This is a genomic window from Huaxiibacter chinensis (assembly GCF_022171985.1).
Taxonomy (GTDB): Bacteria; Pseudomonadota; Gammaproteobacteria; order Enterobacterales; family Enterobacteriaceae; genus Enterobacter; species Enterobacter chinensis_A.
Genome location: NZ_JAJVHF010000003.1, coordinates 394,178 through 509,520, shown reverse-complemented (window position 1 = coordinate 509,520; position 115,343 = coordinate 394,178). Strand labels below are relative to the sequence as shown.

Annotated in this window: 104 protein-coding genes and 2 pseudogenes; 48 read left to right on the top strand and 58 right to left on the bottom strand. The window is 53.1% G+C overall.

Annotation, left to right across the window (positions count from 1 at the left end):
• Positions 1 to 93: 93 nt before the first annotated feature.
• Positions 94 to 984 (top strand): LysR family transcriptional regulator, encoded by an 891-nt coding sequence (locus tag LZP96_RS11340; protein ID WP_064326211.1) that lies wholly within the window; start codon positions 94 to 96, stop codon positions 982 to 984.
• Positions 985 to 1,451: 467 nt separating this feature from the next.
• A complete protein-coding gene (gene ansP, locus LZP96_RS11335) occupies positions 1,452 to 2,942 on the top strand; it encodes an L-asparagine permease (RefSeq protein WP_064326212.1) in 1,491 nt (496 codons plus the stop codon).
• A 103-nt stretch (positions 2,943 to 3,045) separates the two neighbouring features.
• On the opposite strand, the gene yncE is transcribed toward ansP, so the two are convergent.
• Positions 3,046 to 4,107: a 7-bladed beta-propeller protein YncE gene (yncE, locus tag LZP96_RS11330; protein WP_064326213.1), complete on the bottom strand. Its 1,062-nt coding sequence runs from the start codon at positions 4,105 to 4,107 to the stop codon at positions 3,046 to 3,048.
• Positions 4,108 to 4,376: 269 nt separating this feature from the next.
• Between yncE and pqqU the strand changes: the two genes are divergently transcribed.
• On the top strand, positions 4,377 to 6,491 hold the full coding sequence (pqqU, locus tag LZP96_RS11325) for a TonB-dependent receptor PqqU (RefSeq protein WP_064326214.1): 2,115 nt from the start codon (positions 4,377 to 4,379) through the stop codon (positions 6,489 to 6,491).
• 37 nt (positions 6,492 to 6,528) lie between these two features.
• Here pqqU and LZP96_RS11320 read toward each other — a convergent pair whose 3' ends face one another.
• The 4 genes from LZP96_RS11320 to LZP96_RS11305 form a co-directional block, all read right to left on the bottom strand.
• Positions 6,529 to 8,067: a methyl-accepting chemotaxis protein gene (locus LZP96_RS11320; RefSeq protein WP_064326215.1), complete on the bottom strand. Its 1,539-nt coding sequence runs from the start codon at positions 8,065 to 8,067 to the stop codon at positions 6,529 to 6,531.
• A gap of 186 nt (positions 8,068 to 8,253) precedes the next feature.
• Entirely contained in the window at positions 8,254 to 8,922 is a 669-nt protein-coding gene (locus LZP96_RS11315) for a GntR family transcriptional regulator (protein ID WP_064326216.1), read from the bottom strand.
• A 246-nt stretch (positions 8,923 to 9,168) separates the two neighbouring features.
• A complete protein-coding gene (gene curA, locus LZP96_RS11310) occupies positions 9,169 to 10,209 on the bottom strand; it encodes an NADPH-dependent curcumin/dihydrocurcumin reductase (protein WP_064326217.1) in 1,041 nt (346 codons plus the stop codon).
• 67 nt (positions 10,210 to 10,276) lie between these two features.
• Positions 10,277 to 10,852, bottom strand: coding sequence for a helix-turn-helix domain-containing protein (locus tag LZP96_RS11305; protein ID WP_258926023.1), 576 nt, complete (start codon positions 10,850 to 10,852; stop codon positions 10,277 to 10,279).
• Between the two features lie 148 nt (positions 10,853 to 11,000).
• On the opposite strand from LZP96_RS11305, the gene LZP96_RS11300 reads away from it, so the two are divergent.
• A complete protein-coding gene (locus LZP96_RS11300; RefSeq protein ID WP_064326219.1) occupies positions 11,001 to 11,516 on the top strand; it encodes a GNAT family N-acetyltransferase in 516 nt (171 codons plus the stop codon).
• On the top strand, positions 11,516 to 11,965 hold the full coding sequence (locus LZP96_RS11295) for a DMT family transporter (protein ID WP_064326220.1): 450 nt from the start codon (positions 11,516 to 11,518) through the stop codon (positions 11,963 to 11,965). The genes LZP96_RS11300 and LZP96_RS11295 overlap by 1 nt, the downstream gene beginning before the upstream one ends.
• Positions 11,966 to 11,967: 2 nt before the next feature.
• Here the strand turns inward: LZP96_RS11295 and LZP96_RS11290 are convergent, their stop codons facing one another.
• Positions 11,968 to 12,201, bottom strand: a complete 234-nt coding sequence (locus tag LZP96_RS11290; protein ID WP_064326221.1) for a YdcY family protein — start codon at positions 12,199 to 12,201, stop codon at positions 11,968 to 11,970.
• Positions 12,202 to 12,251: 50 nt separating this feature from the next.
• Complete coding sequence (locus LZP96_RS11285; RefSeq protein WP_064326222.1) at positions 12,252 to 13,850, bottom strand: ABC transporter substrate-binding protein; 1,599 nt, start codon at positions 13,848 to 13,850, stop codon at positions 12,252 to 12,254.
• Positions 13,851 to 14,132: 282 nt separating this feature from the next.
• Between LZP96_RS11285 and LZP96_RS11280 the strand changes: the two genes are divergently transcribed.
• Genes LZP96_RS11280 through LZP96_RS11270 form a run of 3 tightly spaced genes read left to right on the top strand, consistent with a single transcriptional unit; the run spans position 14,133 to position 20,641 of the window.
• On the top strand, positions 14,133 to 15,485 hold the full coding sequence (locus LZP96_RS11280) for an SrfA family protein (protein WP_064326223.1): 1,353 nt from the start codon (positions 14,133 to 14,135) through the stop codon (positions 15,483 to 15,485).
• Between the two features lie 3 nt (positions 15,486 to 15,488).
• Complete coding sequence (locus tag LZP96_RS11275; RefSeq protein ID WP_064326224.1) at positions 15,489 to 18,470, top strand: virulence factor SrfB; 2,982 nt, start codon at positions 15,489 to 15,491, stop codon at positions 18,468 to 18,470.
• Positions 18,467 to 20,641: a virulence factor SrfC family protein gene (locus LZP96_RS11270; protein ID WP_064326225.1), complete on the top strand. Its 2,175-nt coding sequence runs from the start codon at positions 18,467 to 18,469 to the stop codon at positions 20,639 to 20,641. The genes LZP96_RS11275 and LZP96_RS11270 overlap by 4 nt, the downstream gene beginning before the upstream one ends.
• Positions 20,642 to 20,726: 85 nt before the next feature.
• Here the strand turns inward: LZP96_RS11270 and LZP96_RS11265 are convergent, their stop codons facing one another.
• Entirely contained in the window at positions 20,727 to 20,900 is a 174-nt protein-coding gene (locus tag LZP96_RS11265) for a GhoT/OrtT family toxin (protein WP_064326226.1), read from the bottom strand.
• 247 nt (positions 20,901 to 21,147) lie between these two features.
• On the opposite strand from LZP96_RS11265, the gene LZP96_RS11260 reads away from it, so the two are divergent.
• From LZP96_RS11260 to LZP96_RS11250, 3 genes are read left to right on the top strand one after another with little or no spacing between them, the layout of a single operon-like run.
• Positions 21,148 to 21,474 (top strand): TehB family protein, encoded by a 327-nt coding sequence (locus LZP96_RS11260; RefSeq protein WP_064326227.1) that lies wholly within the window; start codon positions 21,148 to 21,150, stop codon positions 21,472 to 21,474.
• A gap of 27 nt (positions 21,475 to 21,501) precedes the next feature.
• Entirely contained in the window at positions 21,502 to 21,855 is a 354-nt protein-coding gene (locus tag LZP96_RS11255; RefSeq protein WP_064326228.1) for a TehB family protein, read from the top strand.
• Positions 21,856 to 21,858: 3 nt separating this feature from the next.
• The gene (locus LZP96_RS11250; RefSeq protein ID WP_064326229.1) at positions 21,859 to 22,041 is read left to right on the top strand and encodes a DUF1869 domain-containing protein; all 183 of its coding nucleotides are present in this window, start codon (positions 21,859 to 21,861) and stop codon (positions 22,039 to 22,041) included.
• A gap of 41 nt (positions 22,042 to 22,082) precedes the next feature.
• Here LZP96_RS11250 and patD read toward each other — a convergent pair.
• From patD to ymcF, 7 genes and pseudogenes are all read right to left on the bottom strand, one after another.
• Positions 22,083 to 23,507, bottom strand: a pseudogene (gene patD / locus LZP96_RS11245) (aminobutyraldehyde dehydrogenase).
• Positions 23,508 to 23,531: 24 nt separating this feature from the next.
• A complete protein-coding gene (locus LZP96_RS11240; protein ID WP_064326231.1) occupies positions 23,532 to 24,338 on the bottom strand; it encodes an ABC transporter permease in 807 nt (268 codons plus the stop codon).
• Entirely contained in the window at positions 24,328 to 25,266 is a 939-nt protein-coding gene (locus LZP96_RS11235) for an ABC transporter permease (protein WP_374230114.1), read from the bottom strand. The genes LZP96_RS11240 and LZP96_RS11235 overlap by 11 nt, the downstream gene beginning before the upstream one ends.
• Before the next feature lie 7 nt (positions 25,267 to 25,273).
• A complete protein-coding gene (locus tag LZP96_RS11230) occupies positions 25,274 to 26,287 on the bottom strand; it encodes an ABC transporter ATP-binding protein (protein WP_258926021.1) in 1,014 nt (337 codons plus the stop codon).
• Between the two features lie 17 nt (positions 26,288 to 26,304).
• Positions 26,305 to 27,450, bottom strand: coding sequence for a putative ABC transporter substrate-binding protein YdcS (gene ydcS / locus LZP96_RS11225; RefSeq protein ID WP_064326234.1), 1,146 nt, complete (start codon positions 27,448 to 27,450; stop codon positions 26,305 to 26,307).
• Positions 27,451 to 27,745: 295 nt separating this feature from the next.
• Positions 27,746 to 29,155 (bottom strand): aminotransferase-like domain-containing protein, encoded by a 1,410-nt coding sequence (locus LZP96_RS11220; protein WP_258926020.1) that lies wholly within the window; start codon positions 29,153 to 29,155, stop codon positions 27,746 to 27,748.
• Between the two features lie 64 nt (positions 29,156 to 29,219).
• Positions 29,220 to 29,405 (bottom strand): cold shock small protein YmcF, encoded by a 186-nt coding sequence (ymcF, locus tag LZP96_RS11215; RefSeq protein ID WP_064326236.1) that lies wholly within the window; start codon positions 29,403 to 29,405, stop codon positions 29,220 to 29,222.
• A 409-nt stretch (positions 29,406 to 29,814) separates the two neighbouring features.
• Here ymcF and LZP96_RS11210 point away from each other — a divergent pair, with 409 nt between their 5' ends.
• The 4 genes from LZP96_RS11210 to hslJ all read left to right on the top strand — a co-directional run bounded on the left by LZP96_RS11210 (position 29,815) and on the right by hslJ (position 32,902).
• Complete coding sequence (locus tag LZP96_RS11210; protein WP_258926019.1) at positions 29,815 to 31,221, top strand: cytochrome ubiquinol oxidase subunit I; 1,407 nt, start codon at positions 29,815 to 29,817, stop codon at positions 31,219 to 31,221.
• Positions 31,221 to 32,231: a cytochrome d ubiquinol oxidase subunit II gene (cydB, locus tag LZP96_RS11205; RefSeq protein WP_258926018.1), complete on the top strand. Its 1,011-nt coding sequence runs from the start codon at positions 31,221 to 31,223 to the stop codon at positions 32,229 to 32,231. The genes LZP96_RS11210 and cydB overlap by 1 nt, the downstream gene beginning before the upstream one ends.
• Entirely contained in the window at positions 32,231 to 32,359 is a 129-nt protein-coding gene (locus tag LZP96_RS11200) for a DUF2474 domain-containing protein (protein ID WP_064326239.1), read from the top strand. The genes cydB and LZP96_RS11200 overlap by 1 nt, the downstream gene beginning before the upstream one ends.
• 129 nt (positions 32,360 to 32,488) lie before the next feature.
• Positions 32,489 to 32,902, top strand: coding sequence for a heat shock protein HslJ (gene hslJ / locus LZP96_RS11195; RefSeq protein WP_064326240.1), 414 nt, complete (start codon positions 32,489 to 32,491; stop codon positions 32,900 to 32,902).
• Here hslJ and LZP96_RS11190 read toward each other — a convergent pair whose 3' ends face one another.
• Positions 32,903 to 33,169, bottom strand: a complete 267-nt coding sequence (locus LZP96_RS11190; protein ID WP_064326241.1) for a putative hemolysin — start codon at positions 33,167 to 33,169, stop codon at positions 32,903 to 32,905. It abuts the gene before it with no gap.
• 517 nt (positions 33,170 to 33,686) lie between these two features.
• Here LZP96_RS11190 and nifJ point away from each other — a divergent pair.
• The 4 genes from nifJ (at position 33,687) to LZP96_RS11170 (ending at position 39,153) form a co-directional block, all read left to right on the top strand.
• Positions 33,687 to 37,211 (top strand): pyruvate:ferredoxin (flavodoxin) oxidoreductase, encoded by a 3,525-nt coding sequence (gene nifJ / locus LZP96_RS11185; protein ID WP_258926017.1) that lies wholly within the window; start codon positions 33,687 to 33,689, stop codon positions 37,209 to 37,211.
• 345 nt (positions 37,212 to 37,556) lie between these two features.
• On the top strand, positions 37,557 to 38,666 hold the full coding sequence (gene ompC / locus LZP96_RS11180; RefSeq protein ID WP_258926016.1) for a porin OmpC: 1,110 nt from the start codon (positions 37,557 to 37,559) through the stop codon (positions 38,664 to 38,666).
• 117 nt (positions 38,667 to 38,783) lie between these two features.
• Entirely contained in the window at positions 38,784 to 38,996 is a 213-nt protein-coding gene (locus tag LZP96_RS11175) for a KTSC domain-containing protein (protein ID WP_064326244.1), read from the top strand.
• Positions 38,997 to 39,027: 31 nt separating this feature from the next.
• Complete coding sequence (locus tag LZP96_RS11170) at positions 39,028 to 39,153, top strand: hypothetical protein (protein WP_257789906.1); 126 nt, start codon at positions 39,028 to 39,030, stop codon at positions 39,151 to 39,153.
• A 7-nt stretch (positions 39,154 to 39,160) separates the two neighbouring features.
• On the opposite strand, the gene LZP96_RS11165 is transcribed toward LZP96_RS11170, so the two are convergent.
• The 6 genes from LZP96_RS11165 to LZP96_RS11140 all read right to left on the bottom strand — a co-directional run bounded on the left by LZP96_RS11165 (position 39,161) and on the right by LZP96_RS11140 (position 45,287).
• Positions 39,161 to 39,577: a GFA family protein gene (locus LZP96_RS11165; protein ID WP_064326245.1), complete on the bottom strand. Its 417-nt coding sequence runs from the start codon at positions 39,575 to 39,577 to the stop codon at positions 39,161 to 39,163.
• A 665-nt stretch (positions 39,578 to 40,242) separates the two neighbouring features.
• Entirely contained in the window at positions 40,243 to 41,562 is a 1,320-nt protein-coding gene (locus tag LZP96_RS11160; protein ID WP_064326246.1) for an NAD(P)/FAD-dependent oxidoreductase, read from the bottom strand.
• Between the two features lie 245 nt (positions 41,563 to 41,807).
• Positions 41,808 to 42,497 (bottom strand): GntR family transcriptional regulator, encoded by a 690-nt coding sequence (locus tag LZP96_RS11155; RefSeq protein WP_064326247.1) that lies wholly within the window; start codon positions 42,495 to 42,497, stop codon positions 41,808 to 41,810.
• Between the two features lie 95 nt (positions 42,498 to 42,592).
• Complete coding sequence (locus LZP96_RS11150; protein WP_232462941.1) at positions 42,593 to 42,757, bottom strand: hypothetical protein; 165 nt, start codon at positions 42,755 to 42,757, stop codon at positions 42,593 to 42,595.
• Between the two features lie 118 nt (positions 42,758 to 42,875).
• On the bottom strand, positions 42,876 to 44,375 hold the full coding sequence (locus LZP96_RS11145; RefSeq protein ID WP_064326249.1) for an aldehyde dehydrogenase: 1,500 nt from the start codon (positions 44,373 to 44,375) through the stop codon (positions 42,876 to 42,878).
• Between the two features lie 9 nt (positions 44,376 to 44,384).
• A complete protein-coding gene (locus LZP96_RS11140) occupies positions 44,385 to 45,287 on the bottom strand; it encodes a dihydrodipicolinate synthase family protein (protein WP_258926015.1) in 903 nt (300 codons plus the stop codon).
• Between the two features lie 384 nt (positions 45,288 to 45,671).
• Between LZP96_RS11140 and yddG the strand changes: the two genes are divergently transcribed.
• Both yddG and LZP96_RS11130 read left to right on the top strand, forming a co-directional pair.
• A complete protein-coding gene (yddG, locus tag LZP96_RS11135; protein WP_258926014.1) occupies positions 45,672 to 46,589 on the top strand; it encodes an aromatic amino acid DMT transporter YddG in 918 nt (305 codons plus the stop codon).
• Positions 46,590 to 46,845: 256 nt separating this feature from the next.
• A complete protein-coding gene (locus LZP96_RS11130) occupies positions 46,846 to 48,231 on the top strand; it encodes an MFS transporter (protein ID WP_258926013.1) in 1,386 nt (461 codons plus the stop codon).
• 30 nt (positions 48,232 to 48,261) lie between these two features.
• Here LZP96_RS11130 and LZP96_RS11125 read toward each other — a convergent pair whose 3' ends face one another.
• Positions 48,262 to 49,281, bottom strand: coding sequence for a GlxA family transcriptional regulator (locus LZP96_RS11125; RefSeq protein WP_064326252.1), 1,020 nt, complete (start codon positions 49,279 to 49,281; stop codon positions 48,262 to 48,264).
• The gene (locus LZP96_RS11120) at positions 49,265 to 49,741 is read right to left on the bottom strand and encodes a MarR family winged helix-turn-helix transcriptional regulator (RefSeq protein ID WP_064326253.1); all 477 of its coding nucleotides are present in this window, start codon (positions 49,739 to 49,741) and stop codon (positions 49,265 to 49,267) included. The genes LZP96_RS11125 and LZP96_RS11120 overlap by 17 nt, the downstream gene beginning before the upstream one ends.
• A 96-nt stretch (positions 49,742 to 49,837) precedes the next feature.
• On the opposite strand from LZP96_RS11120, the gene LZP96_RS11115 reads away from it, so the two are divergent.
• The 5 genes and pseudogenes from LZP96_RS11115 to ttcA all read left to right on the top strand — a co-directional run bounded on the left by LZP96_RS11115 (position 49,838) and on the right by ttcA (position 54,227).
• Positions 49,838 to 50,413 (top strand): non-oxidative hydroxyarylic acid decarboxylases subunit B, encoded by a 576-nt coding sequence (locus tag LZP96_RS11115; protein WP_258926012.1) that lies wholly within the window; start codon positions 49,838 to 49,840, stop codon positions 50,411 to 50,413.
• A 10-nt stretch (positions 50,414 to 50,423) separates the two neighbouring features.
• Positions 50,424 to 51,878: a UbiD family decarboxylase gene (locus LZP96_RS11110; protein WP_064326255.1), complete on the top strand. Its 1,455-nt coding sequence runs from the start codon at positions 50,424 to 50,426 to the stop codon at positions 51,876 to 51,878.
• Between the two features lie 275 nt (positions 51,879 to 52,153).
• A complete protein-coding gene (locus LZP96_RS11105) occupies positions 52,154 to 52,837 on the top strand; it encodes a hypothetical protein (RefSeq protein WP_258926011.1) in 684 nt (227 codons plus the stop codon).
• 36 nt (positions 52,838 to 52,873) lie between these two features.
• Positions 52,874 to 53,273 (top strand): annotated as a pseudogene (locus LZP96_RS11100) (tyrosine-type recombinase/integrase); the annotation flags it as partial.
• Positions 53,274 to 53,291: 18 nt separating this feature from the next.
• Positions 53,292 to 54,227 (top strand): tRNA 2-thiocytidine(32) synthetase TtcA, encoded by a 936-nt coding sequence (gene ttcA / locus LZP96_RS11095; RefSeq protein WP_258926010.1) that lies wholly within the window; start codon positions 53,292 to 53,294, stop codon positions 54,225 to 54,227.
• 44 nt (positions 54,228 to 54,271) lie between these two features.
• Here the strand turns inward: ttcA and dbpA are convergent, their stop codons facing one another.
• The 4 genes from dbpA to LZP96_RS11075 form a co-directional block, all read right to left on the bottom strand.
• Positions 54,272 to 55,645 (bottom strand): ATP-dependent RNA helicase DbpA, encoded by a 1,374-nt coding sequence (dbpA, locus tag LZP96_RS11090; RefSeq protein WP_258926009.1) that lies wholly within the window; start codon positions 55,643 to 55,645, stop codon positions 54,272 to 54,274.
• A 57-nt stretch (positions 55,646 to 55,702) separates the two neighbouring features.
• The gene (gene ynaL / locus LZP96_RS11085) at positions 55,703 to 55,846 is read right to left on the bottom strand and encodes a proline-rich small protein YnaL (RefSeq protein WP_269466930.1); all 144 of its coding nucleotides are present in this window, start codon (positions 55,844 to 55,846) and stop codon (positions 55,703 to 55,705) included.
• A gap of 284 nt (positions 55,847 to 56,130) precedes the next feature.
• Complete coding sequence (gene zntB, locus LZP96_RS11080; protein WP_064326259.1) at positions 56,131 to 57,114, bottom strand: zinc transporter ZntB; 984 nt, start codon at positions 57,112 to 57,114, stop codon at positions 56,131 to 56,133.
• A 171-nt stretch (positions 57,115 to 57,285) separates the two neighbouring features.
• Complete coding sequence (locus LZP96_RS11075) at positions 57,286 to 58,254, bottom strand: methyl-accepting chemotaxis protein (protein ID WP_374230106.1); 969 nt, start codon at positions 58,252 to 58,254, stop codon at positions 57,286 to 57,288.
• A 604-nt stretch (positions 58,255 to 58,858) separates the two neighbouring features.
• On the opposite strand from LZP96_RS11075, the gene LZP96_RS11070 reads away from it, so the two are divergent.
• The 3 genes from LZP96_RS11070 to LZP96_RS11060 all read left to right on the top strand — a co-directional run bounded on the left by LZP96_RS11070 (position 58,859) and on the right by LZP96_RS11060 (position 62,525).
• On the top strand, positions 58,859 to 60,988 hold the full coding sequence (locus LZP96_RS11070; protein ID WP_258926007.1) for a putative bifunctional diguanylate cyclase/phosphodiesterase: 2,130 nt from the start codon (positions 58,859 to 58,861) through the stop codon (positions 60,986 to 60,988).
• Between the two features lie 89 nt (positions 60,989 to 61,077).
• Complete coding sequence (locus LZP96_RS11065; protein ID WP_258926006.1) at positions 61,078 to 62,310, top strand: GGDEF domain-containing protein; 1,233 nt, start codon at positions 61,078 to 61,080, stop codon at positions 62,308 to 62,310.
• Positions 62,311 to 62,384: 74 nt separating this feature from the next.
• Entirely contained in the window at positions 62,385 to 62,525 is a 141-nt protein-coding gene (locus LZP96_RS11060; RefSeq protein ID WP_064326263.1) for an Ecr family regulatory small membrane protein, read from the top strand.
• 159 nt (positions 62,526 to 62,684) lie between these two features.
• On the opposite strand, the gene LZP96_RS11055 is transcribed toward LZP96_RS11060, so the two are convergent.
• Positions 62,685 to 64,301, bottom strand: coding sequence for a peptide ABC transporter substrate-binding protein (locus LZP96_RS11055; protein ID WP_258926005.1), 1,617 nt, complete (start codon positions 64,299 to 64,301; stop codon positions 62,685 to 62,687).
• Positions 64,302 to 64,485: 184 nt separating this feature from the next.
• Between LZP96_RS11055 and mpaA the strand changes: the two genes are divergently transcribed.
• Complete coding sequence (mpaA, locus tag LZP96_RS11050) at positions 64,486 to 65,193, top strand: murein tripeptide amidase MpaA (RefSeq protein WP_258926003.1); 708 nt, start codon at positions 64,486 to 64,488, stop codon at positions 65,191 to 65,193.
• Here mpaA and ycjG read toward each other — a convergent pair.
• Complete coding sequence (gene ycjG / locus LZP96_RS11045) at positions 65,190 to 66,155, bottom strand: L-Ala-D/L-Glu epimerase (protein WP_258926002.1); 966 nt, start codon at positions 66,153 to 66,155, stop codon at positions 65,190 to 65,192. The genes mpaA and ycjG overlap by 4 nt on opposite strands.
• 107 nt (positions 66,156 to 66,262) lie before the next feature.
• Between ycjG and tpx the strand changes: the two genes are divergently transcribed.
• The gene (gene tpx, locus LZP96_RS11040) at positions 66,263 to 66,769 is read left to right on the top strand and encodes a thiol peroxidase (RefSeq protein ID WP_064326267.1); all 507 of its coding nucleotides are present in this window, start codon (positions 66,263 to 66,265) and stop codon (positions 66,767 to 66,769) included.
• Between the two features lie 54 nt (positions 66,770 to 66,823).
• Here the strand turns inward: tpx and tyrR are convergent, their stop codons facing one another.
• The 3 genes from tyrR to LZP96_RS11025 form a co-directional block, all read right to left on the bottom strand.
• The gene (tyrR, locus tag LZP96_RS11035; protein WP_064326268.1) at positions 66,824 to 68,365 is read right to left on the bottom strand and encodes a transcriptional regulator TyrR; all 1,542 of its coding nucleotides are present in this window, start codon (positions 68,363 to 68,365) and stop codon (positions 66,824 to 66,826) included.
• A 108-nt stretch (positions 68,366 to 68,473) separates the two neighbouring features.
• Positions 68,474 to 69,523 (bottom strand): YcjF family protein, encoded by a 1,050-nt coding sequence (locus tag LZP96_RS11030; protein ID WP_258926001.1) that lies wholly within the window; start codon positions 69,521 to 69,523, stop codon positions 68,474 to 68,476.
• Positions 69,520 to 70,917, bottom strand: a complete 1,398-nt coding sequence (locus LZP96_RS11025) for a YcjX family GTP-binding protein (protein ID WP_064326270.1) — start codon at positions 70,915 to 70,917, stop codon at positions 69,520 to 69,522. Before LZP96_RS11025 ends, LZP96_RS11030 begins: the two co-directional genes overlap by 4 nt.
• Before the next feature lie 155 nt (positions 70,918 to 71,072).
• Here LZP96_RS11025 and LZP96_RS11020 point away from each other — a divergent pair, with 155 nt between their 5' ends.
• A complete protein-coding gene (locus LZP96_RS11020; protein WP_064326271.1) occupies positions 71,073 to 72,083 on the top strand; it encodes a LacI family DNA-binding transcriptional regulator in 1,011 nt (336 codons plus the stop codon).
• Positions 72,084 to 72,116: 33 nt separating this feature from the next.
• Here the strand turns inward: LZP96_RS11020 and LZP96_RS11015 are convergent, their stop codons facing one another.
• The 15 genes from LZP96_RS11015 to pspA all read right to left on the bottom strand — a co-directional run bounded on the left by LZP96_RS11015 (position 72,117) and on the right by pspA (position 86,560).
• On the bottom strand, positions 72,117 to 73,031 hold the full coding sequence (locus LZP96_RS11015) for an OmpG family monomeric porin (protein WP_064326272.1): 915 nt from the start codon (positions 73,029 to 73,031) through the stop codon (positions 72,117 to 72,119).
• 64 nt (positions 73,032 to 73,095) lie between these two features.
• Positions 73,096 to 74,175 carry an ABC transporter ATP-binding protein gene (locus LZP96_RS11010; protein WP_064326273.1) on the bottom strand — a complete coding sequence of 360 codons (1,080 nt, stop codon included), beginning with the start codon at positions 74,173 to 74,175 and terminating at the stop codon, positions 73,096 to 73,098.
• A gap of 10 nt (positions 74,176 to 74,185) precedes the next feature.
• The gene (pgmB, locus tag LZP96_RS11005) at positions 74,186 to 74,866 is read right to left on the bottom strand and encodes a beta-phosphoglucomutase (protein WP_064326274.1); all 681 of its coding nucleotides are present in this window, start codon (positions 74,864 to 74,866) and stop codon (positions 74,186 to 74,188) included.
• Complete coding sequence (locus LZP96_RS11000; protein WP_258926000.1) at positions 74,863 to 77,136, bottom strand: glycoside hydrolase family 65 protein; 2,274 nt, start codon at positions 77,134 to 77,136, stop codon at positions 74,863 to 74,865. The genes pgmB and LZP96_RS11000 overlap by 4 nt, the downstream gene beginning before the upstream one ends.
• Positions 77,130 to 78,185 carry a D-glucoside 3-dehydrogenase gene (gene ycjS, locus LZP96_RS10995; protein WP_064328136.1) on the bottom strand — a complete coding sequence of 352 codons (1,056 nt, stop codon included), beginning with the start codon at positions 78,183 to 78,185 and terminating at the stop codon, positions 77,130 to 77,132. Before ycjS ends, LZP96_RS11000 begins: the two co-directional genes overlap by 7 nt.
• Before the next feature lie 14 nt (positions 78,186 to 78,199).
• Positions 78,200 to 78,988 (bottom strand): 3-dehydro-D-guloside 4-epimerase, encoded by a 789-nt coding sequence (gene ycjR / locus LZP96_RS10990; protein ID WP_258925999.1) that lies wholly within the window; start codon positions 78,986 to 78,988, stop codon positions 78,200 to 78,202.
• A gap of 18 nt (positions 78,989 to 79,006) precedes the next feature.
• Positions 79,007 to 80,059 (bottom strand): D-guloside 3-dehydrogenase, encoded by a 1,053-nt coding sequence (gene ycjQ, locus LZP96_RS10985; RefSeq protein WP_064326277.1) that lies wholly within the window; start codon positions 80,057 to 80,059, stop codon positions 79,007 to 79,009.
• 28 nt (positions 80,060 to 80,087) lie between these two features.
• A complete protein-coding gene (locus LZP96_RS10980; protein WP_064326278.1) occupies positions 80,088 to 80,930 on the bottom strand; it encodes a carbohydrate ABC transporter permease in 843 nt (280 codons plus the stop codon).
• Positions 80,917 to 81,798 (bottom strand): carbohydrate ABC transporter permease, encoded by an 882-nt coding sequence (locus tag LZP96_RS10975; RefSeq protein ID WP_064326279.1) that lies wholly within the window; start codon positions 81,796 to 81,798, stop codon positions 80,917 to 80,919. The genes LZP96_RS10980 and LZP96_RS10975 overlap by 14 nt, the downstream gene beginning before the upstream one ends.
• A 21-nt stretch (positions 81,799 to 81,819) precedes the next feature.
• A complete protein-coding gene (locus tag LZP96_RS10970; RefSeq protein WP_064326280.1) occupies positions 81,820 to 83,112 on the bottom strand; it encodes an ABC transporter substrate-binding protein in 1,293 nt (430 codons plus the stop codon).
• A gap of 13 nt (positions 83,113 to 83,125) precedes the next feature.
• Complete coding sequence (locus LZP96_RS10965; protein WP_309597851.1) at positions 83,126 to 84,859, bottom strand: sugar phosphorylase; 1,734 nt, start codon at positions 84,857 to 84,859, stop codon at positions 83,126 to 83,128.
• A gap of 157 nt (positions 84,860 to 85,016) precedes the next feature.
• The gene (pspD, locus tag LZP96_RS10960) at positions 85,017 to 85,238 is read right to left on the bottom strand and encodes a phage shock protein PspD (protein ID WP_258925996.1); all 222 of its coding nucleotides are present in this window, start codon (positions 85,236 to 85,238) and stop codon (positions 85,017 to 85,019) included.
• A 15-nt stretch (positions 85,239 to 85,253) separates the two neighbouring features.
• Positions 85,254 to 85,613, bottom strand: coding sequence for an envelope stress response membrane protein PspC (pspC, locus tag LZP96_RS10955; protein ID WP_064326283.1), 360 nt, complete (start codon positions 85,611 to 85,613; stop codon positions 85,254 to 85,256).
• A complete protein-coding gene (gene pspB / locus LZP96_RS10950; protein ID WP_064326284.1) occupies positions 85,613 to 85,837 on the bottom strand; it encodes an envelope stress response membrane protein PspB in 225 nt (74 codons plus the stop codon). Before pspB ends, pspC begins: the two co-directional genes overlap by 1 nt.
• Positions 85,838 to 85,891: 54 nt before the next feature.
• On the bottom strand, positions 85,892 to 86,560 hold the full coding sequence (gene pspA / locus LZP96_RS10945; protein WP_064326285.1) for a phage shock protein PspA: 669 nt from the start codon (positions 86,558 to 86,560) through the stop codon (positions 85,892 to 85,894).
• A 166-nt stretch (positions 86,561 to 86,726) separates the two neighbouring features.
• Here pspA and pspF point away from each other — a divergent pair, with 166 nt between their 5' ends.
• The 6 genes from pspF to sapF all read left to right on the top strand — a co-directional run bounded on the left by pspF (position 86,727) and on the right by sapF (position 93,072).
• Complete coding sequence (gene pspF, locus LZP96_RS10940) at positions 86,727 to 87,704, top strand: phage shock protein operon transcriptional activator (RefSeq protein ID WP_064328137.1); 978 nt, start codon at positions 86,727 to 86,729, stop codon at positions 87,702 to 87,704.
• An 88-nt stretch (positions 87,705 to 87,792) separates the two neighbouring features.
• Positions 87,793 to 89,433: an ABC transporter substrate-binding protein SapA gene (sapA, locus tag LZP96_RS10935; protein WP_258925995.1), complete on the top strand. Its 1,641-nt coding sequence runs from the start codon at positions 87,793 to 87,795 to the stop codon at positions 89,431 to 89,433.
• On the top strand, positions 89,430 to 90,395 hold the full coding sequence (gene sapB, locus LZP96_RS10930) for a putrescine export ABC transporter permease SapB (RefSeq protein ID WP_064326286.1): 966 nt from the start codon (positions 89,430 to 89,432) through the stop codon (positions 90,393 to 90,395). Before sapA ends, sapB begins: the two co-directional genes overlap by 4 nt.
• Positions 90,382 to 91,272 (top strand): putrescine export ABC transporter permease SapC, encoded by an 891-nt coding sequence (gene sapC, locus LZP96_RS10925; protein WP_258925994.1) that lies wholly within the window; start codon positions 90,382 to 90,384, stop codon positions 91,270 to 91,272. Before sapB ends, sapC begins: the two co-directional genes overlap by 14 nt.
• Entirely contained in the window at positions 91,272 to 92,264 is a 993-nt protein-coding gene (gene sapD / locus LZP96_RS10920) for a putrescine export ABC transporter ATP-binding protein SapD (protein ID WP_064326288.1), read from the top strand. The genes sapC and sapD overlap by 1 nt, the downstream gene beginning before the upstream one ends.
• A 1-nt stretch (position 92,265) precedes the next feature.
• Complete coding sequence (gene sapF, locus LZP96_RS10915; RefSeq protein WP_064326289.1) at positions 92,266 to 93,072, top strand: putrescine export ABC transporter ATP-binding protein SapF; 807 nt, start codon at positions 92,266 to 92,268, stop codon at positions 93,070 to 93,072.
• A gap of 118 nt (positions 93,073 to 93,190) precedes the next feature.
• Here the strand turns inward: sapF and LZP96_RS10910 are convergent, their stop codons facing one another.
• From LZP96_RS10910 to LZP96_RS10895, 4 genes are all read right to left on the bottom strand, one after another.
• Positions 93,191 to 94,081: a GNAT family protein gene (locus tag LZP96_RS10910; RefSeq protein ID WP_258925993.1), complete on the bottom strand. Its 891-nt coding sequence runs from the start codon at positions 94,079 to 94,081 to the stop codon at positions 93,191 to 93,193.
• Between the two features lie 79 nt (positions 94,082 to 94,160).
• Entirely contained in the window at positions 94,161 to 94,541 is a 381-nt protein-coding gene (locus LZP96_RS10905) for a helix-turn-helix domain-containing protein (protein ID WP_064326291.1), read from the bottom strand.
• 59 nt (positions 94,542 to 94,600) lie between these two features.
• Positions 94,601 to 95,359, bottom strand: coding sequence for a MipA/OmpV family protein (locus LZP96_RS10900; protein ID WP_258925992.1), 759 nt, complete (start codon positions 95,357 to 95,359; stop codon positions 94,601 to 94,603).
• A 79-nt stretch (positions 95,360 to 95,438) separates the two neighbouring features.
• Positions 95,439 to 96,041, bottom strand: coding sequence for a TetR family transcriptional regulator (locus tag LZP96_RS10895; protein WP_258925991.1), 603 nt, complete (start codon positions 96,039 to 96,041; stop codon positions 95,439 to 95,441).
• A 107-nt stretch (positions 96,042 to 96,148) separates the two neighbouring features.
• Here LZP96_RS10895 and LZP96_RS10890 point away from each other — a divergent pair, with 107 nt between their 5' ends.
• The 7 genes from LZP96_RS10890 (at position 96,149) to pdeR (ending at position 108,864) form a co-directional block, all read left to right on the top strand.
• Complete coding sequence (locus LZP96_RS10890; protein WP_258925990.1) at positions 96,149 to 97,645, top strand: MFS transporter; 1,497 nt, start codon at positions 96,149 to 96,151, stop codon at positions 97,643 to 97,645.
• 43 nt (positions 97,646 to 97,688) lie between these two features.
• Positions 97,689 to 98,825 (top strand): efflux RND transporter periplasmic adaptor subunit, encoded by a 1,137-nt coding sequence (locus LZP96_RS10885; protein WP_258925989.1) that lies wholly within the window; start codon positions 97,689 to 97,691, stop codon positions 98,823 to 98,825.
• A 31-nt stretch (positions 98,826 to 98,856) separates the two neighbouring features.
• Positions 98,857 to 101,961 (top strand): multidrug efflux RND transporter permease subunit, encoded by a 3,105-nt coding sequence (locus LZP96_RS10880; protein ID WP_258925988.1) that lies wholly within the window; start codon positions 98,857 to 98,859, stop codon positions 101,959 to 101,961.
• 597 nt (positions 101,962 to 102,558) lie between these two features.
• Complete coding sequence (fabI, locus tag LZP96_RS10875) at positions 102,559 to 103,347, top strand: enoyl-ACP reductase FabI (protein WP_064326297.1); 789 nt, start codon at positions 102,559 to 102,561, stop codon at positions 103,345 to 103,347.
• A 181-nt stretch (positions 103,348 to 103,528) separates the two neighbouring features.
• Complete coding sequence (locus tag LZP96_RS10870) at positions 103,529 to 104,527, top strand: CMD domain-containing protein (protein ID WP_258925987.1); 999 nt, start codon at positions 103,529 to 103,531, stop codon at positions 104,525 to 104,527.
• Between the two features lie 88 nt (positions 104,528 to 104,615).
• Positions 104,616 to 106,550, top strand: coding sequence for an exoribonuclease II (locus LZP96_RS10865; protein ID WP_258925986.1), 1,935 nt, complete (start codon positions 104,616 to 104,618; stop codon positions 106,548 to 106,550).
• Between the two features lie 322 nt (positions 106,551 to 106,872).
• Complete coding sequence (pdeR, locus tag LZP96_RS10860; protein ID WP_064326300.1) at positions 106,873 to 108,864, top strand: cyclic di-GMP phosphodiesterase; 1,992 nt, start codon at positions 106,873 to 106,875, stop codon at positions 108,862 to 108,864.
• Here pdeR and LZP96_RS10855 read toward each other — a convergent pair.
• Entirely contained in the window at positions 108,861 to 109,727 is an 867-nt protein-coding gene (locus LZP96_RS10855) for a crotonase/enoyl-CoA hydratase family protein (protein ID WP_064326301.1), read from the bottom strand. The two genes, pdeR and LZP96_RS10855, sit on opposite strands and share 4 nt — an antisense overlap.
• 193 nt (positions 109,728 to 109,920) lie before the next feature.
• On the opposite strand from LZP96_RS10855, the gene LZP96_RS10850 reads away from it, so the two are divergent.
• From LZP96_RS10850 to osmB, 3 genes are all read left to right on the top strand, one after another.
• Positions 109,921 to 110,103 (top strand): YciZ family protein, encoded by a 183-nt coding sequence (locus LZP96_RS10850; protein ID WP_064326302.1) that lies wholly within the window; start codon positions 109,921 to 109,923, stop codon positions 110,101 to 110,103.
• A 66-nt stretch (positions 110,104 to 110,169) separates the two neighbouring features.
• Positions 110,170 to 110,910, top strand: a complete 741-nt coding sequence (gene yciT, locus LZP96_RS10845) for a DNA-binding transcriptional regulator YciT (protein WP_064326303.1) — start codon at positions 110,170 to 110,172, stop codon at positions 110,908 to 110,910.
• A 276-nt stretch (positions 110,911 to 111,186) separates the two neighbouring features.
• Positions 111,187 to 111,405: an osmotically-inducible lipoprotein OsmB gene (gene osmB / locus LZP96_RS10840; protein ID WP_064326304.1), complete on the top strand. Its 219-nt coding sequence runs from the start codon at positions 111,187 to 111,189 to the stop codon at positions 111,403 to 111,405.
• Between the two features lie 99 nt (positions 111,406 to 111,504).
• Here the strand turns inward: osmB and yciH are convergent, their stop codons facing one another.
• From yciH to pgpB, 5 genes are all read right to left on the bottom strand, one after another.
• Positions 111,505 to 111,831: a stress response translation initiation inhibitor YciH gene (gene yciH, locus LZP96_RS10835; protein ID WP_064326305.1), complete on the bottom strand. Its 327-nt coding sequence runs from the start codon at positions 111,829 to 111,831 to the stop codon at positions 111,505 to 111,507.
• Positions 111,828 to 112,568 (bottom strand): orotidine-5'-phosphate decarboxylase, encoded by a 741-nt coding sequence (gene pyrF / locus LZP96_RS10830; protein ID WP_258925985.1) that lies wholly within the window; start codon positions 112,566 to 112,568, stop codon positions 111,828 to 111,830. Before pyrF ends, yciH begins: the two co-directional genes overlap by 4 nt.
• A 185-nt stretch (positions 112,569 to 112,753) precedes the next feature.
• Positions 112,754 to 113,923, bottom strand: a complete 1,170-nt coding sequence (gene lapB / locus LZP96_RS10825) for a lipopolysaccharide assembly protein LapB (protein WP_064326307.1) — start codon at positions 113,921 to 113,923, stop codon at positions 112,754 to 112,756.
• Between the two features lie 6 nt (positions 113,924 to 113,929).
• The gene (locus LZP96_RS10820; RefSeq protein WP_064326308.1) at positions 113,930 to 114,238 is read right to left on the bottom strand and encodes a LapA family protein; all 309 of its coding nucleotides are present in this window, start codon (positions 114,236 to 114,238) and stop codon (positions 113,930 to 113,932) included.
• Between the two features lie 148 nt (positions 114,239 to 114,386).
• Positions 114,387 to 115,154, bottom strand: coding sequence for a phosphatidylglycerophosphatase B (pgpB, locus tag LZP96_RS10815; protein ID WP_064326309.1), 768 nt, complete (start codon positions 115,152 to 115,154; stop codon positions 114,387 to 114,389).
• Between the last annotated feature and the right edge of the window lie 189 nt (positions 115,155 to 115,343).

Genomic DNA, 115,343 nt, shown 5'->3' with positions numbered 1-115,343 from the left:
GTTGCGTTAACAGTAGCGCAAACAGGAGGTCAGCATTAGACTGCATAATCAGAATGGAACCATGAATAGAATTCATTAATGCGGAGTCTCCCCATGCTGAAAGATAATTTTAACGATCTGCTGTCGTTTATGGTGGTGGCCCGCGAGCGCAGCTTTACCCGCGCAGCCGCCCAGCTGGGCGTGTCTCAGTCGGCATTGAGCCACGCGATGCGCCATCTTGAAGCCCGGCTCGGCATGCGTTTATTGACGCGTACGACCCGAAGTGTCGCCCCGACCGAAGCCGGTGAGCAGCTTTTTACGCGGCTAAGTCCGCACCTGCTGGAGATAGAACAGGAGCTGGCGGCGCTGCGAGACATGCGCGACACCCCTGCCGGCAATATCCGGATCACGGCGGGTGAGCACGCGATGTCAGCCATACTGTGGCCCGTGCTGAAGCCCTTTATGGCAACGTATCCTGATATTCATGTTGAAGTGACCGTGGACAACGGTTTGACCGACATTGTGGACGGTCGTTTTGATGCGGGCGTGCGCCTGGGGGAACAGATTGCTAAAGACATGATTGCAGTGCGCATTGCCCCTGATATGCGCATGGCGGTAGTCGGCTCCCCCGACTATTTTTCACGGTATGGGGTCCCCGAAACCCCCGAGCAACTTCAGCACCATCGCTGCATCAACATGCGTCTGCCGACGCGCGGCGGACTTTATGCCTGGGAATTTGAAAAGGACGGACGCGAACTGCGGGTACGTGTTGAAGGCCAGTTAACGCTGAATAACCTGCCGCAGCGGATAGACGCCGCCGTGGCAGGGTTAGGTTTGGCTTACGTGCCGGATGACACGGTAGAGGCAGCGCTGGCGGAGGGCCAGCTTGTCAGGGTGCTGGAGGCGTGGTGTCCCCCTTTTGACGGCTATCACCTCTATTATCCCGGACGACGTCAGCACACCGCCGCCTTTACCCTGCTGCTCGAAGCATTACGGGCGGGTTAACTGACTTGCCGACACGCGACAAAAGATGTTTCGGATAACGCTCGCCAACAATACCACTGGATTCAAGCGCCCGGTTTTTGCGAGCGGTCGTATTAAGTGACAACGTCACATTCACTGATGCCATAACCTCTTCCAGACGATGGCGCTTCGTGGTGCCCTCTTTGTCGCAGTTGCCTCTTTCACCTCGTCATGACTGATTCATTCCACTGACTGTAGAGGCTAAATTTCATGAAAACTATGGCGCATAACCGCTTGTGCTTATGAGACATATTCATTAATTGCAGAGTGCAACGATTCTTTTGCGTCACTTATCGAATGCAGGTAGGATGCTTCGCCATGTTTTGCCTTATCCATACGCAGAATGACTGGAAAGGCGGCATATAACAGCGCAGAAGCAATCGTTTGGTTTGCAAACTGCCGGGTACGGGCATCTCACAGATGATTCAGACAGGTAAACGGGTAACGTAATGAAAACAAGCAATAAAAGCGCAGCCGATCATCACGCTGCGAAACGTCGCTGGTTGAACTCCCATGAAGAGGGGTATCAGAAAGCGATGGGCAACCGTCAGGTGCAGATGATCGCCATCGGCGGCGCAATCGGTACGGGGCTGTTTTTAGGCGCAGGCGCGCGTCTGCAGATGGCGGGCCCGGCGCTCGCGCTGGTCTATGCGGTGTGCGGGATTTTCTCTTTCTTCATCCTGCGTGCGCTTGGCGAGCTGGTTTTACACCGCCCTTCGAGCGGCAGTTTTGTTTCTTATGCCCGTGAATTCCTTGGTGAAAAAGCCGCGTACGTGGCGGGCTGGATGTATTTCGTCAACTGGGCGATGACCGGCATTGTGGATATCACCGCCGTGGCGCTCTATATGCATTACTGGGGCGCATTTGGCGATGTGCCACAGTGGGTATTTGCGCTTGGCGCTCTGGCGATTGTCGGCACCATGAACATGATTGGTGTGAAGTGGTTCGCAGAAATGGAATTCTGGTTCGCGCTGGTCAAAGTGCTGGCCATTGTGATCTTCCTCGTGGTGGGCACCGTTTTCCTGGGCAGTGGAAAACCGCTGGATGGCAACGCTACCGGCTTCCACCTCATCACGGATAATGGCGGATTCTTCCCGCATGGTCTGCTGCCTGCCCTGGTTCTGGTTCAGGGGGTGGTGTTTGCCTTTGCCTCTATCGAACTGGTGGGTACAGCGGCAGGTGAATGTAAAGATCCGCAGACCATGGTGCCTAAAGCCATTAACAGCGTAATTTGGCGTATTGGTCTGTTTTACGTGGGCTCGGTCGTCCTGCTGGTGCTGTTGCTGCCATGGAATGCCTATCAGGCGGGTCAAAGCCCGTTTGTCACCTTCTTCTCGAAGCTGGGCGTGCCTTACGTGGGCAGCATCATGAATATCGTGGTCCTGACGGCGGCGCTCTCCAGTCTCAACTCTGGCCTGTACAGTACCGGTCGTATTCTGCGCTCCATGTCGATGGGCGGTTCCGCGCCGAAATTCATGTCGAAGATGAGTAAGCAACAGGTGCCTTATGCCGGTATTCTGGCCACGCTGGTGGTCTACGTGTTTGGCGTGTTCCTGAACTATCTGGTGCCTTCGCAGGTCTTTGAGATCGTTCTCAACGTCGCCGCGCTGGGCATTATCGCGTCATGGGCCTTTATTGTGGTGTGCCAGATGCGTCTTCGCAAAGCAATCAAAGAGGGCAAAGCGGCGGACGTGAGCTTTAAAATGCCGGGCGCACCGGTCACCTCCTGGTTAACGCTGCTGTTCCTGTTCAGCGTGCTGGTGCTGATGGCGTTTGATTATCCTAACGGCACTTATACTATCGCCACCATTCCTTTGCTGGCGGTGCTGCTGATTGCGGGCTGGTTTGGCGTGCGTAAGCGCGTGAGCGAAATCCACAGTACCGCACCGGTTCATCCTGATGATGAAAAGCATGACGGCTCGCTGATTAAAGAGTCATAGCGTTAAGATGACGCCTGCGATGTCAGGCACAAAAAAGGGAAGGCAACATGCCTTCCCTTTTTCATTGCACCAGGCGCGGGCTGCGCCGGAAAGTGCTTCTCCGTTACAGCACGATACGAATCACGTCATCCGGCTGGGTGGCCTCTTGCTGACGTGTCGATTTCTGCTTAACCGATACGTACAGGGTTTTTCCGTCTTCAGAAAGCGCCAGACTGTTTGGATAGGTCGGCGTATCGAAAGTGCGGGTAACTTTATACGTTTTGGTGTCGATCACGCTTACCTTGCCCGCTTCACGATGGGTAACATACGCTTCGTTGCGCGCCGGGTTAAACAGCACGGCCAGCGATTCTGGCGCTGCGATCTTTTCAATGACCTTTCCGTCCTTCAGGTTCACCACCAGCACTTCAGGCTGTTTGGAATCGGTAATAAAGGCGCGCTGACCGGCGGTATCCAGACTGAGGTTAAGGTAGAAATGCTCCTTACCGTCATCCTGCACTTTTTTACGGCTCAGAATTTTATGCGTCGCCGTGTCGATGATCACCAGTTCGCCATCTGCATTGGTGGTGTACAGACGTTTCGCCTGGGCATCGAGCGCCAGACCCGTACTGTAGGTGCCCGTGTTGGCGATAGTCTCTTTGAGCCGTAGCGTGTTGCCGTCGACGACCCAAATCACGCTCTCTTTACCCACGCCGGTGATATAAACGGTATTTGTGCTGTCGTCCGCCACCAGTTCACGGGGCTGCAGCGGCTTAACGGTTTCGCTGCGTTTGCGATCGTCCAGTATCAGACGCCCTTTCACCTCGCCGGTTTTGGCATCAATGGCCGTCACGGCACTACTGGTTGTATTGCCCAGCCACAGCGTCTGCGTTGCGTTATTGAAGGTCGCACCAAACGGTTTTAAGTCGTTGTGAATCGCCTGAGTCACTTCCAGCGTAACCGGGTCCAGACGATAAACGACACCGCCTTTATCGATTTTGCGGCTTTGAGATGTCGCGACCCACAGCACATTATCCTGCTGGCTGACGGCCATTTCATACGCGCCTTTGCCAACCGCTTTGCGCAGCATCTCTTCCGCTGCCTGAACATTGAACGTACTCGCTACCAGTAAAGAACCCAGCAGCAGAGATCCGCGCAGACGCGGTGAGCACAGATGACGTAATGACATAACAAACTCCCTTTATATAAAATGTGAGGACTACTGACATCGCTTCCTGTCGACAAAGTCATGGCTCTGTCTGTTTATTGATGAGAATAGTAATCATTATTTGTTAAAAAGTGGAGCCCTTCTTTCATTCCATCTCCCGCTTCGCTGTTTTTTTAACTACACTTCCATTAACGCAATGTGCTGTTAAAGTTTTCAAAACCTTTACAAAAGATTTAACATGGCGTCACATGTTCCATTTGGTTCGTCTTTTTATTAACCGGCTTCTATTCATGAAAATCATTTCTGCCCGTCAGTTAACGTTACCGTTGATACTGATTCCTGCTGTCCTGACGCCAGCCGTTGCGCTCGCAGAGCAAGAGCAAACCCTGATTGTCAGCGCAACCCCACAGACCGTTTCTGAGCTTGATACCCCTGCCGCTGTGAGCGTGGTCAACGGTGATGACATGCGTCATGCCGCGCCGCGAATCAATCTGTCCGAATCCTTAGGTAGCGTGCCGGGCCTGCAAATCCAAAATCGACAGAACTACGCGCAGGACCTGCAGCTTTCCATGCGTGGCTTCGGTGCGCGTTCGACGTTTGGTGTGCGGGGAATTCGTCTTTATGTGGACGGGATACCGGCGACGATGCCGGACGGCCAGGGGCAAACGTCCAATATCGATTTAAGCAGTATTGATAGCGTGGAAGTGCTGCGCGGCCCGTTTTCTGCGCTGTATGGCAACGCCTCGGGCGGGGTCATTAATATGACTACCGAAACCGGCAAAGAACCCCCTACCCTGGAAGCCAGCAGCTATTACGGCAGCTACGGTACCTGGCGTTACGGTATGAAAGCCACGGGAGCGATGGGTGACGGTACGCACGCGGGCGATGTGGATTACACGGTGTCGACAACGCGATTCACCACGCATGGCTACCGCGATCACAGCGGCGCGCGTAAAAACCTCGCCAACGCCCGACTTGGCGTGCGCCTTGATGACGCCAGCAAGCTGACGCTGATCTTCAATAGCGTGGACATGAAAGCCAACGATCCGGGTGGTCTGGATTATCAGGAATGGCGCGACAACCCGCGTCAGTCGCCGCGTGGCGATCAGTACAACACGCGTAAAACCATTAAGCAGACCCAGGCAGGGCTGCGCTATGACCGCCAGCTCAGCGAGCAGGACGATCTGAGCGTGATGGCCTATGCCGGCGAACGTGAGATGACCCAGTACCAGTCGATCCCCTACCAGCCGCAGCTGCGTGAAACGCATTCCGGCGGCGTGATTGATATGCAGCGCCATTACCAGGGTATCGATACCCGCTGGACGCACCGGGGTGAGCTGGGCGTTCCGGTGACCTTTACCACCGGGCTGAACTACGAAAATCTCAGTGAAAATCGTCGCGGCTATGAAAACTTTGTGATGCGCAACGGTGCCCCGGACTACGGCGTCAAAGGCAATAAACGTCGTGACGAGCGTAACCTGATGTGGAACGTCGACCCGTATCTGCAAACCCGCTGGCAGCTTACGGATAAACTCTCCGTGGACGCGGGCGTGCGCTATAGCTCCGTCTGGTTTGATTCCAACGATCGTTACGTCAAAGGGGCCAATGGCGACGATAGCGGCGAGGCCAGCTACCATAAATGGCTGCCAGCCGGCTCGGTAAAATACGCCGTAACCGACGGCTGGAACCTTTACGCCGCCGCGGGCCGTGGCTTCGAAACCCCGACCATTAACGAACTGTCCTACCGTTCCGGGAACCAGAGCGGGCTGAATTTTGGTCTGAAGCCCTCCACCAATAACACCTATGAAGTGGGCAGTAAAACACGCGTCGGAAATGGTCTGCTGACTGCCGCCCTGTTCCGTACTGACACCGATGACGAAATCGTGGTGGATGCCAGTGCAGGCGGACGCACCAGCTATAAAAACGCCGGTAAAACGCGCCGTCAGGGTGTGGAAGTGTCCCTGGATCAGCAGTTCGCTGAGAACTGGAAACTTAAAATGGCATGGACGTATCTGGATGCCACCTACCGGACCAACGTCTGTTCCGATACGGACTGCAACGGCAATCGTATGCCGGGCATCGCACGGAATATGGGCTACGCATCCTTCGGCTGGCAGCCTGTTGAGGGCTGGTACGCTGGCACGGATGTGCGTTACATGAGCGATATTCAGGCTGACGATGAAAACACCGCCAAAGCACCGTCATACACCGTGGTGGGTCTGAATACCGGGTATAAATTTAACTACGGAAGCTGGGGAATGGACGTATTTGGTCGGGTGGATAACCTGTTCGATAAAGAGTATGTCGGATCGGTCATCGTTAACGAATCAAATGGTCGTTATTACGAACCCGCGCCGGGCCGCAACTACGGCGTTGGCCTGTCGGTTTCCTATCGTTTCGAATAAAGACTGCCCCGGCAGGCAACGTCTGCCGGGGACAATATTACGCCATTCGGGCGTTCTGCTCTAAGCGGAACGCCGCTACCAACGACTCCAGTATACGTGCCTGGTCTTCCAGCGCCCCTGCCGCAGTTGACGATGCGCCGACCAACGATGCGTTTTGCTGAGTGGTGGTGTCCAGCTCCATAACCGCACGTGAGATCTGCTCGATTCCCCTGCTCTGCTCTTCCGAGGCAGACGAGATTTCGCCCATAATATCGTTCACCCGCGTGACTGAATCCACGACCTGCTCCATGGTTTGTCCGGCCTTAACCACCAGATCGCTGCCCGTTGAGATACGGGATACCGACTCGCTGATCAACTGTTCAATGTCTTTCGCCGCCTGAGAGCTGCGCTGAGAAAGGCTGCGAACTTCACTGGCGACGACCGCAAACCCGCGCCCTTGTTCACCCGCGCGCGCGGCTTCCACGGCGGCATTAAGCGCCAGGATATTGGTCTGGAAGGCAATGCTGTTGATAACGGCAGTGATATCGGCAATCTTCTGCGAACTGGTATTGATATCGCTCATGGTGCTGACGACATCGCGCATAACGCTTCCGCCCTGCGTTGCCGTGCGGGAGGCCTCTGCTGCCAGCTTGCTGGCATGACGCGCATTATCGGCGTTGTTCTTCACCGTGGCCGTCAGCTCTTCCATGCTTGCGGCGGTTTGTACCACGGCCGCCGCCTGCTGCTCCGTGCGTGAGGAGAGATCGGTATTGCCCTCTGCGATATCGCTGGCGGCCTGTGATACCTGAGAAACGCTACTGCGCACTTCGCCAATCATCGCACGCAATTTGTCGTTCATCCGCCCCATGGCGCCGGTCAGTTTACCTAGCTCATCATCGCCCTGTGGGTGAATATCCGAGCTGAGATCGCCGCTGGCAATCTTCTCTGCGAGCTGCAGGTTGTGATTGACCGGACGGGTGATCTGGCGCGTGACCCACCACGACACAAGAATACCAAACAGGATCGCGACGAGACCGACTATCGCCGTTATGGAGCTGGAGCTGTTGGCGAGAGAATCGTTATGTGTTTTCACCAGCGCAATAATTTGCCGAATGGCCGCGCTGCTCTCATCGCCTGCTACTTTCACTTTTTCTTCAGCCGCTTCCACACTTTGCCGGGCGCTGGCATCGCCTTTGTTTGCATTGAATGTGACCATGGCTGCCTGCATTGCTTCCACGCTGCGGTCAAACTGTGCCAGGTGTCCGTCGATAGCATCAATAATGAGTGCTTCCTGCGCGCTCCATTGTCTTTGTTTAGCTTCTTGCGTCAGCGCCACCGCATGTTTGACGTAACCCGACATGACCTGACCCGATTTTTCATCACCCGTATACAAAAACTTGAGACGGTTGATCTTGGCCTGAAATACTTCAATATTGATGTTATAAATCAGGTTAGTTTGCTGGTAGACCTCGCGGATTTCTTTAAAACGCAACACGCTCATGGTCGTTGACACCGCCACCAGTAGCAATACCAGACCAAACCCCATCCCGAGCTTTTTGCTCATGTTTATATTTCGTAATCGTTGGTTGAAATGCATCTTCCTGACTCCTCAAAAGGCAAATGTGCCTTTTCAGTTTATCGGCAGGTGTCAGGGTTATTTCAGGGCATCCAGGAGGGATTATGAAAAAAATGAAACATCGTTCCCGGCAGAAAATGCCACCGGGAGATAATAAAGAAGTGAGATAGTGCGCGTATAAAATCGTATTCTGTATAAAATTATCACTTAACTAAAATACTGTTGTAGTAAGAGCGCTGTCGACGCATCAATGAGTTTATCAATTGATTTCTGTGCCGCTTGTGCATCCCCTCGTTCAAGGGCAGCAAGCAAATCGTCATAGCGGTAGGGATATTTCGCAATATCATGCACGCTGGCGTGAAGGTAGTTAAAGCAAGGCCCGATACGCACCCAGAGCTGTTCGATCAACGCTGACAGCGTGGGCATCTGGGCGTATTCGTAAAGACGGAAGCGAAACGCCCGGTTGGCATTGAGCGCCCGCTGAGCTTCACCCTTATCCATGGCATCATGAAATTTTTCAGCCAGATCGTGAAGTTCCTGCCATTTACCGGGGGTCATCTGCTGGCACGCCGCCCCTACCGCCATCGCTTCAAGCTGCTTACGAATGGCATTAATTTCGGTATAACGCTCCAGCGTCATTTCGGGCACCATGAACGCTTGCGCAGGGGTAGCATGGAGCGCACCTGCAGATACCAGGCGTAGCAAGGCTTCGCGCACGGGCGTAATGCTGGTGCCCAGTTTATCGGCAATCTCCTTCGTGATAAGCCGGGCTCCCGGTTTTAACGCGCCAACGATGAGTGCGTTTTTCAGGCTTACCTCAACTTGCATCGTGAGGCTGAGTCGTTGTGCTTTTTCCAAGTTTTCCAAATCAAGCATGTTTAATTCCCGTAACAAACATAAAGCACGATTCAACACATCAGTAATGACGCACTGATGCCTGCAGAACTCTCCTGTATCTTTATGCCTGGTGTTGGAGTGACGCTAAAGTACAACAAATAAACAAATGAATAATTAGAGCTCAATCCCTGTAGTGAGACTGGGTAACTCTTAACGTATTATTAAAAACATTATAGTCGAATATTAAGAATATATTATGGCGGGGAACCCCGCCACAAATCGGATTTATCCGTTATCCTGCGCAACGCGAATCACGACTTTGCCAAAATTTTTACCTTCCAGCAGACCAATCAGCGCCTGCGGTGCGTTTTCCAGACCGTCGGTGACCTGCTCGCGATAGTGGATTTTACCCTCTTTCAGCCAGCGCCCCATCTCTTCCTGGAATTCACCGATACGGTCGCCGTAATCCTGAGCGATGATAAAGCCCTGCATTCTGATGCGCTTTTTCAACAACGTGCCCAACAGTAATGGCAGACGATCGGGACCGTCGGGCAACCCTGTGGCGTTATACCCGCTTACCAGCCCACAAATGGGTACGCGTGAAGAGGTATTGAGAAGCGGTAATACCGCATCGAACACTTTGCCGCCCACGTTCTCATAGTAGACGTCGATACCTTTCGGGCATGCCCGGGCAAGCTGCCCGGCAAAATCGTCGGCGTGATGATCAAGACAACTGTCGAACCCCAGCACCTCTTCAGCATAACGGCACTTTTCAGCCCCTCCTGCCACGCCGACGACCCGGCAGCCTTTAATCTTGCCAATTTGCCCGACGGTCGCTCCCACGGGCCCGGTTGCGGCTGCGACCACCAGGGTCTCTCCCTCTTTAGGCTGGCCGATATCCAATAACCCCATATAGGCGGTGAACCCCGGCATACCCAGAATGCCGAGTGCCCAGGACGGGTGTTCGAGATCGTCGCCAAGCTTGACTAATCCAGTGCCATCAGACAGTTCATATTCCTGCCAGCCGCTGTAGCTGAGTACCCATTCACCTTCGTGATACTCAGAATGGCGGGATTTCACCACCTGACTCACCGTGCCGCCAACCATTACCGCGCCAATCTCAACCGGCGGAGAATAAGACGGCGCATCGCTCATGCGACCACGCATGTAAGGGTCCAGCGAGAGCCATATTGTGCGCAAAAGCACCTGTCCGTCGGCGGGTTCGGCAACAGGTTGCTCTTCCAGTCTGAAATTTTCTGCCACTGGCGCGCCCTGCGGGCGGGAAGCCAGTACCAGTCGGCGATTTTGCGTCGTGTTTTGCGTCATAACTTGATCCTTACGTTGTGCAAATGTCTCTAAAGACTAGCCCCGGATGCCAGGTTACGCCTTAGCATTAAGAGCCGGACTGATTGAGACGTACCACCAGATAAACGCACGGTGACGATGTTTCGTTGATAAAACGGCAATCGTTGGGCGGCCCCAGTTCGAGGCAATCCCCGGCTTTCATTTCGTGACGCGTGTCGCCTTCCTGAAACACCAGCTCCCCGGCCTGCACCCAGATCAGCAGGCGGGCAAGCGCATAGGACGATGCAGGCATAGGGACATCACAGTCCCCCGGCAGCTCAACCTGAACCAGGTCAATAGGAAGATCGGTCCGCGGTGAGACGTGACGACGCAGATAATGGGTTTGCGGATCCCGCCAGACGGGCTGATTCTCAACGCGCAGCAGCTTGCCTTCCTGCATTTCTGCGCGGGCAATTAACGTCGACATGCTGATGGAAAAAGCGCCGGATAGCCGCGCAAGCAGCGTTGCCGTCGGGCTGCTTTCACCCCGTTCAATTTTGTGGATCATGGCGCGTGACACACCTGCCCGTTCGGCCAGCTCGCTGAGCGACCAGCCGCGCGCCTCGCGTTCAAGGCGAATACGTGCGCTAATCCGTTGATTAATATTGTCTGTCATAGTCTCCATAACGTCATACTATAGTGTATGAAACCGATTTCAATCCTGTTGTCATAACAAAAAAATATGACTTATAGCGTAGCGATGTGCCGGTTTCATTGTGTAATATTGTGATACTAACGTACCACTATAGTGAACACCCAGTCTGAGGTTTGCCATGATCATTCGTCACGCCAGTAAAGAAGATTGCGCCGCCATTGGCGAGATTTATAACCATGCCGTTGTCCATACCGCCGCCATCTGGAATGACACCACCGTGGATACCGATAATCGCATCGCCTGGTACGAGGCGCGTACCCTGATGGGCTACCCGGTGCTGGTCAGTGAAGAGAATGGCGTGGTCACTGGCTATGCCTCTTTTGGCGACTGGCGCGCCTTTGACGGTTTTCGCCACACGGTAGAACACTCGGTTTATGTTCATCCGCAGCATCAGGGAAAAGGCCTCGGACGGGAGCTACTGCGTCACCTGATTGCCGAGGCGCGAAACGTGGGCAAACATGTGATGGTCGCGGGCATCGAAACCCAGAACAAGGCCTCTATTCATCTGCATGAAACGTTAGGCTTTGTGGTGACCGGGCAAATGCCGCAGGTCGGCACGAAATTTGGTCGCTGGCTTGATCTGACCTTTATGCAGTTGCAGCTCGATGAACGTACCGACCCGGACGGCATCTGATGAATCAGTCCCTGACGATGGTTTTTCTGGTGGCGGCCGGGATTGGACTGGTGGTGCAAAACACGCTGATGGTGCGCATCACCCAGTCGTCATCGACGATTCTGATTGCCATGCTGCTGAACTCACTGGTGGGGATCGTGCTTTTTGTCAGCATATTGCTGGTCAAAAACGGTCTCTCAGGATTCAGTGAGCTGGTGGCGACGGTTCGCTGGTGGACGCTGATACCCGGTCTGCTGGGTTCATTTTTTGTCTTTGCCAGCATCAGTGGTTATCAGTATGTCGGTGCGGCGACCACGATTGCGGTGCTGGTTGCCAGCCAGTTAATTGGCGGACTGGCGATGGACATCCTTAAAAGTCACGGCATCCCCTTGCGGGCATTAGTCGGCCCCGTTTGTGGCGCAGTATTGCTGGTGATTGGCGCCTGGCTTGTCGCCCGACGCCAGTTTTGAACTTAAAGAATCGTGCCGCCTTTGGTCAGGTGGTCAAGCCGCGCGTCCTGCTCTTCTTTATGCTGCTTGCCATGGTGGGCAATGGCGATCCGCAGCCGCTGCTGCTGCGCATAGCGCGCTTCACGGCTTAACTCCGGGTCATCACTCAGCGCGATCAGAAGTTCGTTCATATGGGTGATAACACTCTCTTCCACCGCCGCGTCAACGCGAGCGGTGACCTCCTGCAGATGTGACATTGTCACTCCTTGTCGTCGATGCCCTTCCCCCAAAGGGAAGGGCATTACAGTTAGTTCAGCTTCGCTTTCGAGAAGTCGCTGCCCATCAGGCTCACGCTGTAGCCGGTGACATTGCTACGCGTTGCATAGAATGTTTTGCCGTTTGCCAGCGGGATCCAGGGCGCCTGGTCATGGAAAATGACCTGAGCTTCGCCGTAGAGCTTCGCACGCTCTGCCGGATCGCTGGTCAGTTTCGCTTTTTCTACCAGCGCATTGTATCCCTTGTCACACCAGCGTGCCGCATTGGAGCCGGTTTTAATGCTATTACAGCCCAGCAGTACATCTGCGAAGTTGTCCGGGTCACCGTTGTCGGACATCCAGCCAAACAGCGCACTGTCGTGCTCGCCCTTACGCATACCCGAAAGATATTCACCCCACTCGTAGGAGACGATTTTGGCTTTGATACCGACCTTCGCCCAGTCGCTCTGAATCATCTCAGCAATACGGCGGGAATTCGGGTTATACGGACGCTGTACCGGCATTGACCATAATGTCACCTCAGCGCCTTTCTCCAGACCAGCCTGCTTCAGGAGCGCCTTCGCTTTTTCAGGGTCGTAACCGTAATCGGGTAGGTCTTTGTTATAACCGAGCATATTAGGTGGAATTGGCGATTTGGCGACCGTGCCGGAGCCCATAAAGACGGCATTGACGATAGCCTTTTTATCGGTGGCATAATTCAGCGCCTGGCGCACCAGCACATTATCAAACGGTTTTTTCTCGGTGTTAAACGCCAGATAGCCCACGTTTAACGCATACACCGAGTGCAGCGTCAGGTCTTTATTCTTTTTAATCACATCGAACTGCACGGGCGACGGTGCAGGAATAACCTGGCACTCGTTGGTTTGTAGTTTCGCCAGACGGGTTTCCACGTTCGGGGTGATGGAGAAGATAAGGTGTTTCGTCGGCACCGCGCCATCCCAGTAGTCTGGATTCGCGATATAGCGGATCAAAGAGTCCACTTTATACTGCTGAAGGACATAAGGGCCTGTGCCGATTGGCCAGTTATCCACGTTTTCAGGTGTGCCTTTTTTCAGCATTGCATCCGCATATTCCGCTGAGAGGATGGAGGCGAAATCCATGCCCCAGTCAGCCAGGAAAGCCGCGTTGGGTTCGCTCAGCACAAACTGTACGTGATTATCATCGATTTTTTTGACGTCCTGAATCAGCTTATCCAGCCCGACATCATTAAAATATTCGTAATTCCCCTGTGAGACATTGTGATAAGGATGTTTAGGGTCTTTCTGACGCATAACGGAGAAAATAACGTCATCCGCATTGAAATCACGGGTCGGTTTAAAGAATTTGTTGCTGTTGAACTTCACGCCCTTACGTAGCGTAAAGGTATAGGTTTTACCATCTGGTGAGATGGTCCAGGACTCGGCGAGCGACGGAACCGGGGTGTTTTTGACCGGATCAAAATTGATCAGGCGGTTATATAACACCTGAGAACTGGCAACGAACGAGGGTCCGGAGCTGGCAATTTGCGGATTAAAAGACTCAGGCGAGGCTTCGGAGCAGTAGATCAGCGTGTCGTTATTGGCCGCCCAGGCAGCGCTTGCCGGTAAGAGTGTGCTGAGCGCTAACGCCAGCAACGTTTTCCCTGTAGACATGGTTATAACCCTATTCGAATTTTTATGGCGAATGGTAATAACAGCATAGCCCTTACGCAGTGGCAAATAACGAAATACGCTCAGGTTATTCTAAAACAGCGTAATTCGTTGACATTATCGCCAGGGTCACCGTGTCGATTTGCCTTAAGTGCCCTTGTTCGTCAAGCACAACCGTCATTTTCAATGCCCTAAGAAATCACCGCTTTTAGCGTCTCATCGCGCGTTTGCTGACACCAGGGGTTGGTTAAAGTAGAGGGGTGAAGAAGTCTACAGGACCAAATCGTGGCAAAAACACTTTTACGCAGCGGTAATCTGGATGATTTTCAGGCCGTTGGCGGCGGCGGACAGGCCGTTTTTGAATCAGCACTGCAAATTCGTGAAGCGCTTCGTCTGCGTAAACAACAATCCATTGTCGATTGCCTGGCGATCCCGCAGGTTAACGATGGCGGAGACCGCGTGGACTGGTATGCCCCCCTTGAAGGCACCGTGACGAGCTGGAAAGCCGCCGATGAAGAGGCACGCTTACGCGCCCTTCGCTATCTGGAAAACACCCTGGCAAGTGTGTCGTCACTGAGCAAAAAGAGCCTTCAGTCGCCGAAAACGGCGCAACAGCTGTTCGGTTCACTGCTGGCAAAAGCGTTCCAGTTCCCGGGGGAAAATTTCCTATTCCTCGTGGACGGTAAGCCGGTTATCACGTTCTGGGGTTTTGTGAGTCTGAACGAAAATGCCCGGGAAGATGTGCTGGATTGTCTGCGGGAGTCGCTGCTGCCTGAACCTATGTCCGCCCCAATCGAAGAGCCCGAGCCCGACCCTGAGCCTGCGCCGGTTATGGCCTTTGAGCAAGCCGATGCCCCGCTGGTGACCCCGCCTCCGGTGGTGCGCATGACCGTTGATGAGGTTTATGGTGCCGAACCTGTACCCACTGTCATCCAGGAAGAGACGCCGCCAGCCGAACCGGCACCTGTCATTAAGACAGCGAAACGTCGTCTGCACCTCTGGGCACTGCCGGTGGCTGCTGTTCTGGTTGCGGCCGTTGCCACCCCGCTGATGTGGCCTGAAGCGGCCCCCTCCGCTGAGCCCGTCGCCGCCGCACCGGCTCCGGCACCGGTCGCGATTGCGCCCAAGCCTGTACAATCGGTGCCTCCGCTGGCGATGAATTTGCCGCTGCACCAGGCCGACGTTGTCCCGGTGAGCGTGAAAGCGCCTGAACCCAAGCCCGCTGACGAGACCGTGGTCATTAGCGCCATTCCGAAAGAAACCCTGGTGATGGACGCCCTGCAGGTTAAAACCGGATCGACGCGTTTCCTGAACGGCAGCTGGCGCGTGATGCTGGATGTTAAAGATCCCATCACCGGCAAGCCACCTTCACTTCGCTATCAAATACAAAACAATAAAGGCACCGCACGGGTTGTGCACGGTGACAATGTTGTCTGTCGTACGGACATCTTCTCCGGCCTGCATAGCAACGGGGAATTGTTGATCAAAACCCGCGGTAATGCCCGTTGCACCGACGGTTCGCGCTACCCGATGCCGGAAATCACCTGTAAAGCAGGGACCAACGACGTGGCGGAATGTTCAGCACGTTATGATGCCAAAACCGTCGTTCCTTTGACGTTCAAAAAAGCAGGTGCCTGATTTATGTTGGTAAATCTTTGCGACTACAAACAAAGCGTCACGCTGATTGCGAACAGCGGCGTACAATTCCTCGACTTTGGCCTGACGCCGCAGGACTCGGCCCGCCATGGCCGCTTCGTGCGTAAAACCGCAAACGGGCCATTATTGCGTCTGGATTACGATCTGATTAACGGGCGCTATACCCTGCCCGGCTCCGACGGCAGGCAGCCTGAAGTGGTGAAGCCAGAATGCACGATCCCGTTGCACGTCTCCCTGAACGTGCTGGACGGTATCTGGTTACCGGTCCCCTTTTTACGCTTTAATCCCCCGCGCACGTTTGTCGAGGGGCCTGACAACTGGGCTCGGGTTCAAATTCGTAAGCTCGATGCCCCTGACAGCAGCGGCAACACGCATCGCGTCACCTTTGCTCTCGACAGCCAGATTGCCGATCACGCCACGACCCGACTTTCGCCGGTTGCTAACGATATACTTAATGGCACCCGCTTTGCGCTGGCCTGGCGCGACGATGAAGTGCTGAACTTCCTCGATCAGACCTGGATTGACGGCTGGCTGCGTGAAGCATTTACCGCCTGGGCGACGGGCGTTGAAAACCGCTCCGAGCGCGATATCCAGCAGGCGATGCGCAGCTTTGAATATCAGGCGCACTGGTTAAATCTGCTGGCAATGCTGGGCGAACAGCTCACGATCCCTGAGGTGAAATTTGTCACCCATACGTTAAGCACTCCGGCTATCCCCGTTGATCTGATCCTGGACGTGGGTAATACCCATACCTGCGGTGTAATTATTGAAGATCATGGTGATGCCAATGACGGGCTGCGTCAGACCGCTGAATTACAGGTCCGCTCGCTCAGCGAACCGCAGTTCCTGAATGAACCCCTCTTTACCAGCCGCCTTGAATTTTCTGAGGCGCGATTTGGCAAGCAGCATTTCTCGGTTGAAAGCGGTCGTGAAGATGCCTTCGTCTGGCCGTCTATTGTCCGCGTGGGCGATGAGGCGCGCAAACTGGCTACGCAGCGTATCGGTACCGAAGGGAACAGCGGCATTTCCAGCCCGCGCCGCTATCTGTGGGACGAAACCCCCGTGGTTCAGGACTGGCGTTTCAGCCAGATGAATAGCAAAACGCAGCGTGAGCCACTGGCCACCGCTTTCCCGCTCATGAACCTGATGAACGATGACGGTCAGCCGCTGTTTACCCTGCCGCAGGATGAGCGTCTGCCGGTGTTCTCCCCGCAGTACAGCCGAAGCACATTGATGACGCATATGTTGTGCGAACTTCTGGCGCAGGCGCTGGGGCAAATTAACAGCGTAGCCACGCGACTGCGGCTTGGGTTCCCTGCCTCTCCGCGCCAGTTACGCACGCTAATCCTGACGCTGCCATCAGCGATGCCGAAACAGGAGCGCGAGATATTTCGCCGTCGCATGTTTGAAGCCATCGCTATTGTATGGAAAGCCATGGGCTGGCACCCGCAGGATGATGATTTTGCCAGCCGCAAACAGCAGGAAAAAAGCGTCGTCCCGGTGCCGGAAATCCAGATGGAGTGGGATGAAGCCAGCTGCGGTCAACTGGTGTGGCTTTATAATGAAGCTATCTCCCATTTTGGCGGCCAGACCGAAGCGTTTTTTGCGTCGCTTGCCCGTCCGGACCGCGCCGTAGAACCTGGAAGTCAGCCAGGCCGTGCGCTGCGCGTGGCCTCCATTGATATCGGCGGCGGCACCACCGATATGGCGATTACCCATTATCAACTGGACGATGGCTCCGGCAACAACGTCAAAATCACCCCGCAGCTGCTCTTCCGTGAGGGGTTCAAGGTCGCCGGGGACGATACGCTGCTCGACGTCATTCAGCGCTACGTGCTCCCCGCGCTGCAAACGCAGCTGCAAAAATCGGGGATCGCTGACGCCTCGCTGCTGATGGCCTCTCTGTTCGGGGATTCAGGACGTATTGATACGCAGGCGGTTTTACGCCAGCAGACCGCGCTACAGCTTTTTATGCCCATTGGGCACGCGATACTGGCAGGCTGGGAAAGCAGCGACGTTGACGACCCGCTCGCCGGTTTACACGCCACTTTTGGTGACCTGCTCCCTCAGAAACCCACGCGCAACGTGATGAACTATTTACAGCAGGCCATCGATCATGCCCTGCCGTCCGGATCGGCTCCTTTCGATCTGTTCAGTGTTCCGCTGCACGTGAATTTCCATGAAATGCAGGATGCCATGCTGGCGGGCCAGTTTACCCTCGCCGCACCGCTTCACGCCGTATGTGAAGCCATTTCGCATTATGCCTGCGATATTTTGCTGATTACTGGCCGTCCGGGCTGTTTACCAGGCGTTCAGGCGTTGATTCGTCATCTGCAGCCGGTGCCCGTCAATCGGATCGTCTGGCTGGATAAATACCAGGTGCATGAATGGTATCCGTTCAGCCAGCAAGGGCGCATCGGCAATCCAAAATCGACCGCCGCCGTGGGAGCCATGCTGTGCAGTCTGGCGCTCGATCTCAGGCTGCCGCGCTTTAACTTCAAAGCGGCGGACATCGGAGCCTATTCGACGGTACGCTATCTGGGCGTGCTGGATAACACCGTGAATACGCTGCGCGAAGAGAATGTCTGGTATCAGGATATTGATCTGGATAAACCCGGCGCGAAGCTGGATGCGCGTTTGCACTTCCCGCTGCGCGGGAATGTCACGCTTGGCTTCCGTCAGCTGGCCAATACGCGCTGGCCCGCCACGCCGCTTTATACGTTAAGTATTAACTCCGCCGAGCTGGCAAAAACCATCGCCGGCGACGGCGTGTTGAACGTTCGCCTGACGCTACGCGGCGGCAGCAAGCAGGAAGGCCCGGAAGCCTTTGAGCTGAGCGATGCCTGGCTGCAGGACGGCACCCCGGTTCCCTCGGACGCCTTAACCTTTAAACTGAATACCCTGGCCGATCGCCGTCATAGCGGCAGCCACTACTGGATCGACAGCGGGAGTGTATATCTGAAATGACAGCGATGACTGCCACCACCCAGGCCATAATCGGGTGGATTAACGAAACGCGTCTTCACGCCCCCATGCTGGACAACGACGCAGACGCTTTACTGGCACGCCTGACGGCAATGGCCGCGCGTGAGCAGGCGATCGATCGCGCGCTCACGGGAAAAAGCGCGATTGGTTTATACGGGCATTCACAGGCCGCAAAAGCGCATCTGCTTGTTTCACTTTGCGCAAGCGAGGATGGCCGGTTGAACGTCACCCCCGGAATGCGTACTTACGATTACTTTGCCCATATTAACCCCGGTCATGCCCTGACCAATATGGCCGTGCGCTTCTCTTGCGGGGAGCATGACGTCGCCGATGATGCTTTTCCCCTGCGCTTACGCCTGATCAGCGAGGCCGAACTGGTGCAGCTGTTCATTTTGCTCGCCAGACACGATCGGACTCTTCGCCCGGTTGGCAGGTCAGTGATTGAGGCACGCCTTGAAAAATGGCGTGCCCTGCGACAGTCGCAAAATGTACCCGGCATGACCGCCGCCGATGTCGGTGCCATCTCCCGCTTTTGGCGTTCTGCCGTGCCTGGCGCAGAACAGCAGCTGGATGATTCGCTGTGGCATCAGTTTGCGCTACTCGTCCCGGCCCTTGATCTGAGCTCCCGCGCCAGTCTCTGGTCGCTGTTATGGGGTGAGCAGCAGGAATTGACGCAGCAGTGGCTGAAGCTGGCGCACCTTCTGCACCAGACCGGTCACGCACATGAACTTGCCGCACCGCTAAGCCTGCTGGTGGATAATTTTGGTCTGCCGGGAGAAGGGTTCCTGACCCGTGGCGATCTGGCCGTACCGGAGGCCCAGGAAGCAGTCCTGCATCCTCTTCACGACGGTCATCTGCATAATGCCATCAGTATTCCGGTGGATATGCTGGCGCTGCTGACCCGCGAACTGGTGCTGCCCGTTGAGAACTGCGCGCTGGATAACGTTGATGTTATCGATATCCCCGCATCGTCAGAGCAGGCTGCTTCTGCGCTGGAACAGGCCAAAAACAAGTGGCTTCTGGAGCATTATCGCCAGCAGTTACAACCGGATGTGCTGGTAATCTGCAACGCCACCGCGCACCATCAGCAGACGGCCCGCACGGCGAAGGTGCTGCTTAACTGGGTAAAAGAGACGCAACCGGATGAAGACGCTGCGCTGCCTGGGCTGGTGTGGGCCATTACCCCACAGGACGCGCGATTTACCACAAAATCGAATCTGGATGAAGCCGTCCAGCAACTGCTCAGCAAGCCCGGGCAACACTGGGGTACGCTGCAGGCGCTGGATGCCAACAGCATGCAGCGCATGGTGGAGTGGCTGTCGCAGGCCACTCTTTCAGCACCGCGACACAGCCGGTTACTGAAGCTGAAAGCGCAGGTTCAGGACGAGCTTCGCGCACTGATGCAGAGCTACCTGGCCCCCGCGCAGATGACGCCTGAGGCCCGACGCACGCAAGCCGAAGCCATGGTGCGCACCTTGCAGGGCGCGGCGGCGCGCCATGGAGAACTGCTTGAAGGGTTGATTCCCCCGCTGAAGGCGTTCGAGACGCTACTGACTGTTCAGCAGCCTCGTGAGGAGCAGGTGAACGGGCTTTTCACCGACGCTATCGATCTGTTTGCCGACACCCACAGCAGCCAGACGGATCGTTATCAGACGCAGGATAAAGCGCGTATGGCACACCGGGTGTGGATCAATCATTTGCGCCAGTGGAGCCGAAACAGCGCAGTGGCCAACCGGCTCGGCTTGACGGCAGACGTCATGCAGCAAATAGCGGATACCTTAATTGTCAGCAGCTATCGGCTGGATTTGCCGCAGCAATTGCAGGCCATTGTGGAGACGGACAAAAGCAGCGCCGCGCAACTACAGGCTGTGATGGGGAATTTTATCGGCTGGCTCGGCTATGCCGATACAGAAGTGGCTTCGCGTCCTGCCAGTCGTATTCGAAAAGGTCAGGCGATTTTTGTCACCCCGATCGTCAGTAGCGCTACGCCACGCCTGACTCGCCTGGCAGAACAGCCGATCCATGCGGCCACAGCCTACGTTTACGACTGGCTGGTCGCGCTGTATACCCGGGCAATCGAGAATTGTGACTTCCAGCATCCGCACGACCTCTCACCTGACGATCGTCAGACGTTACAGGCCCTGCTACGTTAACCCTGACAGCCCGCAAATGCGGGCTTCATTGTCTTTTTTCCCGCGTCGGGCGTAGGCAGGCAATGCGCTGCGGGTCAGGCAGAGGTCAGAAAAGAGATATCAGCAGCGCCACGGGGAAACTCATCGGCCAGGTCGACCCCACCAGAAATGCGCTGAGAAAACGGATACGTTTACGATCTTTCGACAAGAACCAGGTGATCAGGGCGCAGACTGCCGCCATGATTGCGTAAAACACCAACATCTTTTGATACAACGTCATTCCGCCATCCAACCTGTATAAAATTAACGCGCGCAATATGCGTCATATGTTGACACAGATCAAGTTTTTTCGTTACACAATAACCCCTAAAAGCACAGGGTAATAACAAGGAGGTAGCTTTGATAACAATGACTTGCTTATACGGGGTAGAGGGATGCTTATAAGTTGCATGTTAAGTGCACATTATGGAAAATAGTTTCTCCTTATAAGTGGTCTAATCACTACAGATGTTTTAAAGGGATCAATGATGTTACGCATACCCTCAAGTTGCATGCATACCCGGTCCACGCCGTTCTGGAATAAAGAGACTGCTCCACCCGGTATTTTTCAACGTCATCTCGATAAAGGTACCCGTCCCGGTGTTTATCCGCGCTTATCCGTAAGCCAGGGTACAGTGCGCTATCTGGGCTATGCTGATGGTGTCACACCCGAACCGGACAGCGAGCTGATCATTGAAGCGGGGCATTTCGGCGTTTTCCCTCCCGAAAAATGGCATCACATCGAGCTTCTGACCGACGATACCGTCTTTAACGTGGATTTTTTTGTTGAAGCAGACGTGTTGAGATCGCGCTAAGCGCGCAACAAGACTAAGGAAACTTCTATGCTACGTATTCCTGAGAATTTTGTTCACACCCGTTCTACCCCCTTCTGGAATAAAGAAACTGCGCCCAAAGCCTTATTCACCCATCACAACACCAAAGCGCACGTCTACGGGCGTTTGTCCGTGATGCAGGGTGCGGTGAAATATTTTGGCTTCCCGGATGCTGACGCCACGCAGCCCGATCTGGAACTGATTATTGAAGCGGGTTCTTTTGGCATTTCGCCCCCGCAAAAGTGGCACCGCATCGAGCTTCTGACCGAAGATACGTATTTCAATATTGATTTCTTCGCCGATCCGCAGGTAAACCTCGAAGGGGCGGGCATTGGAAAAGTGGTGAATACACACAAGGGGTAAATTATGAGTAAGGCAACCTACACCGTCACCGTAACAAACAACAGTAATGGCGTGTCGGTGGACTACGAAACAGAAACCCCAACGGAGCTTCTGGTACCTGATATTGCGGCAGATGTCGTGAAAGATCTCATTAATACCGTCCGTGCGTATGACACGGAAAATGAGCATGATGTGTGCGGGTGGTAAAGCGCATCGCCGGGCCGCCCATGGGTCGACCCGGCACGATATCAGTGTTTGATCATGATGTGCCGGACGACGGTGTAATCTTCCAGCCCGTATACGGACATATCTTTCCCATATCCGGATAACTTCATCCCCCCGTGGGGCATTTCACTGACCAGCATAAAATGGGTATTCACCCAGGTGCAGCCGTACTGCAGACGCGCGCTCATACGATGCGCACGGCCTACATCCTGCGTCCAGACCGATGACGCCAGACCATACTGCGAGGCGTTTGCCCACGTCAGGACCTGCTCTTCATCCTCGAACTCCGTCATGCTTACCACCGGGCCAAAGACTTCGCGCTGGACGATGGCATCGTCTTGTTTCGCCCCCGCAAGCAGCGTTGGCTGGAAATAGTATCCGCCGCCCTCGCCCCGGTTACCCCCGGTGACCACTTTTATATGGGAGAGCGCTTTCGCCTCTTCAACCGCCTGGCTCACCCGCGCCAGATGCGCGTCGGAACTCAGCGGCCCCAGTTCTGTCGATTCATCCTCGGGTGCGCCCATTTTCAGGCTGGAGACTGCTGCCCCCAGTTTTTCGACCAGTGCAGGGTATATCCCTTTTTGCGCGTAGATCCGGCAAGCGGCGGTGCAGTCCTGCCCGGCATTATAAAAACCAAAGGTTCGGACCCCCTCAACGACCGCGTCCAGATCGGCATCATCAAAAACAATCACCGGCGCTTTGCCACCTAACTCCATATGGGTGCGCTTTATCGAGGCGGCCGTATGGCCAATGATATGCTCACCCGTAGCAATAGAACCGGTAAGAGAAACCATGCGGACTTTTTCATGCCCGGTGAGCGGATCGCCGACGGTTTTACCGCGACCAAACAGGATGTTAATCACCCCGGCCGGGAAGATCTCCTTTGCCAGTTCTCCCAGCGCCAGCGCGGTTAACGGCGTAATTTCTGACGGTTTAATGACCACACAGTTTCACGCCGCCAGGGCGGGCGCCAGCTTCCAGGCCGCCATCATCAGCGGATAGTTCCAGGGAGCAATCGAGGCCACCACCCCGACCGGATCGCGGCGGATCATCGAAGTGTGTCCCTCAAGGTATTCCCCTGCCGCCAGCCCGTTAAGACAGCGCGCAGCGCCGGCGAAAAAACGAAAAACATCTGCAACAGCGGGAATTTCGTCACTGGTGACACAGTGCAAAGGCTTGCCGCAATTTTGCGATTCCAGGCGGGCAAAGGTATCGGCTTTTGCTTCAATGGCGTCTGCCAGTTTGAGTAACGCCTCTGAACGGGCTTTGGGGGAAGTCTGTCCCCATGTCGCAAAGGCTCGATCGGCAGCCTGTACCGCCGCATCGACCTGTGCGGCTGATGCCTCAGCGATCTCCACCAGCACCTCGCCCGTTGCAGGATTATAGACCGGCTGTGTATCGCCTTCGCCGGCCACCAGTTCACCATTTATCAGCAGTTGTGTTTGCATCGCTTTATCCTGTTGAAATCAAGGTTATTTTCCGCTTTCAGCGTTCATCTCGCCATCACGGGTCAGCCACCAGGCGCCCAGAATGGGTATTGTCGTCACGAGCATGACCAGCAGCGCAACCACGTTGGTCACGGGGACATCACGCGGGCGGCCTAGCTGGTTAAGCAGCCACAGCGGCAGAGTGCGTTCGTGCCCGGCCGTAAATGTCGTCACGATGATTTCATCGAACGACAGCGCAAAGGCCAGCATCCCGCCCGCCAGCAGTGCCGACCCGAGATTGGGCAGCACCACATAACGGAAGGTTTGCCAGCCATCCGCGCCCAAATCCATTGAGGCTTCAACCAGGCTCCAGGAGGTTCGCCGGAACCGGGCTATCACATTGTTGAATACCACGACCACGCAGAACGTGGCGTGCCCGGTCACAATCGTGAAAAAACCGGGCTCAAGATTGATGGTTTTAAATGCCGTGAGCAGCGCCAGGCCGGTAATGATTCCCGGCAAGGCGATAGGCAGTAACAGAAGCAGCGAAACGGCGTTTTTGCCAAAAAAGGTACTTCGCCAGAGTGCGGCGGCGGCAAGCGTGCCTAATACCAGCGCGATGGCGGTAGATAACGTGGCGATTTTAAGTGACAACGTCACGGATTCAATGATATCGCTGCGCGACGCGGCCACGCTAAACCATCGAAGCGTCAGGCCCCTGGGTGGAAAACTAAAAGCCGCCTCCTCGGTATTAAAGGCATAGAGCGCAATAATGAGAAGCGGGAAGTGGAGGAATATCACCCCACCCCACGCGGCCAGTTTCAAAAACCACGGAGCGCGCTCAGAGGGCATCGAACGCTCCCAGACGTTTCACAAACGCCAGATAAAGTGAGATCAAGACTATCGGCACCAGGGTAAAGGCGGCGGCCATCGGCATATTGCCTATTGCACCCTGTTGGGCATAAACCATGTTGCCAATAAAATAGCCGGGCGGCCCCACCAGTTGCGGGACAATAAAATCCCCCAGCGTCAGTGAAAAGGTGAAAATCGACCCTGCTGCAATCCCCGGTATAGCCAGAGGCAAAACCACAAAGCGGAACGTCTGTCGGGGTTTCGCCCCCAGATCGGCAGAGGCTTGTAACAGCGAGGGCGGCAAGCGTTCCAGCGCCGCCTGCACCGGCAGGATCATAAAGGGCAGCCAGATATAGACGAAGACCAGAAAGCGTCCCAAACCTGAAGTGGAAAGCGTGTTACCGCCCACGGCGGGCAGTGTAAGCACAGACAGTAGCACAGGCTCCAGCCCCAGATGACCCAGGAACCACTGCGCGACACCGTCTCGCGCCAGCAGCAATGTCCATGCATAGGCTTTCACGATATAGCTCGCCCACATGGGCAGCATGACGGCGATATAGAAAAAAGCTTTCCATTTGCCCCGGGTATAACGCGCCATGTACCACGCCATCGGGAAAGCCAGAATGGCACTGGCTATCGTCACGGCAATGGCCATGATGAGCGTTCGCAGAATAATGTCGTAGTTAGCGGGATTAAAAAGCGCAAGGATATTGGCGAAGGTGAGATCCGGCGTCACCGACATGGTGAAATCATCAAAGGTATAAAACCCCTGCCACAACAGCGTGAACAGCGATCCCAGATAGACAATGCCAAACCACATCAGTGGCCCCAGCAACAGCAAGAAGAGGCCCAAGGACGGTTTACGCCAGAGCGGCGTCGTTATCCGGCTCAAGGGGCCGCGCGATGCATGGGGACGGGAAACGCTCATATCCATTTCACCTTTCCTCAAGCAGCGGGACCATGGCGTCACGGGACCAGGAGGCCAGGACCTGTTGGCCAGGCATGAGGCTTTCGGGTAACGCCGCGTCGCTGACGTTTGCCTGGCTTACCAGCAGTTTTTCGCCTTCCGCCAGCCGCAGTTCAAAACGCGTCGCGGCGCCCTGATATTGCACCGCCTGTACCTGGCACTGAACCTGAATGTCGCCCGCCTCATTGAGTCGAATATGCTCAGGACGGAGTGAAAACAGGCCCTCCATCCCGCAAATACGCTGCGAGAGCGTGGCATCAAATACGTTTGAAGTGCCCACAAAGCGTGCCACAAACGGGGTGCGCGGGCGCATATACAGCGCCCGTGGCGTATCAACCTGCTCAATGCGCCCGTTGTTAAACACGGCGACCCGATCGGACATCGATAGCGCTTCGCCCTGATCGTGGGTGACAAAAATGAAGGTAATCCCAAGTTCCTGTTGCAGTTTTTTAAGTTCGAACTGCATCTGCTCACGCAGCTTAAGATCGAGCGCTCCCAGAGGTTCATCAAGCAGAAGCACCCTCGGCTCGTTAACCAGAGCACGGGCGATCGCGACACGCTGCCGCTGGCCCCCAGAAAGCTGAGAGGGTTTTCGTTTTTCGGCGAAGGCCAGCCCGACCTTTTCCAGCGCTGCGCGCGCCTGAAGATGTCGCTGTTTTTTCGCAATGCCTTTCACCATTAACCCATACGCGACATTGTCGAGAATCGACATATGGGGAAACAGCGCGTAATCCTGGAAGACCGTGTTGACATCGCGCTCCCACGGCGGAAGTTCGCTGGCCTCCTGACCAAAGATTTTTATCGCACCGCCGCTTAGCTGCTCAAAACCGGCGATCAGGCGCAGGCAGGTGGTTTTACCGGAGCCAGACGGCCCCAGCATAGAGAAAAACTCACCGTCCCGAATGCTGATGGTGACACCATCCACCGCCCGGACATCCCCGTACAGCCGCGAGACGTCATTGAACTCTACCGCGTAGGTCATGTGCTGCTCCCGGGCCTTTAACGACCGCCCATAATGGCGATGTAATCCTGCGTCCAGCGGCTGTAAGGGACGAATTTACCGCCTTCTGCGACTGGGGTTTTCCAGAACATGATTTTGTCAAAATAGGTATAGCCGTTGGTTTCACACCCTTTCTCGCCCAGCAGCGTGCTGGCTTTGCAGCCTTCTGCAACGACCGGAAGCGAACCGAACCACGATGCCAGATCGCCCTGCACTTTTGGCGTTAATGACCAGTTCATCCATTTATAGGCACACATGGGGTGTTTGGCTTCAGCATGTAGCATGGTGGTGTCCGCCCAACCGGTCACCCCCTCTTTAGGGAAGACGGTCGCCACGGGCTGGTTTTCTGCTTTCAGGGCGTTCGCCTGGTAGGGCCATGCGCTGGAGGCCACTACGCCTTCATTTTTAAAATCACTCATCTGCACGGTGGTGTCGTGCCAGTAACGGTGAATGAGAGCATGCTGATCGCGCAGCACTTTCAGTACGGCTGCATATTGCTCTTCGGTGAGCTGATAGGGATCCGTAATACCAAGCTGCGGTTGCGTCGCTTTCACAAACAGCGCCGCATCGGCGATATAGATTGGGCCGTCGTAGGCTTGTACCCGTCCTTTATTGGATTTACCGTCGGGGAGGGTTTGTTCTTTAAAGATGACCGACCAGCTATCCGGCGGGGTTGGGAAGGTTTTGGTATTATACATCAGCAGATTAGGCCCCCACTGATAGGGCGTGCCGTAAACTTTTCCGCCAACGTTGAACCATTCGCCTTTAGCCATTCGCGGATCGATGGTTTTCCAGTTCGGGATGAGATCCGGGTTCACTGCCTGCACCCGTTTGCCCATAATCAGCCGCAGTGACGCATCGCCGGAAGCGGTCACCAGGTCGTAACCCCCTTTCGCCATCAGGCTTACCATTTCATCCGAGGTCGCGGCGGTTTTCACATTTACCGCACACCCCGTCTCTTTTTCAAACTGGGTGACCCAGTCATAATTTTTATCGGTCTGGCCGCGTTCGACATAACCTGGCCAGGCAATAATATCCAGCCTTCCCTCACCTTTGCCGATCGCTTTAGGGGGTTCGGCGGCTTGTACGGTTGCGATTGTCATACCGAGCGCACACAGGCTGCTGCGGGCAAATTTTTTGCTCATTAGAGTTACTCCTGTCGCAATGAAATTTGGCGGCAGCCGTGCCGTAAAAATATCTCCCTTTTTAAACGTAGACCGCGCAAAAGCGCCGCACCTCTGGAGTGAGCTAAATTTCATCAGGTTGTGACCGAGGGCGCATTCCCCGTTAAGTGGATTATAGACAAGGAGTTAGCGAACAGAGGGAGCCATGCTGTTTTCATATGGCCGTCTTCGTGCGAATAAGCACGAAGACCAGGAAAGAATAAGCGTTGATTATTTTATCGCGAGGTTCAGACGCGTTAAAAATAAGCCATAAGGCCTATTTCATCATTTTACGAATTAACTTACCGAGCTGGATAACCGCCTGCTCCTCGCGTTCACCCCATGACCAGGAGGTATTAAAACGGAAGAACGGCCTCCAGGTATCCGACGTTGAGAACATTTTCCCCGGCGCAATGCTGATATGCCATGCCAGGGCTTGCTCACTGAGCGTGCCCGCATCCAGATGTTTTGGCAGCTCCAGCCACAAGAAATATCCGCTGTCACTGTGATGAATTTTCACTTCTGCCGGCAGGTGGCGCATCAGCGATTGCCACGCGGTTTGCTTGCGTTCAGACAGCGTGCGTCTTAGCCGACGTAAATGGGCGTCATAACGTTTGGTGGCCAGATAATCCACCAGCGCCAGCTGCATCGGTGAGCTGGTTGAGAGCGTACTCATGAGCTGAAGTTGCTGAATGCGGCGGGCGTGTTTGCCTGCCGCCACCCAGCCGATGCGGAAACCGGCAACCAGACATTTTGAGAAGGACGAACAGTGCAGGGTCATATCCTGGGTATCCCAGGCCTTTGCGGGCAGCGGCTTTTCACGACCAAAATAGAGCTCGCTGTAAACATCATCCTCTATGAGCGTGACCTGATGTTTTGTCAGGAGCGCGACCAACTGTGCCTTTTTCTGCGGGCTTAGGGTAAATCCCAGCGGATTTTGCCCGTTGGTCATGAGCCAGCAGGCTTTTACCGGATAGTCATTCAGAGCCTGTTCAAGGGCATTCAGATCGATCCCGTCGCGAACATCCGTCGCGATAGCCAGTGCCTTAAGTTTGAGCCGTTCCAGCGCCTGAAGCGCACCGTAAAAACAGGGATTTTCAACAATGACCCAGTCACCGGGCTCTGTCACCGCCTGCAAACTGAGGTTGAGCGCTTCCAGCGCACCTGCCGTGATAACAATCTCATCGGGAGAAACATTCAGGCCCTGCTGGGCATAGCGTCGGGCGATAGCATGACGGAGATCGGCGTTCCCGGGAGGGAGATTTTCTATCACGCTCATGGCCGTGGCCGTTTTGCTGACGTTAGCCAGAGAACGATTAAGCTGCTGAAGCGGGAAAAGACGCGGGTCGGGAAACGCTGAGGCAAACGGGACGACAGAGGGATCGCGACTGGCCTGGAGGACGTCAAAGATGTAGGTATTGATATCGACTTTTTCATCGCGCATCACCTGCGCCGGGGGCGCAGGTTGCTGCTTTATCGGACGCGGCGCGACGTAATAGCCTGACTGCGGGCGAGCAACGATTCGCCCCTGGCTTTCAAGTGTTTGATACGCATGACCAACGGTCATGAAACTCATACCACTGCTGGCAACCTGCTCACGCAGTGAAGGTAATTTATCACCTGGCAACCAGACACCCAGTTCAATTTGGGAAATGATCTGCTGTGCCAGCTGTTGGTATTTTTTCATTGGTTTCTCCAGGCTTTGCGACAGTGTATATCAGCTGGAGAAATTTAGCCCTTTTCAGGAACTGTTATGCTTGTTGCTGTACCGAAGATTGCGCGACTGATGCACTCGCCAGATGATCGAGCGTCACCATAGAGGATTTGCAAAAGATGCATTTCGCGCCATGGGGATTCTTTTCTGAGACATCAAAAACGGACGTACGGTACTGCGAGCCATGACAGCATGGGCAACGAAAATGGATATAAGAAATCATAGATTCTCCTGACGTAAAAATACGCCATTAACAAATGGGCCTTTAAGGCAATAGTGGTCTGAGACAAAACTAATCAGAATGTAAAGAAAAGACCCAAGAGGCTGCGGAGAGGCACAACGTGATGAGATTGCTTTAAGAAACGGTGTCAGATATTTTTTGGCATTCAAACCGAAGAGCCATTAACGCATGTTTAAATCGATCCTGCAAGCCATTTAATAAATAAAATTCATAAAAATAATTTTTTTAGAATCATATCGTTGACCCTTCCCCGCCTTCAGCAAGTATAACAGAACATCTATTTTTAGCTAAATAGCCAAACTGTTATAGCTAAATTTCACGTTTCTGCGCCTGATAGTTTCGTTTAGGGCCCTATACTATAAAAGCACATCGATTGACATTGAGGCTGTACATGTTTGGTTTAGATGCGTTCCATTTAGCAAGGATACAGTTTGCCTTTACTGTCTCCTTTCATATTATTTTCCCGGCGATCACTATCGGTCTGGCCAGCTACCTCGCTGTGCTTGAAGGATTGTGGCTTAAGACGAAGAACCCTGTCTGGCGCTCGCTTTACCATTTCTGGTCAAAAATCTTCGCCGTCAATTTCGGGATGGGCGTGGTTTCCGGGCTGGTCATGGCCTATCAGTTCGGCACAAACTGGAGCGGATTTTCACAGTTTGCGGGCAGCATTACCGGTCCTCTGCTGACCTACGAAGTGCTGACGGCCTTCTTCCTGGAAGCGGGTTTTCTCGGCGTCATGTTATTTGGCTGGAATAAGGTTGGCCCTGGGCTGCACTTTTTCTCAACCTGCATGGTCGCACTGGGCACGCTTATTTCGACCTTCTGGATCCTGGCGTCGAATAGCTGGATGCAGACCCCTCAGGGGCATGAGATCGTTAACGGCGTAGTCGTGCCGGTTGACTGGTTTGCCGTGGTGTTTAACCCCTCCTTCCCGTATCGCCTGTTCCATATGTCCATCGCGGCGTTTTTAAGTAGCGCACTTTTTGTGGGCGCGTCCGCGGCATGGCATTTACTGCGTGGCAACAAAAATCCGGCCATACGGAAAATGTTCTCTATGGCATTGTGGATGACGCTGATTGTCGCGCCTGTTCAGGCGCTGGTCGGTGATATGCATGGCCTGAATACGCTGGAACATCAGCCTGCGAAAATTGCGGCCATTGAAGGGCACTGGGAAAATCCCCCGGGTGAGCCGACACCGCTATTGCTCTTCGGCTGGCCGGATATGGAACAGGAGCGCACCCGTTACGGACTTGAGATCCCCGCACTGGGTAGCCTGATCCTGACCCATAGCCTGGACAAGCAGGTTCCGGCGCTTAAAGAGTTCCCCAAAGAGGATCGACCTAACTCTACCATTGTTTTCTGGTCATTCCGCATCATGGTGGCACTGGGCCTGCTCATGATGCTGCTGGGCGTTGTAGCACTGTGGTTACGTTATAAACAGCGCATTTATACCTCCCGTCCGTTCCTCTGGTTTGCTCTGTTCATGGGGCCGGCAGGATTAGTGGCGATCCTCGCGGGCTGGGTGACGACCGAAGTTGGCCGCCAGCCGTGGGTTGTTTATGGGCTACAGCGAACAAGAGATGCGGTCTCTGCACATGGCGATCTGCAGATGAGTGTCAGTTTGCTGGCCTTTATTGTGGTGTACACCTCGGTGTTTGGTGTGGGCTACAGCTACATGGTCAGGCTGATTAAGAAAGGCCCTGAGGAACATGAGTCCTACGCCACTGAAGAAGATGGTCGCCCTGCTCGTCCGCTTTCTGCCGCAGACGCTGAATTTACTTCCCGGGAGAAACACTAATGGGTATTGATCTTTCCCTTATCTGGTTTGTGATCATCGTCTTTGCCACGCTGATGTATATCGTGATGGACGGGTTCGATCTGGGGATCGGGATACTGTTCCCGCTGACGAAAGATGCACAGGATCGCGACGTCATGGTGAACAGCGTAGCCCCGGTATGGGATGGCAACGAAACCTGGCTGGTGCTGGGTGGCGCCGCACTGTTTGGCGCCTTTCCGCTGGCCTATGCGGTCATTATTGATGCGCTCACCATTCCCCTGACATTAATGCTGATCGGGCTGATATTTCGCGGCGTGGCATTTGAATTTCGCTTTAAGGCCACACCGGCACACCGCCCCTTCTGGGACAAAGCGTTTATCGGTGGATCGGTTCTTGCCACATTTACGCAGGGTGTGGTTGTGGGCGCATTTATCAACGGTTTTTCGGTAACCGGACGCAATTACAGCGGCGGCCCTTTCGACTGGCTCACCCTCTTCAATCTGTTTTGCGGCGTGGGTCTGACGGTGGCCTATGCTCTGCTCGGCGCGACATGGCTGGTCATGAAAAGCGAGGATCCCCTGCAGGCGCGGATGCGTCAAATTTCCAGGCCACTGCTGGCAATACTGTTAGCCGTCATTGGGTTAATCAGCCTCTGGACGCCGCTGGCGCATCCCCAGATTGCCACCCGCTGGTTTAGTTTGCCGAATTTATTCTTCCTGCTGCCTGTGCCCGTTCTGGTGATTGCGTTGAGTTTTGCGTTATGGAAAACACTCAATAATCCTCGTCGCCATAACCTTGCCTTTATCCTGACGCTGGGCCTGATTTTCCTGGGCTTTAGCGGACTGGGCATCAGCATCTGGCCGCATATCATTCCGCCTTCCATTACGCTCTGGCAGGCCGCCGCGCCTCCTCAGAGTCAGGGCTTTATGCTGGTTGGCGCGCTGCTGATTATTCCCATTATTCTGGTTTATACATTCTGGAGTTATTACGTGTTCCGCGGAAAAGTCCAGCATGGGGAGGGCTACCATTGATGCAACAGCCTTTGTGGAAACGCCTGATGTGGCTGGTCATTCTTTGGGGTGGCAGCGTACTGGCGCTTGCCGCAGTAGGGATGGTGTTTCGCCTGCTGATGACGGCAGCGGGATTTAAAGCACACTGACGGGCAGCCGGGTGGCATTTTGCGCTGCCCGGCGCCTTCTCGCACTTTCAGATAAACTCCAATGACAGCGATCGGCGTAGGGTTAGAAACTTAATAAAGATTCACCATATTTATCGTTTGAGAAGAAAGATGAAAAAGCTCGTCGCGTTAACCCTTTGCAGCCTGGCACTGACCGGTTGCGTCAATCCAGGTAAAGCCTCCGTTCAGCCAGAGCAACTTCAGGGCCATCGCTTTGTGCTCGAAACCGTGAATGGCGCTGCCGTGAAACCTGGCACACCTGTGCCGGAAATGGCGTTCGGGGAAGACATGGCCGTGTCCGGCGTCATGTGTAACCGATTCAACGGCGCCGGAAAACTGTCGGAGGGCGAACTGCGCGTCAAATCCCTGGCGATGACGCGAAAACTGTGTGCTGAGCCACAGTTAAATGAGCTGGATCAAGCGATCGGTGAGATGCTCCGCGCGGGGGCGCAGGTCGATTTAACCGCAGATCAGCTCACGCTGGCGACCGCCGATAAAACGTTGATGTTTAAACGCGCTGACTGATCAGTAATTACCGCAGGTGCCTACGGCAAGCGACTGTTCACTGCAGCGTTTGCCGTTTGGCAAAGCACACATGCCAATAGCAGAACCATCAAGTTGACGCGCTACTGAAAGCGAACCGCCTACCATGGCGCAGCTGGCCTGCCCGGAGTTGGACATAGCGGCTTTCATACCCGGTGAAACATGTGCTGCGGTTGCCTGCTGAACAGGTTCATTGCTGCATGCTGACAGCAACAATGCTGCACACCCTACCCAAAACGCTGCGCGCATCCTCTCTTCCCCATATTATTTGCGAAACCTATGCATAATAGGCACCGCAGACCGTCGCGTCGAGGGGCTTTCCGCGTATTTATGCGTCTCATTCACATTTTGTCGCGATTTTTAAGGATTTGCATAATCTGCATTCCTGCCACTGTGACGCCACTCAACACCCCTACAACATCCTTTCTCTTCCGTTCAGCCCACTAAAACCCGGCCTTAATAGAAAAATGAAATAAAGGTCATCCTTCTTAATTGTTTAATTGTTGTAAACCAAATGTGCATATCAACTGCGTGCTGTTACCACGCTAAATCTTGCCGATCATTATATTCTGGTCAACATCCTCTTAAGCCACCTCTCTATTATCTTATTAGCGTATTAATTGATCTCTTCAGGGTTGCCCTGAATGGGAAGGACACAAAAGCGAAAATCGTCAAACCAGACCTTTGCTAAAATAAGGGTATAACTATCAGGGCTCGCTGCTGTTACGCGGGTCCCTCTTTTTGCGCAATGTAAGGGTGTTGTCATATGCAAACTATTGACGGTAATGGTGCAGTTGCGTCAGTGGCGTTCCGAACCAGCGAAGTTATCGCCATTTATCCCATTACGCCCAGCTCAACAATGGCTGAACAGGCCGATGCGTGGGCGGGAAATGGGTTAAAAAACGTCTGGGGTGACATCCCTCGCGTGGTGGAAATGCAGTCGGAAGCGGGTGCCATCGCAACCGTTCACGGCGCGTTGCAGACGGGGGCGCTTTCGACGTCGTTCACATCCTCGCAAGGCCTGCTGCTGATGATACCGACGCTGTATAAACTCGCCGGACAGCTCACGCCTTTAGTTCTGCATGTGGCGGCGCGTACCGTGGCGACCCACGCCCTGTCGATTTTCGGCGATCACTCCGACGTGATGGCGGTTCGCCAGACCGGTTGCGCCATGCTCTGCGCCAGCAGCGTGCAGGAAGCACAAGATTTTGCGCTTATCTCGCATATTGCGACCCTGAAAAGCCGTGTGCCGTTCATCCATTTCTTCGATGGATTCCGCACCTCGCACGAAATTAATAAGATCGTTCCGCTGAGTGACGACACGATTCGTCAATTGCTGCCGCAGGCTGACATTGATGCACACCGTGCCCGGGCGCTCAACCCGGAACACCCGATCATTCGCGGCACCTCAGCAAATCCCGACACCTATTTCCAGTCCCGCGAAGCGACCAACCCGTGGTACGACGCGGTTTACGATCATGTCGAACAGGCAATGGATGAGTTTGCGGCGGCAACCGGTCGAAAATATAAGCCGTTTGAATATTACGGTCACCCGCAAGCCGAACGCGTCATTGTAATCATGGGTTCTGCCATCGGGACCTGTGAAGAGGTGGTTGACGAGTTGCTGACCCGTGGTGAGAAAGTGGGCCTGCTGAAAGTGCGGCTCTATCGCCCCTTCTCAGCAAAACATCTGCTCGCAGCGTTGCCGGAAACGGCACGCAGCGTGGCGGTACTCGATCGCACGAAAGAACCCGGCGCCCAGGCTGAGCCGCTCTATCTGGACGTGATGACGGCACTCGCGGAGGCCTTTAATCATGGCGAGCGTGAAACCTTGCCTCGCACGATCGGCGGTCGCTACGGTTTATCGTCTAAAGAGTTTGGGCCGGAGTGTGTGCTGGCCGTATTTAACGCGTTGAGTGAAGCGAAACCCAAACCGCGCTTTACGGTGGGTATTTACGATGATGTGACTCACCTTTCTCTTCCTCTGCCGGAAAATACGCTGCCTTCCGCAGCTAAGCTCGAAGCGTTGTTTTACGGGCTGGGCAGTGACGGCAGCGTCTCGGCGACGAAAAACAACATCAAGATTATCGGCAATTCCACGCCATGGTATGCGCAGGGCTATTTTGTCTATGATTCCAAAAAAGCCGGCGGTCTGACAGTATCCCACTTGCGCGTCAGCGAGCACCCGATCCGCTCTGCGTACCTGATCTCAAGCGCTGATTTCGTCGGATGTCACCAGCTCCAGTTTATCGATAAATATCAAATGGCCGAGCGTCTGAAGCCGGGTGGGATCTTTTTGCTCAATACCCCTTATTCAGTCGATGAGGTCTGGTCACGCCTCCCGCAGGAAGTTCAGTCCGTTCTGAATCAGAAACAGGCGCGTTTTTATGTCATCAACGCGGCAAAAATTGCCCGTGAATGCGGTCTGGCCGCGCGTATTAATACCGTCATGCAGATGGCCTTCTTCCATTTGACCCAGATTCTGCCCGGCGACAGTGCGCTGGCGGAACTGCAGGGCGCCATAGCGAAAAGCTACAGCAGCAAAGGTCAGGAGCTGGTGGAGCGCAACTGGCAGGCTCTGGCGCTCACGCGAGAATCGCTCTTTGAAGTCCCGTTGCAGGAGGTAAACGACGCCAGCGCACATCGGCCTCCGGTGGTGTCTGACGCGGCACCGGACTTCGTTAAAACCGTCACTGCGGCGATGCTGGCGGGACTGGGAGATGCCCTTCCCGTCTCGGCCCTGCCGCCAGACGGGACCTGGCCGGTGGGCACCACCCAATGGGAAAAACGCAACATTGCTGAAGCGATCCCCATCTGGAAAGAAGAGCTTTGTACCCAATGTAACCATTGTGTCGCCGCCTGCCCCCACTCGGCTATTCGCGCGAAGGTGGTTTCACCGGATGAGATGGAGAACGCCCCGGTCAGCCTGCACTCCCTCGACGTGAAATCCCGCGACATGCGCGGGCAGAAATACGTCTTGCAGGTGGCACCGGAAGACTGCACGGGCTGTAATCTGTGCGTGGAGGTCTGCCCGGCAAAAGACAGACAGAATCCGGAAATCAAGGCCATCAATATGATGTCGCGCCTTGAGCACGTTGAAGAAGAGAAAGTGAATTATGACTTCTTCCTGAACTTGCCGGAAATCGATCGCACCCAGCTTGAACGCATTGATATCCGCACCTCGCAGCTGATCACGCCGCTGTTTGAATACTCTGGCGCATGTTCTGGCTGTGGTGAGACGCCTTATATCAAGCTGCTGACGCAGCTCTATGGGGACCGAATGCTCATCGCCAACGCGACAGGCTGCTCCTCCATTTATGGGGGTAATTTACCGTCAACACCGTACACTACCGATGCTAACGGACGCGGCCCGGCCTGGGCGAACTCGCTTTTTGAGGATAACGCTGAATTTGGCCTTGGCTTCCGCCTGACGGTGGATCAGCATCGCGTGCGCGTCATGCGGCTGCTGGACACCTTTGCCGATAAACTCACGCCTTCGCTGCGGGAAGCGCTCTATAACGAGGCCACGCCGGAGGTGCGTCGCGGACAGGTCGCCGAGCTACGCCAGCAGCTTAAGGGCCTAGAGGGCGCTGAACAGCTTTTAACCGATGCGGATGCCCTGGTAGAGAAATCCATCTGGCTTATCGGGGGCGACGGCTGGGCTTACGATATCGGCTTCGGCGGACTGGACCATGTGCTCAGCCTGACTGAAAACGTCAACATCCTGGTGCTTGATACGCAGTGTTATTCCAATACAGGCGGTCAGGCGTCAAAAGCGACGCCGCTGGGCGCGGTCACCAAGTTTGGTGAACACGGTAAGCGTAAAGCCCGCAAAGATTTGGGCGTCAGCATGATGATGTACGGGCATGTTTATGTCGCGCAAATTTCGCTGGGTGCCCAGCTGAATCAGACCGTGAAAGCCATTCAGGAAGCGGAAGCTTATCCTGGACCGTCGCTGATTATTGCCTACAGCCCATGCGAGGAGCACGGATACGATCTGGCGCTGAGCCACGATCAGATGCGACAGCTCACCGCGACCGGTTTCTGGCCGCTGTATCGCTTCGACCCGCGACGCGCTGACGAAGGCAAGCTGCCGCTGTCCCTTGACTCTCGTCCACCGTCAGATGCGCTCGCCGAGACCCTGATGCAGGAGCAACGCTTCCGTCGTCTGAATGCGCAGCAGCCTGAGGTGGCTGAACAGCTCTGGAAAGATGCCGCAGCCGATCTGCAAAAACGCTACGACTTCCTGGCCCAGCTGGCCGGTAAAGCGGAAAAATCCATCAGCGAGTAATAAAAAAAGCCCGAAGTATTCACTTCGGGCTATCCTGGTATTAATGAATCATCGTTTAAAAAAATAAAACGCTTATCATTTAATCACGGATAAAGAATCTTAAAGGCATATAACGTCTGTTATCTTACCCCATTACGCCACGCTGCAATAATTTTTATTTTGTATATTTCTGGTTAATACATTCATAAAAATTATGACCATTTCCAAAGAATTACTTGATTAAGATTTTACTTAACCCGTAACAATTATATTTTATCTATCCAGGAGAGAGTGATTTAGCATGAGACCACTTTCCAGACTGGAAAGTTCAACAGGTAAATAAAAAAACAACAAAGGAATAGTCTCATGCAAAGAAAAGTTCTGGCACTCCTCGTCCCTGCCGTTTTAATAGCGGGCGCAACGCATGCCGCTGAAATTTACAACAAAGACGGCAATAAATTAGATTTATACGGAAAAGTCGATGGTCTGCATTATTTTTCCGACGATAAAGGCGCCGATGGTGACCAGACATATATGCGCCTTGGCTTCAAAGGCGAAACGCAGATTAACGATCTGATGGCCGGTTATGCGCAGTGGGAGTATAACATTCAGGCAAATAACACCGAAGGATCGGATAATCAGTCCTGGACGCGTCTGGCCTTTGCCGGCGTGAGCGCGGGCGATTACGGTTCCTTCGATTATGGCCGCAACTACGGCGTCCTGTACGACGTGGAAGGCTGGACCGATATGCTGCCGGAGTTTGGCGGCGATTCGTACTCTAAAGCGGACAACTTCATGACCAACCGTGCAAACGGCGTGGCAACCTACCGCAACACCGATTTCTATGGTCTGGTTCAGGGCCTGAATTTTGCCTTGCAGTATCAGGGTAAAAATGAAGATGCGAGTAATAACCAGGAAGGAACCAATAACGGTCGCGATATGCGTCATGAGAATGGTGATGGCTTTGGTATTTCCACCACTTATGATTTTGGTATGGGTATAACGGCCGGCGCCGCTTACACCTCTTCCGATCGTACAAACGATCAGGTACGGTACAGTACCGCGGGCGGTGATAAAGCAGACGCCTGGACCGCGGGTCTGAAATATGACGCAAATAATATCTACCTGGCAGCCATGTATTCTGAAACACGCAATATGACGCCATACGGGGATAATGAAGATGCCATTGCCAACAAAACGCAGAACGTCGAAGTGACGGCACAATATCAATTTGATTTCGGTTTACGCCCGACCCTTTCTTACCTGCAATCAAAAGGCAAGGACCTGAATAATGGCCAGGGCGATCAGGACCTGGTGAAATATGCCGATATCGGTGCGACCTATTTCTTTAATAAAAATATGTCGACCTATGTTGACTACAAAATCAACCTGCTGGACGAAGACGACCAATTCTATAAAAACAACGGTATCGGCACCGATGATATCGTAGCATTAGGACTGGTTTATCAGTTCTGATATTAACGCCCGCGTCATTGACGCGGGCGTCAACGTTCTGTACGGAGAACCCCTTGCAGGACCCGTTGTCCTGTTAGATGATGAAATCCCTGTCACGAGCAGAAAGGGATGGCATAGATGGTACATCACCCGGTCAAATCGTCACGCATTGCTTCTGTCGCGTATGATGAGCGAAGCGCTACGCTTGAAATCCGCTTTCATGACCGCAGCATGCTTCAGTATCAGGGTGTCCCAACCCGCATTTACAACAATTTTTTGCAGGTGGTGTCAAAAGGTCGATATTACGATGGAGTCGTTAAAGGGAAGTTTAAGGAGACCAAAGTAAACTAAGCAGACATCATCCCGTGCTTAAGGACTTTTTGTGTTTACCCGTCTATCCCTGGCTATGCTCGTGATATTGGCCTGTCTCTGGATTGTGTTGATCTTCGATTTTGGCAACGTGATGCAGCATATCAGTTCACTGCTCATCAGCCTCGATCTTGATTAACATGTTGTCATGCTTTTTTAGGCTGAAACGTGAGGTAGCCTATTATCCCGCTTGATGCGCCATCGTTTGGATGGTTGACGCCATCCGTGACCTCAACCACCGGAAAATCAAAGGGCGAGACGTTTTCAATACAGGCTACGTTGACGCCGTACTGTTCCGGATTTGAGCGGCGCTGATGGAAGGTGTATATACCGCATACCGAGCAAAAAAAATGTCGCGCCGTTTGCGTATGAAAACGATATTCAGTGAGTTTGTCCTGGCCTCTTAATACCTCAATGCCTGCCAGCGGCGCGGAGACGGCAATCGCCCCTCTCATTCGACAAAACGAGCAGCTGCAGCGCCGTATAGTGTTAAAACCATCCGTCAGTTCCACGGTAAACGCCACCGCGCCGCAATGGCATTGCGCATTCAGTTTTTCAGACATGACCTTTCTCCATGACATGAGTGTGTTGTTTATTCTGGCAAGGAAATTCTAAACCTACCAGCGCACACACGACACGTGCTGACATTGCCGCACAGAATCCGTACCATGCACGTCACGCTTTTTACCTTTGAACATTTATTATTGCTACACTTTATCCATCGAAGCCCGTCGTGCTCCTGGTTACAGGCGCTGCTTTAACCACGAACGAATTGAGCCACTATTACATGTCGCATATCAAAAAATCAGATTAGTTGAGCCTGAACCAGTAAAATCAGTCACTTTAAGTTATTGAAAATCATGATTTTTGAATATATTCAGACATCATTGCCAATAAGCTCCGATAAGTTACATCCTGACTGCCCCACTATTAAAACATTGCGTGGCGCCTTTCAGAAATGACACCTGACGCTTTGCCGACCACATATATCAGAGATCACATGCCAGGATCCGCTCCTCGCTCACAGCGGAACCTTGCACACTCAGCCTGAGTTGATTTCAGACATCCGTAACGCAAGAGTATGTAAGACAAAACGGCGAGCAGTATAGTTTTGGGCTGCGCTATAGTGCTGTCAAAGCCGAAGAATGTGTTTGGAGACAATCGAGTCTACGGGTATAAATGTTTATCAGGACTGCAATAGCAGCCCTGCACCCGTTTGTGATTAACGCTATACCTCCAGACCTGCTCTGTAGTGTCCCCATTTCAGCACGGAATTGACGCCAATCGACAACAGCGGTTCCGGAGGCGTTTTATTCGGGCCTGGTGAATTTTTCAGGAAATGGATCAGTTCATTGTTTTCACCCGCAATCATGTCTGCCAGCAGTTTGCCGGTGGCCGTACCGCGTGTGATCCCTAATCCATTACAGCACAGCGCACCATAAACATTGGGTGCCAGTTGGCCGAAGAAGCCTTCATGATTCTCCGAAAGACAAATCGCCCCGCTCCAGGAATACTCGAAATCAACCTGATTGAGCATCGGGAAACGACGTTCAAACGATTTGCGGTGATTGGCGATGAAGTTATTCAGCAGATGCTCACGCGGGCGACCATCGGGATGGAAACTGAAACTGTTACGGACCAGAATGCGGTTGTCCTGCGTCCGGCGAACGGTACTGCCAAACGGATGCGCCGGGATCACTCCCCACACTGGCTTACCGCCCAGTTGTGCCTGCTCACTGGTCGTCAGCGGACGTGTCAAACTACCGTACAGGAAGGTAGGAAGCAGTCGACCGCGTAAGAAGCCAAAGTGCGATGCAAAGGCGTTATTTGCCAGGATCAGTTTATCTGCGGTAATGCTGCCCTTGTCATGCACCAGCGTCACTTTTTCGCCATAGTTAATGGAAGTGATCGGCGTATATTCATAAAGCGTCACGTTCGCAGGCAGGCTATTCGCCAACCCTTTCACCAGCGCTGACGGTTGCAGAAGAAGGGTTCCTGGAATATAGAGCGCCTGTTTGTAGTAATGCGTGCCGATATGGTAAGGAAGATCCTGACCGGAGATCATCTGTGTTTCACGACCAATTTTCTCCAGCCCGCTCCGGTAGGCTTCCAGAATAGCCACGCCCTCATCGCCCACCGCCGCCTGATATTTGCCGGAATCAGAAAGCTGACATTCAATACCCTGCTCCTTCACGAGAGCACGCAGCGTGTTCTGCCCCAGTGTATTGAGCTTCAGGATAAGCCTGGCGGTGGTGATATCCCCAATGTAATCCTTCGCGCCAATATCATGCGGCACATCAATGGCAAAGCCCGCATTGCGCCCGGACGGGCCATAGCCCACTTCCTGCGCTTCAATTAATACAATTTCATCGTCGGGGAAGTTAAGCGCCATCTGGCGGGCAGCGGCCAGGCCGGTGAATCCCGCCCCAATAATGGCCCAGCGAGTCTGTTTTTGCCCCACATGCGCAGGACGTGGGGTACGCGATGGACTGGTGTGATACCACCCTGGCAGGGCGTCATCAGCAGGAAGTGAAGTGATCTTTTGCACGTTGGTTACTCCGATACGCTGTCATTTTTTCTTTCGCTTACCAGGCCAGTAAGCGTTGCTGAAAGTATGTTAGCCAGGCTAAAAAAATGAATGCGTGATGTATATCTCATGTATACAACAAGTATAAAAATAGTTAATTTTAGGTTAATTAAGGTGTAAGAAAGCCCCCGTGCGAGCGGCGATAAGTGGGGTTGAATACAGATGAACCTGCCGACGAATGCCAGCAGGCATGATGTCAAAGGAGGCTATTCAGAGGACTGAACGCGCTCATCGGCTTTAAGCCCCTGCGGTGCGATAAAGATCTCCATATTTTCCCGGGACAGTTCCCAGTGTTCGAACACCAAATCCACCACTGCCTGCTCATCGCGTGCCGCCAGGGCCGCGATAAAAGCATCGTGATGATCGGCTGCTAACTGTAAACGTCGCTCCATATCGTCATTTTGCGGACGGAAAAAGGTGTGACCGATCCGGCAATGATCAATGAGTAAACGTCCGAGACTCGGTTGTAAATAGGGGTTCGCCGCCATCTCCCCCATGATCTCGTGAAAGCGATTATTTTCCAGCGCCAGCGCTTCGGCATCATGGCTCTGAACCGCTTTGCGAAAGCGCTTTTGCGTCTCCTTTAAGGCTTTTAACTGCGCAGGCTTGTAGTGTTGAACCGCAAGACGCCCGGTGGCGGCATAGATCATCGGTGCCACCAGGAAGAAGTTGCGCAGTGAGGCATGGCTCATGGGGATCACGCGCACGCCCCGCTTTTCCACAATCTCCAGATACCCTTCACCTGCCAGACGCTGAAACACTTCGCGCACCGGCGTACGTGACAGGCCATACTGAGCGGTGAGGCTGGCTTCATCCAGCAACTCATCGGGGTCAAGCTCCATCGTCAAGATCAGCCGCTTAAGATCCTCATACAGCGCTGCCTTACCCGTTTTCATTACCGCCTCCTGAAATCGACCCGTGATGCTTCACTATGATGCTGTTTAACCTACACAGAAAGGCGCGTCACAGCAAAAATTATCCATAACGCCAGTCACGTTTCGCTCATTTCACAGGCGGTTCGGTAAATCATCAGCAGGATGGGTTCAACATCCCGGTCTGGCGAATGGCGCAGGATCTCCCCGCGCAACCAGACAATTTCGCTACGGGCACGCTGGCGAAAAGAGGCAACCTGTTCGGCATTTTTTAGCCACCTCATAATAAAGGCATTTTTTTGCCGGATCGTTTTCAATTGCCTCTTACAGCTAAACAGCCGCAGCGCCACCAGAAGACAGAAATAGAAATGAATTCTGTCTTCCAGGTTGTTAAAAACGACGTCAGGCACTCTCATCCGTCACATCAATCCAGATGGTCTTGAGCTCAGTGTACTGATCGAGCGCGAACACGGATTTATCCCGGCCCCCGAAGCCAGACTGCTTATAACCGCCAAATGGTGTTGTGGCATCACCTTCGCCAAAGCAGTTAACGGTCACCGTTCCGGCGCGGATCGCGCGGGAGACGCGAATGGCACGATTAAGCTTGCTGGTATAAACCGATGCCGCCAACCCGTAAGGGGTATCGTTCGCCAGTGCAATCGCCTGGGCTTCGGTTTTGAAGGTTGTCACGCACAGTACCGGCCCAAAAATCTCTTCCCGGAACAGCGCGCTTTCTGGCGTCACACCGTCAATCACCGTCGGCTGGACATAAGCGCCCTGCTCGGTATTGCCGCCATGCAGCACGCGCAACCCTTCCTGACGCGCGGTATCAAGATAGCCGCTGACCTTATTGAAGTGCTCCGCAGAGACCATCGTCCCCAGACGGTTACGGGGATCAAGCGGGTTGCCCATCGTCCAGTCGCCGATCTGCTTCGCCATCTCTGCCAGCAGCGCCTCTTTCACCTCTTCCTGAACCAGCAGGCGGGATGTGGCCGAGCAGTTTTCCCCCATGTTCCAGAACGCGCCGTTAAGCACATGTCCCGCAACTGCGGCTAAATCCTCGGCATCGTTAAACACCAGCGCCGGGTTTTTGCCGCCACATTCCAGCACCACTTTTTTGAGGTTGGAATCTGCCGCATAACGCAGGAAACGTCGTCCGGTCGCCGTGGAGCCGGTGAAACTCACCATGTCGATATCCGGATGCAAGCCTATAGGTTCGCCGACCTCTTTCCCTGTTCCGGTAACAATATTGAGCACCCCCGCAGGAACACCCGCTTCAAACGCCAGTTCAGCCACGCGAAGCGCGGTCAAAGAGGTCTGTTCCGCCGGTTTCACCACCACCGAACAGCCTGCCGCCAGCGCCGGGCCAATTTTCCAGGCGAGCATTAACAGCGGGAAGTTCCACGGCAAAACGCAGCCCACGACGCCAATCGGCTCACGTACCACCAGCGCCAGCGCGTTACCGGTAGGCGCCGTGTGGTCGTAGAGTTTGTCGATAGCTTCCGCATGCCACTTCAGCACATGCACGGTTTCCGGCACGTCCACCGCCAGGCATTCCCCGAACGGTTTGCCGCTGTCGAGACTTTCCAGCACCGCCAGCGATTCCAGCTCCTGTTCCATTAGCGCCGCCAGTTTCAGCAGCACCGCTTTGCGTTCGCCCGGAGCCCACTTGCTCCAGCTTCCGCCGTCAAAGGCCGCGCGCGCCGCACTCACCGCCGCGTCAACATCGGACGCATCGCAGGCGGCGATATCAACAATGGCCTCGCCGGTCGCCGGATGCTGCGTGGTCAGGGTTTTCCCTGAACGGGCAGGTGTAAAACGACCGTTGATAAAAGCCTGGCCCGAAAGCCGAAGCTCATGCGCCACGCGGGTAACGTCCTGAAGAGTCTGAAGCTGTGTCATCCTGCCCCCTTACGCCGCCGTCACCGCAGCAACGTTGCGTTTAACATCGGCAATGACCGCTTTCAACTGAGCTTTTTCTTCTTCATCCAGATTTTGCAGCGGCGCACGTACCTGACCGGAAGACAGGCCGTTCAGCTCGCAACCATAACGGATGGACTGCACAAATTTACCGCCGTCGAGGTAGTTCATCAGCGGCATCATCGCCGCCATGATTTTACGGCCTTTGTCGAAATCTTTTTCCACCACGCAGGCTTCATACAGCGCAACGTGTTCAAGTGGAATGAAGTTAGAACCGGCACAGACCCAGCTACGCGCGCCCCAGGCGAAGAACTCCAGCGCCTGATCGTCCCAGCCGCAGGAAAGCGCGATATTCGGGAATTTGCAGGCCAGCAGGTGCAGATTATTAAAATCACCCGAGCTTTCTTTGATTGCCACCACGTTGGATGAGCGGCTGACTTCGCGGAAATAGGTCTCGCCCATGGTAATGCCCATCCGGCCCGGATAGTTGTAAAGCATGATCGGCAACTGCGCGGCTTTATCGACCGTCAGCGCGTGATGGGCGTTTTCCAGTTCAGTCGGCAGCGCGTAGGGTGGCGACGTCACCAGAATGGCGTCGGCTTTGATTTCGCGTGCATGTTTTGCAAAGTCCACCGCTTCTTCTGTTCGAATCGCACCCGTGCCGACAATCAGCGGCAGGCGGTTGGCGGTCACCTGGCGGGCGTGTTCCGCCAGGGCCTTACGCTCTTGTGCGCTCTGGGCGTAGTATTCGCCCGTCGACCCGCCAATGATGATGCCGTGAACGCGGGCTTCGATCAGGGATTCCAGCACCTCAGCAAAGCGTGCGAAATCAATGCTGCCATCCGCCTTGTAAGGGGTAATTGCCGGGGTGTAGATACCTTCAAATGTCAACACGATAACCTCCAGAGAATTCACGACCATAAGAGCCTGCTCAGCCATCCGATCAGACTGCGTTTGTTAAAAATTTGCACACAGTGGTGAAAGAGGTCAATGGACGAATAATTTTTGTATACATGAAAAATACAATATAAATACGATAAAAGAGAATATTTCTACATAGACAAAGTTTTTACCCTATAAAAATCAATCAATTAAAAGTTATTTCTCGACGTAGTAATTTTCTATATATTTTCAGATAACGATCACATTCCGGAATTATTGCCTCCTGGGATGTATTTACAGCATCAATACGTAGGCATAGTTTTAAGGCAGGTTTTAACCAGGATTTAACAGTCAGCGGCTCTGATTGTGATGATAATGTAAACAGAGGTACAGGGTATGTCCCAGAAGAAAGCGACACTCATCGGATTGATAGCCATCCTGCTGTGGAGCGCCATCGTTGGCTTGATTAAAAGCGTGAGCGAAGGATTTGGCCCGGTGGGCGGTGCTGCATTGATTTACACCTGCAGTGCCGTGCTGCTGTTGTTTACGGTAGGCTTTCCTAAGCTGCGGCAGTTTCCGCCCGCTTATCTGATCCTCGGCAGTATTCTGTTTGTGTGTTACGAACTCTGTCTGTCGCTGTCGCTGGGCTTCACCCATACGGGGCGTCAGGCCATCGAAGTGGGCATGGTGAATTATCTCTGGCCAGGCATGACCATTTTGCTGGCGGTGATAGTGAACCGCCAAAAAACCAGCCTGATCATTATTCCGGGCATGATATTAGCCATCGCGGGAATATGCCGGGTATTAGGTGGCGACAACGGTTTCTCTTTGAATGAAATGATAAATAATATTATGGAGAATCCACTCAGTTATGGCCTCGCCTTCAGCGGAGCCATTATTTGGGCCATCTACTGCGTGGTCACGAAAATAATTGCCAAAGGGCATAACGGCATTACGCTGTTTTTTATTTTAACCGCGCTGACATTATGGGTGAAATATCTGTTTTCTCCGCAGCCTGAATTTATTCTTTCCTGGCATGCGTGGGTCAGTCTGCTGCTGGCGGCCATCGCGATGGGCTTTGGTTACGCGGCGTGGAACGTAGGGATATTGCACGGTAACGTCACGGTACTGGCCGCCGCCTCGTACTTTATTCCGATCATCTCGGCGGTACTGGCCGCGTTTATCCTGAGCTCGCCTCTCACGCTGTCGTTCTGGCAAGGCTCGGCGATGGTGAGCCTGGGATCGCTGCTCTGCTGGTGGTCCACCCGCAGCGCGACGCCGAAAGTATTACCCGCAGTGAATGAAAGCAAGTAACACCTTAATAATAATAAACATCTTATTCGACCATCCTGCACCGGAGGAGTATTTGCCATGAATTGCCAAAAATAACAGACAATATGATTTATTAAGATCGCTGATTACTTTTACCTGACCTACATTTATTCCGTGATCGTTTGATTAACGGCACTCGTTTTGTGCGCCTGTTATACGCCCTCATCGCTTATTGGGTTGATGACTGCCACACGACATAGCGTTAATTCAACGACAACGGTGAAAGACAGGAGTTACCATGTCAAATACCCTTTCAGTAGAAGACGTTCCACTTAATCGGTTCCATCGGTTGCTAACCGTTCGATCCGGAGGCGGTTCCTTTATTGATGGCTATGTGCTGAGTATTATCGGCATCGCGATGATGAAAGTCTCCCCTGCTCTGGGCCTGAGCGCGTTCTGGGAAGGTCTGATTGCTGCCTCCGCGTTGATCGGCATCTTCTTTGGCGGGTTTATCGGCGGCGCGCTCACCGACCGGCTGGGCAGACGCTTACTATTTTTTGTCGGCCCGACGCTTTTTGTCGTCTGCTCCATGGCGCAATATTGGGTACAAAGTGGCGAAATGCTCTTTGCCTTACGCTTTATGAACGGGGTCGCCGTTGGGATCGAATACCCGGTTGCGACCGCCTTCCTGGTCGAATTCTTGCCGAAGAAGAACCGTGGGCCCTGCCTCGCCACGCTCACTATTTTATGGTTTGCGGGGGCCGCGATGGCCTATCTGACCGGCGAAGCGATCATCCGTTTCGACGGGCCAGAAGCCTGGCGCATCACGCTTGCCAGTACCGCTGTGATTGGCATACTGCTGTTCCTGGTCCGTCTTGGCACGCCAGAATCGCCACGCTGGTTGATCAGTAAAGGCCGCCATGCCGAAGCAGAAGCGATTATCCGTCGCGTCTACGGCCCGGACTTTGGCCTGGCGAATCTGCCGGTTCAGGCGGAAAGCAAAAATCTCTCCTTCTTCAGCCTGCTCCATTCCGGTTACGGCAAAAGAATGGCGTTTGTCACCGTCTTCTGGACCTGCTCGGTGATCCCGGTGTTCGCGGTCTATGCATTTGCGCCAAAAGTGCTGGATGCGCTGCACCTGAGCGGAGGATGGGCCTCTTATGGATCGGTGGCCATTACCCTGCTGTTCGTGGTGGGCTGCGTGATTGCCACCCGTCTGGTGAATACGCTTGGACGCCGCAAGCTGCTGCTGCACAGTTTCCTGTGGTCCGGGCTGGCCCTGTTGCTGCTGGGCTTCCTGCGTGATGGCCCTTCTGCGGTGATCCTGCTGATGTTCGGACTGTACGCCCTGTTTATCGGCGGCGCTCAGGTGCTGCAACTGGTCTACCCGAACGAGATTTTCCCGACCGAGATCCGCGCCGGTGCTGTCGGCGTAGGAACGTCGCTGTCGCGCGTAGGTGCGGCGGTGGGAACCTGGCTGGTGCCGGTATCATTACAAAGCATCGGGATCGGATCGACTATGTATATCGCCGCGGCCATCACCTTCTTTGGTCTGGTGGTGTCATGGTTCCTCGCCCCGGAAACCAGTGCCCGTAGTCTGGAAGAGGCCTCGTCGCTGGACAATGAAGCCCCACGCGAAAAAATGTCGATGCAGGAAGTGATGCCAAAACGGCACAGTCTGTAAGTGACAAAGGGCTGCACGAGGCAGCCCTTGTTATTCCTTCACCAGTTTTTCCACTTCCCTGCGACGTTTGCGAAAGGCACTGGGCGTTTCACCGTAATGCTTACGAAACCAGGCAATCAGGTGTGATGCGTCCGCAAAGCCGGTTGCGGCGGCAATGGTGTTGATGCTGTTACTGGAATCAGACATCAGCTTTCGCGCCTGCTCCAGGCGCATGCTGCGCCAGTAAACCGCCGCCGAATAGCCGGTACATTTCGTGAACATCAGATTCAACTGGCGGAAGGTCACGCCCGCGAACTCCGCCACCTCGGTGAGCGGGATGGGCGAGTCAAGATGATGCTTCATCAGCGCAATCACCTTATTCACCTGCTCGTTTTCATACACCTCCGGCGCGTTAAGCGGAACCTTATGTCTGGCTTTACCGACGGGGCGAGCGTCATCCACCAGCAGATATTTGCGGACTTTCTGCGCGCGGATAAGCCCACAATGCTGGCGAATGAGATCGGTACCGAGATCAATAGCCGTCCCGCCCGGGCAAGAAATAATCCCCCCTTCGTTGATATAGGTCTTATCAATCACCGGAATGGCGAGGGGAAAGCGCAGCCGAAATTCGTCGCGGGTAGTGAAGTGGATCGCGCAGTGATGTCCGTCCAGCAGCCCGGCGTGACCGGCCACAAACGCCCCGCTGCAGAGGGTAATAATCGGGATATTACGCGCATGCAAATCCCGCAGGGCTTGTAACAACCAGTCGGGGGGATGACGGGTCTCCTCCAGCAATCCCCCCGCGACCACGAAATAGTCCCAGTCGCGGGAAAAATCGAGCTTCGCGGTGGGTGACACCGGCAGCCCGCAGCTTGCGGTGACCGGCTGGTCGTCGCAGGTCATCCACTCCCAGCGACAAAAAATCTGCCGACTGGAGAAGGATTCGTCCGCCGCAAAGCGCAGCGACTCCACCAGCCCCGCCACCGAGGCCAGCGTAAATTGCTTGATCAGCAGAAAACCGATCGTCAGATCGGGCTTCGGCTCAACAGGGCTATCAACGTCGTTCTTCATCAGGCTTCTGCAATCCCCCGAGCTTACTCAGCAGACGTTTCAGGTCGGCGATATCCTGCACGCTGAGATCGGCGGTGATCCGCTCCTCGGCGCGTTTAGCCTGCTCAATCATCTGTGCCAGCATCGCCTCGCCCTCTGGGGTCATCGACACCAGTTTACGGCGGCGGTTGCCGGGGTCGGTTTTGACACTCAGCAGCCTACTTTTACTCATACGATCAATAATATAAGTCCCGGTCGCTTTATCGAAACCGGCCCGGTTACCCAGCGTTTGCTGATCGCAGAGCGTCTCTTCTGCCAGTACCACCAGTATGGCGTACTGCACCGCCGATAACCCGGTATCAACACATTGCGACCAGCAGGTGGATGAGTGCTGACCTGCGCGGCGCATCAGGTGCATTAATGAACAATCGCCGTGCGGCCACAGGGGCGCGGCAAGGATTAAGTCGCGATTTTCCGCCATTGATTCTCTTGACTCCTGAAAACGACAAACATATAGTTCGAACACAAACAGTTTGAACTCAAACTATACTTGAAAAATGAATAACAGAGAACCCGCATGAAGCTTGTTGTAGGCATGACTGGCGCTACAGGCGCTGCAATTGGCATTCGCTTACTGACCGCGCTGAAACAACTGGACGTCGAAACCCATCTGGTGATTTCAAAGTGGGCACGGGCAACCATTCAACTGGAAACGCCCTACAGTGTACAGGACGTTATCGCCCTTGCCTCAAAGTGTTACAGCGAACACGATCAGGCCGCGGCGATTTCCAGCGGCTCTTTTCGCGTCGATGGCATGGTCATCGTGCCATGCAGCATGAAAACGCTTGCCGCCATCCGCTGTGGCTACGGTGACGGCTTAATTGCCCGCGCCGCCGACGTCACGCTCAAAGAACAACGCAAGCTGGTACTGGTTCCGCGCGAATCACCGCTGAATGCGATCCACCTGGACAACATGCTCGCCCTGGCCCGGGCTGGCGCAATGATGCTCCCCCCGATGCCAGCCTTCTATAACCATCCCGCCAGCATTGACAACATCATCAACCATTTTGTCTCCCGCATTCTCGATCAGTTTGGTCTGGATAACCATTTAACCCAACGCTGGGGTGAACCCCGCGCCACTCACACGGCTTAAGGAGAGCCCAATGAACTATTACGGTGATTTACGCAGCTATATTGATGCCCTGGACGCAATGGGCGACATCATGCATGTCCAGCGCGAAGTCGACGGCGATTACGAACCGAGCGCAATAACGCGCCGCAGCTACGAGATACAATCCCCGGCCCCGCTGTTTCACAACGTCACAGGCGTGGCTCCCGGTTTCCGTCTGTTTGGTGCACCGGCCGGGCTCTCTTCCCGCCGCGAAATGCCCTATGCCCGCGTGGCCATGTCACTGGGTCTGGATCCCCAGACGGGTGGACCCGAGATCGTTGAAGCGCTCTCGGCGGCTCGCCACCAGCCCGGCATCCCACCGGTGCGGGTCGACTCTGCGCAAGCGCTGTGCCATCAAAACATCCTACGCGGTGAAGAAGCCAGTCTTGATCGTTTCCCGATCCCGTTCGCTCACGACAAAGATGGCGGTCGGTACGCCAACACCTGGGGCACGCTGATTGTCAAAACGCCGGACGGGAAATGGGTCAACTGGTCGATTGCGCGGGTGATGAAAGTCGATGCGCACCGGATGGTGGGGCTGATGGTGCCGAGCCAGCACATTGGTCAGATTTGGACGCAATGGGTGGAGCTCGGTCAGCCGATGCCATACGCACTGGTGCAAGGCCCGGCACCGGCCATCTCCTGTGTTTCCGGCATTCCCATCCCTGCGCACGCGGATGAGGCCGACTACATCGGCACCCTGGCGGGCGAGCCCGTCCCCGTGGTAAAAGCCGTCAGCATTGATCTGGACGTGCCTGCTACCGCCGAGATAGTCATTGAGGGTCATGTCTCCATCACCCGCGATTGCCAGGAAGGCCCCTATGGTGAATACGGTGGTTATCTTGGCGAAGGGTCATCGGCCCAGCCGACCTTCCACGTCGAGACCATTACGCACCGTGACGATCCGATCTGGCCTATGTCGATTACCGGACGTCCGACCGACGAGTCGCATACCCTGTGGGCAATGGGGCTGGCTGCCGACGCGCTGACGCACTTGCGCGACGCCGAATTACCAGTCACCACCGCCTGGATCCCGGAAGATTCAACCGTGCACTGGCTGCTGGTGGTGGTCCCACAAGACTGGCGTGAAAAGTTACCGGGCGTCACCAGCGAGGCGCTGGCCCAGCGCATTGGCGAAGTCTTGTTTAAAACTGATGCCATGGTGTTTATCCCAAAGGTCTACGTCGTGGATGATGATTTTGATCCGACCAATTTGCGCGAGGTGGTGTGGGTACTCTCAACCCGCGTTCATCCGGTAGGCCGTCGCGTCGTATTCGACGATCAGCGCGTGATCCGTCTGCCGCAGTGTTATGAGGAAGAAGAATACGTGGCCGGAAAAGGGGCCAAGGTGGTATTCGATACCCTGCAATCCACACGACATTTACATGCGTCGTTTGAACAGGGCTACCCTGAAGAGGTTCGTCAGCGGGTGCTGGATAACTGGTGAGCTCATCTGAATGAATTACCCCTGACGCTGCCTCTTTCAGACGATACGCTCAAAAGGCCGGATACCCTCTGGCCGGGACCGGGCGGGGAAGCAAATGAAGCCTACGCAGGGTGAACTTTTATCAGTGTTAACAATTATCGACCTTCGGGTCGGTAAGTTCGTTAGTTCAGTCAAATTTATTTATTACATAGCGCTGAAATATTAATAGAATGACCTGAAATATCTGACAAAGACGGCAATTTATAGCCTTTGTTCAATACCTCTTAAGGTCAGTCATGAAACCCTTTAGCTTGCCAGACATTTATCGTTCAACAAATTTAAACACCCTTGGGTTGTGGGCAGATAATGCCGGAATCGGGGAAATCCGAGAAGAAAACTACTACGACCCGGTAAAACTCGCTCTGGCAACAGGTATAAAGCCGTGTATGCCATTTTTGGTCTCGCAGCTAATTGAAGAATTAAACGAGCTCACGGGGGATGATCCACTCGCCGATATCCTGCCAGTACACAGTTTTCATTTCACCTTCTTACCACTGACTCTGCCCCTCTATAAGGCAAACGATCGATTGCCCTCGAAAGTTGAGCAATTGAAACACATCTGGGCTGGATATCATTCGAAAATGATTGTGATCAGGAACCTTCGATTGATTGCTTTGCCCAGCCAGTTGTTACTGGCGGGTATCCCGGATGAGCCAGCGATAGCGATGCGTCAGTCATTCTGCGAGAAAATTCTGGAGTCTGAGTGGAAAGATGAGTTGCTGATGCGCCACGGCAACAGTCCATTACCGGCCCCATTCTGGCACAGCACGATCCTGCGTTACAGCGCTGCTTTTATACCCGCAACCGTGCGGGAGTTTTTTTTGGAACGTCAGGAAATTGATTTCGGGGATGTTGTCGGAGAATTGACATTAGCGAGGATCAGTTATAACTGGGAAAAATTTGATCCATTAGGGATTTGATATTGGCGATGTATCAACACGTCTCCCTAAGACTAATTGACGGTCCCTTTCCCAAAAACGGAAACCCCCTTTTACCATCGCCAATACGGGCTGACTGAAAAGCAGAACGTGCATTTTGTTTTCATACCCATGTAAGAAACGGTGCACAGAAAGCGCACTACTCACTGGGCAGTATTGCCGCGCGCTGGAACGCTGCTGTAAAACGTGCTGGCATTCGCCGCCGCAATCCGTACCATACACGGCACACTTTCGCATGCTGGTTGTTATCGGCAGGCGCTAACCCGTCTTTTATTACTAATCAGATGGGGCACGAAAATGCGCAGATGGTGTATGAAATCTATGCTACATGGATAGAAGAATTGAACAATGACAGGTGGCCATGCTGAACGCGAAGCTGGCGCTTTACAAGCGTTTGCCCCACTGGTGCCCCATTTGATATTTGAGTAAAGAATAAATGTCGCAAAATCAAGAGATTAATAAGAAAGAACAGTACAACCTGAACAAACTGCAGAAACGCCTGCGTCGTAACGTGGGTGAAGCCATTGCTGACTTCAACATGATTGAAGAAGGCGATCGCATCATGGTTTGCCTGTCAGGCGGTAAAGACAGCTACACGATGCTGGAGATCCTGCGTAGTTTGCAAAAGAGCGCCCCGATTAATTTCTCGCTTGTCGCGGTCAATCTCGATCAAAAACAGCCTGGCTTCCCTGAACACATCCTCCCGGCGTACCTCGAAGAGCAGGGTGTGGAATATAAAATTGTGGAAGAAAATACCTACGGCATCGTAAAGGATAAGATCCCGGAAGGTAAAACGACCTGTTCCTTATGCTCTCGTTTGCGCCGCGGTATTTTGTATCGTACCGCGACTGAACTGGGTGCCACCAAAATTGCGCTGGGTCACCATCGCGATGATATTTTGCAGACCTTGTTCCTCAATATGTTCTACGGCGGCAAAATGAAAGGGATGCCACCCAAGCTGATGAGCGATGACGGGAAACACATTGTCATTCGCCCCCTCGCCTACTGCCGTGAGAAAGATATCGAACGTTTCGCGCTGGCGCGCGAGTACCCGATCATTCCGTGCAACCTATGTGGCTCGCAGCCTAACCTGCAGCGTCAGGTGATCGCCGATATGCTGCGTGACTGGGATAAACGCTACCCGGGACGAATCGAGACGATGTTTAGCGCGATGCAAAATGTCGTGCCTTCCCATCTGAGCGATACCAGCCTCTTTGATTTTAAAGGTATCACCCACGGCTCCGCCGTTGTGGACGGTGGCGACCTGGCCTTTGACCGTGAAGATATCCCTGTGCAGCCAGCAGGCTGGCAGCCGGAAGAAGATGACTCGCAGCTTGATGAAATGCGACTCGATGTTGTAGAAGTGAAGTAATAAAAGGCGTCTCAGACTCCCGGTCTGAGACGCTTGTCTTGCGCTTATTTCATTAGCCAGACCCGGCACGCTTTACCTTTTATCTTGCCATTCTGCAAACCTTTCCAGGCTTTCTGGGCTACCGACTGCCGTACCGCAACATAAACATGTGCGGGATGGACGGCGATTTTCCCAATGTCTGCCCCATCCAACCCGATATCACCGGTTAACGCGCCCAGGACGTCACCCGGACGCATTTTGGCCTTTTTGCCGCCGTCGATACAGAGCGTCGCCATTTCAGCTTTCAGTGGAAGGATGGCAACATTTCCCGGCTCGCTCATCCAGTTTAGTTTGAGCTGAAGCATTTCAGAGAGAATGTTGGCCCGTTGCGCTTCTTCAGGGGCGCACAGGCTAATTGCCAGCCCGCTGTTGCCGGCACGAGCGGTGCGGCCAATGCGATGAACGTGAACCTCCGGGTCCCAGGCCAGTTCGAAATTAACGACCAGCTCAAGGGATTTGATATCCAGACCGCGTGCGGCAACGTCCGTTGCGACCAATACGCGTGCGCTGCCGTTGGCGAAACGAACCAGCGTCTGGTCGCGTTCGCGCTGCTCCAGATCCCCGTGCAGGGCCAGGGTGCTCTGTCCCGCCGCATTGAGTGCATCGTACACGGCCTGGCAATCTTTTTTGGTATTACAAAACACCACGCAAGAGGCCGGTTGATGTTGGCTCAGTAATTTTTGCAGAAGTGCGATTTTTTCGCGCTGGGTCGTTTCATAGAACTGTTGTTCTATAGAGGGCAAAGCGTCGACAGAGTCAATTTCGATGGTCACCGGATTTTGCTGTACGCGGCCACTGATGGCGGCAATCGCCTCGGGCCAGGTGGCAGAAAACAGCAGCGTCTGGCGGGTTGCAGGCGCAAAACGAATCACTTCGTCAATGGCATCGCTAAAGCCCATATCCAGCATACGATCCGCCTCATCCATGACCAGCGATTGCAAAGCATCAAGAGAAACGGTGCCTTTTTGCAAATGGTCGAGGAGACGGCCCGGCGTGGCCACAATAATATGCGGCGCGTGTTGCAGGGAGTCACGTTGCGCACCGAAGGGTTGTCCGCCGCACAGCGTCAGAATTTTAGTATTAGGCAGAAAACGGGCCAGACGGCGTAACTCGCCAGCAACCTGATCGGCAAGCTCTCGCGTTGGGCACAGTACCAGCGATTGCGTCCGGAATAAGGCCGCATCAATGTGCTGCAAAATGCCAAGACCAAATGCAGCCGTTTTGCCACTGCCGGTTTTCGCCTGAACGCGAACATCACGGCCCTCCAGAATGGCTGGCAGCGCGGCAGCTTGTACGGGGGTCATCGCGAGATAGCCCAACTCGTTAAGGTTATCGAGTTGGGCAGCAGGCAGAACGTTTAAGGTCGAAAAAGCGGTCACAATGTATTCTCGTGGTAAAAGTCACAATCAGTTGCCGCGTATCCTCGCAGATCTGACTTACCGATGCGACAATTTAATCGGTACTTCATCCGGTGGTGGATCGGGCATAGGTTGCGGGCGTGGGATGGGATCGGGCACGGGGACCGGATCGACAGGTATGGGATCGTCTGGCAGAATTTGACCGTACACCAGTGTTAACAGACAGCTCATATTCCCCTCCGGGTTGACGGGTGACTCTTTTAGGGTAGTCGCTGAGCTGCCGCAGGCAAAAAAAAAGCCGACTAATTTAGTCGGCGTCGTACGAATTAAATTGTGCTATGCAGTAATTCAAAAAAGGAAGTAAGACAATATGGAGCGCAACGCCCATCGCTTGACGTTGCATTCACCTGCGGGAACTATAGTGCACCTTACGTGGCTGGTGTTTATTGACTTCGCTCAAATAAAATCACGTTTTAAAGCCTGATTTCGATCGATAAAGCCTATTTTTACAACCATTTACTGCGATGCAACCACCACGCAACACCGCCAATCAAAAGCACTAACATGATGCAGAACATGGAAAAGCCAAACCGATAGGCACCGCCAGGAATACCGCCAAGGTTGACGCCAAAAAGCCCGGTTAAAAACGTGCTCGGCAAAAAGACCATTGCCATGAGCGACATCGTGTAGGTTCGCCGGGATAACGACTCCTGCATCACCTGTGCGATTTCGTCGGCCATGACCGCCGTGCGAGCGATACAGGAGTCAATCTCATCCAGCCCGCGACCAAGACGGTCCGCGATGTCCTGCATCAGACGACGCTGATCGTCGTTCATCCAGCTGAGGCGTTCGCTCGCCAGTCTTGCATAGACGTCACGTTGCGGCGTCATATAGCGCCGCATCACGATTAACTGTTTGCGCAATAACGCCAGGAATCCGCGGGGAGGGATATGCTGATCGAGCAGGTTATCTTCAAGGTCGATAATTTTATCGTGCAGCTCTTCGATAAATTCGCTGGCATGATCGGTTAATGCATCACAGATATCCACCAGCCAGCCACCGCAATCAGTCGGACCGGTGCCCTCTTTCAAATCATTGACAATATCATCCAGCGCCAGCACCTTGCGCTGTCGGGTTGAGACAATGATGCGCTCATCCATATACACACGCATCGCGACCAGCTGGTCGGGACGCTCATCCGTACTGCCATTAATGCAGCGCAACGTGATGAGCGTGCCATCGCCCAGCCGACTGACGCGTGGACGCAAACTTTCGCCCGCGAGGGCATCACGCACGTTATTGGGCAGCAGTGGCGTAGAGGCCAGCCATTGCGCGCTATCAGGATGGGTATAATTCAAATGCAACCAGCAGGGATGTTCCGCATCAATCACATCACTGTCTTCCAGTTGCCGGGCGCCGCCCTTACCGTCCAGTAACCACGCGAATACCGCATCCGGAACGTTAACGTCGGATCCTTTAATACCTTCCACAGCGCCTCCACCCTTTCGCAATCAACGTTGTCAGTCTAGCCATCGCGGTGGGTTAATCAATATTTCTCTTTAGCATGGCGCTGAATTTGTTCATGAAACGTATTGAGTGTTGAGTCGCGGCGAGTGAGGCGTAACGCCCGGATAATCGTGCGTTACGCTCCCGAATATCCGTCAGGCAAGTGAGGTACGAGGAAAAGGATCGTGCGAATCGGACGGGTTACCGCCTTCCAGTCTGAAGTTACGGGTACGCGTTTGTAATTCAATGACCTGATTCTTGAGAACATCAGACGATCCGAAGAGTTCGTCGACCATCGCAACGTTACTCTGTGTCACCCGCTCAAGCTCTGATAATGCCTGCGTAATTTGCGAGATGCCTTTTTCCTGCTCTGCCGTCGAGGCAGAAATTTCGTCCATCAATTTACTGACCTGCCCGGATCCCTTCACGATCTCTTGCATGTTTTGTTCCGCTTCGGAGACGATCGTCACGCCCTGGGTCACGTTATTGCTCGTCACCTCAATTAACGACTTGATGCTTTTTGCCGCCTCGGCGCTACGGTGGGCCAGGTTACGCACTTCACCCGCCACAACGGAAAACCCTTTACCATGATCCCCGGCTCGCGCCGCCTCGACGGCCGCATTAAGGGCCAGGATGTTGGTCTGAAAAGCGATACCATCGATCAGACTGATAATTTCTGTCATCTGCTGTGCGCACTCGGTGATGGACTGCATATTGTGCGCCACCTGCCCCATCAGCTCGCCCCCTTTACTCGCCTGAACGGTCGCCTGACTGGCCCGCTCGCTGGCCATTCGCGTATTGTCGGCATTGTTTCGCGTGCTGGCGGCCATTTGCTCCATGCTGGCTGCGGTCTGGATTAACGATGCGGATTGTTGCTCTGTTTTGACCGATAACTGCTCGCTGCGGGACGAAAGCTGTTCTGAAAGCGTCATCGCCGTATGTGACGAGGCTCTGATCTCCCGAACCAGAGTCGCAATATTGCTTGATAAGTTATTGATCCCGGGAATAAGCCTGCCTGCGCAATTATTGCCAAATTCTGGAATCGAAACGGCTAAATTACCCGACGTGACTTCTTCAATACTTTTTTTCACAGTATTGATCGGCGTCACAAGATATTTTGTCATGTAACCCCAGAGCAGGAGAATGGCCAGGACATTAACGATATTTACCGCAATAAAAAGTAAGGTGTTTTTCGATAATGCGAGTATCAGCCCATCAATAATTAATAAAACGGAAAGGAAAAAGTAAACAATAAAGGTTCTTACGCTAACATTTCTGAGCATAATTCGTCCCGACCACACATTTCCAGAGGTGTACTGTTTATAGCATTCTAAATACCTTTTTCCACCACATTTTATAGCCCTTTTGCTCTTCACGAGCAGAGTCGGCGAATTTAACTTAAGTAAGCACATTCGCTATGCTGGCGGAATAACACCAGAATAACATGCGCGAGAAGGCATTTATTCTCATAATGAGAAAACATAACGGGGCCATTTTTCCACCGCTCCGTAAGATAAAAATTAAGCACAGCAGGGAACAATTGATTATAATGTTTAGCAATGCTTAAGTTATGGCCTATATAATATATCAAGCATTAAAATATTTTCCATTTGCATTAGCCGGCGGTTTGCAAGTCTTCCTGTTTTAATTTTAAATGAAGCATGACAACTTAGCGGTTAGTCGGGTTCGGCAGACAACCTCTACAACCTTTTAGCGTGGGATTGCATAATGCTGGATGTTACGTGGAACCCTGTACTCATTGTCATCTCATTCCTGGTGGCCTTCATTGCTTCTTTTGTTGCGCTGGACAGCGCGGGTAAGATATCCGACGCCAGCCGTCTGGCGGCCCTGTTCTGGCGCATTGCAGGTGGAATGACCTTAGGCATTGGCATTTGGGCGATGCATTTTATCGGCATGTTGTCGATGCAAATGCCTGTGAGCATGCACTATGAAGTCTGGCTCACGCTAGCTTCGCTGGGTATAGCCATTCTTGCTGCCACCACCGCACTCAATATTGCGGTACGACGGAGTTCTCTCTCTCGCTCTCGCCTCTTTATTTCCACCTTAATCCTGAGCTCTGGCGTTGTCGCCATGCACTATCTGGGAATGGCTGCCATGATGTTTGACGACAGTATTCGCTGGAACAAGACTGCGGTATCGCTTTCGGTGGTGATTGCTGTCCTGGCTTCCGGCGCTGCGCTGTGGCTGGCTTTTCATCTTCGCCATAAGCATAAAGGTGTTCTGATTAACCGAATTGCCGCCGCCATTCTGATGAGCGTCGCCATTTGCGCCATGCACTATACGGGCATGTACGCGGCACACTTTCCCCACAGCCCTCACAGCATGCCGGGAGGCGTAAGTGAGTTTGGCCTGTCAGTATGGGTCTGCGCCACGACGCTGATACTACTGGGTATCATGTTGATTATCTCCATGGTGGACTCACACCGTCGAACGAACCGCCTGACGGAGAATCTTCGACAGCTGAATAAGCAGCTGGAGCTTCAGGCGCGATTTGATGCCCTTACCGGGCTGGCGAATCGCCAGCAGATGGATTTGAATTTGCAGGACTGCCTGCACACGGCCCTCCTGACGAAGAAGCAGTTTGCCGTCCTGTTTCTCGATATCGATCACTTCAGGCTGGTGAATGATGCCTGGGGCCACTATGTCGGAGATGAACTGTTAATCAGCGTCGCACAGCGTATTACCTCCCGACTCTCACCGGGGATGACGCTGGCAAGGCTGGGCAGCGATGAGTTTATTTTGCTGCTTCCGGAGAGTGATGATGAAAAAATCGCGTCCCTTGCGATGACGCTTCTGGATGATATTCGACGCCCCTTCTCGATTTGCGGCCATACGCTCAATCTGACCCTGAGCGTGGGCGTGAGTCTGTATCCTCAGCATGGCGAAACGCTGCATGAACTGAAATTTAACGCCGACGCCGCAATGCACCATATCAAGCAGGAAGGCCGCAACGGCTGGGCCATCTATCGCCCGGAAATGTCTAAGACGGTGTCGGCCGAGCCGCACTTTTTGCAGGATCTGAGCAAGGCGCTGGAGCGCGAGCAGTTTGAACTCTGGTATCAACCCACCTATCTGGCTTCGGAACACGAGATTCACGGTTTTGAGGCCCTGATACGCTGGCACCACCCAGAACAAGGCGTATTACTTCCCGGGGTATTTCTGCCGTCGATGGAGAAAACAGGGTTGATTATTCCGGTCGGCGTTTGGGCGATCGATCAGGCGTGTCGGCAGCTACGCTTCTGGACGGAGCAAGGATTTGGTCAATGGACGTTGTCGTTTAATTTATCGCCAATTCAGTTTGAGCAACAGGATATTTTCGACGTAATTTCCGGTGCCATGAAAAAATACAGTCTCGAACCCTCCCGCTTAATTCTGGAAGTCACGGAAAGCACCGCGCTTAAAAACCTGGAGCGGAGTATCGAGTTGTTAAACCAGTTTAATGAAGCTGGTTTTACCGTCTCCATTGATGATTTTGGTACCGGTTACTCTAATCTGTTGATGTTAAATGTCCTTCCTGCACGGGAACTTAAGATCGATAAAAGCTTTATCGATGGCATTCTGATCAATGAGAAAAACCGTAAGATAGTGGAAACGATTATTCATGTTGCGCGGACAATGGAAATGAACGTCGTGGCGGAGGGCATTGAAACAGAAGCGCAACGGCAGCTGCTGGCAGAGCTGGGGTGTGATTATTTGCAAGGATATCTTTTCTCCCGTCCGCTCCCCGCACAGCAAGTTCCCTGGCTGGTATTACAGGACCGAACGGGGAAACAAATTATACCCATTGGTAAAAATCATGTGGAATACTCGATTAATTCACAAAAAAATCATGCCTGATGAGATTAACTGGCGTATGTTCATGAAAGGCCCATACGTATTTATTACGCTATGACCAATGCAACGGTGCCAATGATTGAGAAAAATCTATGCCGCAAGATAACTTCGCCGCGCTGAATTTAATCTCGACACCTGTCTGGCTGGTCTCTCCAGCTTCAGAGCATCTTCTTTTCGCCAACACGGCGGCGAAAGACCTCATGCAATCGAAAACGCTTTACGAGATGCGCAATGGTCTCTACTCCGCCAGTGCGCAAACGCTTCTGAACATGTATGTCCCGGACCTCAAATCGAAAATGGATATCGTCGAAATCTGGACGGTTTTCCGTCAGGATCGGGAAGCCACGCTCTGCTGCCGCCTTGCCCTCACCCATTATGAGGGTTTCGGGGATGTCATTGTATTTGAAGGCATCGCCAGCCAGGCGACAGCCGGCCTAAAAGCCAGTCGTTCCGCTACCTACCAGCGAAAGAAACAGGGCTTTTTTGCGCGTTTCTTTCTGACCAGCTCCGCCCCTATGCTGTTAATCGATCCGGGCCGCGACGGGCAGATTGTCGATGCCAATCTCGCTGCGCTGAACTTTTATGGCTACTCGGCCGAAGATATGTGCAGTAAACATACCTGGGAAATCAATACGCTGGGGCGCAATATTCTGCCCATGATGACCGAAATCGCCCGTCTTCCCGGAGGACACAAACCACTTAACTTCGTCCATCGGCTTGCTGATGGTTCCACCCGTCACGTGCAAACGTACGCCGGTCCTATTGAAATTTATGGTGAGAAGCTGATGCTTTGCATCATTCATGACATTACCGAACAGAAAAGACTGGAGAGGGAACTGGAGCATGCGGCCCTTCGTGACGCCATGACGGGACTGCTTAACCGTCGGCAGTTTTACCTGATTACCGAACAGACGAATCCGGCACAGCTTCCTGCTCAACAGCAGTTCAGTTTGTTGCTTGTGGATACGGACCATTTTAAAAATATCAACGACGTGTTCGGTCACCTCAAGGGCGACGAAGTGCTTATCTCGCTGGCGCGCACGCTCGAACAGTGCAGCCGAAAAGAGGACTTTGTCTTCCGTTGGGGTGGGGAGGAATTCGTGATTCTGCTGCCGCGCACTACGCTTGATACCGCCATGCAGTTAGCAGAAAATATCCGTGCCGCCGTTGCCAGAATAACCCTTCCGGGCCTTCCCCGCTTTACGGTCAGCATCGGGGTCGCACGGCATAATGCCGATGAAAATATTGACGATCTCTTCAAACGCGTTGACGATGCGCTTTATCGTGCGAAAGGCGATGGTCGCAATAAAGTGCTCGCGGCCTGAAACTGGCGTAATGAATAAAGCCTGGGTTACAATGCCCGCCTGAATATCAACGATCGGGTGGGTAGCATTCTGCAATGGGAAAAACGGAAGCAATACTCATCTTAATTATTTTGTGCGTGATTAGTTTTGGTCTGTGGTTCATATTCAGCGATCAGATTTGGCTGCTGGTGGGTTATCTTGAAAACAGCCTTTACCCGTCCATCAGCGCGCCCTGACGCACATTCAGTCCGCTTTCTCACCTACCGGATTTGTCAGCTTTTCACCGGGTAGTCCCTTCCGTAAGATTGCCGCGTTACCCTCTGTTAAGAGGATAACGAATCAATCCATACTGAATGATTTTGCCCGTGCTCTGACGGGCTTTTTTCCTGTCTGGCTTAATGCTTTTCGATATACATCGTCCGGCTGTAAGCCACATCTTCCGCGTTATTGATTGGATACCCTTTGACCCAGGGTTTAATTAATCGGCCATTGGTATACTGGTAAATTGGCGCGATTGGCGCTTTTTCTGCCAGCACCTTCTCGGCGGCGTTGTAATCCGCATTACGGGCTTCACTGGTGTTTTCCATCGCGGCCTGGCTGATGATCTTATCGTAAGCCGGATCGTTAAAGCGGGAAATATTTCCGCTGTGCGTAGAGGTCAGCAGTGACAGGAAGGTTGAAGGTTCGTTGTAATCCCCTACCCAGGAAGCACGGATAACATCGAAGTTGCCGGTGTTTCGGCTGTCGATATAGGTCTTCCACTCCTGATTTTGTAATTTGACGTCCACGCCGAGATTTTTCTTCCACATCGACGCCACGGCAATCGCAATTTTCTGGTGATTTTCGGAGGTGTTGTACAGCAAGGTGAGTTTAAGTGGCTTCTGCGGCCCATACCCTGCCGCCTGTAATAAGGTTTTCGCCTGGGCGTTAAGTTCCGCCTGAGACATCTCTTCGAGCTGCGATTTCTCTGGCGTAAAGCCTGCCGTGACATCTGGGGTAAAGTGCCACGCGGGTTTCTCACCGGTGCCCAGCACTTTTTCCGCCATCAGACGACGATCGATGGTCATGCTCAGCGCCAGGCGCACGCGGGAATCGGCGGTCGGCCCCTTCTGGGTGTTAAAGGCGTAGTAGTAGGTCCCCAGTTGCGGAGGAGTATAAACTTGCCCAGGGATATCCTTGAGGAGTTTCTTATACAGATTTTTCGGGAATGATTCAGTAATGTCGATATCATCAGCCAGATAGCGTTTCGTAGCCGACGATTCCTGATTGATAGGGATAAAAGTGACTTTTTTCAGCACGGTTTTGGCGTTATCCCAGTAGTGTGTGTTGGGCACGACAACCAGTTTTTCATTGACCACGCGGTCTTTCAGGATATAGGCCCCATTCCCGATCAATGCGCCAGGGCGGGTCCACTCTTTACCACTTTCGACATTGGCTTTCTGCACCGGATAAAAAGCAAAACTGGCGGTCAGATTGGCAAACCACGGCAGCGGCTTATCCAGCTGGACGCGCAGGGTTCTGGCATCCACCGCCGACACGCCCAGCGAATCCGGCGCGGCCTTGCCGTCGATGATACTTTGTGCATTGGTGATCCCTGCGAGCGCGGCAAACCAGGCGAACGGCGACGTGGTTTTAGGGTCAACCAGACGCTGCCAGCTGTAGACAAAATCTTGCGCCGTAACGGGTGTACCGTCGGACCACTTTGCATTGTCGCGCAGCGTGAATGTCCAGCTACGGTTATCGCTGCTCTGCCACTGGGTCGCAACGCCCGGGACTAAATCGCCCTTTTCGTTCTGGTTCACCAGCCCTTCAAAGAGATCGCGAATCACCTGAATTTCGGGTAAACCCACCGCCTTAGCCGGGTCCAGCGACGCAGGTTCATCTTTGATATGACGGACCAGTTCCTGTTTATCTGCCAGTACGGTACCCGCAGGAACGTCAGCAGCAAAAGTGAATGAAGAAAGTCCACACAGCCAGAGTGCAGAACAGAGCAGCGAAACAGGATGCTTCATGAGAACCCCTTTAAAATGATGGGTAGCGAACGATGCGTAATTATTTGTTTCATAATAGCGAAATGCAAATTTCTTAGCCTGGAAAGTTGATATCTGACAATTATTCGCGAAGAGTGAAACTATTTGATTAACGGCGAATTTTGCACAACACTGCCAGTAAATCGTCTCTTTATCAGGAATAGGTATGTCGCTGACCCGTCCCAGAACGGAGCGTGGCGCTTTCCCGCCAGGCACTGAACATTATGGTCGTTCCTTCTTAGGCGCCCCGCTGATATGGTTTCCGGCTCCCCAGGCCGATCGGCATAGCGGCTTAATTATTGCGGGCACACACGGTGATGAAAACTCGTCCATCGTGACGCTCTCCTGTGCCTTGCGAACGCTGGCGCCGGAATTACGCCGTCATCATGTCATACTCACCGTGAATCCGGATGGCTGTCAGCTGGGATTACGGGCAAATGCCCGCGGCGTCGATCTTAATCGCAACTTCCCGGCCGCGAACTGGCGCGCAGGTGAAACCGTCTATCGCTGGAACAGCGCCGCCGATGAGCGGGACGTGGTCCTGTTAACGGGTGACACTCCCGGTTCAGAACCCGAAACGCAAGGACTGTGCGCGCTTATTCATAAAGTGCAGCCTGCGTGGGTGGTGTCCTTCCATGACCCGCTGGCCTGTATTGAAGATCCGCGCCATACGCCGTTAGGCCAATGGTTGTCCGAAGCGTTCTCCCTGCCGCTGGTGACAAGCGTAGGATACGAGACGCCAGGATCCTTTGGCAGCTGGTGTGCCGACCTGGGCTTGCACTGTATCACGGCAGAATTCCCGCCCGTCTCCTCCGATGAAGCGAGCGAGAAATACCTTAAAGCCATGACCGGACTGCTCCGCTGGCAGCCCTAAAGGTGTAGCGTCCCGGTGGTAAAATGCAGGGCTGGCGACACATCCACCGCCAGCCATGTTGGTCCGTCGAGATCGGCGTAGCTGACCATACCCACCAGAGGCAATGCCGCGCCGATCGCTCTTGACGTACAGAGCATGCAGCCCAGCATCAGGGCAAAACCCTGCGCCTTCGCCTCGCTTGCCAGCGCCAGCGCCTCGGTTAATCCGCCGGTCTTATCAAGCTTGATGTTAACCATCTCATAGCGCCCTTTCAGGCTCGCCAGGCTCTCTCGCGTATGGCAACTTTCATCTGCACAGACCGGCAACGGGTGGATAAAATTCTCCAGCGCGGCATCGTCATCCGCCGGCAGAGGCTGTTCCAGCATGGCAACGTTTAAATCTGCCAGTAGCTGACAGCGTGCCGCCAGCCCTTCACTATGCCAGGACTCATTGGCATCGACAATAATCGTTGCATGAGGGGCCGCATCACGTATTGCCACCATCCGCTCAGTAATCAGATGGTCGTCCAGTTTGACCTTCAGCAAGGTGGCCCCCGCTTCACACAGCGCTTTTGCGCTGTTCGCCATTTGTGAGGGTTCACCAATCACGACCGTCTGCGCCGTTACGACAGTTTGCGGAAGGAGATGCCCATACGCCGTGCCGGGCGCGTAGCGATGGCGTTGTGCTTCTAAAGACCACAGCGCGCAATCGACCGCGTTACGTGCGGCGCCGGCAGGTAACGCATTCTGGAGCGCCTCGCGCGTCAGCCCCTTTTCCAGCAGAGGCACCACGGTCATAATTTGCGCCATCACCGAAGCAATGCTCTCACCGTATCGCGGATACGGCGTACACTCTCCCACGCCTTTGACGCCGTCATCGTCTATCTCCACTACCACGACACAGGCTTCACTGCGGGCCCCCCGGGAGATCACAAATGGACTGTGCAATGGCCAGGCTTCTTCGTAAACTTTTACCGCTCTCATCAAGCCTTCCTCCGCTGCCAACAAGTCTGAAAAATTGGTTTGCTGTGCGATCAACTGTTGTCATACACTAGCTTCAACGTTAACTATATGTAAACAGGTAGATATCTATGTCACAAATCGTACATTTCCAGGGTAACCCGGTTTCTGTTGCAGGCGCTATCCCGCAGGCAGGCAGCAAAGCACAGGCCTTTACGCTGGTGGCAAAAGATCTGTCAGACGTTACGCTGGCCCAGTTTGCTGGTAAGCGTAAAGTGCTGAACATTTTCCCGAGCATTGACACCGGCGTCTGCGCCGCGTCCGTGCGTAAATTCAATCAGTTGGCCACCGAAATGGACAACACCGTTGTGCTGTGCATTTCTGCTGACCTGCCGTTTGCCCAGTCTCGTTTCTGCGGGGCAGAGGGCCTGAGCAACGTGATTACCCTGTCTACTTTGCGTAGCACGGACTTCCTCGAAAACTACGGCGTGGGCATTTCCGAAGGCGCGCTGAAAGGTCTGGCAGCGCGTGCTGTACTGGTGATCGATGAAAACGACACGGTAATCTTCAGCGAACTGGTTAACGAAATCACTACCGAGCCCGATTACAACGCGGCACTTGAAGTCCTGAAGGCCTAAGTTTTCAGCCCTTCGACAAACGGCGCAACGTTAACGTTGCGCCAGATTCACCGCTTACTCGTCGCTTTTCTTCTGATTTAATCCATACTCACGCAATTTATTCGCTATCGCGGTATGCGATACGCCGAGGCGTTTCGCCAGTTTACGCGTGCTGGGGTAATTGCGATAAAGCTGGGTCAGCACAGACCGCTCGAAACGACTGGTGATATCATCCAGCGACCCTTCCATCGCCTCTTCCCCCACCGATACGCTCCCCGCATCGTAATCCGGTAACAGCACGTCCTGAGGCCGTAATTCGTAGCCCTCAAGCTGCGAGAGCGCGCGGTAGATAGCATTCTTCAGCTGGCGAATATTGCCAGGCCAGCCATAACGCGTCAGCATTGTGCCCAAATCTGCGGAAAGCTTCGGCCGTGGCACGCCCTGTTCGTCGGCAAAGCGCGCGACAAAGAGTTCGGTCAGCGGCATGATGTCTTGCGGACAGTCGCGCAGCGGCGGAATATTCAGGGTGAGAACGTTAAGACGATAGTAGAGATCTTCCCGGAACACCCCTTTTTGCACCAGTTCGACCAGGTTTTTTTGCGTCGCACAAATCACGCGAACGTCGACATGCACCTCGTGATCCTCGCCCACCCGACGGAACGTGCCGTCATTCAGGAAGCGAAGCAGCTTAGCCTGCATACGTGGCGACATTTCTCCAATTTCATCCAGCAGCACGGAGCCACCGTTTGCCTGCTCGAAGAACCCTTTTTTGCCTTCCGGTGCGTGACCAAAAAGTTCACTCTCAACGGCATCTTCCGGAATGGAGGCGCAGTTCAGTGCCAGATAGGGTTTAGCGGCACGAGGGCTGGCCGCATGAACGGCGTGGGCCAGCAGATCTTTGCCTGTGCCGGTATCGCCGGTGATCAGCAGCGGCGCGGTCAGATTGGCAAGCTTACGCGCCTGGTCAACGACATGACGCATTTTGGGGCTGACGGCAATGATTTGGCTAAACGCGCCTGAGTCCTGGCTGGAGATATTCTGTAGCTGTCGTCCCATACGCACGGTAGAACGAAGCATAATCACCGCCCCTGTCAGCACGCGAGTGGCGTTCTCACCGGGCAAATGAACCGGGGTAATTTCCATCAGGAAATTTTGCCCGTTGATGACCACATGCTCGCTCAGTGTTCCTTGTGGATTACTCTCCAGCCAGCGCTGGAAGTTGAATCCCGGAATCAGCTGCGACGCGGTGTGATTACTCAGCTTTTCCTGACTTTGGGCAAACAGCTGACAGCTTGCCGGGTTGACGCGTTCGACTTTGCTTTTGAGATCCAGAGACAAAAACGGCTCCGGCATGGCTTCAAGAAGCGCGCTCAGTGCCAGATGCTCACGCTCAGAAGGCATCCACGGAATGGTGCGCACGTCTGTAACGCCTGCGATACGGCGGATTTCCGCCATCAGGCTACTGAAGGTATTGAATTCAATTTCGGCAAAATTGAGGTAAATTCGCCCGACAGGATCGATCTCAATGCCACGTAGGTCAATGCTACGTAAAACAAGCAGATCGAGTAACTCGCGGGTCAGACCGAGACGGTCTTCACAAAAGACTTCCAGACGCATGGGAAATTCACCCTATAAGCCAATGACCCTAAAATGATATGTCAGATATCGGCTGTCTGGAAGCTCGCTGTCAACAAATATTGACAGCGAGCGCGATAATTGAGCGGTTTACTGCGGCTTTTTGTTGAGACTCTCTTTTAACTGGCCAATTAACTCGCGACGGAAAGCACCCAGACGCGGTTTGTCGCCGTCAATCCAGGGTAGTGGACGGCACAGCTCCATGGACTTAATGCCCAGTCGCGCCGTTAATAAGCCCGCCCCAATCCCCTGTGCAGCGCGTGTCGATAAACGTGCGGCAAGATCCTGCGACATCCAGTCCATGCCAACTTCCCGCACCAGTTCGCTCGCACCAGCAAAGGCCATATTCAGCAGCACCAGTCGGAACAAGCGCAGGCGGCTGTAGTATCCCAGTTCAATCCCGTAAATCCTGGCGATGCGGTTGATGAGACGCAGGTTGCGCCAGGCAATAAAGGCCATATCGACCAGCGCCAGGGGACTCACGGCGATCATCAGCGTCGATTCCGCCGCCGAGCGGCTTATTTCCCGACGCGCCTGTGTATCCAGAACCGGCTGCACGATATGGGCGTAAAGCGTGACAATCTCGCGATCGTTTTGCGTTTCATGAATCGCCGCATACCAGCGCTGAAGCGCGGGATGTGACTGATCGAGGCCGGCCTGAGCGGCCAGCTTTTCACAAAATGCCCGCCCCTTCCCGGCGGCGTGGCTGTGCAGCAAATCGCGCGCTTCGTCACGCTCGTGCGCCCGCTGGCGCAGCTTCCATAAACGACGCCACTCTGTCGCCACCGAACCGACCCCTGCCCCGACAATCAGCGCCCCGGCAGCACATCCCCCCAGCGCGACCCAGTCCTGGGTCTGCCAGGCATTCAGGGTCCACTGGACGCCCTGCCCGACGACGCTGACGCCGAACAGCGCCAGACCCGCCGTGACCATTTTTCGCCACAGGCTGCGCTTTGGTCGAAGTGCGGCGTCGACAACCGCTTCCGCGGCACCCTCTTCCGGAAGTAGCGTCTCCGTCAGCGCGGGGGCAAAGTTTTCCGCTTCGGGTCCATTAAACGCCTGTGCGGTTTTGAACGCTTCGGTACGTTCTTGTTCCAGCGTCCCGGTAAAATCAATTCGCGGCTTTAAAGGTTCCGTCATCGCAATTTATCTCCAATCAAAAACTCCAGCGCGGCATCCAGGCGAATATGCGGCAGCGGCTGGTCAACAGGCATCGCCTGCGGGCGAAACGCTTCAAACTGGAATCCCTGATTTTGCCAGAATGCCGGCCCGGGCAGACGCGCCGGAACCTCACCCGGATAGACCGTTAAAGGCTGACCATCGCTCAGGCGATGCCCGCGAAGCGCGGGAATTTTTTCACCCTTCACGTCGATCAGGCCGCTCTGCGTCGCCTGCACAGAAGCCAGCCCCAGGCAATCCATATCAATCCCTTCAAAGGCGGCATTTTGCCAGGCATCCTGCACCAGCTGTTGTAGCAAAGAGACCATATTTGCATGCTGATCGACCGTAACATGGTCCGCTTTGGTCGCGGCAAAAAGCAGTTTATCGATCACCGGCGAAAAGAGACGGCGAAAGAGCGTGCGCTGTCCATAATGGAAGCTTTGCATAAGCTGGGTGAGCGCCAGACGCATGTCATTGAAGGCCTGCGGCCCGCTATTGAGCGGCTGCAGACAATCAACCAGCACGATCTGGCGGTCAAAGCGTAAGAAATGGTTTTTATAGAAGCCTTTAACCACTTTTTCACAGTAGTAATTAAAACGCTCGCGAAGCATGCCGGCATTGGTATGTTTATCTGCTTGCGCCAGTTTGGATTCCCCCACCGCGTCGACGTCCGGCCACGGGAAGAATTGCAGTGCAGGTGCGCCAGCCATATCACCCGGCAAGACGAAACGCCCCGGCTGGATAAAGTGCAGGCCCTGCTGTTTACACTGATGAAGATAGTCCGTCCAGGCTTCAGCAATGGCCGCCAGACGATTCTCGTCGGCAGGTGCCAGCGGGTCGAGGCCCGCACACAATGCTCGCCATTTTGCGGACCACTCCGCGCGCTGGCCCTGCAATAGCCCGGTCATCTGACGAGACCAGCTGAGATAGTCTTGCGCCAGCATCGGCAAATCCAGCAGCCATTCGCCTGGATAATCGACGATTTCCAGATAGAGAGTGGATGTATCTTTAAAATGACGCACAAGCGATTCATTAGAACGAAAACGCAATGCAAGGCGAATCTCACTGACGCCCCGCGTCGGGGTCGGCCAGATGGGCGGCGTGCCGTACAGTTGCGCCAGCCCCTCGTCATAGGTAAAGCGCGGAATACCAAAATCCCGCTGCGGCACCCGCTTCACGCCTAACAGGCGCTCCTCGCGTACGGCGCTCAACAGGGGTAGACGTGCCCCGGCATGCAGGTTGAGCAGTTGATTCACCATCGCCGTGATAAAGGCTGTTTTACCACTGCGGCTCAGGCCCGTCACCGCGAGTCGCAGATGTCGGTCAACACCGCGATTAACCAGCGCATTCAGTTCATTTTTCAGTCGCTTCATCGCCATCCTTCATTGCCCAGAGGACCGTAATCGTCCGCTTCAGAATACAATAAATTGGGGCAGATCGTTGATTATCAATTCATATTTATTGCTATTGCCGTTTTTTCTCCAGTAAGATAGCCATTGATGCCGTTATGATGGAGCTTGTAAGGTGTATGTCACCCACCATTTATGATATTGCACGCGTTGCTGGTGTTTCGAAATCGACCGTGTCCCGGGTTCTGAATAAGCAAACCAATATTTCTCCGGAAGCCAGGGAAAAAGTTCAGAAGGCGATCGATGAATTAAACTATCAGCCGAACAAGCTCGCCCGCGCCCTGACCTCTTCCGGTTTCGACGCGATCATGGTTATTTCCACCCGTTCGACAAAAACTACCGCTGGCAATCCCTTTTTCTCCGACGTCCTTCACGCAATAACGGCCAAAGCGGAAGAAGAGAGTTTTGACGTCATTTTACAAACGTCCAAAAGCAGCGAAGACGATCTCCTCAAGTGCGAAAATAAAATAAAACAAAAGATGGTAAAGGGAATTATCATGCTGAGTTCGCCAGCCAATGAAGCCTTTTTCCCGAGGCTGGATGAATATGGTATTCCGGTGGTGGTCATTGGTAAAGTCGCCGGCGATTTCAGGAATATTTATTCGGTGGACACCGATAACTTTAGCGACAGTCTGGCACTCACCGATGCGTTTATTAAAAACGGTCATCGTAAAATTGCCTGCCTGCATGCACCCCTTGATTATCACGTTTCTGTCGATCGCCTTGCCGGATATAAAGCCAGCCTGAAGAAACACGGTATTGCGATTCAGCCTGACTGGATCATTGACGGCGGATACACCCATGAGTCAGCCCTTGCCGCTGCCAGCCAGTTGCTTTCCGGCAATAATCCCCCAGAGGCCGTTTTTGCTACGGACAGTATGAAGCTGCTCGGTCTGTATCGTGCGGCGGAAGCATTGAACCTGAAGATACCGGAACAGATCGCCGTTGCAGGTTATAGCGATCCTATGCTGTCACTCATTCTGACGCCCGCGCCCGGAGGCTTTGATATCCCGACGCGTAAATTAGGAGAAGAGAGCTGTGATTTACTCTTTAAACGCATAGCCGGGAATGCAGTGCCCCAGCGCGTCATCGTTGAAACGCATCTGTCGTTAACGCCATCGCTTCGCTGAAACCAGGGGCGTTGCGCCCCTGGCTCACACCCATCAGAAAGCGTAATTCACACCCACGCCAGCGTAATGGAATCGATCGTCGCTACCCTCATCATGGTTTTGCCATTCATAGGCATATTCCAGCGTCATTGAGAGACCATTCGTAAAATCATAGGCATACAGCAGACCCAGACGATTGAAATCATGGCCTTCACGGTCAGGATCGTCCTGCCAGTCCCAGTTTGACCAGCGATCCAGCCCCAGACGAGTGTACGGCGTCAGCGTGGTATTCCCTAACGAAACGGGGACATAAGCACGGATCTCTTGCGTCGAAAATTCGCCATTATCGCGCGAACTGTCCATATTGAAACCACGCTCTAAATAATAATTTGTTTTAAGCGAGACGGTTTCATTAATCGTCCAGGTAAAGCCCGTTTCGGTTTCTACACGGCTGTCAGAATACCCCGTTTTCGACAAATCGTTGGCGAACTGGTACATCGCAAACCAACCGCTAAAACGCCAGTCATCGTTAAGCTTAATATCCCAGTCAGGCTGCACTTTATAACGCTGCATATTTGCGCTACCGTCTTTCGCGCCATGCTCATCTTTAAAGTGATAGCCATAATTACGGAAACCACCCGTTAGCCCAAAGGTGAAATCATCGCTGTCGGTAAAACGATAACGCAGTTCAAATTCAGGACGATCAAAATAGGTCCCGCGGGTCATGCTGCTATAATCAACCGGCCCTTCCTGATACATCGCAACGGCAATCGTCCAGGCGTCCCATGTGGCATTAAACCAGACGGAGGGTTCATATAAACCGTCTTTATCTTCACCCTGGCCTTCTACGTTTTCGATTTCGTACATAGCACCGACGTTGAATTTCCACTGCTTATCATTTTCAGCACCATTGGCACAGGTAACCCCTGCACATAATAATAGTGCAGCACTTCTTAGTAGAGTACTCATTAATATATTCCTTTATAATAAAATAAAAAAAACCGGAAATAGATATTTCCGGGTACGCTTTCTCTTACTTAATGGCCTCCTCTGTGACCGCATCAAAGAAATGAGATTTATGCATATCGAAATCGATCGCGATATTGTCACCGGCGAAATAGTCGCTGGTGGCGCCCGCGCGGACCACCAGCTCATGCCCCCCAACGCTGACGTAAAGCATAAATTCGGCTCCGGTCAGTTCTGCCACGCTGATTTTTGCGGGAACGTCCGTCTCTGTTGCTGAGGTGAGAATATCTTCAGGTCTGATACCAAAAACGACCGCCTTGCGCTGGTAGCCTGCCGCATTGAGCATCGCGCGCTTCTCTTCGGGGATATGAAGACGTAAGGTTTCAGTGACAAAGTGTTCGCCATCAATCGCGCCGCGGATAAAGTTCATGGCGGGCGAGCCGATGAATCCTGCGACAAACATGTTGGCTGGCTCGTTATACACCTGCTTCGGTGCACCGACCTGCTGAATAATGCCATCCTTCAGAATGACAATTCGGGTCGCCATGGTCATGGCTTCCGTTTGATCGTGCGTCACGTAGATCATCGTGGTGTTCAGCTTCTGATGAAGCTTGCTGATCTCTGCCCGCATCTGTACGCGCAGCTTCGCATCCAGGTTCGACAGCGGTTCATCCATCAAAAAAACCCCTGCCTCACGCACAATCGCTCTGCCAAGCGCCACGCGCTGACGCTGACCACCGGACAAGGCGCCGGGTTTACGCTTCAGATAGTCACGCAGTCCCAGAATTTGCGCCGCCCAGTTCACCCGCTCTTCAATCACGGCAGGGGCGATTTTTTGCATCTTCAGGCCAAACGCCATGTTGTCGTAGACCGTCATATGTGGATAGAGGGCGTAGTTCTGAAACACCATGGCAATATCGCGCGACTTCGCAGGCACGTCGTTCATGCAGACGCCATCGATGATCAGTTCGCCGGCACTGATCTCTTCCAGCCCGGCGATCATGCGTAAGGTTGTCGATTTGCCACAACCCGACGGTCCGACAAAGACAATAAACTCCTTGTCGGCAATTTCGAGGTTGAAATCTTTAACCACATGGACCTGGTTATCATAAATTTTTTGAATATGTTTTAAAGAAAGCTGAGCCATCATGGTTTCCTTATCGGTTCGAATCAGGGTGGTGTCTGGACGCCCAAAAATCGGACAAACAGGGCCATGTGAGTTCACGGGTGGACGGCAAAATCAGCCCGGCATGGTGAAGGTCATTGCCAATCCCCACCGACAGCATGCCCGCCGCGTTAATCGCCTCTACGCCCGCCGCAGCATCTTCTACCCCTATCGCCTCTTCCGGCCGTACGTTCAGCCCCTGACAGGCGGCCAGAAAAATTTCCGGATCGGGTTTAGAGCAGAGAATGCGTGACGCATCCGCGCAAAAATCGAAGGCCTTATTGATTCCCAGCGCATCCAAAATGGTCGGCGCATTCAGCGACACAGACGCAAGACCGATGCGAACCTGCGCCGCACGAATATCCTGCAGTACCTCGCGGATACCCGGTAACAAGGATTCAGGCGTAAGCCCGGCCAGCGAACGAACGTACCGATCGTTTTTTTTACCCGCCAGCATCAGACACTCTTTATCGCTGAAGGCTGTGCCTTTACCACCGTGTTGCAGAATGCGTTGCAGTGAATCCATTCGACTTATCCCCTTCAGGCTTTCATTGAAGGCTTCGTCTATCTCGATGCCGATCTCCTGCGCAACGGAGCGCCAGGCCAGAAAGTGAAGATGTGCGGTATCGGTAATGACGCCGTCGAGATCGAAAATAATGGCTTTTAATGTCATGGCTTATCGTCCGTGGTAGCGGTCCCAGTAACGGATAAATTGAAGTCACTGCGTCGCCAGGCCTGGCGACCATGGGTGGTCACTCTGTGACCCCAGAGCATCAGCGAAATCGGTGCAGGCGAATCAAGGGTGATGCCTTCGCTGTCTATCGTTACCCTAAGCGGCGTCTGTTGCCATTGCAGAGGAAAGGACAAACAGTGCCACTGCGAAGGCAACGCCGGCGAAAGATGTAACTCCCCGTTAAGGATCTGCAAACCCGCAAAACCCTGAACGGCACCGGACCAGATAGCGCCGGTCGCGGCAGCATGGATCCCCTCGTCGCTGCTGTGCGGATCGCAACCCAAATCAATATCCGCACCGTCTCGCCAGAATCGATACGCACTCTGCGTATCACCACACCGCGCGGCCACGATGCCGTGGATGGCTTTGCTTAGCGAAGAGTCATGGATGGTCCGTGGCTCGTAGAAATTCATGTTTGCCCTGCACTGGCGCGGGTCGAAACGTTCCGGCAGAAGGTAGTTAAGCATCACCACATCGGCCTGTTTCAGGATTTGCATTTCGTTGACTTCAGCCCGGGAGTAATCGAGCAAAATCGTCTGCTTACCCGCATCCTTTTTGTACTGGCTCAGGTCTATCACCGGTTTTGACAGGAAAGTATCATCCTGAGGAATCACGCCATTCTCATCGGCCTCCGGCAGCCAAATCCTGGCGAGGAAGTCCTTCGCCTTTTCAATAAATCCGGTCTCCTGCGGGCCAAACTGCTGCATAAACTTCACCGCGTTCGCGACGTTGTAATGGGCAAGATAGTTGGTATAGGCGTTGTTATTCACATGTTCGGTATATTCATCAGGCCCAATGACATCATGGATTTCCAGACGACCGTTGACCTCGGTTGCACGGCCCATCCAGAACGTGGCCGTCTCTGTCAGTAACGTGAGCCCTTCGTTACGCATAAACGCATCGTCGCCGGTGGCCTGCCAGTACGCCACAACGGCCCAGGCAATATCCGCCACAATATGGTGTTCCGCGAGCGCGGACGCCACCTTCTGACGCAGACCCGTTCGGATATTAATGGCCGCGAATTCTGGCGTCTCTTCTCTTCCGCTTGCCGCACTTTCCCAGGGGAACAAGGCGCCCGGCCAGCCATTGCGTCTGGCTTTTTCACGCGCGCCCGCAAGGTTGAGCCAGCGGTAGCGCAGCAGGCTGCGGGCCGTTTGTGGTTGGGTAAAGAGATGGAATGGCAGCAGGAAGATTTCGGTATCCCAGAATACGTGGCCTTTGTACCCTTCTCCCGTTAAGCCTTTGGCGGCAATGCTGACTCGCTCATCATGGGCAGGCGTCATGGCGGTGAGATGCCAGACGGCGTAGTCCAGCGCAATCTGATCCTGATAGGCTTCGGCCATGACCTCTACACGGCAGCTGTTCCAGCGCGCTTTCCAGGCTCGTGCCGAGCTGTCGAGTAACGCGCTGTAGCCGCGATCCGCGCAGGTTTTCAGTTCGCCGAGGGCGTTTCGTGCAAAGGTTTCTGAGGAGAGCGCTTTGTCACGTCGATGTGCGACCCAGACAATCTTTTCAAGGGTTACGGTTTCGCCTTGCGGCACCGTCAGCGAGTGGTGGCTGGTCAAACGTCTGTTTTTCGCCGAGAAGCTGCTCTCGCTCTTCTGAGAAAGATGACACCAGGCGGAAATCACAATTTCAGCAGCGCCGTCCTGCGTCTCGTATACCCCCTGGAGAGAGTGCGGATCGAACACCCGTACAGAAATCTCATCCAGATGCTGTCTGCCACTGTTGGTTTGGGTGGCATCAATCCCGGTACCCAGGCTGATTTTCGCGGCATCATCCAGGGGAGTAATGGAAAATTGCATTGCCGTTAACGGCAACTGATCCAGAGAAACAAAGCGGCGGCTGTCGATGCGAAAACACGCACCGTCAGGCGAACGCCAGGTAACGCTGCGGGTCAGTTCGCCGTTGGCAAAATCCAGCTGCCGTTCCCAGTGCAGAATTTCCCCTTTCAGTAGGGAAAAATGCTCTCCATTGAGCTGAAGAGAGACGCCGATAATATCGGGCAGATTAACCAGTTCGTTGGTCTCATGACGCCCGGCGCAGTGGTAAAGCCCCGCGAGATACATCCCCCGCGTTTGCTGCGTATAATCTTCTTCGTGCGCGGCGCGAATCCCCATATAGCCATTCCCACAGGCCATCACAGAGGCGTATTTGTTCAGGCTATGTGGGCAGAATGCCGGATCGTTGAGTACGGAGATGTTCAGCATAGTTCGATACTTTTCCCTTTTTCTGCAGATTCATACATTGCCGCCACCAGTTGCTGAATCACCCAACCTTGCTCGGCGTCGGCAATCATGACGGGTTCGCCCTGAACGTGGCGAACAAAGGCTTCCATGCTGCGAAAGTGACGCTGGTCATCCGCCGCCTCGCGCTGTAACAGCGTCTGTAACTCTCCCCGCACATCGTTATAGATATGCGCGGGAAACAGGGTTGCTCCGGCTTTCTCCCCACAGAATGAGATGTTCATGACTGACTGTTCACGAATATTGAGGGCAAACGAGGTATCCAGGCGCAGCAGACCACCGTTGCAAAATTCCACCGTACCAAACAGCGCATCCTCAACGGTATATCGGGCAGGATCCCATTCGCCAAACTGACCATAATTTTTATGGTTTCCCAGTTTCTGGTAGCTGTGTGCGGTGACGCGTTTCACCGCCGGGAACCCCAGCACGTACATCGCCGCATCCAGCATATGAATGCCAATGTCGATCAAAGGCCCGCCACCCTGCAGTGACTTATTGGTAAAAACGCCCCAGCCCGGCACGCCGCAGCGGCGAAGTGCCTGGGCCGAAGTGAAGTAGATTTCGCCAAAGGTGCCGTTCATCACTTCCTGGCGCAGCAATTGGGTATCGAGTGCAAAGCGATGATGGAAATCATAGGCCAGCACCTTTCCTGCTTTTCGCGCGAGGCGACGCATCTCGTCCGCCTGCTGCGGCGTCATGGCCGGTGGCTTTTCACACATCACATGGCACCCTGCTTCCAGTGCCAGCAGGGTATGTTCAAAATGAAATCGATTTGGCGAACAGACGCTGACAATGTCAGGCTGCGTATTTTCAAGCATCTCACGCGTATCCTGCCATGCAGTGGGGATAGCATGGCGCGCAGCAAAGGCCTGCGCCTGCTCAAGGCGGCTGTCCATGACAGCCACCATGTTCACATCACTGCGAGAGGCGTAATACGAGGCATGTACTTTGTCAGCAACCTGGCCGGCGCCAATGATGGCGACGCGAAGCGGCGAAGGCGTTGTTGCACTCATTACGCTTGTCATCATTAGCACTCGCGTAAAAAGTTAAGCGAATCCTGATACGCCTGCGCCGGGTTGTCTGCACGCACGCGGCATTCATAGACGACATAACCCTGATAACAATCCTGACGCAGCTGGTTGAACAGTGCCGCAAAATCCAGGGTGCCGCTACCAGGCTGATAACGATGGTTGTCCGCAATATGCACATGTCCCAGCAGATCGCGATTGTCGTGCAATGCCCCGGTCAGCGAGTCTTCCTCGATGTTCATGTGATAGAAATCACCGATGATTTGAACATGTTTAAGATCGTTTTCTTCAATGTAGCGACGCGCATCCGCCAGGGTATTGATCATGTGGTCCTGATAACGGTTCAGCGGCTCCAGGAAGACCGTGGTTCCGGTGCGCGCCGCAACGTCGTCCAGATAGCGCAGCGAAGCACTTACCGCCTGGCGATCCCCTTCCAGACTGCGTGGCGAGGTCATCGGCGGTAAGCGGAACGTAAACATTCCCCAGGCTGCAGGAACAATAATCCCTTTACCGCCGACTGCGGCCAGCGCCTCCAGGATGCCTTCAATTTGATGTAAACCCTTCAGGCGGCGTTCTTCAATGAAATCGCCGATCCAGCCATCATATCCGCCACAGGCGGTGGTAACCGGTAAACCGGTTTCGGCAATGGCCGCTTTCACTTCTGACAGATTTTCGACCAGCAGCTTGCCGTCAATTTCATACCCATCGAAACCCATCGCCTTGATGTAGCGAAATTTCTCAAGAATATTGGCCGGGAAGAAGGCCTGATTTTGTGTTGCGATTTTCATTTATTTGCTCTCCGTCGCTTAGAAGGTCACGCCCATTTTGATGCTGAGTTCAGGGTGCTGATCGACATATTTCATGTAGCTTTCAGCGCTGGTGTTGAAGGTCACGACCGGGTCAATCAGATCGTCACAGTTGAGATAACCGTTCATCAGCAGTTCCCAGCAGGTTTCTTCGATGCGCTTACGGTTCCAGCGTGGGTAGTCTGGATTCGGCTCGCTGCATGCCCGTGAAAACACAATTTTTGCATTGTTGAAATGCGCTTCCCGACCAAGGTTAAAGCCTTCAGCGAACGGTTTTGCAAAGGCAACGTATGAGATTGTTCCACCGTAGGCGAGGCCACGCAGCGACGACTGCAGTGCATCGGCATAACCACTGGTTTCGATAATGACGTCCGCACCCTGTTTTCCGGTGAGCGCTTTGATCTCGCGTCCAATATCTGTTCCCACCGGGTTCATGCAGTGGTCAGCGCCGTGACGACGCGCGATGTCGCAGCGATGCGCGATAGGATCCACGCCTATCACCACGGAGGCACCCGCCTTTTTGGCTAACTGAACGGCTATCTGACCAATGGCACCCAGACCAATGACCACCACAAAATCACCCACACGCACGTTAGCGTCGCGGACGCCGCTCATGGCGAACTGCGCCGGGTCATAGCAGACCGCGTTTTTCCACGAGGCGCCTTCCGGCATTTTGCGCAATTTGTAGTTGTTAACGGCATTCACGATTACCGTCTCCTGCAGCGGTGCGTAGCAGCAGACGCTGTCGCCTGGCTGATAGTCCGTCACATCGCTGCCGCACGCGATGATGTCACCGACAATCATATTGCCAAGCTGAAACTGACCAAATTCGATTCCCCGTGCGCTGCCCTCTTTACGTGGCGTAAACATCTGCCACTCGGCGTTAAACTCTTCATCGATAAAAGGGCTGGCCGCACGAAAATCGACAACCTCTGTACCGTGTTTCGGTGCCCCAAAACGCGCACGGATTTTGACCTCATTCGCCGCAACCGGGCGATCTTCGTATTCCATCAATGCCGCCACGCGTGGCGCTGTCGCAACTAACTTCTTCATGACTGACTCCTTGTTAAAATTGGCCGCGTTAGCCCTTAACGCCACCCGCGGTCAAACCACTTTTAATGAAACGTTCCGAAAGTGCGTACATCACCACCACAGGTAATGCGGTGACCAACGACGCCGCCATCATGCGGCCCCAGATGTAATCAGGGGTGCTGAACAGCGTATTAAGCCCGACCGGCAAGGTGAAATTGCTGGCGCTGGACAGGAAAATCGAGGCGAACAGGTAGTCGTTCCAGGCGACCATAAAGCAGTAAACGAAGACCGAAACCAGCCCTGATATCGCCAACGGCACGGTGATTCGGAAGATGATTTGCAGGCGATTGAGGCCGTCCATCATTGCCGCCTCTTCGATCTCGTCCGGGATGGTGTCGAAGTAGCTTCTGAGCATGAACACGGCGGTTGGCAGCGTCTGGGTCACCATGGTGACAATCAGCGCCAGTTCAGTGTCATACAGCCCTAATGCGGTGATGATTTTGAACAGCGGCACCACCAACAAAATGCCGGAAAACATATAGACCGTATAAAAGCTTGCGTTGATCGTGGCGCGCCCTTTAAAGCGCAGCTTCGACAGCGCATAAGCGCCGAGCGTGCCAAGAAAAACCGCGATCACCGATGAGGTCAGCGACACCACCATGCTATTTCTGAAGTAGTCCACAAACGGGAAAATCAGCGGATTGAAAATGTCGATGTAGTGCTGAAGCGTCCACTCCTGGGGAAAGATTGTCGGGTTGAGCGAGATCGCCTCTTTTGCGCTTTTGAACGACGTCATCAGCATCACAAAAAAAGGAAACAGCGTGACGATCAGGAACAGTGCCAGACCCAGGTAAAAGCCCAGACGGCCAGCAAGACGTTTATTTGTTGCCATTGAGATTTACCCTTTTTCTGGTCAGCAGAATGACAGCGAAGATAATGACAAACAGCACGACAGAGATCGCCGCAGCTTTACCCAGGTCGTTGAACGCAAAGGCTGTTTTATAGAGATACACCCCCAGAATATCGACCCTGGTGGTAAGCAAATACACGTCGGCAAACATGTAAAACATCCAGATGGTTCGCAGCGTAATGACCGTTGCCAGCACCGGCATGATCGCGGGGAGCGTGACGATACGGAATCGTTGCCAGCCATTTGCGCCATCCATCTCAGCCGCTTCATAGAGCGATTTATCAATCGTCTGCAGAATGGCAAGAAACGAGATGAATGCGTAAGGGAAGTAACGCCAGATAGCAAACAACACCACCAGCACAAAGCTACTGCCCGGATTGTCAAACCACAGCGGCGCCTGGTCATAGAGGTGTAATAAATCAACGCCCAGGTAGTTCACGATCCCGTAGCCGTTGTTAAACATATATTTCCAGGCAAAAACCAGAGAAATAGAGGGCGTAACGTAGGAGAGGATCACCAGCGAACGCGCGGTTTTACGCATCCGGAATTCGCGGTTAAAGAAGATGGCAACGGCCAGCCCCAACCCGGTGCTCCCCACCACAACCAGCGCGGTATACCAGAAGGTCATCCACAGCGAGTGCCAGAACGCGGCATCGCCTAAAATGCGCACGTAGTTATCAATTCCCACAAAAGTGGACGCAATACGCGGGTTTAACGGTAAACGTAAAAAACTAATTTCTATGTTGGAAATCATTGGCCAGGCTACCAGGCCCCCCAGCAGAATCAGGCTGGGGGCCAAGAGCAGCATGGCGAAAGGCATATCAGAACGGCCAGAAAACAACGTCTTCATAATTCCCTTCGCAGCGCGCGTTTATCGTTGTGAAATAAGAGTGGCCAGGCGTTTCTGGCTATCCGTTAACGTTGTGGCCATCTCTTGCTTACCGACCGTGACGTTATGCACCATGGAGCTGATAATTCCGGACCCGGTGACGTCACCCATTCGCGTAAAGTTTTTATCCCCTACCGCGCCAAAGACCTGGACGTTAGGGAACTGCGCAATCAGCTCGTAAGGCAGCTGACCAAAGGCTTTGATGACCTCGTTACGCTTCCAGGTATCGGTTTCCACAACGCGTTTGTTCACAGGTAATGCCGCGCCCGGGGACATCATCACCCAGTCCGTTGCGTTCTGCGCTTGTTCCATCCAGGCGACAAATTTCTCGGCCGCTTTGGTCTCTTCCTCGGTTTGACCGTTGGTGATGGTCAGCGAGGTGATCATGCCGTAGACCGCCGAAGAGGTTTCACGAGGTACAACGAACCCGAGGTTAGCGGGATTGCCCTCTTTAAACACCGCGGGCAGGATGTAGGTGGAGTACACCGCCATTGGCGCGGAACCATTCATAAAGGCATCTTTTATCTCCATAACATCATTGGAGCCAGGCATGGTGGTCGCCGCCAGCGCCTGATAGAACGCCAGTGCTTTTGCCATTTCAGGGGTATCAAGAGTGACATTGCCTTTGTCATCAAAGACGTTTGCCCCGGCTGAAAGCGCAAACTGGGAGAAGGACTGTTCGGTCATGACGCTTTCAGCGGTAGGTAACGCGATGCCATAGTGTTTTTTAGCCGGATCGTTGAGCTGCTGGCTGGCTTGCAGAAGCTGGTCCCAGTTCTGCGGCTCGGCGATGCCCGCTGCCGCCAGGGCGTCTTTGTGATACCAGACGCCTGAAAGCCACGCACTGATCGGCACACCGGTCCAGGCGGAGCCATCTTCTGTGCGAACGACACGCAGAATGCCGTCGTAGAAGACCGGTTCCCCTACGGTTTTAATGACCTCAGCAATAGCGGCTCGGTCGAGCAACTGCTCTTTATCCATGACTTTGGCGTAGTCATGACTGATTTCAATGACTTCAGGTAATGCGCCCGTGCGCGCCAGCGTGATGACCTTGGTGTTATAGGCATCCTCTTCAACCGGCACTTGTTTAACGGTGATGGTCGGGTTCTCTTTTTCAAAACGCTGGATAAGCTGCGTGATAACCGCCTGGCGCTCCTGCTCCACCGAAGAGTGCATAAATTCAATGGTGACCGAAGATGGCTTATCGTCCTTACAGCCTGACAACAGGGCGCACGAAACCAGTGCTGAAATCAGCACAATTTTAGGCATTTTCATTTTAGAGTCCTTTTTAGTTTTCTTTAATCCACATTACCTGCCATGGATTAAGGGTCAGAGTATTGCCATTTATATCGCTTCCACCGATTAAGTCTTTACCTTGATGAATATCCACGAGCACCTGTTGTGAACATTCTGTAAAGTTAAAGAGCGCCGTTATTTGCTCTCCTTTCTCGGTCCTGCGGACTAATTTCAGCACATGATCGTTTAATGATTCATAGGATGCATCGCTGTCTGGATGGAATGCCTGCTCATTACGACGCAGCTTAATTAAGCGCGTTAAGGAATGATAAACTTTATAACGCAGGCTATCCCGGTCCATCAGTTCTACGTCAATTTCCCCTGCGCGATACTTCTTGCGATTGATCGCCCGGTTGTAACCTAATTTATCCACACCCTCATAATCATTACGCGATCCCAGAATACTTTGGATATAAATAGCAGGCACACCAGGGAAACTCAGCAGCAGCGCGTGAGCAAGGATAAAGCGTGCCACTCGCTCGCTCTCGCTGCTGTCACGCAGGCTAAGCGCATCGAGATACGTCACGTTAATTTCGTAAGGGCTACGTGTACCATCCGGGTTATTTTTCCAGTTAACCAGCGCGCCCTCTTCCTGCAGTTTTTCCACCAGCGTCAGGATTTTCTCTTCCGGCAAGATGCCCCGCAATGGATTGAGACCAATGCCATCATGGGACGAGAGGAAATTGAACCAGGTGGTTTTTGGCGAAGGCAGTTTAAGCGTTTTGGCCCACTGACAGAGCGAATGAACATTTCCGCTGTGAATAGTATGAAGCACAAGAGGCGGTAACGAGAACTGATAGACCATTTGCGCTTCGTTGTAGCCATCGCCGAAATAGGAAATATTGTCCTGATGAGGGACATTCGTCTCGGTAATGAGTACCGTACCCGGGGCGGCCATGTCGGTAATAGCGCGGAAAAGCTGGATCAGACGGTGCGTATTTTCCAGGTGGATACAGGAGGTGCCAGGCGTTTTCCACATAAAGCCGACGGCGTCCAGACGAACGTAGCTGGCCCCCTCAATCAGATAGTGCAGAAGCACATCGACCATCGCGATGAGCACGTGCGGATTGGCAAAATTAAGGTCTATCTGATCGTCACTGAAGGTGGTCCAGAGGTGGCGCACGCTGCCGTCGTGCAGCGTAAAAGGCGTTAACAGCGGTAAGGCGCGAGGACGCGTCACGGCAGACAGATCTGTAACAGGGTCGACCGGGATAAAGAATTCCTCAAAACCGGGTTTTTGCGCTAAATAGTGAGCAAACCATTCGCTTTTCGCCGACATGTGATTGCAGACAAAATCGAACATCAGCTGCGTCGATTTATTTAAGCGCGCCACGTCCTGCCAGTCCCCCGCCTCGGGCGAGACACGATGATAATCCATCACCGAGAAGCCATCATCGGATGACCAGGGATAAAACGGCAGAAGATGAACGTGTGAAAAACAGGATTTCAGCCAGCGCTCAAAGAACTCAGTAAAAACGGGCAGTGTTTTTCGCCCGACCGCACTAAATTGGTCTGCATAGGTAATTAATACGACATCCTGTTCATCCCAACCTGATTTACGTGCTTTCTGAATAAGGGGTCTGGCGGTGTCAATTTTTGCTAATAATGCCCTGACGTTCTCATCAGAAAAAGAATCTGCATAAATAAGTTTGATGAGTTTATTAATTTTTTCTTTCACGTTAATTTTCCATGGTAGCGGTCCCACGGAATGGCAATCTACTCCCATGAATAATCGCTGTCAACGGGCCGGAATGCAGAAACTGGGCATGGCAAAGCAGCTCAAATGATTAATGTGAGCTGCCGCAAAAAAAAGAGAAATGTATGATAACTATCGGAAGGGAGAACCCTCTTTCTGCTGAAAAAGGGTGTATGGGGCAGAACGATTAAGGGAAGTAACGACGCGAAAAGCGGTTGGCCGCCTTTCTGAGCATCGGTTCGAGCGCCACGGCCAGCAGCATTCTCACTGGCTTTCGCGCCACCGTTTTGACTGCCCAACCCGCGATCCCCGCCGGGCCGTAGCGCAAGGCGGTCAGTAACACCAGTTTGCCTGCTATCTTCAAACCGGGCTTCACTTTATGCCCTGCCTGTTGCCAGTGACGATTCATCTCATTTCCTCTTAATTAAAGCTGACGAAAACGGCTTCTGAGGCTAAAGGTATCAGAGGTGACGTAGCGTTCCATCTCCCGCAGGCGTCTCTCTCCATCAGCCAGTTCAGCGTCGACCGCATCCAGAAGCTCACGTTGCGTCGGCTCATACTCGCCGTTCATTGCGCCGTCGGGCATAGGATCCAGCACGAAGGATAAAATGACGTAAGCGACCAGCGTAAAGAACGCCAGACCAAAGAATATCGACAGCACGGTGATGACACGAACCAGCTTCACCGGGACGTCAAAGTAATTTGCCAGACCCGCACAAACGCCGCGCACCATCCCCTGCTGGGGAATTCGCCACATTTTTTTATTCAGGTTTAATCCCGCCATTAACGCTCCCTCCAGTTCGGGTGTTCTGCATCCAGAATGGCTTCCAGCGCCTGAATGCGTTCACGCATTTTTTTCGCTTCATCGCTGAGCTGTCCTAGCCGCTGCTGTTCATTTTGTGACAAATCGCCCCGCGCTGAGCGGTTGCTGTAATGTAGCCACAACCAGATCGGCAGGACGAACAGCACGAAAATGGTCAGGGGAATAGCCAGAAAAAGTGCGCTCATGTGTACTCCTTGTCTTACGATGCAGTGCGGCACGCTCAGGTGCCGCTGATCTTATTATTGGTTGTCTTGTTTCATTTTGGCTTTCAGCGCAGCCAGTTGCTCACCAATTTCATCATCCGCTTTCAGCTCGGCAAACTGCTGGTCCAGGGTTTTTTGTTTCCCCAGGCTGTGGCTTTCCGCTTCGGCTTCCATATGATCGATACGACGCTCAAAAGATTCGAATCGCGCCATGGCTTCGTCCAGCTTGCCGCTATCCAGCTGACGACGCACGTCGCGGGAAGAACTGGCAGCCTGATGGCGTAAAGTCAGTGCCTGCTGGCGGGCACGCGTTTCACTCAGCTTGTTTTCCAGTTCGCCAATCTCTTTTTTCATGCGGGTGAGCGTTTCATCCACCAGCGTAATTTCGTGCTCCAGCGATGCGACAATATCGGTCAGCTTTTGCTTTTCGATCAGCGCCGAACGCGCCAGATCGTCTTTATCTTTACGCAGCGCCAGCTCGGCTTTTTCTTGCCATTCGTTACGCTGCGCCGTCGCCATTTCGATACGGCGGGAAAGTTGTTTCTTTTCAGCCAACGCACGCGCCGAGGTCGAGCGGACTTCAACGAGCGTGTCTTCCATTTCCTGAATCATCAGGCGCACCAGCTTCTGCGGATCTTCCGCTTTCTCCAGCAGAGAGTTAATGTTGGCGTTCACGATGTCGGCAAAACGAGAAAAAATACCCATAATTCAATCCTCACATTTCTGTTATCGGGCGATGCCCTGCTGAATGAGTAATACAAATCCCGTGCCAACTTTTTATCTTATTGATTTTACTGAATGTGATTGTTTTTAGCGCAGGAAGGCACTAGGCTTACCTGGTCAATATCACTAACCTATGGTCAATTTCATCATGGCTGATTATAAAGATAATCTTCTCGGCGAAGCCAACAGCTTCCTTGAGGTTCTGGAGCAGGTTTCCCGGCTGGCGCCGCTCAACAAGCCCGTACTGATCATTGGTGAGCGTGGCACCGGGAAAGAGCTGATCGCCAACCGACTGCATTATTTGTCCGGGCGATGGGATGGCCCCTTTATTTCCCTCAACTGTGCCGCGCTCAACGAGAATCTGCTGGATACGGAGCTCTTCGGGCACGAGGCCGGGGCGTTTACCGGCGCGCAAAAACGCCATCCGGGACGCTTTGAGCGTGCCGATGGCGGGACGTTATTTCTGGATGAACTGGCCACCGCGCCTATGCTGGTGCAGGAAAAACTGCTCCGCGTCATTGAATATGGCGAACTGGAGCGCGTGGGCGGCAGTCAGCCGCTGCAGGTAAACGTGCGTCTGGTCTGTGCCACTAACGCCGACTTGCCCGCCATGGTGGCAGAGGAAAAATTCCGTGCCGACCTGCTGGACAGGCTGGCATTTGATGTGGTGCAACTTCCACCGCTACGCGAACGCCGCAGTGATATCATGCTCTTAGCAGAACAGTTTGCGATTCAAATGTGTCGTGAGCTGGGTTTACCGTTATTCCCTGGGTTCAGCGATGATGCCCGTGAGACCCTGCTTGGGTACGCCTGGCCGGGAAACATTCGTGAACTCAAAAACGTGGTAGAGCGTTCCGTTTACCGACACGGCAGCAGCGATACGGAACTGAATAACATTATTATCGACCCTTTTCATCGCACGGCGCAGCCGGTAATAAAAGCACAGAGTGATGCGGTGTCGCCCGCTTTGCCGCTGGATTTACGCGCGTTTCAGCATCAACAGGAACAACAGTTGCTGGATCAAAGCCTGAAGGAAGCAAAATTTAACCAGAAGCACGCAGCCGAACTGCTGGGTCTGACCTACCATCAATTAAGGGCATTGCTCAAAAAGCATCAAATGCGCTGACATTATCAGCACTTACCCGCAGACATTTTTACCTTGCAGGCGTAAGTGCGATACACTTTGCAGATTGAATCTAAAAACCTTAAAAATTATGCGTCTGGTTTTATCGTCACTGTTAGCGCTTGGCCTGCTCAGCAGCCAGGTCTTTGCTGCGCCCGAGCAACCTGCCCTTCCTGATATTCGCGACAGTGGTTTTGTCTATTGCGTGAGCGGGCAAGTGGATACCTTTAACCCGCAGAAAGCAGGGAGCGGTTTGATTGTCGATACGCTGGCGGCACAGCTTTACGATCGGTTGCTGGATGTTGACCCCTATACCTACCGTCTGGTGCCTGAGCTGGCCGAAAGCTGGGAGGTGCTGGACAACGGTGCGACGTACCGTTTCCGGCTGCGCAACGACGTTACGTTCCAGTCCACGCCCTGGTTCAAGCCCACCCGCAAACTCAACGCCGACGATGTGGTGTTCACTTTCCAGCGCATATTTAACCGCAACCACCCCTGGCATAACGTCAACGGGGGGAGCTTCCCCTACTTTGACAGTTTGCAGTTCGCCGATACGGTGAAAAGCATTCGCAAGCTGGATAACCGAACCGTAGAAATTAATCTCGTGCGCCCGGACGCCTCGTTTTTATGGCATCTTGCGACCCATTACGCCTCGGTTATGTCTGCGGAGTACGCCGCCATGCTGGCCCAGCAGGATCGGCAGGAACAGCTTGACCGCGAGCCGGTAGGTACGGGTCCATTCCAGTTAGCGGAGTACCGCGCGGGGCAATATATTCGCCTTCAGCGTCATGAGAATTTCTGGCGTGGAAAGCCGCTTATGCCGCAGGTCGTGGTTGATCTCGGCTCCGGGGGAACGGGAAGATTGTCAAAACTGCTGACCGGCGAATGCGATGTCCTCGCCTGGCCTGCTGCCAGCCAGTTGACCATTTTGCGCGACGATCCTCGCCTGCGGCTCACCCTGCGCCCGGGGATGAACATCGCTTATCTGGCCTTCAACACGAATAAACCTCCGCTGAATAATCCGGCGGTGCGCCACGCGCTGGCACTGGCCATTAATAATCAGCGCCTGATGCAGTCTATTTATTACGGCACCGCAGAGACCGCTGCCTCAATTCTGCCGCGAGCGTCATGGGCCTACGACAATGAAGCTAAAATTACCGAATACAATCCGGCCAAAGCGCGTGAGCAGCTGAAAGCGCTGGGCGTCAGCGATTTGACGCTGCAGCTGTGGGTGCCCACCAGCTCACAGGCCTGGAATCCCAGCCCGTTAAAGACGGCGGAGCTGATTCAGGCAGACATGGCGCAAATTGGTGTCAAAGTGATGATTGTTCCGGTGGAAGGCCGCTTCCAGGAGGCGCGTCTGATGGATATGAATCACGATTTGACCTTATCCGGCTGGTCGACCGACAGTAACGATCCGGACAGCTTTTTCAGACCGCTGCTAAGCTGCGCCGCAATCAATTCGCAAACCAACTACGCGCACTGGTGCAACCGTGAATTTGATGCCGTCCTGCAAAAGGCGTTGTCGTCACAACAGCTGGCCTCACGGATTGACGCTTATGACGAAGCGCAAAATATTCTGGCGAAAGAGCTGCCGGTGCTTCCGCTGGCCTCTTCCCTGCGCTTACAGGCGTATCGTTACGATATGCAAGGCCTGGTCTTAAGCCCGTTCGGGAATGCCTCTTTTGCCGGTGTGGATCGCGTGAAACAAGATGAGGTGAAAAAGCCATGATCATTTTTACCTTACGACGACTGTTGCTGCTGGTGTTCACCCTCTTCTTTTTGACCTTTGTCGGCTTTAGCCTGAGCTATTTTACGCCTCACGCCCCGCTTCAGGGATCGTCTTTCTGGGATGCGTGGGTCTTCTGGTTTAACGGCGTGCTGCACTGGGATTTTGGCGTCTCAAGCATTAACGGACAGCTGATTTCTGAGCAGCTCAAAGTGGTGTTCCCGGCAACCATGGAGCTATGCCTGCTGGCGTTTGGCTTTGCCCTGCTGGTGGGCATCCCGGTCGGTATGCTTGCGGGAATCATGCGCAATAAATGGCAGGATAAATTGATTAGCGCCCTCGCCCTGCTGGGGTTTTCGATACCCGTATTCTGGCTGGCGCTGCTGCTGACGTTATTCTTTTCGCTGACGCTCGGCTGGTTGCCGGTGTCGGGTCGTTTTGATCTGCTCTACACCGTTAAGAACGTCACCGGATTCGCGATTATTGACGCCTGGCTTTCTGACTCCGTGTGGCGTCATGAGATGATCATGAGCGCCCTGCGACATATGGTATTGCCGGTGCTCACGCTGGCCGTCGCCCCGACGACAGAAGTGATCCGATTAATGCGCCTCAGCACCATCGACGTCTTCGATCAGAATTATGTGAAAGCGGCGTCAACGCGTGGCCTGTCCCGCCTGACCATTTTACGCCGTCACGTACTGCATAACGCTCTGCCGCCGGTGATTCCGCGTCTGGGTTTACAGTTTTCCACCATGCTTACGCTGGCGATGATCACCGAGATGGTCTTTAGCTGGCCGGGCCTGGGCCGCTGGATGATCAACGCCATTCGCCAGCAGGACTATGCGGCGATTTCAGCCGGGGTCATGGTGATCGGTTCGCTGGTGATTATAGTGAATGTGATATCCGATATTTTGGGGGCAATGGCCAACCCGTTGAAACATAAGGAATGGTATGCCTTACGATAGCGTTTACCGTGAAAAGCGCACGCCGGGTGCGCTGCGTACCGTGTGGCGGAAATTTTATGGCGATACCGCGGCGATGGTCGGTTTCTACGGCTGCGGTGGACTGGTGCTGTTGTGCGTATTTGGCTCGTGGTTTGCCCCTTATGGACTCGATCAGCAATTCCTCGGGTATCAGTTACTGCCGCCGTCATGGTCTCGTTATGGCGAGGTTTCCTTTTTCCTCGGTACCGACGATCTGGGCCGTGATGTATTAAGCCGATTGCTGAGTGGCGCTGCGCCTACGGTGGGCGGCGCTTTTGTGGTGACCTTCGCCGCGACCGTATTCGGCCTGGTGCTGGGCGTGGTGGCCGGTTCAACGCACGGTCTGCGTTCTGCGGTGTTGAACCATATTCTGGATACGCTGCTCTCTATCCCCTCTTTGCTGCTGGCAATTATCGTTGTCGCCTTTGCCGGACCGCACCTCTCGCACGCCATGTTTGCCGTCTGGCTGGCGTTGCTGCCGCGCATGGTTCGGTCAGTTTACAGTCTGGTTCACGACGAACTGGAAAAAGAGTACGTGGTTGCCGCGCGCCTCGATGGTGCCACCACGCTGAATATTCTTTGGTTTGCGGTGATGCCCAATATCGCAGCCGGAATGGTGACCGAGATCACTCGCGCCCTGTCGATGGCGATTCTGGATATTGCCGCGCTGGGATTTCTCGATCTTGGCGCGCAGCTTCCTTCACCGGAATGGGGAGCGATGCTCGGTGACGCGCTGGAATTAATCTACGTCGCCCCCTGGACGGTTATGCTGCCCGGTGCGGCGATCATGGTCAGCGTTCTTCTCATCAACCTGCTGGGCGATGGCATACGTCGCGCCATTAATGCGGGGGTGCAATAATGCCATTACTGGATATTCGCAATCTGACCATTGAGTTTAAAACCGGCGAAGGCTGGGTGAAAGCCGTCGATCGCATCAGCATAACGCTGGCGGAAGGCGAAATTCGGGGGCTGGTGGGTGAATCCGGTTCCGGCAAAAGTTTAATCGCTAAAGCCATCTGCGGCGTGACGAGAGATAACTGGCGCGTCACCGCCGATCGTATGCGCTTTGACGATATCGACCTGCTCCGGCTTTCCGCCCGCGAACGACGCAAGCTGGTGGGTCATAACGTCTCCATGATCTTCCAGGAGCCGCAATCCTGTCTGGATCCCTCCGAGCGTATTGGCAAACAGCTGATGCAAAATATACCGGCCTGGACCTACAAAGGCCGCTGGTGGCAACGTCTCGGCTGGCGTAAACGCCGGGCCATTGAACTGCTGCACCGCGTCGGGATCAAAGATCATAAAGATGCCATGCGCAGTTTCCCGTATGAACTGACCGACGGCGAGTGCCAGAAGGTAATGATCGCCATTGCGCTGGCGAACCAGCCACGTCTGTTGATTGCGGACGAGCCGACAAATGCCATGGAGCCCACCACCCAGGCGCAGATATTCCGCCTTCTGTCCCGGCTTAATCAAAATAACAACACCACGATTTTACTAATCAGTCACGACCTGCAGATGCTGAGCAAGTGGGCAGATAAAATCGACGTAATGTACTGTGGTCAAACCGTAGAGACGGCCTTCAGTGAGGATTTGGTGAATACGCCTCATCACCCTTATACCCAGGCGTTAATCCGTGCGATCCCCGATTTTGGCAGCGCGATGCCGCATAAGAGCCGTCTTAACACCCTCCCCGGGGCGATACCCCTGCTGGAGTCTCTGCCCATCGGCTGTCGTCTTGGGCCTCGCTGTCCGTATGCTCAGCGTAAATGTATCGAAACCCCGCGACTGACTGGCGCCAAAAATCATCTTTATGCCTGTCATTTCCCGCTGAACATGGAGAGAGAGTGATATGGTCGAAACGTTGCTTGAAGTGCGCAATTTAAGTAAGACCTTTCGCTATCGCACGGGCCTGTTCCATCGTCAGACGGTTGAAGCCGTTAAACCGCTGAGCTTTACCCTGCGAGAAAAACAGACGCTGGCGATCATTGGTGAGAATGGTTCGGGAAAATCAACGCTGGCTAAAATGCTGGCGGGGATGGTTGAACCCACCACCGGCGATGTGTTGATCGACGATCATTTTCTCTCTTTCGGCGACTACTCCTTCCGCAGTCAGCGCATCCGCATGATCTTCCAGGACCCGTCCACCTCGCTTAATCCGCGTCAGCGGATTTCGCAGATTCTGGATTTTCCGCTGCGCCTGAATACCGATCTGGAGCCGGAGGCGCGGCGTAAGCGCGTGATTGAGACGTTACGTCTGGTGGGATTATTGCCGGATCATGTCAGCTACTACCCGCATATGCTGGCACCGGGGCAAAAACAACGTTTAGGTCTGGCGCGTGCGCTGATCCTGCGCCCCAGGGTCATTATCGCTGACGAAGCGCTGGCCTCGCTGGATATGTCGATGCGTTCGCAGTTAATTAACCTGATGCTGGAATTACAGGAAAAACAGGGTATCTCTTATATCTACGTGACACAGCATCTCGGCATGATGAAACATATCAGTGACCAGGTGCTGGTAATGCATCAGGGTGAAGTGGTGGAACGCGGCAGCACCGCCGACGTGCTCGCCTCGCCGCTTCATGATCTGACCAAGCGACTCATCGCCGGTCATTTTGGTGAAGCGCTTACGGCAGATGCCTGGCGCAAAGATAAGTGATTTGGCTGAACGACGCGACGGGATTCAAGTGCTTTCTCGCAGCGAAAGGTTGACTACGTGTGTTCAGTGGGGAGAAAACCGTCCCCACTGTGCAAGAGCTCTCTTCAGTGGCGCATTATTAAAGCGAAAATGATTTGCCCGTCGGTAATGCCTCTGACCATAAGAGCTTATAGTTCCAGTATGTTTTATAGAGCCCAATTGAAAATAACATTTTGCGATTTTCAGACTGACATAAGGCGCGCGCATCCAGGATGTTTTTCCACATTACAAGACTACCGGGACTAAAGCCTTTTACCGCTGGATCAACCCCACCGTTTGGGACGTCAAAATAGAGAAACTTATCATTACGTCCGCACAGAACCAGATCCAGAGCACAGGGGTTGCCTTTGAAAAAAAGCGCATTCCCAAATACACTCTCTGGAACCGCATTAAATAAAGTTTCGATTTTTTCTTTGCTGTAACATCTTATACCATCGCCAAAGCGTAACTTGAAAAGCTTGACATATATTTCCGCAATTTCACGTGGAGACATCTGATTGAGTGCGATACTTTCGCCCCCTTCCGCGAAGAATTTCTTTAACTCCCCGTTCCTTTTTTTAGTGGTTTTAACGGAAAAACCCTCCCTGACATAACAGACCTGGCGATTTTTACGCAGCCAGAAGGAGGCATTATGAATATTTTCCCGGTTATGGGACGAGATCTTATTCGTTCGTATTGGCAACAATATTTTCGCGTTCGGGTCGACGGGTATCATTATTTCATCGCATGAAATGGGGTAATCACGCCATACGTCAAGCCCTAAATGTTTATTTTCAGTATCGAAATAGGCAGCGACGATTTTTCCATCGCGCATGCAGTGCCAGAAACGGAAGTTGATTTTTTGTTGACTCAGAAAGAACCTGACCAAATCCGGATGAGTGTTTATACTTCCGCCATATTTGTAGTAGGTTTCTTCATATGTACTAAAGTTTGATTGCTTCCATCCAAAGAGTGCATGAACCACAGCCATATTCAATCCTTAAAACTCATTCTTAACGTGTAATTTGCCAGACGCCCGGGTTGTTTAATACCCATTGAGGGAAAGGGTTTTAATGTAAAGCCCCCACCGTTTTCACAGGCACGCATTCAGGTTGTATGCTGGTGAGTGAATTTTGCTTACGGACTTTAGAGGGAGGAAAACCATAATATCGGTTAAAGCATCGCGTAAATGTCTGCAGGGATTCGAAGCCATATTTTATCGCAACATCCGTGATGGTACCTTCGACATTGACTATATCAAAAAAAGCACGTTCAAGCTTTTTCGTTTTAATGTATGAACCGAGCGAAAGACCGGTATGATTTTTAAATAGTCGTTGCAGGTGCCACTTTGAATAACCCGATTTTATTGCTATATCATCCAGCAAGAGTTTTTCGGTGATGTTGTTTTCGATCCACGTAATGAGATCGGTAAAAAAATATGAGTTATTCATAACGCAGCCTACTCACCTGACTAAATGATTTATTAGCCGGGTTTGAACCCGGCTCTCAATCAGAAGGTGTAAGACACACCTGTCCAAAGTGACAAAAGGGAGTCTTTTTCGATCATTGGGCTATTTTTCACCTCATTTGGCAGCAGAGTGTAACGCGCACCGCCATAAACATTCCAGCTGCTTGTCAACGTGTAGTTGACATTGACTTCTGCATAAGGTGTAAAACTATCCCCTGGAGAATATTTTTTGAAACCACTTCGCTGCGCTTCACCAGAATTAATACCGTAATAATAACGGTTAAATTTACGGTCATTCCAGTTCACACCCAACGCAGGTTCGATGCCCAGTTGCCCAATTTGAACAGGGTAACTCCAGCTATTATTCCAGTGGATACCGTTACTGGTGTCCAGAGAATCGACTGCAACAGTACTTTCTAACTTGCCGAGCACCTGAGATTCGTGGGCATAGCTCAGGCCCGTCATAAGCGTGCTACGGCGATTATTAAGCTGTCGCATTGCACGCGAATGGCTATCGCTTGCTTTAAGGGATAAAGGCATATAATAACCCACTATTGATATGCGATCTGCTGGGGTCTGGAACAGATCATATCCCGCGCCTAAACCATGAAACCAGAATCCGCCTGCATCATAATCAATATTCGGGAAGACGAGATTATTTTTGTTTGCATCCACATCTTTATACAGTTTCGAGGACCATCCTGCCGTCAGGCCTAATGAAAAATCTTGCGCCTGCGCTGAACTCAATGCACAACCCATTATGAGTGCAACTGACACTCCTGCTTTAACCAAACTACTCATACATCACCTTGCCAACTTGTTAGTATTAACTCTTGTATTATTGTTTTCGATATATAATCGATATAAACCTGGTGAATCGTTACACGGTGTCTTTCAACGTGATATAACTTTTAAGGAAGCGAGACGCGTGCTCGATATACATGTTTTCGCTGAAGCCTTCTATCTTCAAATTATACAGCCCATCAAAGCCATGTGAAAAAGCAATCATATCCCACGCAAATGTTGCCACGGGCTTCGCGCACTCGAACTCCTGCTGCGAAATGCCTTTTTCCAGAATGGAGACTAATGAGCTATGCCACATCATTGTTGCGGTCTTTATTGCATTCATCATAATGTCGTCATGGTAAGACATGACTTCGGCCTCTTTCCATAACAGGCTGTAATGTCTGGCATCATCCTCATGCGCAGTAAAAAGGCACCAGTTCAGCAATTGATAACTGGTTGTCTCCTCTTTTTTACCTTCCTCATTCAGCAAGGACAAAGCCTGAGTGACGGATAAAAGAAAAGCCTCAGCTTTTAATTCAGACGCGGATGAGAAGTGGCGATGAATTTGGCCCACTGCGCACTGTGCTTCCTGCGCTATTTTCCTCACGGTCATTGCCGTTAAACCTTCTGAAAAAGCAATCTTTACCGCTGTCTCCAGAATCATCTGACGTCTTTCATCATGACTGAGATAAGACATAAGCAACTTTCCTTCATATTCATCAAAAGGTGGACAAGTGTTCAGCTTCACTATAAATTCAAGCTGAACACTTGTCCACCTTTTTGATATGTCGTGGTGTAAACGGTATGCAGAACAAATGGCGTATGCTCATTGTCATAATTTTCATGTACTTGCCAGTATCTCTTGACGCTACCGTTCTCTATGTCGTTGCGCCAGTCTTGAGTACTGACCTGCGGGCTACCCACAACGAACTGTTATGGATTATGGATATTTATCCTCTGGTCATGGCCGCTTTGTTAATACCCATGGGTTTGCTGGGTGATAGGCTGGGCTTTATTAAAATGGCAATGGCTGGCAGCACGATTTTTGGTTTAGCCTCCCTGGCTGCCGCCTGCTCCGAAACACCCCTTGCGCTCATCTGTGCACGCGCGTTGTTGGCTTCAGGCGCAGCAATGATTGTTCCGGCCACACTGGCGGCTGTTCGCACCCATTTTCCTGACGAAAAAGAGAGAAATCTGGCGTTAGGAATATGGACCACCATTGGTACAGCCGGAGCCCTGGCGGGCCCCCTGATGGGCGGTATGTTGCTTGAGCATTTTCACTGGGGTTCGGTTTTTCTTATCAATATCCCGGCCGTGGTCGTTGTTATTATCCTGTTGCGTAAAGTGGTCACGAACGCCCAGGCAAAGCGTTCTGCCTCTTTGAACCTTCGTCAGGCGCTCTTACTGATGACGTCCCTGCTGCTGTTGGTGTATGCACTGAAAAGCTTTGCGTTACCAGGCCCGGCAACCGGACTGCATATTTCATTTTTAGCGATCGGCCTGGGGCTGCTTGGTTGTTTTATAACGCTGCAAATCATTTCCACCACCCCGCTGCTTGACACAGATCTTTTGAAACAGCGCAACATTATCGCCGGCGTTTTTCTGGCCTTGATTGCGATGATTACGCTGGTGGGTTTCGAATTGTTGCTCTCTCAGGAGCTACAGCTCGTTCACCGTTTCTCGCCCGGCGAGGCAGGGCTTTACATACTGCCCATGATGCTGGCTAGCTGTCTGGCCGGCCCTGTTGTTGGGATTTTAATCAACCGTCTGGGAATCGTAACCGTCGCGATGGTGGGTCTTGCCGCGTCGGCTCTCAGTTTATACGCGTTATCAGGCGTTGATTTTGCCCACGAGATCCTGCAAGCAAAGGGATGGATGTTCCTGCTCGGTGCTGGCGAAACCAGCGCGCTGATGGCTTCGTCATCGGCAATTATGACCGCAGCGCCGGTTCATAAAGCCAGTACGGCAGGTTCATTCGAATGTGTGTCCTATGAGCTGGGAACCGGCTTAGGCATTACTCTTTTCGGCACAGTTCTGGCGGGTATTTATTCATCGACTGTCCAGTTACCGGAGAATTTGTCGGCATCGGTATTTTCTGGTGCAGGCACCTCTTTTAGCGAAGCTATTTCCCTTTCTCAGCAGCTTGCTGAACCAACGCGTACTGCACTTGTTAATGCGGCCTCCTCCGCGTTTATGCATTCACACTCCGTCACGCTACAGCTGGCTTCTTTGATCATGGCTGTGCTGATGGTTCTGACCTTTTTTATTTTTAAGCGGGGTAACGTCATTAATCACGGTTGATGACGGCACCAGTTTTTAACAACTGATTTATCGGAAATTTGCAATGAATATCAGGAAGCTGGCACTCTTGACCACGATCTGTTTAGGCTTTATCTCAGGTTGTGATTCTTCTGAGGAAACGGGAGCACAAACCGCACCCACGAAAACCAACGTTGTCACTCAGACACTTGATGTCGCTGACATCTATTCAGTTCGTGTCTTCCCTGCTCGCGTTTCTGCGGTAAAGACCGCACAAATCCGCCCCCAGGTAGGTGGGATTATTCAAAAGCGACTCTTTGTTCAGGGCTCAGAAATACAGCAAGGCCAGCCATTATTTCAGATCGATGCAGCGCCTTTTGAGGCGGACGTCGAAATGGCTCGCGCAATGGTTGCAAAAGCACAAGCCACCTTTCAGCAGATGAGTAAACGGGCGGATCGGTTCTCGCGGTTACAACAATCTGCAGCTATCAGCCAGCAAGATTTGGACGACGCCAAAGCCAACAGCGCACAGGCCGCCGCCGATCTTGCAGAAGCAAAAGCGTCTCTCAATCGCAAGCAGTTGGATTTGAATTATGCCACTGTTAAAGCACCTATCAGCGGGCGCGTTGATCAGGAATTTGTGACTGAAGGTGCGCTTGTTAATCCCGGTGATTCACAGGCCATGGCGGTGATCCAGCAGCTCGATCGCATCTATGTGGATGCAAGGGTGCCGACGCAGGAACTTCGCTCAATCTTCAATTCTGACGATAACGCGTCAGGCGAACCATCCCTCGCTAAGCCAACCGCCGCCATTCTGGATACCGACAATAAGCCCTTCGATGCGCCTGCGTATCTTCTCTTTTCCGGCATCAATGTCAGCGATGAAACCGGCGATGTGGTCCTGCGTGCGGAAGCCGAAAATCCACAGCGTCACTTGCTGCCTGGCATGTTCGTCAAACTCAAAATTACACGTCTCATTAAGAAAGACGGGGTGGCAATCCCTGAACAGGCGATGAACCGGGCTAATGGTAAAACCAGCGTCTGGATTGTTGGCAACGATAACAAGGCGAAACGCGTTGAGATCGAAACGGGAGAGCAGACTGAAAAAGGCGTGACCGTGACGGCTGGCCTGAAGGCTGGCGATAAGATTGTTACGGAAGGTCAGGACAAACTTCAGGAGGGTGCTGAGGTAATACCGCACTCTGCCGGAACAACAAGTTAACTTCGCAAAGACTTATTAACGGGAATTTCTGATGTCTCAGTTCTTTATTCGCAGACCTGTTTTCGCATGGGTCATTGCGCTCTTCATTATACTTTTGGGTGTTATCGCCATCCCGCAACTTCCGGTGGCTCAGTACCCCTCCGTTGCACCGCCAAGTTTGTCCATTACGGTGACGTATCCGGGTGCAACGCCTCAAACCATGAATGAATCAGTCATCTCGCTGATTGAGCGTGAATTGTCCGGGGTCGACGATCTCCTGTATTACGAATCAACCAGTGATACGTCCGGTGTCGCAACCATTACGGTGACGTTTAAACCCGGAACGGATATTCGCCTCGCGCAAGTGGATGTGCAAAACCAGATAAAAGTGGTGGAGCCTCGCCTCCCCCAGGCCGTGCGTCAAAATGGATTGAGCGTTGAAGCAGCATCGTCGGGATTTCTGATGATGGTTGGCCTTAACTCTCCAGACGGAAAATTCAGCGAAGCGGACTTGAGCGACTACTTTGCGCGAAAAATAACCGACGAACTGCGCCGTATCGACGGCGTCGGCAAAATTCAGGCGTTTGGCTCAGAGAAGGCCATGCGTATCTGGATCGATCCTGCAAAGCTCATCTCCTACAAGCTCTCTGTAAGCGATATTACTACCGCAATAACGGAACAAAATGCTCAGGTTTCGCCCGGCAAACTGGGCGACTCCCCTGCCACGCCCGAGCAGTTAACGGCCTATCCGTTAGACATTAACGGACAGCTGGGCACGCCCGAAGAATTCCGTCAAATTGTTCTCAGAGCGAATCCGGATGGCTCTAAAGTCACTCTGAGCGATGTTGCCAGGGTTGAACTTGGCTTGCAGTCATATGCGTTTGCCATCAGAGAGAATGGTCACGGCTCTACTGCAGCGGCGATTCAGTTATCGCCAGGCGCCAATGCGGTGCAGACATCTGAAGCGGTTAAGACCAGAATGGCGGATCTTGCAAAATCCTTCCCGCCCGGGATGGAATATTCGATTCCTTTTGATACGTCGCCATTTGTTAAAATTTCTATCGAGAAAGTGGTGCATACCTTCATCGAAGCAATGGTCCTTGTCTTCCTTGTTATGTATCTCTTTTTGCAGAATGTTCGTTATACCTTCATCCCGGCTATCGTTGCGCCAGTTGCGTTATTAGGCACCTTTACGGTGATGATGCTGGCGGGCTTTTCGATAAACGTGCTGACAATGTATGGCATGGTACTGGCGATAGGGATCATCGTTGATGATGCCATTGTCGTGGTCGAGAACGTGGAACGTCTCATGGCTGAAGAGGGGTTGTCGCCAAAAGAGGCAACGGTCAAAGCCATGAAGGAAATTACTGGCGCAGTGGTCGGCATTACCTTAGTTCTGACTGCCGTCTTTCTGCCAATGGGGCTGGCTTCTGGCTCTGTAGGCGTGATTTATCGCCAGTTCACCCTTTCGATGGCTGTCTCCATTTTATTTTCCGCGTTCCTCGCATTAACGCTAACGCCCGCTCTGTGTGCGACCTTGTTAAAACCGGTGACGGCTGATACGAATAAAAAGAACCGATTTTTTAACTGGTTTAACGGGATGTTTGACCGTTTAACAGGTCGTTATGAAAATGGCGTAACAAAAATCATACGTAAAACAGTGAGAATGTCGTTGATCTACCTGGCTTTGTGCGCGGTCCTGTACTTTGCCTTTAAGTTTTTGCCCTCCTCCTTCCTGCCAGAAGAAGATCAAGGCTATTTCATTACTTCAATTCAGCTTCCGGCTGACGCCACGATGGAACGTACTCAAGACGTGGTGAAGAAGTATGAAAAAGTGGTGATGGATCGTCCAGGCGTCGAGCGTAATGTGTCAATCCTGGGCTTTAGTTTCTCTGGCGCGGGAACCAACTCCGCGATGGCTTTTACAACGCTCAAAGACTGGGATCAGCGTAACGGGGCCACGGCGCAAAATGAGGTCACTAACGTTCAGAATGCATTAGGTGATATTCCGGAAGCGACGATTACCGCCCTGCTTCCCCCTGCGATTTCAGAACTCAGCACGTCTTCAGGGTTTACTCTTCGTCTCGAAGACAGGTCCGGCCATGACTATCCTGAGCTGGTTAACGCGCTCAACATGCTTCTTGAAAAAGCCGGCAAAAGCGAAGCATTGTACGGCGTTTATATGGACGGATTGCCGGATGGTATGGGCATCAGCCTGAAAGTCGACAGACCGAAGGCGGAGGCTATGGGTGTGTCGTTCAATGAGATCAATCAGACTCTGTCCGGCGCGCTTGGCTCCAGCTATGTCAATGACTTCCCCAATAACGGAAGGATTCAGCAGGTTATCGTTCAGGCAGATGCCTCTTCACGTATGCAACTGCCAGAGATACTCGCGCTGAATGTGCGCAATAAAAATGGATCTATGGTTCCGTTGTCCGAGTTTGTTCGTCCTGTGTGGCAAGAATCACCGGTTCAGATGGTTCGCTATCAGGGTTATCCGGCATTCAGGATAACGGGCTGGCCGAACTGGGGTTATTCGAGCGGCGATGCGATGGCAGAAATGGAAAAAATTGCAGCTGATTTGCCGCCAGGATTTGCCATTGAATGGACCGGGCAGTCGCTCCAGGAGCAACAATCAGCGTCAGAGGCACCGATGCTCATGGTGCTTTCTATGATGGTTATCTTCCTCGTGCTTGCGGCTCTTTACGAGAGCTGGTCTGTTCCTGTCTCCGTAATGCTTGTCGTTCCGTTGGGGCTGATTGGCGCCATGATAGCCGTCTACTTAAGAGGCATGCCAAACGATGCTTTCTTTAAAGTGGGTATGATCACTATCATTGGCCTGTCGGCCAAGAACGCTATTCTGATCGTTGAATTCGCCCGTCAGCTGCAACAGGAGGGAGAATCCCTGCTTGCAGCGACTGTTAAAGCAGCCAAAATGCGTTTAAGACCAATCATGATGACGTCACTGGCGTTTACGTTAGGCGTGGTTCCGCTCATGTTAGCTTCAGGAGCCAGCGCAACGACACAGCAAGCCATTGGTACAGGTGTGTTTGGAGGCATGGTCACAGGAACACTCTTAGCCATATTTTTTGTGCCTGTATTTTTTGTAACGGTTATGTCGTTGGTCGACAAAGTCAGAGCGAGAATGAAAGCCTGATGCTCTTTTGCAGGAGAGATAATTTCTCTCCTGCTTTACCCTTCACGCCCGAATTTCTGAAGCGTATCAGACCGCTAATATATAAGTACAACCGCGCAGCCATAAAATCACCTATAAAATTTACATCGTAAATTCAGGGCATTATGTATAGCTACGTTCGGTTATCAGACGGAATAAAAAGCGTCTATTCTGGTTGGATGAGGCGAACCTGTGGCTCAGTGATATACTGTGAGATGGCGTAAGACAGTGCCTGAGGGTGTCCCTTTCCTCCGCTTTTATCGCGATGATTTTGAGAGCAAATTTAAGTGCTCACTTCCCCTGGCGACTATTACAACCGTATTAACCTGGAAAAGCGTCACGCCAGCTGATTATTAACCTCGCATTTTATGCGTGCGTAAGCAGGTTAAGCAGCCTGACGAGGGGTGGGTTCTCGGTCTTTCGCGACAAGCGTCACAGGACAGGCGCGAGAAATATCGTGACACAAAGGGCACTGAGTGGGATATAATTTCGAGCTAATTTCGAATGAATTTGAAATGATGCCTGTAATGCTATGATTTACAAGGCAAAAAACAAGCAATGAATATAAGGATTAAAGCTATGGGTTTTCTTTCCGGTAAGCGCATTCTGGTGACCGGTGTTGCCAGCAAACTGTCCATCGCATACGGCATCGCTCAGGCAATGCATCGCGAAGGCGCTGAGCTGGCGTTCACCTACCAGAACGACAAGCTGAAAGGCCGTGTTGAAGAGTTTGCCGCGCAGTTGGGTTCCAGCATTGTTCTGGAATGTGACGTAGCTCAAGATGAAAGCATCGATGGCATGTTTGCTGAACTGGCAAAAACGTGGCCGAAATTTGACGGTTTCGTTCACTCTATCGGCTTCGCACCGGGCGACCAGCTGGACGGCGACTACGTAAACGCGGTAACCCGTGAAGGCTTTAAAATCGCACACGACATCAGCTCTTACAGCTTTGTTGCGATGGCGAAAGCCTGCCGCGAGATGCTGAACCCAGGCTCTGCCCTGCTGACCCTGTCTTATCTGGGTGCAGAACGTGCTATCCCTAACTACAACGTTATGGGTCTGGCTAAAGCTTCTCTGGAAGCGAACGTGCGTTACATGGCGAACGCGATGGGTCCTGAAGGCGTGCGTGTTAACGGCATCTCTGCTGGCCCAATCCGTACTCTGGCGGCTTCCGGCATTAAAGATTTCCGTAAAATGCTGGCACATTGCGAAGCGGTTACCCCGATCCGTCGCACCGTGACTATCGAAGACGTGGGCAACTCTGCAGCCTTCCTGTGCTCAGACCTGTCTGCCGGTATTTCCGGTGAAGTCGTACACGTTGATGGCGGTTTCAACATCGCTGCAATGAACGAGCTGGAAATCAAATAAACGCATGGTTTCCCCGAGCGATGGGGAAACGTGTCGCCTGGCAGCGCCTGCTGCCAGGTTTAAATTTCGTCGGTTTTCCTTTCTTTATTCCGTTCCGCTATTTGTTATCACCTAACAATATTTTTCCCTTGTAAAGCCATGCGCCAGGATAGTGATCGCCATTTGAGATCAAGGAACGCACATGGAACAACGCCGCTTTTCCGGCAAAGGCCACTGGTATCACGAAACCCAGACGAATCACCGTTCGGATGAGGTTCTGCCACTGGTTCCCGAGGCCGCCAACGTCGACGATCGGTTTTTGCTCGATCTCGCCTTGCCAGAAGAGATGTCTACCGCCTGTGAAAACTGGCTTGCTCCCGCACGCACGCTCTGCGGCCTGCTGTTTCCGCTGAGAGTCAAGGTGAGCCGTTTGCATACCCTGAGCGCTTACGACCGCTTAAGTACCGCCTTGACGGTCGCCCAGGCGTGCGGCGTTCAGCGCTTGTGTAACCATTACGCTGCCCTGCTTACCCCCCTTCCTGGCCCTGACTCCTCCCGGGAAAGCAATCGTCGTCTTGCCCAACTCACCCAGTACGCCCGCCAGCTGGCCTGCTCGCCAAATATTATTGATGCTAAAGCGCAACAGCAGCTCGATGAGGTGGGACTGACGGTGTATGACATCGTGCTGCTCAATCAAATCGTCGGCTTTATCGGCTTTCAGGCCCGCGTGGTGGCCCTCTTTCAGGCGATGTTAGGTCAGCCCGTGCGCTGGTTGCCGGGTCATCATATTCAACCCCATACCGAGCCGACCATCACCGGCGCGTTTTGGACATCTTTCTTGCCTGAGGTAGAAATGCGCTTCGCCAGCGCTCAGCAGATGGAATCGCTTGCCCGCTGGCGTTCTGTCCCGCCCTTACAGGCGTTGTGCGCCGTGCTCTGCCATGAGCCACAGATTCTGGACGTGATGGGCGACATTCTCGTGAACGGTTTAAGCGATACCGGACACTCTTCGGTGAAGAACACTAGTGCGATAAGCGCGATTGATTTTCTTAATCAGTCGCCAGATCGCTTTAGCGCAGCGCAGTTTACCCCCTTACTGAGTGCGGGTATCCCTGTCGAGCAGGCCATTACCCTTCTCGCATGGAGCGCTTTTTGCGGCTGGCTTAACCGGCTGAACATCGCGCTCCGCGCAGGGGAATAACCCTACTTGTTACCTAAAGAGCGCTTGCTGTAGCAGTCAGAATCGCGTAAAACTGTGAGCCGCTCAATGGCTACTAAAATAGAACACTATGCTTCAGGATAACCCGCTGCTAGCGCAGCTTAAACAGCAACTGCATTCTCAGACGCCGCGTGCAGAAGGCGTTGTCAAAGCCACGGAAAAAGGCTTTGGCTTCCTTGAAGTCGATGCACAAAAAAGCTACTTCATCCCGCCTCCGCAGATGAAGAAAGTCATGCACGGCGATCGTGTCACGGCGGTTATTCACACTGAAAAAGATCGTGAATCTGCTGAGCCAGAAGAACTCATTGAACCTTTCCTGACCCGCTTCGTGGGCCGGGTGCAAAAAAAAGACGACCGCCTGGCGATTGTGCCGGATCATCCTCTCTTAAAAGAGGCGATCCCCTGCCGCGCTGAACGTGGCGTTGAACACGATTTTAAAGAAGGTGACTGGGCCGTTGCACAAATGCGCCGTCATCCTCTGAAAGGCGATCGCGGTTTTTATGCCGAACTGACCCAGTTCATCACCTTTGGCGACGATCATTTTGTTCCGTGGTGGGTAACGCTCGCCCGGCATAATCTGGAAAAAGAAGCATCAAACGGCGTGGCGACAGAGTTGCTGGACGAAGGGCTTGAACGTCGCGATCTGACGGCGTTGAGCTTCGTCACCATTGACAGTGCCAGTACGGAAGATATGGATGACGCGCTCTATGTTGAAGAAAGCGCCGACGGTAAGCTGCATCTGACGGTAGCGATAGCCGATCCTACCGCATGGATTGCTGAAGGAAGCAAGCTGGATAATTCCGCGAAGGTGCGTGCTTTCACCAACTACCTGCCCGGCTTTAACATCCCGATGCTCCCGCGCGAGCTTTCCGACGATCTCTGCTCGCTGCGTGCCAATGAAATTCGCCCTGTTCTTGCCTGCCGAATGACCATTGCTGGCGATGGCACCATCGAAGAGGACATTGAATTCTTCGCGGCCACCATCGAATCAAAAGCAAAACTGGTTTATGACGAGGTTTCAGACTGGCTGGAAAATACCGGCAGCTGGACGCCGCCAGACGAAGCCATTGCTGAGCAGATTCGTTTGCTGCATCGTGTCTGTCTTAACCGTAGCGAATGGCGTCAAACTCACGCGCTGGTCTTCAAAGACCGTCCCGATTACCGTTTCGTGCTGGGTGAGAAAGGCGAAGTGCTGGATATCGTCGCCGAACCGCGTCGTATCGCTAACCGCATTGTTGAAGAGTGCATGATTTCGGCCAACATTTGTGCGGCACGCATTCTGCGCGACACGCTCGGCTTTGGTATCTACAACGTGCACACCGGCTTCGATCCGGCCAACACGGAAGCACTGGCAGCACTGCTGAAAAACCATGATGTGCATGTCGATCCACAAGAAGTGCTGACGCTGGAAGGCTTCTGTAAATTGCGCCGCGAGCTGGATGCCCAACCGTCCGGTTTCCTGGACAGCCGTATTCGCCGCTTCCAGTCCTATGCGGAAATCAGCACCGAGCCTGGCCCACACTTTGGACTCGGTCTTGAAGCGTACGCGACCTGGACCTCACCGATTCGTAAGTATGGCGATATGGTTAACCATCGTCTGCTGAAAGCGATCGTTAAGGGCGAAACCATTGCGCGTCCACAGGATGAGGCCACCGTGCAAATGGCGGAGCGTCGTCGCCTGAATCGCATGGCCGAGCGTGACGTGGGCGACTGGCTGTATGCCCGTTTCCTGAAAGATAAAGCCGGCACAGACACGCGCTTTGCCGCTGAGATTATCGATATTAGCCGTGGCGGGATGCGTGTCCGGCTGGTGGATAACGGTGCCGTCGCCTTTATCCCTGCCCCGTTCCTGCATGCCGTGCGTGATGAACTGGTGTGTAGCCAGGAAAACGGCTCGGTGCAGATTAAAGGCGAAACTGTTTATAAAGTGACGGACGTGATTGATGTCACTATCGCGGAAGTCCGTATGGAAACCCGTAGCGTGATTGCGCGTCCGGTCGCCTGATAACCGATTAAAATGTCGGCTTTTTCCGTTTCGGGGAAGCCGACATTTCTCTTTATCCCATAAACCTCGCACTCATCACTCTTTATCAAAATTTTTCCGCTTTCTACCCGCAAAAATCAACGCCGTTATCTACAGTAAAAGAGCACTATCATCTTTCGTCAGCGGAATTAATATCCACTGATATCTTTTTGCGCATGTCGCGTTTAACTATAAGAAAGCAGGGAAAAACAATAAGTTCAGTTCGGTTTTACCGTATTTCTGGTGCGGAAAGAACGACTCTACATGAATAGTTTTGCGCCGTTGAGCGAGGTTGGGAGAAAACATGATCGACGAACTTGAGCATAACTTGCTGTTTCGTTACATGGGTACGCACAGTCCCTGGTGGCGGCTCTCGGCAGACAGTAATGCTTTGCATCTGGCCGCCACTGAAAGTGCAGACATCACGCAGGTTATAGCGCTGGATGACGAGCAGGCCGAATTGATTCGTCAATTAACCGTTATTACCTCCAGCATTACTATGACGCTTTCCCTTTATGGTACGGATGTGCCTGTGCATCTCGTTGGGCGCAAAATTAATAAAAAAGAGTGGGCAGGAACAGCCTCCGCCTGGCATGACACCCCTTCTGTTGCGCGCGATCTGGCGCAGGGACTCTCGTTTGCCGAGCAGGTGGTGTCTGAAGCCAACTCCGTCATTGTTATTCTCGATCAGCAAGGCAATATTCAACGTTTTAATCGGCTGTGCGAAGAATATACCGGTCTCAAAGAGCAGGAAGTGATCGGACAGAACGTCTTTAAGCTCTTTATGAGCCGGAGTGAAGCGGCCGCCTCAAAACGCAATATCAGCGGTTTTTTTCGTAATGGCAGTTCGTACGAAGTTGAGCGCTGGATAAAGACACGCAAAGGACAACGATTATTTCTGTTCAGAAATAAATTCGTCCACAGCGGCAGCGGTAAAAATGAAATTTTCCTGATCTGTTCTGGCACTGATATCACCGAGGAACGCCGTGCTCAGGAGCGACTCCGCGTTCTGGCTAACACCGATACCATTACCGGCCTTCCCAACCGTAACGCGATTCACGACCTGATCAGCGACGCCATTTCCAGTCGGGGCGACACGCAGGTGGGTGTAGTCTATCTCGATCTCGATAACTTTAAGAAAGTGAATGACGCCTACGGTCATATGTTTGGCGATCAGCTATTACAGGCGGTGGCGTTGGCCATTCTGAGTTGTCTGGATGAAGGACAGGTCCTGGCGCGTCTTGGCGGTGATGAATTTATCGTTCTTGCCACCGACACCTCGCAGGGCTCACTGGAGGCGATGGCATCGCGTATTTTGACCCGATTGCGCCAGCCCTTCCGCATCGGTCTTATTGAGATCTATACAGGCTGCTCGCTGGGTATCTCTCTTGCCCCTCAGCACGGCACCGACCGCGAAAGCGTGATTCGTAACGCGGATACCGCGATGTATACCGCCAAAGAGAGCGGACGCGGTAAGTTTACCGTCTTCTCACCCGAAATGAATCAACGGGTGTTTGAGTATCTTTGGCTTGATACCAACCTGCGTAAGGCCCTGGATAACGATCAGTTGCTGATTCACTATCAGCCGAAAATAACCTGGCGGGGAGAGGTCCGGAGCCTGGAGGCGCTGGTACGCTGGCAGTCCCCGGAACGGGGATTAATCCCACCGCTGGAGTTTATCTCCTACGCGGAAGAGTCTGGTCTTATTGTGCCCCTTGGCCGCTGGGTGATGCTGGATGTTGTGCAGCAGGTGGCAAAGTGGCGCGATAAAGGGATTAATCTGCGCGTGGCGGTTAACGTCTCTGCCAGACAACTTGCCGATCAAACTATCTTTAGCGACCTTAAGCAGGCGTTAAAAGATCTTCATTTTGAATATTGCCCCATCGATGTCGAACTAACCGAAAGCTGTCTTATAGAAAACGAGGAGCTCGCGCTTTCCGTTATCCAGCAATTCAGTCAACTGGGGGCACAGATCCACCTTGATGACTTCGGCACCGGGTACTCTTCCCTGTCTCAGCTGGCGCGTTTCCCGATTGATGCGATAAAGCTCGACCAGCTGTTTGTGCGCGATATTCACAAGCAGTCTATCTCTCAGTCACTGGTGCGCGCTATTGTTGCGGTCGCGCAGGCGCTAAATCTGCAGGTGATTGCAGAAGGTGTCGAAAGTGCAAAAGAAGACGCCTTTCTGACGAAGAATGGCGTCAACGAACGGCAGGGTTTTTTATTTGCTAAGCCCATGCCCGCTGCCGCATTCGAGCGATGGTTTAAACGTTATCAGGCAAAACATAAACGTTAGCTGGCTTTACGCATCCCCGCTGCCTGATGGCGATTTTGCAACATCACGAGTCGTTCCATATAGGCAATATCTTTAGGCTCCAGACAAAACGCCGCCTCGACCCAATCTTCCGTGATATCCATTAATTCACTTCGCGGCAGTTGTAACACGCGAGAGCGGGCCCGCAACATGGCTCTGACGCCGTTCAGTTTCGGCTGTAAGGTATCGATAAACGTCCTTGTCGCCAGATAACCAAGTCCGGGTTCAAACAGAACATCCACCAGTCCGCGCTGTTCGTACCATTCCGCGGTATGGGATTCACCTTTATAGATCAGCTCTTCAGCCAGTTTCATGCCAGCGCGCCGCGCGACCAGTGAATATCCGCCCATGCCCGGGAAAAGATTGAAAGCGATTTCCGGGAATCCAAGACGTGCATCGCTTTGACCCAGCACGAAATGGTGCGCCAGTGCCGCCTCAAATCCGCCCCCAAGCGCGCTTCCCTCCACCATGGCCAGGGTAATGGCTCCGGTATCGAACCCGCGCGAAGCGGCGTGGACACAGTCAACGCAGGCTCGCGCATACGCCCGCAGCGCTTCACGGCGACCGTTCTGAATACATTCGACAAAAAAGCGTAAGTCCCCTCCTGTATTGTACATTTCAGGTACCAGCGAGCCGGTCACCCAGAAATCCACGACAAATCCCGATTGCCGGACCAGCCATGACAAATTCATGATTTCTTCAATTAAGGCATGGTTGAAACAAGGGCGTGGTTGGGCACGCAACATCATCCAGACGGTGTGCCGCTCCTCTTCGTAATAACCTGCAAGTTGAGTGAACCGTTCTGCGTCAGTGAACAATTTAATGGTGGCTTGATCGAGAGTCATAGTCTATTTCCTCTTCGTTTAAAGCGCGTTGCGCGCAGATTTAGCCTAATCCACTCCCCAGGCCCGCTGGATGCGAAGAGATAAATTTATCACTGATATTTATCTCTTTTACATCACGCGTTTTTTCCCTTCTCTTTTGCGGCTAATTTCTGCATCATTGAAATTATTCACTTTTCATTCAAAGGATGACACGATGGCTGAGATTGATGCACAGAAGGTGGCACAACGTATTGATACGGTGCTGGATATTCTGGTCGCGGGTGATTACCACTCTGCAATCCGCAATCTTGAGATCTTAAAATCCGAATTGTTGGCCCAGAGCGAATCAGACCCTGCGTCGAATGCTGCTCAGCCTAAAGCACCGTGGGAAGTTTAATTAACCCCGCCAACATCGATTTGCTTATCTTCAACCAACGGCCTTAGCCGTCCCGATATGGATGCTATGAATTCCCGACAACAAATCATTTTGCAGATGGTGATCGACAAAGGACGCGTGAGCGTCGTCGAGCTGGCTAAAACCACCGGCGTTTCAGAGGTCACGATCCGTCAGGATCTGAATCTGCTGGAAAAACAGAGTTACCTTCGCCGCGCGCACGGCTATGCCGTGCCAATCGACAGCGAAGACGTTGAAACGCGTATGATGAACAACTTTGCCCTGAAACGAGAGCTGGCGAATTTTGCCGCGTCTCTGGTCAATAATGGCGAGACCGTGTTTATCGAGAACGGAAGCAGTAACGCCCTGCTGGCCCGCACGCTTGCGGAACAAAAAGATGTCACTATCGTTACCGTGAGCAGTTATATCGCCCATCTGCTCAAAGAGACGCCGTGCGAAGTCGTTCTGCTGGGGGGGATCTATCAGAAGAAAAGTGAAAGCATGGTGGGCCCTCTCACCCGCCAGTTTGTGCAGCAGGTTCATTTCAGCAAAGCCTTTATTGGCATTGACGGCTGGCAGGCTGAAACGGGCTTTACCGGCCGGGATATGATGCGCTCAGACGTGGTCAACGCAGTGCTGGAAAAAGGCTGTGAAGCCATCGTGCTAAGCGATAGTTCAAAATTTGGCGCCGTCCATCCTTATACGATGGGACCTGTCTCCCGCTTTAGCCGCGTCATTACTGATAATCGTCTCAGTGAAACCGATCGCGCGCAGCTCCAGCGTGACGGTCTTCAGGTCGATATCGTTTAACGCCTTTCTCACGCAATACGCCCCTACAACCGGGCGTATTTTCCACACTGTTTATCTGAGATTATTCCGACCCCCGCTTTAAGATTATTTACCTGTCGAAATAACCGCAAAAATTTAGAATTAATGTTAGCGATATAACAGGAAGTGACTATCACCCGGGTGATTTTGTAACGCCTGTGCTAACAGCTTTCACAGAAAATGCATCGTTAAGTATTCATATTGGCTATACTTATTGAGAACTTCTTTCTGTGAATCGATTATTCAGGAGAAAGTAATATGTTATTAACCAGCAAAAAAATGACCGCAGCAGTTTTAGCCGTAGCCCTTGCCATGTCTTTGAGCGCGTGTTCTAACTGGTCTAAACGTGACCGTAACACTGCAATTGGTGCGGGTGCTGGTGCTCTCGGTGGCGCAGTATTAACCGACGGTAGCACACTGGGTACTTTAGGTGGTGCTGCAGTAGGTGGTGTTATCGGTCACCAGGTGGGCAAATAATTCCTGAACGGAATTCTCATCGGGTTTGATTATTTCAGAACGATTTCTGACTTACGCACGCTTATTTAAAAGCCACGGCCCCGGCCGTGGCTTTTTGCATTAACCGCCCGCCAGTTTAACCTTCATGCCTTTTGCCTCGAGCAGAGATTTAATCAGATCGCGCTTGTCGCCCTGGATCTCGATCACGCCATCTTTAACGGAACCGCCACAGCCGCATTTCTTTTTCAGCTCGGCCGCGAGTTTAACCAACCCCGCTTCATCGTCGTCAATACCGGTAATCAGGCACACGCCCTTTCCTTTTCGCCCGCTGGTCTGGCGTTGAATGCGAACAACGCCATCGCCTTTAGGTCGTTCAACCGCCGCTTTAGGTTCGTCGATGCGACCGGACTCGGTGGAATAGACGAGGCGACTGTTTGAGTCACTCATACTGCCCCCTTATTCAACGATGCGTTAATTGCCTTCAGGGTTGCGGCGGGATCTGACGCTTGCGTGACAGGACGACCAATAACCATGTAATCCACACCCGCGGCGAGAGCCTGTTCCGGTGTCATAATACGGCGCTGATCGCCCGCATCGCTGCCCTGGGGACGAATACCCGGCGTGACCAGTTTAAAACCCTGGCCTAGCTCCGCTTTAAAACGGATGGCTTCCTGTGCAGAACAGACTACCCCATCCAGGCCACAGTTTTGCGTCAGACGAGCCAGCCGTTCGGCATGTTCGGCAGGTGACAACGTCACGCCAAGATCAAGAAGGTCGCTTGCCTCCATACTGGTCAACACCGTGACCGCAATCAGCAGAGGAGCATCGTTACCAAAAGGACGTAAGGCTTCACGCGCCGCCGTCATCATACGCGCCCCGCCGGAGGCATGAACATTCACCATCCATACTCCCAGCTCAGCCGCGGCGGCTACTGCGTGTGCAGTGGTGTTCGGGATATCGTGAAACTTGAGATCAAGAAAAATATCGAAGCCACGTTGCTGCAGGTCGCGCACAATTGGCGGTCCAAAGAGTGTGAACATCTCTTTACCGATTTTCAGGCGGCAATCGCGTGGGTCGATACGATCGACAAAGGCAAGTGCGCTGTCGCGATTGTTATAATCAAGCGCAACGACAACAGGTGATTCAGTAACTACGCGGGGAGAAGAGGATGCAACAGACGTCATGACCAGCCCTTTTCGTCTATGGGCGCCGCTGTGGCGCGGGATAGATAAACGGCGAGCATTCTACCTGCCAGCGCAGCAAATTGACAGAATCCATTTCCACCCTGCCAGGCAGATAACCGCACGGTGCGACATAATGGGAAAAACATTAATAGCATGTTGTAACTAAAATACGAGGTTTTAAAAAATTACTGCCCGTCCAGTCCTCGAATTGGCTTGATGGTCGACCAGGCCTTACAGGATGGACAGTGCCAGTAGAGCGTATAGGCGGTAAAACCGCATTTCAGACAACGATAGCGTGGTTTACTGCGGATCTGTTCGCCAACCATATCACGCAGCGCCATCAGGCTCTCTTTCGCTCGGCCTTCTTCCGCTTCATTCAGGTGGTAATCCATCAGCTTGTGGAAGACCCGCATCGTGGGATGACGTTGTAACTGGCGGGTAATGAATACCTGCGCAGTGTCCCCGCCCTCGTGATGATCAACAACGTCAGCCAGCATTAGCTCGGCGGTTGCGCCGGTGTTCTCTTCGACACAACGACGCAGGAAGGTGACCCACTCATTTGGCTTGTCCAGCTGCTGGTAGCACGTCTGCAACATCTCCAGCGTTTCGCTGACCAGCTCTTTGTCCTGCTCAATGACCCGTAACAGGCACTCGACCGCTTTGGCGTATTCACCTTTCGTCATGAACACGCGGCCCATCATAATGGACACGCGCGCGCTGTTACGATCGGCGGAAGCGCCCTTTTTCAGTAACGCCATGGCTTTATCCATGTCGTCATTACCCATCTGCTGCAGGGCCAGCTCGCAGTAAAAATGCGCAATCTCAACCCGCTGCTTATCTTTACCTAATTTCACCAGGCGTTCGGCGGTTTCGATCGCTTTGAGCCAGTCGCTGGTGGCCTGATAAATTTGTAATAGCTGTTGAAGCGCGCTGACGCGAAACTCGGTTTCGTCGACTAACTGGCTGAACATGTCCTCAGCGCGATCGTAGAGCCCTGCCGCCATGTAATCACGGCCCAGTTGCTGTACCGCTAACAAACGCTGGTCGTAGGTCAGCGAGGCGCTTTCCATTAAGGTCTGGTGAATTCGAATGGCGCGATCAACTTCACCGCGCGAGCGGAAGAGATTACCCAGGGTAAGATGCGCTTCAACGGTGCCGGTGTCCTCTTTAAGCATGTCGAGGAACAGGTCAACCGCTTTGTCCTGTTGATTGCTGAGGAGGAAGTTTACCCCGGCCACGTAGTCACGGGACAACCGGTTCGCTTCATCCTGCTTTGTTTGTTGCGCACTTCTGCGTCCCATATACCAGCCATAGGCTGCCGCTATAGGCAAAAGCAGAAACAACAACTCCAGCATAGTCGATTATTCCTTCACGACCGGCACACCTGAATTTACCGGCACGTCTGATGCCGGCGCAATATGGTGTTCAAGACGTTTGATTTTACGCTCTGCGCGTGCAAGGGAAACACGGACTTTTAGCCAGAACAATCCACACACCAGCCAGCCGATAACAAATCCTGCTGCAAACAACACGGCAAGCAGAGTTGAGACCCGATACTCGCCCTGCGCCAGCAGATAATTGAAGGTGACCTGTTGATCGTTTTGCGCACCCAATGTGACTGAGATGACAAAAATCGCTAATACCAGTAAGAAAATGAGTAAATATTTCACATGACTTCCCGTTATGTGGTTCAAGCGAATAAAGTGTGTTCAACTTACCGCAATCAGCCTTATAAACTACCATTTTAGTGACGAGCGCGAAACGTAAAAAGTGGCGCGCTGGTACAAGATCTTTGGGCTAAATGCGGTTTATCAACCTTCAGGAAGTTTCTTGCTCCCTTTCGGCTATTTCTTTGTTCTCTTCCGGAGGCGGCGTGAGCGGTCCGCAGAGTCTTTGCGCAAGCCAGGTGGCAAAGGTCACCAGCAGCCAGGAAATGGCGGTGGCTACCATTAAATCCTGCGGCCAGTGCATCCCCAGCAGCAGACGGCTTCCCATCACGCTTGTCGCCCAGGCCAGTAACAGCACGATGGTTATCGTGCGTCGACGCGGCCACAGTAACCCAACGCCCAGCAGCGCCCAGCTGGCGGCAAACATAGTATGCCCGGAAGGAAACGCAAAACCGGTCTCCTTTTGCCAGTGATGACGTAAAAATTTCGGCACCGTCTGCTCTTCTGCCAGTTGCTCTTTCACCAGCTGGCTACGATCTTTACGCTTTAAATTGTAGAAGGTCTCTACCGGAACATGGTGTGTTTCTTCCAGCCAGACCACAAACGGTCTGGGTTCCTGAACATACCCCTTCACCCATGACTTCACCCCCTGCCCAACTACGATCGCGCCGCCGAGTATGACAAACAGCATGATGGCCGGACGCAAACGGAACCGCAGGCACCACAGGAACCAGGCGCAAAGGAGAGTGTGCGTGATAATTCCCCAGGGTTGCGTGACGGTTTCCGTTACCCAGTAAAGCGCTTTAAGCCATCCTGTGTGATGACCCGGTTCCCAGGCCCAGCCTGACAGCCATACCACGGCGGGCATGATAAGCAGGATTGCGGCACCTATAGCCGTTCGACGGGCAATTAAAAGCATGTTGTCTCCTTTTTCACTAAGCTCAGCAATCATAACTGAATTTTATCAATGCGGGAAAATGTCGGATTGTGCGTTTAACGTTCGTATAGCATGGCCGCAACTAGGTGAACGCGTGATGCTTGTGGCAAAATAGAGGCAAATAAGCGCCGTAGGGCGACAGACACGAAGCGTGTCAGCATACTCTGGAGA

What these genes read in the sequence shown, in the direction of transcription:
- LZP96_RS11340 (WP_064326211.1), top strand. Translation starts at nt 94, where the DNA reads ATGCTGAAAGATAATTTTAACGATCTGCTGTCGTTTATGGTGGTGGCC.
- ansP (WP_064326212.1), top strand. Translation starts at nt 1,452, where the DNA reads ATGAAAACAAGCAATAAAAGCGCAGCCGATCATCACGCTGCGAAACGT.
- yncE (WP_064326213.1), bottom strand. Translation starts at nt 4,107, where the DNA reads ATGTCATTACGTCATCTGTGCTCACCGCGTCTGCGCGGATCTCTGCTG.
- pqqU (WP_064326214.1), top strand. Translation starts at nt 4,377, where the DNA reads ATGAAAATCATTTCTGCCCGTCAGTTAACGTTACCGTTGATACTGATT.
- LZP96_RS11320 (WP_064326215.1), bottom strand. Translation starts at nt 8,067, where the DNA reads ATGCATTTCAACCAACGATTACGAAATATAAACATGAGCAAAAAGCTC.
- LZP96_RS11315 (WP_064326216.1), bottom strand. Translation starts at nt 8,922, where the DNA reads ATGCTTGATTTGGAAAACTTGGAAAAAGCACAACGACTCAGCCTCACG.
- curA (WP_064326217.1), bottom strand. Translation starts at nt 10,209, where the DNA reads ATGACGCAAAACACGACGCAAAATCGCCGACTGGTACTGGCTTCCCGC.
- LZP96_RS11305 (WP_258926023.1), bottom strand. Translation starts at nt 10,852, where the DNA reads ATGGAGACTATGACAGACAATATTAATCAACGGATTAGCGCACGTATT.
- LZP96_RS11300 (WP_064326219.1), top strand. Translation starts at nt 11,001, where the DNA reads ATGATCATTCGTCACGCCAGTAAAGAAGATTGCGCCGCCATTGGCGAG.
- LZP96_RS11295 (WP_064326220.1), top strand. Translation starts at nt 11,516, where the DNA reads ATGAATCAGTCCCTGACGATGGTTTTTCTGGTGGCGGCCGGGATTGGA.
- LZP96_RS11290 (WP_064326221.1), bottom strand. Translation starts at nt 12,201, where the DNA reads ATGTCACATCTGCAGGAGGTCACCGCTCGCGTTGACGCGGCGGTGGAA.
- LZP96_RS11285 (WP_064326222.1), bottom strand. Translation starts at nt 13,850, where the DNA reads ATGTCTACAGGGAAAACGTTGCTGGCGTTAGCGCTCAGCACACTCTTA.
- LZP96_RS11275 (WP_064326224.1), top strand. Translation starts at nt 15,489, where the DNA reads ATGTTGGTAAATCTTTGCGACTACAAACAAAGCGTCACGCTGATTGCG.
- LZP96_RS11270 (WP_064326225.1), top strand. Translation starts at nt 18,467, where the DNA reads ATGACAGCGATGACTGCCACCACCCAGGCCATAATCGGGTGGATTAAC.
- LZP96_RS11265 (WP_064326226.1), bottom strand. Translation starts at nt 20,900, where the DNA reads ATGACGTTGTATCAAAAGATGTTGGTGTTTTACGCAATCATGGCGGCA.
- LZP96_RS11260 (WP_064326227.1), top strand. Translation starts at nt 21,148, where the DNA reads ATGTTACGCATACCCTCAAGTTGCATGCATACCCGGTCCACGCCGTTC.
- LZP96_RS11255 (WP_064326228.1), top strand. Translation starts at nt 21,502, where the DNA reads ATGCTACGTATTCCTGAGAATTTTGTTCACACCCGTTCTACCCCCTTC.
- LZP96_RS11250 (WP_064326229.1), top strand. Translation starts at nt 21,859, where the DNA reads ATGAGTAAGGCAACCTACACCGTCACCGTAACAAACAACAGTAATGGC.
- LZP96_RS11240 (WP_064326231.1), bottom strand. Translation starts at nt 24,338, where the DNA reads ATGCCCTCTGAGCGCGCTCCGTGGTTTTTGAAACTGGCCGCGTGGGGT.
- LZP96_RS11235 (WP_374230114.1), bottom strand. Translation starts at nt 25,266, where the DNA reads ATGAGCGTTTCCCGTCCCCATGCATCGCGCGGCCCCTTGAGCCGGATA.
- LZP96_RS11230 (WP_258926021.1), bottom strand. Translation starts at nt 26,287, where the DNA reads ATGACCTACGCGGTAGAGTTCAATGACGTCTCGCGGCTGTACGGGGAT.
- ydcS (WP_064326234.1), bottom strand. Translation starts at nt 27,450, where the DNA reads ATGAGCAAAAAATTTGCCCGCAGCAGCCTGTGTGCGCTCGGTATGACA.
- LZP96_RS11220 (WP_258926020.1), bottom strand. Translation starts at nt 29,155, where the DNA reads ATGAAAAAATACCAACAGCTGGCACAGCAGATCATTTCCCAAATTGAA.
- ymcF (WP_064326236.1), bottom strand. Translation starts at nt 29,405, where the DNA reads ATGATTTCTTATATCCATTTTCGTTGCCCATGCTGTCATGGCTCGCAG.
- LZP96_RS11210 (WP_258926019.1), top strand. Translation starts at nt 29,815, where the DNA reads ATGTTTGGTTTAGATGCGTTCCATTTAGCAAGGATACAGTTTGCCTTT.
- cydB (WP_258926018.1), top strand. Translation starts at nt 31,221, where the DNA reads ATGGGTATTGATCTTTCCCTTATCTGGTTTGTGATCATCGTCTTTGCC.
- LZP96_RS11200 (WP_064326239.1), top strand. Translation starts at nt 32,231, where the DNA reads ATGCAACAGCCTTTGTGGAAACGCCTGATGTGGCTGGTCATTCTTTGG.
- hslJ (WP_064326240.1), top strand. Translation starts at nt 32,489, where the DNA reads ATGAAAAAGCTCGTCGCGTTAACCCTTTGCAGCCTGGCACTGACCGGT.
- LZP96_RS11190 (WP_064326241.1), bottom strand. Translation starts at nt 33,169, where the DNA reads ATGCGCGCAGCGTTTTGGGTAGGGTGTGCAGCATTGTTGCTGTCAGCA.
- nifJ (WP_258926017.1), top strand. Translation starts at nt 33,687, where the DNA reads ATGCAAACTATTGACGGTAATGGTGCAGTTGCGTCAGTGGCGTTCCGA.
- ompC (WP_258926016.1), top strand. Translation starts at nt 37,557, where the DNA reads ATGCAAAGAAAAGTTCTGGCACTCCTCGTCCCTGCCGTTTTAATAGCG.
- LZP96_RS11175 (WP_064326244.1), top strand. Translation starts at nt 38,784, where the DNA reads ATGGTACATCACCCGGTCAAATCGTCACGCATTGCTTCTGTCGCGTAT.
- LZP96_RS11165 (WP_064326245.1), bottom strand. Translation starts at nt 39,577, where the DNA reads ATGTCTGAAAAACTGAATGCGCAATGCCATTGCGGCGCGGTGGCGTTT.
- LZP96_RS11155 (WP_064326247.1), bottom strand. Translation starts at nt 42,497, where the DNA reads ATGAAAACGGGTAAGGCAGCGCTGTATGAGGATCTTAAGCGGCTGATC.
- LZP96_RS11150 (WP_232462941.1), bottom strand. Translation starts at nt 42,757, where the DNA reads ATGAGGTGGCTAAAAAATGCCGAACAGGTTGCCTCTTTTCGCCAGCGT.
- LZP96_RS11145 (WP_064326249.1), bottom strand. Translation starts at nt 44,375, where the DNA reads ATGACACAGCTTCAGACTCTTCAGGACGTTACCCGCGTGGCGCATGAG.
- yddG (WP_258926014.1), top strand. Translation starts at nt 45,672, where the DNA reads ATGTCCCAGAAGAAAGCGACACTCATCGGATTGATAGCCATCCTGCTG.
- LZP96_RS11130 (WP_258926013.1), top strand. Translation starts at nt 46,846, where the DNA reads ATGTCAAATACCCTTTCAGTAGAAGACGTTCCACTTAATCGGTTCCAT.
- LZP96_RS11125 (WP_064326252.1), bottom strand. Translation starts at nt 49,281, where the DNA reads ATGAAGAACGACGTTGATAGCCCTGTTGAGCCGAAGCCCGATCTGACG.
- LZP96_RS11120 (WP_064326253.1), bottom strand. Translation starts at nt 49,741, where the DNA reads ATGGCGGAAAATCGCGACTTAATCCTTGCCGCGCCCCTGTGGCCGCAC.
- LZP96_RS11115 (WP_258926012.1), top strand. Translation starts at nt 49,838, where the DNA reads ATGAAGCTTGTTGTAGGCATGACTGGCGCTACAGGCGCTGCAATTGGC.
- LZP96_RS11110 (WP_064326255.1), top strand. Translation starts at nt 50,424, where the DNA reads ATGAACTATTACGGTGATTTACGCAGCTATATTGATGCCCTGGACGCA.
- LZP96_RS11105 (WP_258926011.1), top strand. Translation starts at nt 52,154, where the DNA reads ATGAAACCCTTTAGCTTGCCAGACATTTATCGTTCAACAAATTTAAAC.
- ttcA (WP_258926010.1), top strand. Translation starts at nt 53,292, where the DNA reads ATGTCGCAAAATCAAGAGATTAATAAGAAAGAACAGTACAACCTGAAC.
- LZP96_RS11075 (WP_374230106.1), bottom strand. Translation starts at nt 58,254, where the DNA reads ATGACAAAATATCTTGTGACGCCGATCAATACTGTGAAAAAAAGTATT.
- LZP96_RS11070 (WP_258926007.1), top strand. Translation starts at nt 58,859, where the DNA reads ATGCTGGATGTTACGTGGAACCCTGTACTCATTGTCATCTCATTCCTG.
- LZP96_RS11065 (WP_258926006.1), top strand. Translation starts at nt 61,078, where the DNA reads ATGCCGCAAGATAACTTCGCCGCGCTGAATTTAATCTCGACACCTGTC.
- LZP96_RS11060 (WP_064326263.1), top strand. Translation starts at nt 62,385, where the DNA reads ATGGGAAAAACGGAAGCAATACTCATCTTAATTATTTTGTGCGTGATT.
- LZP96_RS11055 (WP_258926005.1), bottom strand. Translation starts at nt 64,301, where the DNA reads ATGAAGCATCCTGTTTCGCTGCTCTGTTCTGCACTCTGGCTGTGTGGA.
- mpaA (WP_258926003.1), top strand. Translation starts at nt 64,486, where the DNA reads ATGTCGCTGACCCGTCCCAGAACGGAGCGTGGCGCTTTCCCGCCAGGC.
- ycjG (WP_258926002.1), bottom strand. Translation starts at nt 66,155, where the DNA reads ATGAGAGCGGTAAAAGTTTACGAAGAAGCCTGGCCATTGCACAGTCCA.
- tpx (WP_064326267.1), top strand. Translation starts at nt 66,263, where the DNA reads ATGTCACAAATCGTACATTTCCAGGGTAACCCGGTTTCTGTTGCAGGC.
- tyrR (WP_064326268.1), bottom strand. Translation starts at nt 68,365, where the DNA reads ATGCGTCTGGAAGTCTTTTGTGAAGACCGTCTCGGTCTGACCCGCGAG.
- LZP96_RS11030 (WP_258926001.1), bottom strand. Translation starts at nt 69,523, where the DNA reads ATGACGGAACCTTTAAAGCCGCGAATTGATTTTACCGGGACGCTGGAA.
- LZP96_RS11025 (WP_064326270.1), bottom strand. Translation starts at nt 70,917, where the DNA reads ATGAAGCGACTGAAAAATGAACTGAATGCGCTGGTTAATCGCGGTGTT.
- LZP96_RS11020 (WP_064326271.1), top strand. Translation starts at nt 71,073, where the DNA reads ATGTCACCCACCATTTATGATATTGCACGCGTTGCTGGTGTTTCGAAA.
- LZP96_RS11015 (WP_064326272.1), bottom strand. Translation starts at nt 73,031, where the DNA reads ATGAGTACTCTACTAAGAAGTGCTGCACTATTATTATGTGCAGGGGTT.
- LZP96_RS11010 (WP_064326273.1), bottom strand. Translation starts at nt 74,175, where the DNA reads ATGGCTCAGCTTTCTTTAAAACATATTCAAAAAATTTATGATAACCAG.
- pgmB (WP_064326274.1), bottom strand. Translation starts at nt 74,866, where the DNA reads ATGACATTAAAAGCCATTATTTTCGATCTCGACGGCGTCATTACCGAT.
- LZP96_RS11000 (WP_258926000.1), bottom strand. Translation starts at nt 77,136, where the DNA reads ATGCTGAACATCTCCGTACTCAACGATCCGGCATTCTGCCCACATAGC.
- ycjS (WP_064328136.1), bottom strand. Translation starts at nt 78,185, where the DNA reads ATGAGTGCAACAACGCCTTCGCCGCTTCGCGTCGCCATCATTGGCGCC.
- ycjR (WP_258925999.1), bottom strand. Translation starts at nt 78,988, where the DNA reads ATGAAAATCGCAACACAAAATCAGGCCTTCTTCCCGGCCAATATTCTT.
- ycjQ (WP_064326277.1), bottom strand. Translation starts at nt 80,059, where the DNA reads ATGAAGAAGTTAGTTGCGACAGCGCCACGCGTGGCGGCATTGATGGAA.
- LZP96_RS10980 (WP_064326278.1), bottom strand. Translation starts at nt 80,930, where the DNA reads ATGGCAACAAATAAACGTCTTGCTGGCCGTCTGGGCTTTTACCTGGGT.
- LZP96_RS10975 (WP_064326279.1), bottom strand. Translation starts at nt 81,798, where the DNA reads ATGAAGACGTTGTTTTCTGGCCGTTCTGATATGCCTTTCGCCATGCTG.
- LZP96_RS10970 (WP_064326280.1), bottom strand. Translation starts at nt 83,112, where the DNA reads ATGAAAATGCCTAAAATTGTGCTGATTTCAGCACTGGTTTCGTGCGCC.
- LZP96_RS10965 (WP_309597851.1), bottom strand. Translation starts at nt 84,859, where the DNA reads ATGGGAGTAGATTGCCATTCCGTGGGACCGCTACCATGGAAAATTAAC.
- pspD (WP_258925996.1), bottom strand. Translation starts at nt 85,238, where the DNA reads ATGAATCGTCACTGGCAACAGGCAGGGCATAAAGTGAAGCCCGGTTTG.
- pspC (WP_064326283.1), bottom strand. Translation starts at nt 85,613, where the DNA reads ATGGCGGGATTAAACCTGAATAAAAAAATGTGGCGAATTCCCCAGCAG.
- pspB (WP_064326284.1), bottom strand. Translation starts at nt 85,837, where the DNA reads ATGAGCGCACTTTTTCTGGCTATTCCCCTGACCATTTTCGTGCTGTTC.
- pspA (WP_064326285.1), bottom strand. Translation starts at nt 86,560, where the DNA reads ATGGGTATTTTTTCTCGTTTTGCCGACATCGTGAACGCCAACATTAAC.
- pspF (WP_064328137.1), top strand. Translation starts at nt 86,727, where the DNA reads ATGGCTGATTATAAAGATAATCTTCTCGGCGAAGCCAACAGCTTCCTT.
- sapA (WP_258925995.1), top strand. Translation starts at nt 87,793, where the DNA reads ATGCGTCTGGTTTTATCGTCACTGTTAGCGCTTGGCCTGCTCAGCAGC.
- sapB (WP_064326286.1), top strand. Translation starts at nt 89,430, where the DNA reads ATGATCATTTTTACCTTACGACGACTGTTGCTGCTGGTGTTCACCCTC.
- sapC (WP_258925994.1), top strand. Translation starts at nt 90,382, where the DNA reads ATGCCTTACGATAGCGTTTACCGTGAAAAGCGCACGCCGGGTGCGCTG.
- sapD (WP_064326288.1), top strand. Translation starts at nt 91,272, where the DNA reads ATGCCATTACTGGATATTCGCAATCTGACCATTGAGTTTAAAACCGGC.
- sapF (WP_064326289.1), top strand. Translation starts at nt 92,266, where the DNA reads ATGGTCGAAACGTTGCTTGAAGTGCGCAATTTAAGTAAGACCTTTCGC.
- LZP96_RS10910 (WP_258925993.1), bottom strand. Translation starts at nt 94,081, where the DNA reads ATGGCTGTGGTTCATGCACTCTTTGGATGGAAGCAATCAAACTTTAGT.
- LZP96_RS10905 (WP_064326291.1), bottom strand. Translation starts at nt 94,541, where the DNA reads ATGAATAACTCATATTTTTTTACCGATCTCATTACGTGGATCGAAAAC.
- LZP96_RS10900 (WP_258925992.1), bottom strand. Translation starts at nt 95,359, where the DNA reads ATGAGTAGTTTGGTTAAAGCAGGAGTGTCAGTTGCACTCATAATGGGT.
- LZP96_RS10895 (WP_258925991.1), bottom strand. Translation starts at nt 96,041, where the DNA reads ATGTCTTATCTCAGTCATGATGAAAGACGTCAGATGATTCTGGAGACA.
- LZP96_RS10890 (WP_258925990.1), top strand. Translation starts at nt 96,149, where the DNA reads ATGCAGAACAAATGGCGTATGCTCATTGTCATAATTTTCATGTACTTG.
- LZP96_RS10885 (WP_258925989.1), top strand. Translation starts at nt 97,689, where the DNA reads ATGAATATCAGGAAGCTGGCACTCTTGACCACGATCTGTTTAGGCTTT.
- LZP96_RS10880 (WP_258925988.1), top strand. Translation starts at nt 98,857, where the DNA reads ATGTCTCAGTTCTTTATTCGCAGACCTGTTTTCGCATGGGTCATTGCG.
- fabI (WP_064326297.1), top strand. Translation starts at nt 102,559, where the DNA reads ATGGGTTTTCTTTCCGGTAAGCGCATTCTGGTGACCGGTGTTGCCAGC.
- LZP96_RS10870 (WP_258925987.1), top strand. Translation starts at nt 103,529, where the DNA reads ATGGAACAACGCCGCTTTTCCGGCAAAGGCCACTGGTATCACGAAACC.
- LZP96_RS10865 (WP_258925986.1), top strand. Translation starts at nt 104,616, where the DNA reads ATGCTTCAGGATAACCCGCTGCTAGCGCAGCTTAAACAGCAACTGCAT.
- pdeR (WP_064326300.1), top strand. Translation starts at nt 106,873, where the DNA reads ATGATCGACGAACTTGAGCATAACTTGCTGTTTCGTTACATGGGTACG.
- LZP96_RS10855 (WP_064326301.1), bottom strand. Translation starts at nt 109,727, where the DNA reads ATGACTCTCGATCAAGCCACCATTAAATTGTTCACTGACGCAGAACGG.
- LZP96_RS10850 (WP_064326302.1), top strand. Translation starts at nt 109,921, where the DNA reads ATGGCTGAGATTGATGCACAGAAGGTGGCACAACGTATTGATACGGTG.
- yciT (WP_064326303.1), top strand. Translation starts at nt 110,170, where the DNA reads ATGAATTCCCGACAACAAATCATTTTGCAGATGGTGATCGACAAAGGA.
- osmB (WP_064326304.1), top strand. Translation starts at nt 111,187, where the DNA reads ATGTTATTAACCAGCAAAAAAATGACCGCAGCAGTTTTAGCCGTAGCC.
- yciH (WP_064326305.1), bottom strand. Translation starts at nt 111,831, where the DNA reads ATGAGTGACTCAAACAGTCGCCTCGTCTATTCCACCGAGTCCGGTCGC.
- pyrF (WP_258925985.1), bottom strand. Translation starts at nt 112,568, where the DNA reads ATGACGTCTGTTGCATCCTCTTCTCCCCGCGTAGTTACTGAATCACCT.
- lapB (WP_064326307.1), bottom strand. Translation starts at nt 113,923, where the DNA reads ATGCTGGAGTTGTTGTTTCTGCTTTTGCCTATAGCGGCAGCCTATGGC.
- pgpB (WP_064326309.1), bottom strand. Translation starts at nt 115,154, where the DNA reads ATGCTTTTAATTGCCCGTCGAACGGCTATAGGTGCCGCAATCCTGCTT.